Source organism: Lacisediminihabitans sp. FW035 (assembly GCF_054880895.1).
The window spans coordinates 1,577,287-1,692,629 of sequence record NZ_CM142187.1 but is presented as its reverse complement, the minus strand read 5'-3'; the positions used below and the strand labels follow the sequence as shown (position 1 = coordinate 1,692,629).

At 66.0% G+C, this 115,343-nt stretch carries 100 protein-coding genes, 2 tRNA genes and 1 other RNA gene (2 of these 103 only partly in view); 39 read left to right on the top strand and 64 right to left on the bottom strand.

Annotated elements, in window-relative coordinates; translation table 11 throughout:
* The 3 genes from ACVXZ4_RS08140 to ACVXZ4_RS08130 form a co-directional block, all read left to right on the top strand.
* Positions 1-464, top strand: the final stretch of a protein-coding gene (locus ACVXZ4_RS08140) for a thiolase family protein (protein ID WP_461797724.1). 739 nt of this gene lie to the left of the window's left edge; the window shows 464 of its 1,203 coding nt (coding positions 740-1,203); its start codon lies beyond the left edge, outside the window; its stop codon occupies positions 462-464.
* Positions 461-2,599, top strand: a complete 2,139-nt coding sequence (locus ACVXZ4_RS08135) for a 3-hydroxyacyl-CoA dehydrogenase NAD-binding domain-containing protein (RefSeq protein WP_461797723.1) — start codon at positions 461-463, stop codon at positions 2,597-2,599. Before ACVXZ4_RS08140 ends, ACVXZ4_RS08135 begins: the two co-directional genes overlap by 4 nt.
* 173 nt (positions 2,600-2,772) lie before the next feature.
* Entirely contained in the window at positions 2,773-4,464 is a 1,692-nt protein-coding gene (locus ACVXZ4_RS08130; protein ID WP_461797722.1) for an APC family permease, read from the top strand.
* Here the strand turns inward: ACVXZ4_RS08130 and ACVXZ4_RS08125 are convergent.
* From ACVXZ4_RS08125 to dut, 7 genes are all read right to left on the bottom strand, one after another.
* A complete protein-coding gene (locus ACVXZ4_RS08125) occupies positions 4,461-5,438 on the bottom strand; it encodes an aldo/keto reductase (RefSeq protein ID WP_461797721.1) in 978 nt (325 codons plus the stop codon). The genes ACVXZ4_RS08130 and ACVXZ4_RS08125 overlap by 4 nt on opposite strands.
* Positions 5,435-5,818, bottom strand: coding sequence for a MerR family transcriptional regulator (locus ACVXZ4_RS08120; protein WP_461797720.1), 384 nt, complete (start codon positions 5,816-5,818; stop codon positions 5,435-5,437). Before ACVXZ4_RS08120 ends, ACVXZ4_RS08125 begins: the two co-directional genes overlap by 4 nt.
* A gap of 56 nt (positions 5,819-5,874) precedes the next feature.
* Positions 5,875-7,821, bottom strand: a complete 1,947-nt coding sequence (gene dxs / locus ACVXZ4_RS08115; RefSeq protein WP_461797719.1) for a 1-deoxy-D-xylulose-5-phosphate synthase — start codon at positions 7,819-7,821, stop codon at positions 5,875-5,877.
* Between the two features lie 9 nt (positions 7,822-7,830).
* The gene (acnA, locus tag ACVXZ4_RS08110) at positions 7,831-10,641 is read right to left on the bottom strand and encodes an aconitate hydratase AcnA (RefSeq protein WP_461797718.1); all 2,811 of its coding nucleotides are present in this window, start codon (positions 10,639-10,641) and stop codon (positions 7,831-7,833) included.
* Between the two features lie 180 nt (positions 10,642-10,821).
* Positions 10,822-11,550 carry a DUF3159 domain-containing protein gene (locus tag ACVXZ4_RS08105; RefSeq protein ID WP_461797717.1) on the bottom strand — a complete coding sequence of 243 codons (729 nt, stop codon included), beginning with the start codon at positions 11,548-11,550 and terminating at the stop codon, positions 10,822-10,824.
* Between the two features lie 4 nt (positions 11,551-11,554).
* The gene (locus tag ACVXZ4_RS08100; RefSeq protein WP_461797939.1) at positions 11,555-12,193 is read right to left on the bottom strand and encodes a DUF3710 domain-containing protein; all 639 of its coding nucleotides are present in this window, start codon (positions 12,191-12,193) and stop codon (positions 11,555-11,557) included.
* Positions 12,194-12,219: 26 nt separating this feature from the next.
* Positions 12,220-12,732, bottom strand: a complete 513-nt coding sequence (gene dut / locus ACVXZ4_RS08095) for a dUTP diphosphatase (RefSeq protein ID WP_461797716.1) — start codon at positions 12,730-12,732, stop codon at positions 12,220-12,222.
* A 64-nt stretch (positions 12,733-12,796) separates the two neighbouring features.
* Here dut and ACVXZ4_RS08090 point away from each other — a divergent pair, with 64 nt between their 5' ends.
* Entirely contained in the window at positions 12,797-13,276 is a 480-nt protein-coding gene (locus ACVXZ4_RS08090; protein WP_461797715.1) for a DUF3093 domain-containing protein, read from the top strand.
* Between the two features lie 15 nt (positions 13,277-13,291).
* Here ACVXZ4_RS08090 and ACVXZ4_RS08085 read toward each other — a convergent pair whose 3' ends face one another.
* On the bottom strand, positions 13,292-13,585 hold the full coding sequence (locus ACVXZ4_RS08085) for a DUF4193 domain-containing protein (protein ID WP_147782392.1): 294 nt from the start codon (positions 13,583-13,585) through the stop codon (positions 13,292-13,294).
* A gap of 201 nt (positions 13,586-13,786) precedes the next feature.
* Between ACVXZ4_RS08085 and sepH the strand changes: the two genes are divergently transcribed.
* Positions 13,787-14,866: a septation protein SepH gene (gene sepH / locus ACVXZ4_RS08080; RefSeq protein WP_461797714.1), complete on the top strand. Its 1,080-nt coding sequence runs from the start codon at positions 13,787-13,789 to the stop codon at positions 14,864-14,866.
* A 165-nt stretch (positions 14,867-15,031) separates the two neighbouring features.
* On the opposite strand, the gene ACVXZ4_RS08075 is transcribed toward sepH, so the two are convergent.
* Positions 15,032-16,171, bottom strand: a complete 1,140-nt coding sequence (locus ACVXZ4_RS08075; RefSeq protein ID WP_461797713.1) for an alkaline phosphatase family protein — start codon at positions 16,169-16,171, stop codon at positions 15,032-15,034.
* A 12-nt stretch (positions 16,172-16,183) separates the two neighbouring features.
* Here ACVXZ4_RS08075 and ACVXZ4_RS08070 point away from each other — a divergent pair, with 12 nt between their 5' ends.
* Positions 16,184-18,646 (top strand): DNA gyrase/topoisomerase IV subunit A, encoded by a 2,463-nt coding sequence (locus ACVXZ4_RS08070; RefSeq protein ID WP_461797712.1) that lies wholly within the window; start codon positions 16,184-16,186, stop codon positions 18,644-18,646.
* A 266-nt stretch (positions 18,647-18,912) separates the two neighbouring features.
* On the opposite strand, the gene ACVXZ4_RS08065 is transcribed toward ACVXZ4_RS08070, so the two are convergent.
* The gene (locus tag ACVXZ4_RS08065) at positions 18,913-21,012 is read right to left on the bottom strand and encodes a DNA gyrase/topoisomerase IV subunit B (RefSeq protein WP_461797711.1); all 2,100 of its coding nucleotides are present in this window, start codon (positions 21,010-21,012) and stop codon (positions 18,913-18,915) included.
* A 225-nt stretch (positions 21,013-21,237) separates the two neighbouring features.
* Here ACVXZ4_RS08065 and ACVXZ4_RS08060 point away from each other — a divergent pair, with 225 nt between their 5' ends.
* Positions 21,238-21,474, top strand: a complete 237-nt coding sequence (locus tag ACVXZ4_RS08060) for a DUF7455 domain-containing protein (RefSeq protein WP_461797710.1) — start codon at positions 21,238-21,240, stop codon at positions 21,472-21,474.
* 81 nt (positions 21,475-21,555) lie between these two features.
* Here the strand turns inward: ACVXZ4_RS08060 and ACVXZ4_RS08055 are convergent, their stop codons facing one another.
* The 7 genes from ACVXZ4_RS08055 to ACVXZ4_RS08025 all read right to left on the bottom strand — a co-directional run bounded on the left by ACVXZ4_RS08055 (position 21,556) and on the right by ACVXZ4_RS08025 (position 29,334).
* Positions 21,556-22,617: an alanine racemase gene (locus tag ACVXZ4_RS08055; RefSeq protein WP_461797709.1), complete on the bottom strand. Its 1,062-nt coding sequence runs from the start codon at positions 22,615-22,617 to the stop codon at positions 21,556-21,558.
* Positions 22,617-23,279, bottom strand: coding sequence for an alanine racemase (locus ACVXZ4_RS08050; protein ID WP_461797708.1), 663 nt, complete (start codon positions 23,277-23,279; stop codon positions 22,617-22,619). Before ACVXZ4_RS08050 ends, ACVXZ4_RS08055 begins: the two co-directional genes overlap by 1 nt.
* A 31-nt stretch (positions 23,280-23,310) precedes the next feature.
* Positions 23,311-24,063, bottom strand: coding sequence for a type 1 glutamine amidotransferase (locus ACVXZ4_RS08045; RefSeq protein ID WP_461797707.1), 753 nt, complete (start codon positions 24,061-24,063; stop codon positions 23,311-23,313).
* Complete coding sequence (locus ACVXZ4_RS08040) at positions 24,060-25,409, bottom strand: MurT ligase domain-containing protein (protein WP_461797706.1); 1,350 nt, start codon at positions 25,407-25,409, stop codon at positions 24,060-24,062. The genes ACVXZ4_RS08045 and ACVXZ4_RS08040 overlap by 4 nt, the downstream gene beginning before the upstream one ends.
* 8 nt (positions 25,410-25,417) lie before the next feature.
* Positions 25,418-26,770, bottom strand: a complete 1,353-nt coding sequence (locus tag ACVXZ4_RS08035; protein ID WP_461797705.1) for an RNA polymerase sigma factor — start codon at positions 26,768-26,770, stop codon at positions 25,418-25,420.
* 240 nt (positions 26,771-27,010) lie between these two features.
* Positions 27,011-28,354, bottom strand: coding sequence for an MFS transporter (locus ACVXZ4_RS08030; protein ID WP_461797704.1), 1,344 nt, complete (start codon positions 28,352-28,354; stop codon positions 27,011-27,013).
* 50 nt (positions 28,355-28,404) lie between these two features.
* On the bottom strand, positions 28,405-29,334 hold the full coding sequence (locus tag ACVXZ4_RS08025) for a proteasome assembly chaperone family protein (RefSeq protein WP_461797703.1): 930 nt from the start codon (positions 29,332-29,334) through the stop codon (positions 28,405-28,407).
* Positions 29,335-29,449: 115 nt separating this feature from the next.
* Here ACVXZ4_RS08025 and ACVXZ4_RS08020 point away from each other — a divergent pair, with 115 nt between their 5' ends.
* The 3 genes from ACVXZ4_RS08020 (at position 29,450) to ACVXZ4_RS08010 (ending at position 34,112) form a co-directional block, all read left to right on the top strand.
* Positions 29,450-30,943: a leucyl aminopeptidase gene (locus ACVXZ4_RS08020; RefSeq protein ID WP_461797702.1), complete on the top strand. Its 1,494-nt coding sequence runs from the start codon at positions 29,450-29,452 to the stop codon at positions 30,941-30,943.
* 100 nt (positions 30,944-31,043) lie between these two features.
* Positions 31,044-32,417: a dihydrolipoyl dehydrogenase gene (gene lpdA, locus ACVXZ4_RS08015; RefSeq protein WP_461797701.1), complete on the top strand. Its 1,374-nt coding sequence runs from the start codon at positions 31,044-31,046 to the stop codon at positions 32,415-32,417.
* A gap of 72 nt (positions 32,418-32,489) precedes the next feature.
* Entirely contained in the window at positions 32,490-34,112 is a 1,623-nt protein-coding gene (locus tag ACVXZ4_RS08010) for a 2-oxo acid dehydrogenase subunit E2 (RefSeq protein ID WP_461797700.1), read from the top strand.
* 30 nt (positions 34,113-34,142) lie between these two features.
* On the opposite strand, the gene ACVXZ4_RS08005 is transcribed toward ACVXZ4_RS08010, so the two are convergent.
* Positions 34,143-35,666, bottom strand: coding sequence for a protein kinase domain-containing protein (locus ACVXZ4_RS08005; protein ID WP_461797699.1), 1,524 nt, complete (start codon positions 35,664-35,666; stop codon positions 34,143-34,145).
* Positions 35,667-35,786: 120 nt separating this feature from the next.
* Here ACVXZ4_RS08005 and ACVXZ4_RS08000 point away from each other — a divergent pair, with 120 nt between their 5' ends.
* Positions 35,787-36,503, top strand: coding sequence for a DUF4191 domain-containing protein (locus tag ACVXZ4_RS08000; RefSeq protein ID WP_461797698.1), 717 nt, complete (start codon positions 35,787-35,789; stop codon positions 36,501-36,503).
* Between the two features lie 104 nt (positions 36,504-36,607).
* Here the strand turns inward: ACVXZ4_RS08000 and ACVXZ4_RS07995 are convergent, their stop codons facing one another.
* Positions 36,608-37,018, bottom strand: a complete 411-nt coding sequence (locus tag ACVXZ4_RS07995; RefSeq protein ID WP_461797697.1) for an RDD family protein — start codon at positions 37,016-37,018, stop codon at positions 36,608-36,610.
* A 141-nt stretch (positions 37,019-37,159) separates the two neighbouring features.
* Between ACVXZ4_RS07995 and glnA the strand changes: the two genes are divergently transcribed.
* On the top strand, positions 37,160-38,584 hold the full coding sequence (glnA, locus tag ACVXZ4_RS07990; protein WP_461797696.1) for a type I glutamate--ammonia ligase: 1,425 nt from the start codon (positions 37,160-37,162) through the stop codon (positions 38,582-38,584).
* A 324-nt stretch (positions 38,585-38,908) separates the two neighbouring features.
* On the opposite strand, the gene ACVXZ4_RS07985 is transcribed toward glnA, so the two are convergent.
* The 5 genes from ACVXZ4_RS07985 to ACVXZ4_RS07965 form a co-directional block, all read right to left on the bottom strand.
* On the bottom strand, positions 38,909-40,375 hold the full coding sequence (locus ACVXZ4_RS07985) for a UDP-glucose dehydrogenase family protein (protein ID WP_461797695.1): 1,467 nt from the start codon (positions 40,373-40,375) through the stop codon (positions 38,909-38,911).
* Positions 40,376-40,455: 80 nt separating this feature from the next.
* Positions 40,456-41,895 (bottom strand): glycoside hydrolase family 26 protein, encoded by a 1,440-nt coding sequence (locus tag ACVXZ4_RS07980; RefSeq protein ID WP_461797694.1) that lies wholly within the window; start codon positions 41,893-41,895, stop codon positions 40,456-40,458.
* Positions 41,882-43,402, bottom strand: a complete 1,521-nt coding sequence (locus tag ACVXZ4_RS07975; RefSeq protein ID WP_461797693.1) for a glycosyltransferase family 2 protein — start codon at positions 43,400-43,402, stop codon at positions 41,882-41,884. The genes ACVXZ4_RS07980 and ACVXZ4_RS07975 overlap by 14 nt, the downstream gene beginning before the upstream one ends.
* 494 nt (positions 43,403-43,896) lie before the next feature.
* Positions 43,897-46,869 carry a bifunctional [glutamine synthetase] adenylyltransferase/[glutamine synthetase]-adenylyl-L-tyrosine phosphorylase gene (locus tag ACVXZ4_RS07970; RefSeq protein ID WP_461797692.1) on the bottom strand — a complete coding sequence of 991 codons (2,973 nt, stop codon included), beginning with the start codon at positions 46,867-46,869 and terminating at the stop codon, positions 43,897-43,899.
* A 38-nt stretch (positions 46,870-46,907) separates the two neighbouring features.
* A complete protein-coding gene (locus ACVXZ4_RS07965; protein ID WP_461797691.1) occupies positions 46,908-48,263 on the bottom strand; it encodes a glutamine synthetase family protein in 1,356 nt (451 codons plus the stop codon).
* Positions 48,264-48,321: 58 nt separating this feature from the next.
* Between ACVXZ4_RS07965 and ACVXZ4_RS07960 the strand changes: the two genes are divergently transcribed.
* The 3 genes from ACVXZ4_RS07960 to ACVXZ4_RS07950 all read left to right on the top strand — a co-directional run bounded on the left by ACVXZ4_RS07960 (position 48,322) and on the right by ACVXZ4_RS07950 (position 51,554).
* Positions 48,322-50,070: an NAD+ synthase gene (locus ACVXZ4_RS07960; RefSeq protein ID WP_461797690.1), complete on the top strand. Its 1,749-nt coding sequence runs from the start codon at positions 48,322-48,324 to the stop codon at positions 50,068-50,070.
* A gap of 36 nt (positions 50,071-50,106) precedes the next feature.
* The gene (gene panB, locus ACVXZ4_RS07955; protein ID WP_461797689.1) at positions 50,107-50,943 is read left to right on the top strand and encodes a 3-methyl-2-oxobutanoate hydroxymethyltransferase; all 837 of its coding nucleotides are present in this window, start codon (positions 50,107-50,109) and stop codon (positions 50,941-50,943) included.
* Between the two features lie 68 nt (positions 50,944-51,011).
* Complete coding sequence (locus tag ACVXZ4_RS07950) at positions 51,012-51,554, top strand: hypothetical protein (protein WP_461797688.1); 543 nt, start codon at positions 51,012-51,014, stop codon at positions 51,552-51,554.
* 15 nt (positions 51,555-51,569) lie between these two features.
* Here the strand turns inward: ACVXZ4_RS07950 and ACVXZ4_RS07945 are convergent, their stop codons facing one another.
* Positions 51,570-51,740, bottom strand: coding sequence for a methionine aminopeptidase (locus tag ACVXZ4_RS07945; RefSeq protein WP_461797687.1), 171 nt, complete (start codon positions 51,738-51,740; stop codon positions 51,570-51,572).
* 34 nt (positions 51,741-51,774) lie between these two features.
* Between ACVXZ4_RS07945 and map the strand changes: the two genes are divergently transcribed.
* The 5 genes from map (at position 51,775) to ACVXZ4_RS07920 (ending at position 57,480) form a co-directional block, all read left to right on the top strand.
* A complete protein-coding gene (gene map / locus ACVXZ4_RS07940; protein ID WP_461797686.1) occupies positions 51,775-52,641 on the top strand; it encodes a type I methionyl aminopeptidase in 867 nt (288 codons plus the stop codon).
* A 40-nt stretch (positions 52,642-52,681) separates the two neighbouring features.
* A complete protein-coding gene (ppgK, locus tag ACVXZ4_RS07935; RefSeq protein ID WP_461797685.1) occupies positions 52,682-53,431 on the top strand; it encodes a polyphosphate--glucose phosphotransferase in 750 nt (249 codons plus the stop codon).
* 6 nt (positions 53,432-53,437) lie between these two features.
* A complete protein-coding gene (locus ACVXZ4_RS07930; protein ID WP_461797684.1) occupies positions 53,438-55,957 on the top strand; it encodes an ATP-binding protein in 2,520 nt (839 codons plus the stop codon).
* Complete coding sequence (locus tag ACVXZ4_RS07925; protein WP_461797683.1) at positions 55,957-56,637, top strand: response regulator; 681 nt, start codon at positions 55,957-55,959, stop codon at positions 56,635-56,637. The genes ACVXZ4_RS07930 and ACVXZ4_RS07925 overlap by 1 nt, the downstream gene beginning before the upstream one ends.
* Positions 56,638-56,790: 153 nt before the next feature.
* Entirely contained in the window at positions 56,791-57,480 is a 690-nt protein-coding gene (locus ACVXZ4_RS07920; protein ID WP_461797682.1) for a nucleoside/nucleotide kinase family protein, read from the top strand.
* 5 nt (positions 57,481-57,485) lie between these two features.
* Here the strand turns inward: ACVXZ4_RS07920 and rnpB are convergent.
* The 5 genes from rnpB to ACVXZ4_RS07895 all read right to left on the bottom strand — a co-directional run bounded on the left by rnpB (position 57,486) and on the right by ACVXZ4_RS07895 (position 62,968).
* Positions 57,486-57,876: RNase P RNA component class A (gene rnpB, locus ACVXZ4_RS07915), an RNA gene on the bottom strand.
* A 28-nt stretch (positions 57,877-57,904) separates the two neighbouring features.
* Positions 57,905-58,645 carry a zinc ribbon domain-containing protein gene (locus tag ACVXZ4_RS07910; protein WP_461797681.1) on the bottom strand — a complete coding sequence of 247 codons (741 nt, stop codon included), beginning with the start codon at positions 58,643-58,645 and terminating at the stop codon, positions 57,905-57,907.
* 19 nt (positions 58,646-58,664) lie between these two features.
* On the bottom strand, positions 58,665-59,510 hold the full coding sequence (locus ACVXZ4_RS07905) for a Nif3-like dinuclear metal center hexameric protein (RefSeq protein ID WP_461797680.1): 846 nt from the start codon (positions 59,508-59,510) through the stop codon (positions 58,665-58,667).
* Between the two features lie 52 nt (positions 59,511-59,562).
* Positions 59,563-62,049, bottom strand: coding sequence for a purine-cytosine permease family protein (locus ACVXZ4_RS07900; protein ID WP_461797679.1), 2,487 nt, complete (start codon positions 62,047-62,049; stop codon positions 59,563-59,565).
* A gap of 37 nt (positions 62,050-62,086) precedes the next feature.
* Positions 62,087-62,968, bottom strand: a complete 882-nt coding sequence (locus ACVXZ4_RS07895; RefSeq protein ID WP_461797678.1) for a DMT family transporter — start codon at positions 62,966-62,968, stop codon at positions 62,087-62,089.
* Positions 62,969-63,172: 204 nt separating this feature from the next.
* Between ACVXZ4_RS07895 and ACVXZ4_RS07890 the strand changes: the two genes are divergently transcribed.
* On the top strand, positions 63,173-63,493 hold the full coding sequence (locus ACVXZ4_RS07890; protein WP_461797677.1) for a DUF7882 family protein: 321 nt from the start codon (positions 63,173-63,175) through the stop codon (positions 63,491-63,493).
* Positions 63,494-63,684: 191 nt separating this feature from the next.
* Here ACVXZ4_RS07890 and ACVXZ4_RS07885 read toward each other — a convergent pair whose 3' ends face one another.
* Positions 63,685-64,644 (bottom strand): sigma-70 family RNA polymerase sigma factor, encoded by a 960-nt coding sequence (locus tag ACVXZ4_RS07885; RefSeq protein WP_461797676.1) that lies wholly within the window; start codon positions 64,642-64,644, stop codon positions 63,685-63,687.
* Positions 64,645-64,842: 198 nt separating this feature from the next.
* On the opposite strand from ACVXZ4_RS07885, the gene ACVXZ4_RS07880 reads away from it, so the two are divergent.
* Entirely contained in the window at positions 64,843-65,529 is a 687-nt protein-coding gene (locus tag ACVXZ4_RS07880) for a hypothetical protein (protein WP_461797675.1), read from the top strand.
* Positions 65,530-65,593: 64 nt separating this feature from the next.
* Here ACVXZ4_RS07880 and ACVXZ4_RS07875 read toward each other — a convergent pair whose 3' ends face one another.
* Positions 65,594-66,367: a hypothetical protein gene (locus ACVXZ4_RS07875; RefSeq protein WP_461797938.1), complete on the bottom strand. Its 774-nt coding sequence runs from the start codon at positions 66,365-66,367 to the stop codon at positions 65,594-65,596.
* A gap of 124 nt (positions 66,368-66,491) precedes the next feature.
* Here ACVXZ4_RS07875 and ACVXZ4_RS07870 point away from each other — a divergent pair, with 124 nt between their 5' ends.
* From ACVXZ4_RS07870 to ACVXZ4_RS07860, 3 genes are all read left to right on the top strand, one after another.
* A complete protein-coding gene (locus ACVXZ4_RS07870; RefSeq protein WP_461797674.1) occupies positions 66,492-68,531 on the top strand; it encodes a DUF262 domain-containing protein in 2,040 nt (679 codons plus the stop codon).
* Between the two features lie 90 nt (positions 68,532-68,621).
* Positions 68,622-68,756, top strand: a complete 135-nt coding sequence (locus ACVXZ4_RS07865; protein WP_461797673.1) for a hypothetical protein — start codon at positions 68,622-68,624, stop codon at positions 68,754-68,756.
* 253 nt (positions 68,757-69,009) lie between these two features.
* Entirely contained in the window at positions 69,010-69,432 is a 423-nt protein-coding gene (locus tag ACVXZ4_RS07860; RefSeq protein WP_461797672.1) for an Ltp family lipoprotein, read from the top strand.
* Between the two features lie 200 nt (positions 69,433-69,632).
* On the opposite strand, the gene ACVXZ4_RS07855 is transcribed toward ACVXZ4_RS07860, so the two are convergent.
* From ACVXZ4_RS07855 to ACVXZ4_RS07825, 7 genes are all read right to left on the bottom strand, one after another.
* Positions 69,633-70,289: a histidine phosphatase family protein gene (locus ACVXZ4_RS07855; protein ID WP_461797671.1), complete on the bottom strand. Its 657-nt coding sequence runs from the start codon at positions 70,287-70,289 to the stop codon at positions 69,633-69,635.
* A gap of 106 nt (positions 70,290-70,395) precedes the next feature.
* A complete protein-coding gene (locus ACVXZ4_RS07850; protein ID WP_461797670.1) occupies positions 70,396-71,043 on the bottom strand; it encodes a class I SAM-dependent methyltransferase in 648 nt (215 codons plus the stop codon).
* A 96-nt stretch (positions 71,044-71,139) separates the two neighbouring features.
* Positions 71,140-71,661 carry an RDD family protein gene (locus ACVXZ4_RS07845; protein WP_461797669.1) on the bottom strand — a complete coding sequence of 174 codons (522 nt, stop codon included), beginning with the start codon at positions 71,659-71,661 and terminating at the stop codon, positions 71,140-71,142.
* Positions 71,662-71,913: 252 nt separating this feature from the next.
* Positions 71,914-72,333, bottom strand: a complete 420-nt coding sequence (locus tag ACVXZ4_RS07840; RefSeq protein ID WP_461797668.1) for a hypothetical protein — start codon at positions 72,331-72,333, stop codon at positions 71,914-71,916.
* Positions 72,334-72,780: 447 nt separating this feature from the next.
* Complete coding sequence (locus ACVXZ4_RS07835) at positions 72,781-73,233, bottom strand: DUF6069 family protein (protein WP_461797667.1); 453 nt, start codon at positions 73,231-73,233, stop codon at positions 72,781-72,783.
* Positions 73,234-73,252: 19 nt separating this feature from the next.
* A complete protein-coding gene (locus ACVXZ4_RS07830) occupies positions 73,253-74,080 on the bottom strand; it encodes an ABC transporter permease (RefSeq protein ID WP_461797666.1) in 828 nt (275 codons plus the stop codon).
* Positions 74,077-75,213 (bottom strand): ATP-binding cassette domain-containing protein, encoded by a 1,137-nt coding sequence (locus ACVXZ4_RS07825; RefSeq protein ID WP_461797665.1) that lies wholly within the window; start codon positions 75,211-75,213, stop codon positions 74,077-74,079. Before ACVXZ4_RS07825 ends, ACVXZ4_RS07830 begins: the two co-directional genes overlap by 4 nt.
* Here ACVXZ4_RS07825 and ACVXZ4_RS07820 point away from each other — a divergent pair.
* Positions 75,163-75,693, top strand: coding sequence for a MarR family winged helix-turn-helix transcriptional regulator (locus ACVXZ4_RS07820; RefSeq protein WP_461797664.1), 531 nt, complete (start codon positions 75,163-75,165; stop codon positions 75,691-75,693). The genes ACVXZ4_RS07825 and ACVXZ4_RS07820 overlap by 51 nt on opposite strands.
* Before the next feature lie 415 nt (positions 75,694-76,108).
* On the opposite strand, the gene ACVXZ4_RS07815 is transcribed toward ACVXZ4_RS07820, so the two are convergent.
* Positions 76,109-76,181 (bottom strand) — tRNA-Val (locus ACVXZ4_RS07815).
* A 92-nt stretch (positions 76,182-76,273) separates the two neighbouring features.
* Here ACVXZ4_RS07815 and ACVXZ4_RS07810 point away from each other — a divergent pair.
* Positions 76,274-76,744 (top strand): DUF1003 domain-containing protein, encoded by a 471-nt coding sequence (locus ACVXZ4_RS07810; protein WP_461797663.1) that lies wholly within the window; start codon positions 76,274-76,276, stop codon positions 76,742-76,744.
* Here the strand turns inward: ACVXZ4_RS07810 and ACVXZ4_RS07805 are convergent.
* Positions 76,741-77,214, bottom strand: coding sequence for a peroxiredoxin (locus tag ACVXZ4_RS07805; RefSeq protein ID WP_461797662.1), 474 nt, complete (start codon positions 77,212-77,214; stop codon positions 76,741-76,743). The genes ACVXZ4_RS07810 and ACVXZ4_RS07805 overlap by 4 nt on opposite strands.
* A gap of 84 nt (positions 77,215-77,298) precedes the next feature.
* On the bottom strand, positions 77,299-78,195 hold the full coding sequence (locus tag ACVXZ4_RS07800; protein WP_461797661.1) for an aldose 1-epimerase family protein: 897 nt from the start codon (positions 78,193-78,195) through the stop codon (positions 77,299-77,301).
* Between the two features lie 143 nt (positions 78,196-78,338).
* Here ACVXZ4_RS07800 and aceE point away from each other — a divergent pair, with 143 nt between their 5' ends.
* The 7 genes from aceE to ACVXZ4_RS07765 all read left to right on the top strand — a co-directional run bounded on the left by aceE (position 78,339) and on the right by ACVXZ4_RS07765 (position 87,273).
* Complete coding sequence (aceE, locus tag ACVXZ4_RS07795) at positions 78,339-81,065, top strand: pyruvate dehydrogenase (acetyl-transferring), homodimeric type (protein ID WP_461797660.1); 2,727 nt, start codon at positions 78,339-78,341, stop codon at positions 81,063-81,065.
* Positions 81,066-81,083: 18 nt separating this feature from the next.
* On the top strand, positions 81,084-82,283 hold the full coding sequence (locus ACVXZ4_RS07790) for a PucR family transcriptional regulator (protein ID WP_461797659.1): 1,200 nt from the start codon (positions 81,084-81,086) through the stop codon (positions 82,281-82,283).
* A gap of 176 nt (positions 82,284-82,459) precedes the next feature.
* Positions 82,460-83,377 carry an ACP S-malonyltransferase gene (locus tag ACVXZ4_RS07785; protein ID WP_461797658.1) on the top strand — a complete coding sequence of 306 codons (918 nt, stop codon included), beginning with the start codon at positions 82,460-82,462 and terminating at the stop codon, positions 83,375-83,377.
* A complete protein-coding gene (locus ACVXZ4_RS07780; protein WP_461797657.1) occupies positions 83,374-84,378 on the top strand; it encodes a beta-ketoacyl-ACP synthase III in 1,005 nt (334 codons plus the stop codon). The genes ACVXZ4_RS07785 and ACVXZ4_RS07780 overlap by 4 nt, the downstream gene beginning before the upstream one ends.
* Positions 84,379-84,419: 41 nt before the next feature.
* Positions 84,420-84,668: an acyl carrier protein gene (locus tag ACVXZ4_RS07775; protein ID WP_185200773.1), complete on the top strand. Its 249-nt coding sequence runs from the start codon at positions 84,420-84,422 to the stop codon at positions 84,666-84,668.
* Between the two features lie 161 nt (positions 84,669-84,829).
* Positions 84,830-86,065, top strand: coding sequence for a beta-ketoacyl-[acyl-carrier-protein] synthase family protein (locus ACVXZ4_RS07770; protein WP_461797656.1), 1,236 nt, complete (start codon positions 84,830-84,832; stop codon positions 86,063-86,065).
* Positions 86,062-87,273 carry a glycosyltransferase family 4 protein gene (locus ACVXZ4_RS07765; RefSeq protein ID WP_461797655.1) on the top strand — a complete coding sequence of 404 codons (1,212 nt, stop codon included), beginning with the start codon at positions 86,062-86,064 and terminating at the stop codon, positions 87,271-87,273. The genes ACVXZ4_RS07770 and ACVXZ4_RS07765 overlap by 4 nt, the downstream gene beginning before the upstream one ends.
* A gap of 49 nt (positions 87,274-87,322) precedes the next feature.
* Here the strand turns inward: ACVXZ4_RS07765 and ACVXZ4_RS07760 are convergent, their stop codons facing one another.
* On the bottom strand, positions 87,323-87,814 hold the full coding sequence (locus tag ACVXZ4_RS07760) for a DUF3145 domain-containing protein (protein ID WP_185204076.1): 492 nt from the start codon (positions 87,812-87,814) through the stop codon (positions 87,323-87,325).
* Between the two features lie 219 nt (positions 87,815-88,033).
* Here ACVXZ4_RS07760 and ACVXZ4_RS07755 point away from each other — a divergent pair, with 219 nt between their 5' ends.
* Positions 88,034-88,594, top strand: coding sequence for a PadR family transcriptional regulator (locus tag ACVXZ4_RS07755; protein WP_461797654.1), 561 nt, complete (start codon positions 88,034-88,036; stop codon positions 88,592-88,594).
* A 1-nt stretch (position 88,595) separates the two neighbouring features.
* Here ACVXZ4_RS07755 and ACVXZ4_RS07750 read toward each other — a convergent pair whose 3' ends face one another.
* From ACVXZ4_RS07750 to ACVXZ4_RS07720, 7 genes are all read right to left on the bottom strand, one after another.
* Entirely contained in the window at positions 88,596-90,284 is a 1,689-nt protein-coding gene (locus ACVXZ4_RS07750) for a bifunctional 3'-5' exonuclease/DNA polymerase (RefSeq protein ID WP_461797653.1), read from the bottom strand.
* A gap of 34 nt (positions 90,285-90,318) precedes the next feature.
* Complete coding sequence (locus ACVXZ4_RS07745; protein WP_461797652.1) at positions 90,319-90,750, bottom strand: DUF779 domain-containing protein; 432 nt, start codon at positions 90,748-90,750, stop codon at positions 90,319-90,321.
* A 94-nt stretch (positions 90,751-90,844) separates the two neighbouring features.
* Positions 90,845-92,368: an acetaldehyde dehydrogenase ExaC gene (exaC, locus tag ACVXZ4_RS07740; RefSeq protein WP_461797651.1), complete on the bottom strand. Its 1,524-nt coding sequence runs from the start codon at positions 92,366-92,368 to the stop codon at positions 90,845-90,847.
* Positions 92,369-92,421: 53 nt separating this feature from the next.
* Entirely contained in the window at positions 92,422-93,771 is a 1,350-nt protein-coding gene (locus tag ACVXZ4_RS07735; protein WP_461797650.1) for a GAF domain-containing protein, read from the bottom strand.
* A gap of 212 nt (positions 93,772-93,983) precedes the next feature.
* Positions 93,984-94,829: a DUF1684 domain-containing protein gene (locus ACVXZ4_RS07730; RefSeq protein ID WP_461797649.1), complete on the bottom strand. Its 846-nt coding sequence runs from the start codon at positions 94,827-94,829 to the stop codon at positions 93,984-93,986.
* A 249-nt stretch (positions 94,830-95,078) separates the two neighbouring features.
* Positions 95,079-95,282, bottom strand: coding sequence for a cold-shock protein (locus tag ACVXZ4_RS07725; RefSeq protein WP_147784641.1), 204 nt, complete (start codon positions 95,280-95,282; stop codon positions 95,079-95,081).
* A gap of 434 nt (positions 95,283-95,716) precedes the next feature.
* On the bottom strand, positions 95,717-95,881 hold the full coding sequence (locus tag ACVXZ4_RS07720; protein WP_461797648.1) for a hypothetical protein: 165 nt from the start codon (positions 95,879-95,881) through the stop codon (positions 95,717-95,719).
* Positions 95,882-95,970: 89 nt separating this feature from the next.
* Between ACVXZ4_RS07720 and ACVXZ4_RS07715 the strand changes: the two genes are divergently transcribed.
* The gene (locus ACVXZ4_RS07715; protein WP_461797647.1) at positions 95,971-97,059 is read left to right on the top strand and encodes a winged helix DNA-binding domain-containing protein; all 1,089 of its coding nucleotides are present in this window, start codon (positions 95,971-95,973) and stop codon (positions 97,057-97,059) included.
* 141 nt (positions 97,060-97,200) lie between these two features.
* Here the strand turns inward: ACVXZ4_RS07715 and ACVXZ4_RS07710 are convergent, their stop codons facing one another.
* The 9 genes from ACVXZ4_RS07710 to ACVXZ4_RS07670 form a co-directional block, all read right to left on the bottom strand.
* Complete coding sequence (locus ACVXZ4_RS07710) at positions 97,201-97,560, bottom strand: hypothetical protein (RefSeq protein ID WP_461797646.1); 360 nt, start codon at positions 97,558-97,560, stop codon at positions 97,201-97,203.
* 116 nt (positions 97,561-97,676) lie between these two features.
* Positions 97,677-99,710 (bottom strand): glycosyl hydrolase, encoded by a 2,034-nt coding sequence (locus ACVXZ4_RS07705; RefSeq protein ID WP_461797645.1) that lies wholly within the window; start codon positions 99,708-99,710, stop codon positions 97,677-97,679.
* Positions 99,710-100,441: an HlyD family efflux transporter periplasmic adaptor subunit gene (locus ACVXZ4_RS07700; RefSeq protein WP_461797644.1), complete on the bottom strand. Its 732-nt coding sequence runs from the start codon at positions 100,439-100,441 to the stop codon at positions 99,710-99,712. The genes ACVXZ4_RS07705 and ACVXZ4_RS07700 overlap by 1 nt, the downstream gene beginning before the upstream one ends.
* A complete protein-coding gene (locus tag ACVXZ4_RS07695; RefSeq protein WP_461797643.1) occupies positions 100,438-102,216 on the bottom strand; it encodes a glycosyltransferase family 2 protein in 1,779 nt (592 codons plus the stop codon). Before ACVXZ4_RS07695 ends, ACVXZ4_RS07700 begins: the two co-directional genes overlap by 4 nt.
* Before the next feature lie 293 nt (positions 102,217-102,509).
* Complete coding sequence (locus ACVXZ4_RS07690; protein WP_461797642.1) at positions 102,510-106,016, bottom strand: SCO7613 C-terminal domain-containing membrane protein; 3,507 nt, start codon at positions 106,014-106,016, stop codon at positions 102,510-102,512.
* A 293-nt stretch (positions 106,017-106,309) separates the two neighbouring features.
* The gene (locus tag ACVXZ4_RS07685) at positions 106,310-106,651 is read right to left on the bottom strand and encodes a hypothetical protein (protein ID WP_461797641.1); all 342 of its coding nucleotides are present in this window, start codon (positions 106,649-106,651) and stop codon (positions 106,310-106,312) included.
* Between the two features lie 137 nt (positions 106,652-106,788).
* Positions 106,789-106,865, bottom strand: a tRNA-Ile gene (locus ACVXZ4_RS07680).
* A gap of 71 nt (positions 106,866-106,936) precedes the next feature.
* A complete protein-coding gene (locus ACVXZ4_RS07675; protein WP_461797640.1) occupies positions 106,937-108,187 on the bottom strand; it encodes a glycosyltransferase in 1,251 nt (416 codons plus the stop codon).
* A 22-nt stretch (positions 108,188-108,209) separates the two neighbouring features.
* Positions 108,210-109,151 (bottom strand): DMT family transporter, encoded by a 942-nt coding sequence (locus ACVXZ4_RS07670; RefSeq protein ID WP_461797639.1) that lies wholly within the window; start codon positions 109,149-109,151, stop codon positions 108,210-108,212.
* Positions 109,152-109,191: 40 nt separating this feature from the next.
* Between ACVXZ4_RS07670 and def the strand changes: the two genes are divergently transcribed.
* The 3 genes from def (at position 109,192) to ACVXZ4_RS07655 (ending at position 111,968) form a co-directional block, all read left to right on the top strand.
* Positions 109,192-109,758, top strand: a complete 567-nt coding sequence (def, locus tag ACVXZ4_RS07665; RefSeq protein ID WP_461797638.1) for a peptide deformylase — start codon at positions 109,192-109,194, stop codon at positions 109,756-109,758.
* Entirely contained in the window at positions 109,736-110,254 is a 519-nt protein-coding gene (locus ACVXZ4_RS07660; RefSeq protein WP_461797637.1) for a GNAT family N-acetyltransferase, read from the top strand. Before def ends, ACVXZ4_RS07660 begins: the two co-directional genes overlap by 23 nt.
* 277 nt (positions 110,255-110,531) lie before the next feature.
* The gene (locus tag ACVXZ4_RS07655; RefSeq protein WP_461797636.1) at positions 110,532-111,968 is read left to right on the top strand and encodes an HNH endonuclease signature motif containing protein; all 1,437 of its coding nucleotides are present in this window, start codon (positions 110,532-110,534) and stop codon (positions 111,966-111,968) included.
* Positions 111,969-112,080: 112 nt separating this feature from the next.
* On the opposite strand, the gene ACVXZ4_RS07650 is transcribed toward ACVXZ4_RS07655, so the two are convergent.
* The 5 genes from ACVXZ4_RS07650 to ACVXZ4_RS07630 all read right to left on the bottom strand — a co-directional run.
* A complete protein-coding gene (locus ACVXZ4_RS07650; RefSeq protein ID WP_461797635.1) occupies positions 112,081-112,386 on the bottom strand; it encodes an AzlD domain-containing protein in 306 nt (101 codons plus the stop codon).
* A gap of 115 nt (positions 112,387-112,501) precedes the next feature.
* Positions 112,502-113,269, bottom strand: a complete 768-nt coding sequence (locus tag ACVXZ4_RS07645) for an AzlC family ABC transporter permease (protein WP_461797634.1) — start codon at positions 113,267-113,269, stop codon at positions 112,502-112,504.
* On the bottom strand, positions 113,256-114,176 hold the full coding sequence (locus ACVXZ4_RS07640) for a sensor histidine kinase (protein ID WP_461797633.1): 921 nt from the start codon (positions 114,174-114,176) through the stop codon (positions 113,256-113,258). The genes ACVXZ4_RS07645 and ACVXZ4_RS07640 overlap by 14 nt, the downstream gene beginning before the upstream one ends.
* A 124-nt stretch (positions 114,177-114,300) precedes the next feature.
* On the bottom strand, positions 114,301-114,630 hold the full coding sequence (locus ACVXZ4_RS07635) for an SHOCT domain-containing protein (RefSeq protein WP_461797632.1): 330 nt from the start codon (positions 114,628-114,630) through the stop codon (positions 114,301-114,303).
* Between the two features lie 188 nt (positions 114,631-114,818).
* A protein-coding gene (locus tag ACVXZ4_RS07630; protein WP_461797631.1) for a response regulator crosses the window boundary here: on the bottom strand, positions 114,819-115,343 show its 3' portion. The gene runs 141 nt beyond the window's last position; the window shows 525 of its 666 coding nt (coding positions 142-666); the start codon falls outside the window, past its right edge; its stop codon occupies positions 114,819-114,821.

Sequence of the window (115,343 nt, the reverse complement as noted above, 5' to 3'; positions counted from 1 at the left end):
ACGACGGCGCGACCATCAGCCTCCTCGCGAGTGAAGCCAGTGCGAAAGAGCTTGGGCTCACCGCGAAGATGAAGCTCGTGAGCTTCGCGTTCGCCGGTGTCGAGCCGGAGATCATGGGCATCGGACCGGTGCCATCGACCGAGAAGGCACTCAAGAAGGCCGGGCTCTCCATCACCGACATCGGACTCTTCGAACTGAACGAAGCTTTCGCGGTGCAGGTACTCTCGCTTCTCGACCACTTCGGCATCGCCGACGACGACCCGCGCGTCAATCAGTGGGGTGGGGCGATCGCGATGGGTCACCCCCTCGCCTCCTCCGGTGTGCGTCTGATGATCCAGCTCGCCGCCCAGTTCAAGGAGCGTCCGGATGTGCGTTACGGCCTCACCGCCATGTGCGTCGGCCTCGGCCAGGGTGGCTCCGTCATCTGGGAGAACCCGTACTTCGATGGAAAGAAGAAGAAGTGACTGACGTGATCGAACAAGACCGGTTCGCGGAGCTTCTCGCGGCCTCCGACGACGAAGTCGTCACCCACTCCTTCGTACGTGACATCCCGATCTCCGGAGGCCGTACGCTCGCGCTGCTGACACTCGACAATGGGCGGGATCACACGCGCCCGACCACACTCGGACCGGTCACCCTCGTCGAGTTCGCAGCGACCCTCGACTCCCTCAAGGAGCGTGCCGGGCGCGGAGAGATCGCCGGTGTCGCCGTCACCGGCAAGCCGTTCTTCCTGGCCGCCGGTGCCGACCTCTCCAAGGTCGGCTCGATCTCGAGCCGCGCCATCGGCAAGCAGATGGCTGAACTCGGCCACTACGCGCTCGGCAAGCTCAGCGACCTCGGCGTGCCCTCGTTCGTGTTCATCAATGGGCTCGCGCTCGGTGGCGGGCTGGAGATCGGCCTCAACGCCGATTACCGCACCATCGACCGCAGCACCCCCGGAGTGGCTCTTCCCGAGGTGTTCCTCGGCATCATCCCCGGCTGGGGCGGCGCCTGGCTGCTTCCGAACCTCATCGGCATCGAGAACGCGCTGAAAGTGGTCATCGAGAACCCGCTGAAGAACAACCGGATGCTGAAGGGCCAGGAGGCATTCGACCTCGGAATCGCCGACGCGATCTTCGACTCCGTTTCGTTCCTCGAGCACTCGATCGCCTGGGCCGACGGAGTCATCTCCGGCACGACGAAGGTCAAGCGCGCCAATACCCCCGGCAAGATCGAGCGCGCGGTCAAGTGGGACATCGCGATCGGTGTCGCGACCAAGATGCTCGAGAGCCGCATCGGACGGGTGGCGAAATCCCCGTACAAGGCGCTCGAACTGCTCAAAGCGGCTAAGAACACCGACCGGGCGACCGGATTCGCCGCCGAGGACGAGGCCCTCGCCGACCTGATCTCCGGCGACCAGTTCAAGGCGAGCATCTACGCCTTCAACCTGGTGCAGAAGCGCACCAAGCGCCCTGCCGGCGCGCCGGACAAGGCCCTGGCCAAGCCGGTCACCCAGGTCGGCGTGATCGGGGCCGGCCTCATGGCAAGCCAGTTCGCCCTGCTGTTCGTGCGTCGCCTCAAGGTTCCCGTGATCATCACCGACCTCGACCAGGCGCGAGTCGACAAGGGCGTGGCCTACATCCACGACGAGATCGACACCCTCCTCGGCAAGAAGCGCATCTCGTCGGACGAGGCTAACCGCCTCAAAGCCCTGGTCACGGGCACCACCGACAAGGCCGACTTCGCCGCCTGCGACTGGGTGATCGAAGCCGTCTTCGAGGAGCTCGGGGTGAAGCAGGATGTCTTCGCCGACGTGGAGCAGTACCTCTCCGAGACGGCAGTCCTCGCGACGAACACCTCCTCGCTCTCGGTCGAGCAGATCGGCGCCAAGCTGAAGCACCCCGAACGCCTCGTGGGGTTCCACTTCTTCAACCCGGTGGCCGTCATGCCGCTCGTCGAGGTCGTCAGGACGCCGCAGACGGATGACGCGACCCTGTCCACCGCGATGGTGACCGCCGCGAAGCTCTTCAAGAACGCCGTGATCACCACGGACACGCCCGGTTTCGTAGTCAACCGGATCCTCGCGAAAGTGCTCGGCGAGGCGATGCACGCGGTCGATACCGGCACGCCGTTCGAGGTCGTCGAGGAGTCGACGAAGCCGTTCGGGCTTCCGATGACCCCCTTCGAATTGCTCGAGCTCGTGGGGTTGAAGGTGGGTGCCCACGTGCTCGACACCCACCACGCCGCGTTCCCCGAGCGTTTCTTCGAGAGCGAGAACCTGCACAAGCTCGCCGAGCTCGGGCATATCTTCGAGCGCGACGCCAAGGGCAAGATCACCGGCATCGACAAGAAGGCCCGCGCGATCGTCGCCGGGGGCACAACGCCGATGACCGCAGAAGACCTGCGCACACGCCTCGAAGACGGCCTGGCCGATGAGGTTCACCGCATGCTCGAGAGCAATGTCGTGGCGGCCGCGGAGGACATCGACCTCTGCCTCATCCTCGGTGCCGGCTACCCGTTCCAGATGGGTGGTGTCACGCCGTACCTCGACCGGGTCGGAGCGTCGGAGCGTGTCTTCCACGACACCTTCCACCACCCGGTGCTTCGCGGCGTCGAGTAGTTCGAACCCCAGTACGATCACAGGCCCGCCGGCACACGGCGGGCCTGTTTTTTTTGTGGACGGCGGCGCAGCATCCGATGAATGTGAACATCGTGTTTCAGAATCCGCCGCGGCGGATTCGACGGGAGTAGCTTCGATCTTCATCATCACGTCGCCCGATCGAAGGGGTAGTCATGTCTCGAATCACCCAGCAGGCAGATCTCGCCCGGGCGGCCGCCGAGGCAGCCGGACATCCCCTTCGGCTCAAGCGCTCGGTCGGGTTCTGGGGGCTGATGTTCGTCTCCCTCGGCTCGATCATCGGCTCGGGATGGTTGCTCGGCGCCCTCACCGCCGCATCGGTCGCCGGTGGGGCATCCCTCATCTCCTGGGTTCTCGCCGCGGTGATGCTGATGGTGCTCGCCCTCATCCACGCCGACCTCGGGGCGGCCTACCCGGTGGCCGGAGGTACGGCACGATATCCGCACTACGCGTTCGGTGGCTTCGCCGGATTCACTGCGGGGTGGGTCACCTACCTCCAGGCCGTCGCGATCGCACCCCTGGAGGTGGAGGCCAGCCTCGACTACATCAACTCGCTTCCGGCCGTCGGGCACAATTTCAGCCTGGTCAACAACGCGGATGGCACGTTGACCGGCCGTGGGATCGTCATCGGCATCCTCGCAATCGTGCTTTTCGCCTTCATCAATCTCATGGGAGCTCGTTGGCTGTCGGACAGCAACACGGGCATCGTCATCTGGAAATTCCTTGTCCCGGTTCTCACCGTAGTCATCCTGCTGTCGGTGAGCTTCCACCCGCAGAACTTCACGGCGAACGGCGGATTCGCACCCTACGGCTTCCACGGCATCTTCGCCGCGCTCCCGGCGGGCGTCGTCTTCGCTCTACAGGGTTTCGAACAGGCCTCTCAGATGGCCGGAGAGGCGAGGAATCCGAAGAAGGACGTCTCGCGCGCGATCATCGTGGCGATGGTGATCGGTGCGATCCTCTACATCCTGCTCGAGATCGCGTTCGTTGCCGCATTGAACCCGAAACTGCTCGCCGAGGGAGGGTGGGCGAAGCCTCTCGGCGCGAACGTCGGCGCGTATGGGCCGTACTACACTCTTGCCATCGGCGCGGGGGTCGGATGGCTCGCCATCATCCTCATCATCGACGCGGTCGTCTCCCCCGGAGGCACCGGGCTCATCTACATCGGAACCACTGCGCGCATCTCTTACGCTCTCGGACTCCCGCAGCAGCTCACGCGGGTCTCCAAGCGGGGAGTGCCGGTCTGGTCGATCCTGCTGGCCAGCTTCTTCGGCATCATCTTCTTCGCCCCTGCCCCCAGCTGGCAACAACTCGTGGGGCTCATCACCGGTGCCACAGCCATAATGTACGCGTTCGGCCCGATCTCGCTCGGCGCCCTCATGAAATCGGACATCGGCCGAGAACATCCGTATCGCCTCCCCGCACCGAAAGTGCTGCTGCCTGTGGGATTCGCTTTCGCCAACCTGATCATCTACTGGGGCGGATTCGAGGCCACCTGGAAGCTGTCCGTGGCGGTGCTGCTCGGCCAGGTGATCTTCGTCATCGCCGCCCTCGTCAAGGCGAAGAGCATCGATATCGCCCGTGCCCGCTGGAAATCTGCGATCTGGATCTGGCCCTGGCTCGTCGGCCTGATCGTGCTCGGCTGGCTCGGCAACTTCGGAACCGCACCGCTCCACGTGATGCCCGAGGACTTCGATGCCCTCATCGTCGCGGCCTTCAGCGTGGTGATCTACTATTTCGCCGTCAGCACGGTCGCGAGCACCGACCTCGTGAAGGAGGCCGTCGCCCGCGACCTGGTCGACGAGGAGATCTCCGGCGCGCCTACCGGGTCCGTCGCGACCGCCTAACGATTGAGCGGGCTCATGTCCGCGTAGCGGTCTCCGACGGGGGTCGCGACCGCGTCGAGGACCGCCAGCTGATCTGCCGACAGCTCCAGGGCATCCGCCGCGACGTTCTCCTCGAGGTACGGGATCCGCTTCGTGCCGGGGATCGGCGCGATGTCATCGCCTTGAGCGAGCAACCAGGCGAGAGCGACCTGGCCGGGCTTCGCCCCGAGTTCTGCTGCGACGACATCCACCTGTTCGACGATGCGGATGTTCGCCTCGAGGTTGTCGCCGGCAAAGCGGGGATCCGTGTTTCGGAAATCGGTCTGCTCGAGCTGGTCGAGCGAGCGGATGGTGCCGGTGAGGAACCCGCGGCCGAGAGGCGAGTATGGCACGAAACCGATGCCCAACTCGCGCACCACCGGCAGGATCTCCGCCTCGACATCCCGCGACCAGAGCGAGTACTCGGTCTGGAGCGCGGTGACCGGGTGCACCGCATGCGCACGACGGATGGTCTCGGGAGCCGCCTCGGAGAGGCCATAGCCCCGGATCTTGCCCTCGGCGATGAGCTCCGAAAGGGCGCCGACAGTCTCTTCGACAGGGGTGCCCGGATCCATGCGGTGCTGGTAGTAGAGGTCGATGTAGTCGGTGCCGAGGCGCTGGAGCGAACCTTCAATCGACAGTCGAATGTTCTCCGCACTCCCGTCGAGGCCACGGGTGCCGTCGCCACGATGCAGGATAGTGCCGAACTTGGTCGCGATGACCACTTCGTCGCGGCGGCCGGCGAAGGCACGACCGAGAAGGGATTCGTTCGTATACGGGCCGTAGATCTCCGCCGTGTCGAAGAAAGTGACCCCGAGGTCCATCGCGCGATGGATCGTGGCGATCGCCCCGGTGTCGTCCTGGCCCGCTCCGCTGTAGAAGGCCGACATGCCCATGCAGCCGAGGCCGATCCGGGATACTTCGAGAGCATTGGTGCCGAGGGTGATGTGTTTCATTCCGTGGGGGTCCTTCCCTGGTAGGTCGCGATCTTGAAGTCGATGGCGGCCAGGCTTTCGGTCATCACGGCGAGTTGTGCCGAGACGGAGATCCGGTGCAGGAGCAGCAGCTCCAGCCGGTCGGGGATGGTCGACTCGCCCGCTCGTGCGAGGTCGACGTATTGGCGCAGCCGGGCGATCGGCAGCCCGGTCGAGCGGAGCTTGGTGAGGAAGCCGACCCAGCGGACGGCCGACTCCGAGTACCGACGATGGGTCGAGCTCGCCCGGTCGACCGGTTCGATCATCAGTCCGGCACGTTCGTAATAGCGCAGGGCATGGGTCGAGAGCCCGGTAAGTCCGGCGACCTCGGAGATCGAATAGGTGGGGGCGGTCAACGTCATAGACCAAGGCTAGAACTTAGAGTGCACTCTCAGTCAAACCGACTATCGGCCCACGTTCAGGAGCGGTCCGAACCGAGGGACCGTTGCTCGTGGGCGTCGTCGGGGAGCGGCCGTGCGACCGGGATCTTGCTGCCGAGAACCTGTTCCACCACGTCGCGCGCGATGTGCTGCGGGGTGAGCCCGGCCTCTTCCAGTATCTCGGCACGGGAACCATGCTCGAGGAACTCGTCGGGCAGGCCGAGCTCGGTGAGCGCGGTGTCGACTCCGGCGGCTCGGAGCTCCTGGCGGATCCGTGTGCCGATTCCACCGACACGGATGCCATCCTCGATGGTCACGACCAGACGGTGATCGGCCGCAAGGTCGATCACGCTGCGCGGCACCGGCACGACCCACCGTGGGTCGATGACCGTTGCGCCGATGCCCTGATCGGCGAGGCGCTCGGCCACCTGGAGGCCGATCTCCGCCATCGGGCCAACGGTGACGATGAGTACATCCTTGTGGGCGGCTTCGCTCAGGACTTCCACGCCGTCGGCGAGGCGGCGCACGGCATCGATCTCGGCGCCGACGCTTCCCTTGGAGAACCGCACAACGGTCGGGGCATCCGTCACTGCGACAGCCTCCCCCAGTTCCTCCCGCAGCCGGGTGGCGTCGCGGGGCGCGCTGAGGCGGATGTGAGGCACCACCTGCAGGATCGCCAAGTCCCAGATACCGTGGTGACTCGGGCCGTCGGGTCCGGTGACTCCCGCACGGTCGAGCACGAAGGTCACGCCGGCCTTGTGCAGCGCGACATCCATCAGCACCTGGTCGAAGGCGCGGTTGATGAAGGTCGCGTACAGTGCGACCACCGGATGCAGGCCGCCGAAGGCGAGGCCCGCAGCCGAGGTCACCGCGTGCTGCTCGGCGATTCCGACGTCGAACACTCGTTCCGGATACTTGGCGGCAAGCGGCTGGAGACCGGTCGGTCGCAGCATCGCGGCGGTAATGCCGACGATGGTGGGATTGCTGTCGGCGAGCACCACGAGCTCCTCGGCGAAGACCGAGGTCCAGGACTGCTTGTCGGGGGCGCCGATGGGCTCACCCGTCTCCGGGTCGATGTGGCCGACGGCGTGGAACTGGTCTGCGGCATCCAGCACGGCGGGTTCGAAGCCCTTGCCCTTCTGCGTAATCGCATGCACGATCACCGGCGCGCCGTAGTTCTTCGCCTGGGTGAGAGCCTCTTCCATGGCGTGGAGATCGTGGCCGTGGATCGGACCGATGTACTTGATGTCGAGGTTCGAGTAGAGCGCCTCGTTGTTGGAGAAGCGGCTGAGGAAGCCGTGGGTTCCTCCACGGATTCCTCGGTACAGCGCGCGACCCGGTGCACCGAAGAGGTCGAAGAACCGGCGGCTCGAGGCGTACAGGCTCCGGTAGGAGCGACGGGTACGCACATCGTTGAGGAAGCGGGCCATCCCGCCGATGGTCGGCGCATAGGAACGACCGTTGTCGTTCACCACGATCACCAGATTGCGCGAATTATCGTCGCTGATGTTGTTGAGCGCTTCCCAGGTCATGCCCCCGGTGAGCGCGCCGTCGCCGACGATCGCAACAACGTGGCGATCCTTCTGCCCGGTCATCTGGAAGGCGCGCGAGATGCCGTCCGCCCAGCTCAACGAACTCGACGCATGGGACGACTCGACGATGTCGTGTTCGGACTCCGACCGCTGCGGATAGCCTGCGAGTCCCCCTCGCTCACGCAGGCGGCTGAAGTCCTGCCGCCCGGTGAGCAGCTTGTGCACATAGGACTGGTGCCCCGTGTCGAACACGATCGCGTCGTGCGGTGAATCGAAGACACGATGAACGGCGAGCGTCAACTCGACGACGCCGAGGTTCGGTCCGAGATGGCCACCCGTCTTGGAGACCTCCCGAACCAGGAATTCGCGGATCTCGGCCGCCAGCGCCACGAGCTGCTCCTGCGAGAGCCGGTCCAGGTCTCGAGGCCCGTAAATGCTCTGCAGAAGGCTCATGACTGCAGCCTAAACCAGCGATCTCAGAACGTACTGGAGGATGCCGCCGTTGCGGTAGTAGTCCGCCTCGCCGGGCGTGTCGATACGTACGACCGCGTCGAATTCGACGGTCCCCTTGCCGTCAGCGGAGTGCTCGGTGGGAGCCGCAATGACGTGCACAGTCTTCGGCGTCGTCCCCTCATTCAGCTCCTCGAGACCCGTGATGCTCACGACCTCGGTGCCGTCGAGGCCGAGGCTGGCCCAGCTCTCACCGGCCGGGAACTGCAGGGGAACGACGCCCATACCGATCAGGTTGGAGCGGTGGATGCGCTCGAAGCTCTCCACGATGACGGCCTTCACGCCGAGAAGGCTCGTGCCCTTCGCCGCCCAGTCGCGCGACGAGCCGGAGCCGTACTCCTTGCCCCCGAAGATCACGAGCGGCGTGCCTGCGGCCTGGTAGTTCTGGCTCGCGTCGTAGATGAACGACTGCGGGGCATCCGCCTGGGTGAAGTCGCGGGTGAATCCGCCCTCCACGTTATCCAGCAGCTGGTTTCGCAGGCGGATGTTCGCGAAAGTCCCGCGGATCATGACCTCGTGATTACCGCGGCGCGAACCGTAGGAATTGAAGTCCTTGCGGTCGACGCCGTGGTCGGCGAGATACTGCCCCGCCGGACTGTCGGCCTTGATGTTGCCGGCCGGGCTGATGTGGTCGGTCGTGACCGAATCCCCGAGTTTGGCGAGGACACGTGCTCCGGTGATATCGCTGACCGGGGTGGTCTCGAGCGTCATGCCATCGAAGTACGGGGGTTTACGCACGTAGGTGGATTCGCTGTCCCACTCGAAGACCTCGCTGTCCGGGGTCGGAAGCGAGCGCCAGCGCTCGTCGCCGTCGAACACCTCGCCGTACTCCTTGGTGAACATCGCGGTGTCGATCGACGAGTCGATCGTGGACTGCACCTCCGCCGCATCCGGCCAGATGTCCTTGAGGTAGACCTCGGTGCCGTCGCTCCCGGTGCCGAGCGAGTCGGTCTCGAAGTCGAAGTTCATCGACCCGGCGAGGGCGTAGGCGATCACGAGCGGCGGGCTCGCGAGGTAATTCATCTTCACGTCGGGGCTGATGCGGCCTTCGAAGTTGCGGTTGCCCGAGAGCACCGCGGTGACCGCGAGGTCGTTCTTGTTGATCGCGTCGGTGACCTCGTCGATTAGCGGTCCGGTGTTTCCGATGCAGACGGTGCAGCCGTAGCCGACGGTGTAGAACCCGAGGGCCTCGAGGTCGTCGGTGAGTCCCGCCTTGGCGTAGTAGTCGGTGACCACCTTGGAGCCGGGCGCGAGGGTCGTCTTGACCCACGGCTTGGAGGTGAGGCCCTTCTTGACGGCGTTGCGCGCGAGCAGACCGGCCGCGAGCATAACCGAGGGGTTCGAGGTGTTCGTGCACGAGGTGATCGCGGCGACGGCGACGGCCCCGTGGTCGAGCGTGTAGCTCAGGCCGTCCTTCGTGTGGACATCCGTCGGGCGCGACACCGACGACGGGGCGTGGCTGACGTGGGTGTGGTGATGAGTGCTGAGGTGGTCCCCCGGCTGATTGCTCGGCGGGTCGGAGGCGGGGAATGACTCAGAAATCTCGAGGTCGACCAGGTCGTGCTCGACATCCGCATAGCTCGTCAGGTCCTTGGCGAACTGCTCCTTGGCCGAGGACAGGATGACGCGGTCCTGCGGGCGCTTCGGACCGGCGATCGACGGCACGACGGTAGAGAGGTCGAGCTCGAGGTACTCGCTGAAGACGGGCTCGGAGGCGGCATCGTGCCAGAGGGTCTGGAGCTTGGCGTAGGCCTCGACGAGGGCCACCTGCTCGTCGGAGCGACCGGTGAGGCGGAGGTAGTCGAGGGTCACGTCGTCGATCGGGAACATCGCCGCGGTCGATCCGAACTCGGGGCTCATGTTGCCGATGGTGGCGCGATTGGCGAGCGGCACGGCGGCGACGCCGGCCCCGTAGAACTCCACGAACTTGCCGACCACGCCGTGCTTGCGCAACTGCTCGGTGATCGTGAGCACGACATCCGTCGCGGTGACGCCGGTGGGGATGGTGCCGCTCAGCTTGAAGCCGACGACCTTGGGGATGAGCATGGAGACGGGCTGGCCGAGCATGGCCGCCTCGGCCTCGATGCCACCGACGCCCCAGCCGAGCACGCCGAGGCCGTTGACCATCGTGGTGTGCGAGTCGGTGCCGACGCAGGTGTCGGGGTAGGCCTGCAGAACCCCGCCAACCGTGCGGGTCATGGTGACGCGGGCCAGGTACTCGATGTTGACCTGGTGCACGATTCCGGTGCCCGGGGGCACGACCTTGAAGTCGTCGAATGCAGTCTGGCCCCAGCGCAGGAACTGGTAACGCTCTCCGTTGCGCTCGTACTCGATCTCGACGTTGCGCTCGAGAGCGTTCTCCGAGCCGAAGAGGTCGGCGATCACAGAGTGGTCGATCACGAGCTCGGCCGGAGCGAGCGGGTTGATCTTCTTGGGGTCGCCGCTGAGGGCGGAGACAGCTTCGCGCATGGTGGCGAGGTCGACGATGCAGGGCACGCCGGTGAAGTCCTGCATGATCACGCGGGCCGGGGTGAACTGGATCTCGGTGTCGGGCTCGGCCGTGGGCACCCAGGAGCCGAGGGCCTCGATCTGCGACTTCGTGACGTTCGCGCCGTCCTCGGTGCGGAGGAGGTTCTCGAGCAGCACCTTGAGGCTGTACGGCAGCTTCTCATAGCCAGGCACCCGATCCACCCGGAAGATCTCGTAGTCGGTGGAGCCGACCGTCAGGGTGTCCTTCGAACCGAAGCTGTTGACCTGCGACATTGCGCGACTCCCTTGCTGAGCTGAACGAGCGGTGATCTCTTGCGAGACGTCCGGTGCCATCCTGATCCTCGACCGGCGACCGTGCCAGCAAGGTAAGCCTAAGTATCCGCAGGCCGGAGTGGCAGGAAAAGTATCTCGACGTCAAGATACTTTAGCACGCGGCCGATCCGACCTCCCGCCTCAGTCCGGAGTGTCGGAGCGTTCTGCAGAAAGTCGCCCGTACACGGCCCGCACGAGCAGCCAGGTCACCCACAGCATCGCCGCATAGAGCGGGACCCCGAGCAGGAGCTTCGTTCCGGCGAGCCACTCGGTCTCTTTCGCGAAGTAGAGCGGAACCTCGACTGCGAGCCGGAGTGCGAACAGCGCCGCCCACAGCCAGGTTGCGAGGAAGAGCACCCGGCGCTTAGCCCGATCCCTCTTCCACGCCGTTCCTTCATTGGTGAGGAACCCGACCACTACACCGATCAGCGGCCAGCGCACCGCGATGCTCACCAGCAGCACGACGAGGCTCCCGATGTTGATCAGGATGCCCGGCACGAAGTTGTTCTCCGCCCGGCCGGTCACCAGCGCGAGAACCGCCGAGATCGCGATGCCGACGATCCCCGCGAAGGCCTGGGTCAGCGGCGTACGGGTGACCAGTCGCACCACCACGAAGATCACGGCGAGGGCGACCGGCGCGAGCACGGAGAGCACGAGGCTCGTTGTGAGGCTGTAGATGACGAGGAACGCGAGTCCCGGCAGGATCGACTCGACAAGGCCGCGCGCCCCTCCGACGGCAGCGAGCAGCGAACCGGCGGTCGGAACCTCACCGGGGGCGACCTGCCCGAGACCGGTCTTGCGCATCGCGTCCGCGAACGCCTCCCGGAATCCCGGCTCGGGCGGCTGCGGGTCGAGGTTCTCTTCCGCCATCGGCTCAGAGGCCCGGCGTGGAAGTTACGTCGTCGGTCGGAGCCGCCGTCTTCGGCATGTGAAGCGGGATGAGGTCGCGGGGCGGCATCGGGGTCTTGCCGCGAACGACGACGACGCTGCGGAAGAGCTCCTCGATCTTCGAGGCGGCCTCCTGGTCCACTGCGCCGTCCCCGGCGATCACCCCGCGGAGGAACCAGCGCGGGCCGTCGACACCGATGAAGCGTGCAAGGCGGGTGGAGTCGGGCTGGCCGGGGGTGGTGGCGGGGATCTCGGCGAGCAGCTCTGGCCCGAAGGGGCCGATGGAGAGGCGGGTCGTGCCACCCTGCTTCGCGATCTGGTCGGCGATCTGGTCGCGGATCTCATGCCAGAGTCCCGACGTGCGGGGCGCCGCGAAGGGCTGCACCTGCAGTGTCGAACCGGCGTAGTCCAGTCCCACCGCGACGACGCGCTGGCTGCCCTCCTCCACCTCGAGACGGAGCTGGAGCCCCTCACGGGGAAGGATCTTGACTCCCCCGAGGTCTACATAAGGGCGGACGGGGTTCGCTTCCGACTCGTCAAGGGGGCCTTCGGTCTCCCGATCCGCCGGGGCCGACTTCAGCTGCTCGTCCGTGGGGCTCGCGTCGGTGCCGTCGTTGGGCTCGATTTCGCCGGACGGCGAAGTGGTGTCGCTCACAGGAGCTCTCCTTGGTGGTCGTCATTCAATGGGACGTCGTGGGTTTCATCGGCGCGGGAGGGGGTCGGGTCGCCTGCCCGATAGCCGGTCGATCCGAATCCCGATTCGCCACGCTGACTGCCCGGCAGAGTCGTGACGGGGATGAATCGTGCCTTCGTCACCGGCATGATCACCAGCTGGGCGATGCGATCGCCGACCGCGACAGAATACGGCACAGAGCTGTCCGTATTCAGGAGGGTGACGCTGATCTCGCCGCGATAGCCGGCATCCACGGTGCCCGGGCTGTTCACGATGGTGATGCCGTGCCTGGCGGCAAGTCCGCTGCGGGGAACGACGAACGCGACGTATCCGTCCGGAAGAGCGATCGACACGCCCGTCGGAAGGGTCGCTCGCGCTCCGGGCGCGAGTTCGACTGCGGCCGCGGCCACGAGGTCGGCTCCGGCGTCTCCCGGATGCGAGTAGGCCGGCACCGTGTCGGAGACGATCAGTACTTCAACGCTTTGAGCCACGTCACGAGGGTAGTGCAGAACTCAGGCGCGGTCGGAGCACGGGAAAGTCTGATCGAATAGGGCTATGACGGTGAACTCCCCAGACGGCTCCACGACGCCCGCGACCCTCTACCGCGAGCGGATCTGGCCCTCGCCCTGGGTGTTTGTCGCGACGGCTCTCGTGATCCCGGCCAGCCTGCTCGTGTTCCTGCCCATCAACCTCTTCGCCGGGGTGATCGTCGCCATCGTTCTCTACGCGGCGATCGTGCTCATCCTCGTGGCGACCTCGCCGGTGATCGTGGTTTCACCCGGTGAGCTGGTCGCGGGCCGTGCGAGGGTGCCGGTGGGGCTCATCGGCACTGTGACGCCGTACCGCGGCGAGGAAGCCACCCTGCAGCGCGGCCGCCTGCTGGATTCGCGCGCCTGGCTCCTCATCCGTGGCTGGGTATCGCCGGTCGTGAAGATCGAAATCGCGGACGAGACCGACCCGACCCCGTACTGGATCGTGTCGACCCGCACTCCCGACGCACTCGTGGCCGCCCTCGCGACAGCGCGCACGCCCTGATGCGTCAATCGGGGATCAGGCCGCGCACTCCTGGCAGATCGGACCCAGCTTCTCCTCGTGATCCAGCTGCGAGCGGTGCTTCACGAGGAAGCAGTTGACGCAGGTGAATTCATCGGCCTGCGGAGGCAGTACCACGACGTCGAGGTCGAGGTCTGAGAGGTCGGCTCCGGGGAGCTCGAAGCCTCCGGGGTTGTCGGCGTCATCGACGTCGACGACACCGGACATCTTGTCCGGGACGCGCTCTTTAAGAGCCTCGATCGACTCGGAGTCGTCGTCGGTCTTACGAGGTGCGTCGTAGTCGGTTGCCATGCCCATCCAGTTCTTGAAAATATCGATTGGTCTCAATCGGCGGCCATAGTTTGCATCAATAGTTTGCGAATAGCAAACCACTGACAAATGACCGTGAATCCGACTTCTGTGCAACTTGCGGCACGCCCGCGATATTCCCGGGATATGGGGGCGTGGCGTGCGACTCTAGGACACATCAGTGACCGCGAGAGGCGTTCAGTTATGCAAGACCTGAGAGTCATCGGAGTGGAGAACGGCGCACTCCTCGTCGCATCCGACGAAGGTACCAAGTACCGCATCGCCATCGACGAAGTCCTGCAGTCGAAACTGCGGCAGGCGATCCCCGATCCGGGATCGGGGCGCAAGCTCGCGCCGCGCGAGATCCAGGCTCACATCCGGTCCGGGATGTCGGCACAGGATGTCGCCTCGATCACGGGTGTTCCACTGGACTACATCCAGAAGTTCGAGGGGCCGGTGCTCGCCGAACGCGAATTCGTCGTGAACTCGGCGCTCGGCGTGCCCGTGCACACCGCCATGGAGACCGACCCGCTCGGCGGGGGCTCCACCTTCGGCACTGTCATCCGTGAACGTCTCTACGACCTCGGGGCAATCGACGAGCGTTGGGCGAGTTGGAAAGAGGTCGGCGGTGGCTGGGTTGTGAAGCTCGCCTTCAGCGCCGAGCAGATCGAGCGCGATGCGCGCTGGCGGTTCGACCCCAAGAAGGCGGCTCTCTCGCCCCTCAACAACGAGGCCATCACCCTCTCGCAGCAGGGCGACGCCTCCGGCGCCCTCGTGCCCCGCCTGCGTGCCGTCGGAGACGAAGAGCGCCAGCCCGACCAGTCACGGTTCGACAGCGGCGCCTTCACCATCGAGGAGCTCGCTCAGCAGGAGCCCGGCCAGGCCGCCCGCTCTCGCCTCGAGGCCGTGCCCTACGGGCGCCTCGACGACGCGCCCGCAGCGGTATCGGATGCCGCGATCAACCGTGCGCCCGCCGCCGACGAGACCGAGTCCAACCAGACAGCAGACCTGCTGGAGGCGTTGCGTCGCCGGCGCGGCGAACGGGAGTCGGCTGGCTTCGGTGACGAATCGATGGACTCCAAGTCCGCGCATCCGTCCACCGGCACCATCCGTCTCGTCGACGTGCCACTCGACGTCTTTGGTGACGACAACGACGACCGGCCTGGCAATACCGCTCCCCAGCCGAACGTGTTCCAACCGCGCGCGTCGTCGCGCAAGGGCCGCGCCTCCATGCCCAGCTGGGACGAGATCGTCTTCGGCGCCCGCTCGGACGACGACCTGTAGGTCGAGTAGGGCGCCCGTGCCGGGATCGAGACCCCTGAAGGTCTCGGCACGCTCGCTGCGCTCGCTACTCGACCACCAGACCCTGCTGGTCGAGTAGGGCGCCCCGCGCCCGTGTCGAGACCTCTGGAGGTCTCGACACGCTCGCTACTCGACCACCAGAATGTGTCAGCGTGCGAAGGCACCGAATCTGAGCAACGGGATCGAAAGCTCGTCTGCCGACCACGACCCGTGCTGGCCCACCATGTTCCTGCCGTTGTTTCCGGTGACTCTCGAGTCGTAATAGGCGATGCCCTTGCGTGCCGCCACGATGATGTCACCGATGCGCGGCACGACCTCCGGGTCGACGATCGGCCCGAACCAACCGGACTCGATCGCCTCGGCACGCGAAACGACCCACGACCGCGAACCTTCGATCTCTCGCCACGCCGCGAGCACAGCCGCCCTGTGCGACTCGGTCGCATCGGGCTCGAAATGCAGCTGAAGCGCGCGCGGCTCCCCCGCCACGAAGCGGATGCCGTCGATGAGGCGGGACTCCGAGTCGAAGAGCACCTGGCCGCTCGGGGGAACATCGAGCACACCGTGGTCGGCGGTCAGCAGCATCCCCTCGCCCCGGCCGAGGGTCGGCGCGAACGCCCGCACGGACCGGTCGAGTTCTTCGAGGGCGGCTGTCCACAGCGGGGACTGCCAACCGGCGGAGTGGCCCGCCTGGTCGAGTTCCGGCACGTACAGGTAGATCAGCCCGCGGTCGATCTCGTCGAGCACGCGACGCGCCTCGTCGAAGCGGTCCGACATCGTCGCGCCGCCGCGGTATTCCGCCCCACGAAGCACCGCCTTGGTGAAGCCGGAGGAACGGTAACGCTCGGTCCCGATGGCGAAACTCGGGATGCCGGCATCCCGCGCCGTCTCGAACAGGGTGGGCGCCCGCTGCCAGGTCGCCGGATCGAGGCGCGCATCCCAGCCGCTCAACTGGTTGACGACTCGGTCGTTGGCCCCGTCGAGCACGCTGTAGCCCACGAGCCCGTGGATGCCCGGCGTCTCGCCCGTCGTCAGTGTGGCGAGCGCAGAGGCGGTGGTGGAGGGGAATCGCGCGCCGATCGTGGAGCCCGCAGACAGCAGCGGCGCGAGAGTACGGGCGTGCCCGGCGCGGGCAGTGAGCGCGGATGCCCCGAGACCGTCTACCAGCAGCACGATCGCCTTCTGCACCGGCGGCAATGACAACCGGTTGGCCTCGTGCCCGATCGCGAGAAGCGAACTTGGCACGACATCGGCAAGGCTGAACCGGTGTGTTTTAGTGGCCGGTAACATGGGGGCAATCCTATGACTACTCCCGAAATCCCTCTTGCGCAGCCCAGCGGGGAACGCATCGACAACGTCGACGTCTCCACCGAGATGGAGGGCTCGTTCCTCGAATACGCCTACTCGGTGATCTACTCGCGGGCCCTCCCCGACGCCCGGGACGGCCTCAAGCCCGTGCAGCGCCGCATCCTCTACCAGATGACCGAGATGGGTCTCCGGCCCGACCGCGGACACGTCAAGTCCGCCCGCGTCACCGGTGAGGTCATGGGCAAGCTGCATCCGCACGGTGACGCGTCGATCTACGACGCGATGGTGCGCCTCGCGCAGAGTTTCATCCTCCGCGTTCCCTTGATCGACGGGCACGGCAACTTCGGAACCCTGGACGACGGCCCCGCGGCACCGCGCTACACCGAGGCCCGCCTGACGGCTGCCGCGATGGCGATGACCGAGGATCTCGACGAAGACGTCGTGGACTTCGTGCCCAACTATGACAACCAGCTCACCCAGCCCGAGGTGCTGCCTTCGGCCTTCCCCAACCTGCTGGTCAACGGTGCGTCCGGCATCGCGGTGGGCATGGCGACCAACATGGCGCCGCACAACCTGATCGAGGTGGTCGGTGCGGCCCGTCACCTCATCGCCCATCCGGATGCCTCGCTCGACGACCTGATGTCCTTCGTACCCGGCCCCGACCTTCCGACGGGCGGCACGATCATCGGCCTCTCCGGCATCCGGGACGCGTACGAGACCGGTCGAGGCAGCTTCCGCACCCGGGCACGGGTCTCGGTCGAGAACATCACCGCGCGCAAGGCCGGCCTCATCATTACCGAGCTGCCCTACATGGTGGGTGCCGAAAAAGTGATCGAGAAGATCAAGGACGGCGTCAACTCCAAGAAGCTCAACGGCATCTCGGATGTCACGGACCTCACGGACCGCAAGCACGGCCTCCGACTCGTGGTCGGCATCAAGACCGGCTTCAGCCCGGACGCGGTGCTCGAGCAGCTCTACCGCTTCACCCCCCTCGAGGACTCCTTCAACATCAACAACGTGGCGCTCGTCGACGGAGGTCCGAAGACCCTCGGGCTGCGCGAGCTGCTGCAGGTCTACATCGACCACCGCATCTCAGTGGTCACGCGACGAAGCCAGTTCCGCCTCGCCCGCAAGAGGGAACGACTGCACCTCGTCGAGGGGCTGCTCGTGGCGATCCTCGACATCGACGAGGTCATCCAGGTGATCCGCGCGAGCGACGACACCGACCAGGCCCGTACCCGCCTGATGGATGTCTTCGACCTGAGCCAGATCCAGGCCGAATACATCCTCGAACTGCGTCTCCGTCGACTCACCAAGTTCTCCCGCATCGAACTCGAGGCGGAGCGCGACCAGCTGCTCGCCGAGATCGCAGCACTCGAGCAACTGCTCACCGGACCGCAGCGCGTTCGCCAACTCGTGTCGGACGAGCTCGAGGAGGTGGCGGAGCGCTTCGGCACGCCGCGCCGCACTCTCCTCACCGAGGCGCGTCCGCCGGTCGGCACGACCGTCGCGGCCCGCGCTGCCGCTGCCGTGCTCGAGATAGCCGACACGCCATGCCGGGTGTTCCTGTCGACCACCGGCCGTGCCATCCGCGTCGATCTTTCCGACGCCGCCTCCGAGTTGCCAGAGCGCGCCGCCCGGCGCACCAAGCACGACGCGATCCTGTCGTCGATCGTCACGACCAGCCGGTCGGAGATCGGGGCGGTAACCTCGCTCGGTCGACTCATCCGCCTCACGCCCGTCGACCTTCCGGTCGTTCCGGAGAACTCGATTCAGCTCGCGGCCGGCGTGCGCATCACCGACTACCTCGCGATCGATGCCAAGAAGGAAAGGGTGCTCGCCCTCGTCTCGCTCACCTCGGAGCAGCCGATCGCCATCGGCACCCGGCAGGGTGTCGTGAAGCGACTGACGCCCGGGGACTGGGCGAACCGCCCGGACTTCGAAATCATCTCCCTCAAGCCCTCAGACGCCGTGGTCGGAGTTACCCAGTCCCCCGAGACCGACGAGCTGCTCTTCATCACCTCGGAGGCGCAGCTGCTGCACTTCCCCGCCGCGAGCGTGCGGCCGCAGGGCCGTTCCGCCGGCGGGATGGCGGGCATCAACCTCGGCGCGAAGGCCACCGTTATCTTCTTCGGCGCGGTGGACCCATCCGCTGTGGTCGTCGTCGCCACAGTGTCCACGAGCAGCGCCACCATCGCCGGGATGGAGACCGGCCGGGCGAAGGTGTCGATGCTCACCGAGTTCCCCGGCAAGGGCCGGGCGACCGGCGGCGTGCGGGCGCACTCGTTCCTCAAGGGGGAAGACCTGCTCTCGGTTGCCTGGGCGGGACCCTCGCCAGCTCTCGCTGTGGGGACGGATGGCGCGGTGCGCACCCTGCCGGACGCCGGCGCGCGGCGCGATGCATCCGGTACCCCGCTGGACGGCGTCGTGGGCTCGATCGGCAGCCCGATCCGCTGACCATCACCGATGGGTATCCCGTTCGAAATGCAGGATGCCCTGTGACAGTTGTGGCAGGAGTGCCACACAGACCGCACCTGTCACAGCCTTTCCTGCATTTCGCACAGGCGTGCTTCGCACAGGCGCGCTTCGCACAGGCGTGCTTCGCAGAATGGCATCCCGTCGGCCGCATTTCCGGGTGACGGCGTGACTGGCGGGTCGCCACTCAGAAGGGGTGACCAGCACCGGGAGCTCGAACACATCCCGCACTTCGCGTGCGAACTCGGTCAGACGTCGATGCGTTCGCGCGAGAGCCCGTCGGAGCCTGCGATGATGAAGTCCTTGCGGGGTGCGACGTCGTTGCCCATCAAGAGCTCGAACACTCGCTCGGCATTCACGGCATCGGTGATCTGCACGCGGCGGAGCGTGCGATGGTGCCGGTCCATCGTCGTGGTCGCCAGCTGGTCGGCATCCATCTCGCCGAGCCCCTTGTAGCGCTGGATCGGATCCTGGTAGCGCTTGTTCGACTTCTTCAGGCCCGCGAGCACGCCGTTCAGCTCGGTCTCCGAGTAGGTGTAGATCGTCTCATTCGGCTTGGTGCCGGGGTTCATCACGATGACGCGATGCAGCGGGGGAACTGCGGCGTAGACGCGCCCGTCCCTGATCATGTCGGGCATGTAGCGGAAGAAGAGCGTGAGCAGCAGGGTGCGGATGTGCGCGCCGTCCACATCTGCGTCACTCATGATGATCACCTTGCCGTAGCGCGCCGTCGCGAGGTCGAAACTGCGGCCGGATCCGGCTCCGATCACCTGGATTATCGAAGCGCACTCCGCATTTCCCAGCATGTCGGAGACAGAGGCCTTCTGCACGTTGAGGATCTTGCCCCGGATCGGCAGCAGCGCTTGGTATTCGCTGTCGCGGGCGAGTTTCGCGGTGCCGAGAGCGGAGTCGCCCTCCACGATAAAGAGTTCGCTGTTCGCGACATCCGAACTGCGGCAGTCCACGAGCTTCGCCGGAAGGGAGGAGTTCTCGAGTGCGTTCTTGCGCCGCTGGGTCTCCTTGTGCGCGCGGGCGGAGATGCGGGACTTCATCTCTGCGACGATCTTGTCCAGCACGAGTGCCGACTGGGTCTTGTCGTCGCGCTTGGAGGAGCCGAACTTCTCCGCCATCGTCTTGGCCACGACGTTCGCGACGATGTTGCGTACCGCCGGTGTGCCGAGGATCTCCTTGGTCTGGCCCTCGAACTGCGGCTCGGGAAGGCGCACGGTCAAGACGGCAGTGAGGCCGGCGAGGATGTCGTCCTTCTCGATCTTCTCGGTGCTGTTCGCCCCCGTGCCCACCTTGAGCCGACGCGCGTTCTGCTCCACCTGGGAGCGCAGGAATTTGAGCATCCCGGCTTCGAAGCCGGCCTGGTGGGTGCCGCCCTTCGGGGTAGCGATGATGTTCACGTAGCTCCGGAACACCGTCTCGTAGCCGGTACCCCAGCGCAGGGCGATATCGACCTCGCACTCGCGCTGGAGCTCGGTGGCGACCATGTGGCCCTTGTCGTCGAGCACAGGGACGGTCTCGCTGAACGTGCCGGTGCCGGTCATCCGCCATGTCTCGGTGAGGGCGGTGTCGGGGGCGAGGAAATCTACGTACTCCCCGATGCCGCCGTCGAAGCGGAAGAGCTCGCGGGTCGGCTCCGCACCGCGCTCATCCGTGATCTCGATGCCGAGTCCGCGCACCAGGAACGCGGTCTGCCGCGCACGGGTCGCCAACTCCTCGGTCTGGAACGTCGTGCCGTGACTGAAGATCTGCGGATCCGCCCAGTATCGGATGCGGGTGCCGGTGACGCCGCGCGCGACCTTTCCGACGACGCGCAGCTCGCTTTTGCTCTCGAACGGCGTGAAGACGGCATCCGCCCGCGGGCCGTCCGCCGAGTCCGCGAAGATGCCCGGCTCCCCGCGGTGGAACGACATGGCCCAGGTCTTGCCGTCCCGATCCACTTCGACGTCGAGTCGTTCGGAGAGCGCATTGACGACGGATGCCCCGACCCCGTGCAGTCCACCGGACGCGGCGTATGATCCGCTGCCGAACTTGCCACCGGCGTGGAGCTTCGTGAACACGACCTCGACACCGGAGAGACCGGTCTTCGGCTCGATGTCGACCGGGATGCCGCGGGCACGGTCGCGAACCTCGACGCTGTCGTCCTTGTGGAGCACGACGCTGATCTCGTCGCCGCTGCCCCCGAGCGCCTCGTCGACGGAGTTGTCGATGATCTCCCACAGGCAGTGCATCAGTCCGCGCGAATCCGTGGATCCGATGTACATGCCCGGGCGTTTGCGCACGGCCTCGAGTCCCTCGAGCACCGAAAGGTGTCGTGCGGAATAGTCGGAACTCGCCACGTGAATCTCCTTCGCGCCGCCGCCAGCATCGTCGGAACAGGGAATGGACGGTGGCCGGGCCGGGTTCAACACTAATGACAGCGAACGCCGTCACCGACGCGCGACACCCCCATCACTGGGTGGGTACGCGTTCAGCGAAATACGCAGGTTTTGTAGCCGGGATGTAACACACCCGTGTTTGTATAGGACCAACGAACTATTGATAGGAAACCGGAGGAGCAACTCATGACTCAGATTGCACCCGACACGACCGCTGTGGATGAACTCGACTCGAGCCACCAGCTCACGGCATCGGACCGCTGCGACAGCTGTGGCGCGCAGGCGTACATTCGCGTCGCCATCGGTTCCAGCGAGTTGCTGTTTTGCGCGCACCACGGCAAGAAGTACCAGGAGAAGCTCGCGACAATCGCCAGCGACTGGCACGACGAGTCGGACCGCCTGCTCCAAGACAACCGCGCCTGATCCTCTTCGTCCTCCGGTTTTTCTCAGCGCCCTCGGCTTCGGCCGGGGGCGCTGTCTTGTGCGCCGGGGTCTGCGCCCGCCTCACTCGAAGACGCGACGACGGATGCGCGGACTCAGGCGCGTGACGATCTCTTCGCCGATTGTGCCGAGCTCATCCGCCCACTCCTGGAGGGTCGGCTCGCCGTCGGCTCCGCTGCCGAAGAGTACGACCGGATCGCCCGGGCGCACGAGGGCATCCCCGATTTCGACGGTCATTCGGTCGAGCTGCACCGTGACGATCTCGTGGGGGACGCCGTCGATGGACACCTGGAGGGTTCCCGCCGCGGAGCTCGGGATGCCGTCGCCGTAGCCGATCCCCACCGTCGCAAGCCCGTCGCGCACCGCGGTCACCGGTGCGGTGAGCGTCATCACCGGCTCGAGCCAGAGCGAGGACGGGGTCACCCCGTCGCCCGGCGAGATCCCATAGGAGAATGCGCCGATCCGCACGAGATCGAAGCGGGCGTCAGCGCGTGCGAAAGCAGCGGCGCTCGCAGCGAGATGGCGTACCGTGATGCTCGCCCCAAGGCTCTCGGCGATGCCGACCGCCCAACGGAATCGCTCGATCGCCTCGGTATCGTCGTCGTCCGAGGCCTCGGCGATGTGCGTCCAGACCCCGATCAGTTCGATGCTGTCGGACAGGGCGAGCGCGCGGGACACCAGCGCCGGCCAGTCCTCGATGCTCGCCCCGTTGCGATGAAGCCCGGTATCGATCTTCAGGTGTACCCGAGCTCGACGGGATGCGCCCGCGCGTGCGATCGCATCCAGCTGGACGAGGGACGAGACGCCGAAGTCCAGCTCGGCATCGATCGCCGCGGCGTAGTCCTCGTGTGGCCCGAGGAGCCACGAGAACACGGCGACCTCTCGAGGAATACCATTCTCTCTCAGCTCGAGGCCCGTCTCGACGTCCAGCGCTCCGATCCAGGCGACACCCGCTTCCACCGCCGCACGCGCGACGGGCACGAGGCCGTGGCCGTAGGCATCCGCCTTGACCACCGCCATGAGGGCGGCCGGTGCGACCCGCTCGGCCAGCCGGGCGAGATTGCGGCGATAGGCGGAGAGGTCGATGGTGGCGGTGGGCCCGCTGATCGCTGCAGCTGTCGACATCAGTACACCCGCGGCAGGTGGCTGCCGAAGACCGAGACGATCTCCGCGGTCGGCCGGCCGAGACTTCCCGCCCAATCCCAGACGGCGGGTTCGCCGACGGAGGGATCCCCGAATACCACAGCCTCGTCGCCGATCGTCGCCGAGTCATGTCCGAGGTCGAGCACGAGGGCATTCATGGCCACCCGGCCAACGATGCGGCGGGGGCGACCTCCGAGGAGCAGGGATCCGACATTGCTCGCAATCCGATCGAGGCCGTCGGCGTAGCCGATGCCGACGAGCGCGAGGTTGGTGCGGGCACTCGCGGTCCAGGTGTACCCGTACGAGACGCTCTCGCCCGCGTCGATGGTCTTGGTGCCGACGACGAGCGCGCTGACCCGCATCGCCGGTTGCAGCTCGGGGTCGGCTCCCAGCCCGTAGAGGGCGGATCCGGTGGTGACGAAGTCGGCGACGCGACCGGACGAGAAGTCGATGTCGCGCACGAATGCCCCGCCGTCGACGGCCGCATCGATCACCGCGGTGAGGCCATGCCCGTAAGCATCCGCCCTCACGTCCGCGACGAGCACCCGCGATCCGGCACGGCGGACGAGCACGGCGGCGTTGTCACGGATCGCCGAGAGGTCGATGCTCGCACTGTGGATGCGTGAACCGGGCAGCGTCTTCACCTCTCGGACTGAGCGATAGATTCTCGAGGACCTAGATCCTCGAGAATACGTGCTTCGCGTGGGTGATGATCACTTCTCGTGCCCGCGCGGCATAGCGCTCGAGACTCTCGTCTTGGTCGGACGGCACGACTGTGAATCCCCGTCGTTCCCCGATCGAGGCGATGATCGCATCGCTGAGGAGCGGGTTGAGGGGCAGCACGGGGCCACCGACCTGCGTTCCGATCGCGATGGTCCCGGCGGCACCGGTATCGAGGACGCCCTCGACGGACCCCTCGCCGTTGCCGCTTCCCGCCTCGAGGATGCCCAGCGGCTTTGCCCCGGCATCCAGCGTCCAGCGGGACGCGTTGTCCTCGAATCCGACCACTTGGCCGAAGGGCGAGTCGACGATGACGTACCCCACCGCACGGGTCGGGATCCGGGTCGCACGGAACGGCAGGATCGCGAGCCCCTCCAGCGATGAGCCGTCCATCAGCGTGAGAGAGTGGCCGAGGAGCTCGGCGCCGGAGCCGTAGGCGAACACCGGGACGCCGGTCGCGCGGAGTGCGCGGAGGGCATCCCCGTTGGCCAGGAGATCGGCATGGATGTTGCGCATCGCCGAGAGCGGGCCATTGCCCACGATGACGAGGTCGACATCAGTGGGCAGCACGGAACCGACCTCGTGGGCGACAACCGTGACAGTGTGACCGGCATGAGCCAGTCGAGTTGTCAGTGCCATGACATTGCCACGGTCACCGGCTACGCCGAGCTCATCGGGATAGAGCTGCACGATCGTCAGGGCAGTCATCGCTGGTTCTCCAGTTCGAGGAACCCGATCTGCTTGCGCGCGAGCATCATGATCTCGTAGTTGACGATCCAGGTCTTGAGTCCGGTCGAGGGCTGGGGAAGCGAGCGCATGATGTCGATGGCCTTCTTGAGGTCGGGCTCGACGGCGCCGATCGTGATCCCCTCGTGCTCGAGACGCAGCGCGATCTGCCAGGCCTTGGCCCCGGTGATCACATCCACGTGGTCGAGCGCGGCGAAATCGATATCGTAGATCCACGAGATGTCGGGCGTTCCCTCGTCGATGGCGAGGAGCACCTGCTGGGGAGGCTCGGGTAGCGCGTCTAGGTTCAGCTGCAGGCTTGCGGCGTTCTTGAACATGACGAATTCGACCTGCTCGCTCACGCCATCGCGATTCGTGAAGTCGAGCAGCTCACCCCGGCCGTAGGCGGGCTTCATGGCGGCGAAGGCCGCCGCCGACGATGCGCCGTCGAAGCGATCCCCGAGGATGACCGCCGCCGTTGCAAGGGCCGCAGCAGCATCGATCGCGTAGTGGAGGCCTTTGGCCGGAAGGGTGACGTCGAGCACGGTGCCGTCGACTGTGATCGTCGCTCCCGCGCGATCCGTCGCCACCAGTTCGGCCAGCGCGGAATGACCTTCTGCCGCCACTGTCGCGTCACGGTAGTCGGTGGCGTTGAACAATCCGTGCGGTGCGCTCGCGATGACGTCGGCCGAGGCCCCGAAATACGTGATGTCAGGCGCGGTCGTCGCGTCTCCGGTGGGATAGCGCCGGGCGATCTTCGAGAGGTAGGGATCCTCGCGGTTGGTCACGATGTGCTGCGCTGCGCGCTGGGCCGTGTCGAGCATCATGTCGGCAACACGTTCGGTTTCGTAGAACCGGTAGAGCTGGTCGACCTGGGTGTTGAGCACCAGAACCGTCGACGGGGGCACCACCGCAGCGAACTCGAGCGCGAAGGCCTCGTCCACTTCGAGAACCCCGATGTCGGCGTCCAGCCTGCCGAGAACGCTTGACTCCGCGAGGATCGACGACGCGATCCCCTGCGGGAGATTTGCCCCCGACGGGTTAGTGAAAACCGTGAGGCCGTGCCCCCGCAGCACCTCGGTGAGCATGTGCGTCGTCGTGGACTTGCCGTTGCTCCCCAGCACGTAGACGATGCCGTAACGGAACTGGCCCGTGACATCCCGGAGGAAATCGGGAGCGAGCTTCGTCGTGACGTAGCCGGGGAAAGCCGACCCGCCGCCGCGGATCTTCGCGAGGGCGCGCACGACTTTTCCGGCGACGACCGGGATGAAGTACTTCAGCCCGGTCGACGGTCGCTTCGGTGCGGCGTTCAGTTCTGTCTGGCTCACAGCGCGGTTTACTCGAGGTAATCGCGCAGCGACTGCGACCGCGACGGGTGGCGGAGTTTCGCCATCGTCTTTGACTCGATCTGGCGGATGCGCTCGCGCGTCACACCGAACGTGTCACCGATCTGGTCGAGGGTCTTCGGCATCCCGTCTCCGAGTCCGAAACGCATCCGGATCACGCCCGCCTCACGCTCGGAGAGCGAGTCGAGCAGTGATTCGAGCTGCTTCTGGAGCATGGTGAAGCCCACCGCATCCGCCGGCACGACGGCCTCGGTGTCCTCGATGAGGTCTCCGAATTCACTGTCGCCGTCCTCGCCGAGGGGGGTGTGAAGCGAGATCGGCTCGCGGCCGTACTTCTGCACCTCGATGACCTTCTCCGGGGTCATGTCGAGCTCTCGGCTCAGCTCCTCGGGAGTGGGCTCGCGTCCGAGGTCCTGCAGCATCTGGCGCTGGACGCGGGCAAGCTTGTTGATGACCTCGACCATATGCACCGGGATGCGGATGGTGCGGGCCTGGTCGGCCATCGCCCGGGTGATCGCCTGGCGGATCCACCACGTCGCGTAGGTCGAGAACTTGAAGCCCTTGGTGTAGTCGAACTTCTCGACGGCACGGATCAGGCCGAGGTTGCCCTCCTGGATCAGGTCGAGGAACTGCATGCCGCGACCCGTGTAGCGCTTGGCGAGCGAGACGACGAGGCGGAGGTTGGCTCCGAGAAGATGGCTCTTCGCTCTCTGCCCGTCTTTCGCCACCCAGGTCAACTCACGGCCGAGCTGCGACTTGAGCTCCGCCGGCGTCATGTCGGCGAGCTTGTCCTCAGCGAACAGACCGGCCTCGATGCGCATGGCGAGCTCGACCTCTTCGGCCGCGTTGAGGAGTGCGACCTTTCCGATCTGCTTCAGGTAATCCTTGACCGGGTCGGCCGTGGCTCCCGTGATCGCGGAGGAGTAGACGGGCACCTCGTCCTCGTCATCGACGAGGGAGAGCACGAGCGCGCCCGACGGGAGCACCTCTGCGGTCTTCTCTTCCTTGTCGTCGTCCGAGTCCTCGGCGATCTCGTCCTTGGAGTCGTCGTCTTTGGAGTCATCGACGACGACAACGACTTCCACCTCGGTGTCGGCGTCGTGATCCGGGCCGTCCTCGTCTTCGGAGGTCGCGGCCTTCGTGGCCCGCTTTGCCGGGGCCTTCTTGGCCGCAGGCTTGTCCGCAACGGCCTTCGCATCGGCAGCCGGGGCTTTCTTAGCTGCGACCTTCCGGGCGGGGGCGGCCTTCTTCACGGGCGCGGCGACGGCGTCCACGAGGTCGACACTGACCTCATCGGCGACATCGGGTTCCGCGACCGCGGTGGTTTTGGTTCGGGTGGCCATCGGGACACCTTTCACTAGTTGTTCTTCAGGCGTCACACGCCCATCACTGGTAGAACGACCCCCGCCCGCTGCGCTTTCGTCAACGGGCTTTTCGGGCAGCACTAAGACCCATGTCAAGTCCTGTGTCTTCGCGCAGCAATGCTGCAAACGAACTACCAGAACCTGAACGGGTCTTACGACAATTATTGCACGGATTCACAATGACCCTTGCCAACTCGACCGGATCGCTATATAGGCGCACTATCCGCTAGGACGTCTCCGCGACCTGACTAGAGAAACCCACAGCGGGGCCACTTCTATTCCCTCGTCCGCGTGCAGGCGACGGCGGGTTCGCCGTCGCGCACGCACCAGGAACGCCATCCCCGTGCCGATCACGAGGTATTGCACGAGCAGTGCGATGCGAAAGGAATCCCACGAGAAGACATCACTCGCGGCTCCGCCGGAGATTCGCGCTGCGTTCTGCAGGTCGAGGGCCAGGCCGATCAGATACATCATGACGAAGCTGGCGAGGAAGCCTCCGACGTTCACGACTCCGTTAGCCGAACCGAGACTGCGCATGGGGTTGAAGGTGCGGGCGAAATCGAACCCGATGAGCGAACCCGGTCCCCCGATCCCGAGGACGACCACGAGGGTGACGACGAGCCAGAACGGTGGATGCCCCGGCCAGGCGAGCACGACGGTCCAGGTGATCCCGATCATCGTCACGATCCCGATCACCAGGTTCGACCGCCGCATCGGGTACCGGGCGGTGAGGATGCCGAGAATCGGTCCGCTGACCACCCCGGCGGCGACGATGAGGGTGAGGAGCCCCGAGGCCGTGGCCGGCGAATAGCCGAGGCCGGCGGTGAGCAGCGGGAATCCCCACAGAAGGGAGAACACCGTACCGGAGGACTGGGTGACGAAGTGCGACCAGAATCCGAGTTGCGTTCCCGGCCGGGCGAGCGATTCGCGTAGCTGGCGTAATGCCGCCGTCCAGGAGGTTGCACGGTCGGCGGCCGCGGCATCCGGAATCCGGGTGGTGGGCTGGCCGTTCGCGAGGAGAACAACCACGAGCACCGCCGCCAGAAGCGAGAGTGCTGCGGCGGACAGGAACGCCGGCGTCCAACCGAACCGGTGAAGCAACAGGGAGAGGGGGATGGCCGACAGCACCTGGCCGAGCTGGCCGATGTTGCCGGTCCACTGGGACACCTGGGGCAAGAGACGTCCGCGGAACCAGGACGCGAGTAGACGGATCACCGAGATGAACGTGAGCGCGTCGCCGGCGCCGACGAGGATGCGTCCGAGGATCGCGACTCCGATGGACGGTGCGATGGCGAGCGTGAGCTGCCCGGCGAGCATCAGCACCGCACCGGCGGCGATCAGCACCTTCGGACCCACTCGGTCGAGCAGCACGCCGGTGGGGATCTGAAGGGCCGCATAGACCATCAGCTGCACGACGGCGAGGCTCGAGAGCACCGAGGCCGAGACATCGAAGCGGTGTGCGGCCTCGATACCGGAGACACCGAGCGAGGTGCGCTGCATCACGGCCACGATGTAGGCGAAGACCGCAACACCCCAGATGAGCCAGGAGCGCCGAGAATTCACCAGTCCACTGTATCCCGGGGCGATTCGTCGGGCCGGCCGACGTCCGACTTCTAGAGGGAGAAGGGTTCGGTGTCCTCGCCGTTGCGGCGGGCTGCGAGGAAGTTCTCCAGCTCGGCCGCGATCTCGTCCGCGGACGGGAGTTCGCCGTCGATGTCCGTGAGGGGGGACCGGAGCGGGTTGCCCTCCATGTAGGAGTCGTGGCGCTCTTCGAGGGTACCGACTAGTCGGGCGAGCTCCGGGTTGGTCTCGACCTGGCTGTCGATCTTGGTGAGGAAGTCCCGGCCCTCTTCGCGGAGCGCGTCGGTGGGGAAGATCAGCCCGGTCGCCGCGCTGATCGATTCGAGTGCCTTCACCGCGGCATCCGGGAACTCGGTGTCGGCGAGGTAGTGCGGAATCAGCAACACGAAACCCGCGGTCGGGTGTGACTGCTGCTGCAGGCGGTACTCCACGAGGTGCAGGGCATTGGAGGGGACCTGCGTTCGCGGCTTCCAGATGGACATCGCATCGATGAGTTCGGTGCGGTTTCCGCTCACGGTCACGCCGATCGGGCGCGTGTGCGGCACGGGCATCGGGATGGCGTGGACCCAGGTCGTCGCCTTCACCTTGAAGCGGGCAATGAGCTGGATCACCGCATCGGTGAAACGCTCCCACTGGAAATCGGGCTCGAACCCGGTGAGGAAGAGGAAGGGCTGGCCGATCTCATCGGTCGCGAGGTACAGCGCGAGGCGCGGCGGTCGATAGTCGGCGAGATGGTCCTGGTCGAAGTAGATCGTCGGGCGCCGTGCCCGGTAGTCGAGGAGGATGTCGGCATCGAAGGTGGCGACCTCCCGGTAGTCGACAGTGTTGAGCAGGTACTCGCTCAACTGCGTCACGGCACCGCCCGCGTCGGCGAAGCCGGTGAGGCCGGCGATGAGATTGAGGCCCTCGGGAACCTCGGCGGAGGCCGGGTTCAGCTCATAGAGACCATCGGGATTTTGCATTGTTTAACTCTAAGCGTGGCCTCTGCCGCAGACCGGCCCCGCGTTGGTGCCCAGAGCGAACAGGGCCAACGTCGACGCGGCAGGGCGCCGCAGCCGCGCCGGATACGATGGCGCAATGACCGTGCCCTCTCTGTCCCTCTCGCTCGAATCCCCCCTCTCGCTCGATGTCGATGTGCTCGTGCTCGGAGTCCGAGCGACGGATGACGGCCCAGTGCTGCTGTCGGATGACGAGGCTCTCCGCGACCTGGCGTCGAGTCTCGCGGGCTTCGGGGTGACCGGTGGAGCGGACGAATTGGTGCGCCTCCCCGCCTCCGTCGGAAGTGCCCGCAGCATCGCCCTCGTCGGTCTCGGGAGCGCGAATCCCGATCAGGACTCGCTCCGGTACGCCGCCGGCACCGCCGCACGCCGACTCACCGGTGTCACCTCGCTCGCGATCGCCCTTCCGACCTCTTCCTCCGCTCAGGTGCTCGCGGTTCTCGAGGGTGCGGCGATCGGCGGATACTCCTACACGGCCTATCGGTCGTCCTCCCTGGCCAAGACGAAGCTCCCGGCGTCCGCGATCACCGTCGCGACCTTCGTCGAAGCCGACGAACAGCTCCTCTCACGCGCCGCGGTCGTCGCCGGTGCCATCCATTCGGTTCGCGACCTGGTCAATGCGCCCCCCTCCGATCTCTACCCCGAGAGTTTCGCCGACGCGGTGCTCGAACTCGCCGAAGACCTTCCCGTCGTCGTCGAGGTGCTCGACGAGGACGAGCTGCTCGCCGGGGACTTCGGCGGCATCCTCGGGGTGGGCCAGGGCTCGACCCGCGGGCCGCGGTTGGTGAAGATCAGCTACTCCCCCGACACCGCGCGTTCGCATCTGGCTCTCGTCGGCAAAGGCATCACGTTCGATACGGGAGGACTCTCGCTCAAGCCCCCGGCCGGGATGGTGGGCATGAAGTACGACATGGCGGGGGCGGCCACCGTCATGGCGGCTGTTTTCGCCGCCGCACGGCTCGGACTCGACATCCGACTCACGGCGTGGCTGTGCCTTGCCGAGAACATGCCGTCCGGCTCGGCGACGCGCCCCAATGACGTGTTGCGGATGAAAGGCGGCACGACTGTCGAGGTGCTCAACACCGACGCAGAGGGCCGTCTCGTAATGGCAGACGGACTCGTCGCCGCGAGCGAGGAGTTCCCGGATGCGATCATCGACGTCGCAACCCTCACCGGCGCCCAGCGGGTCGCGCTCGGAGACCGCTACTCGGGCGTGATGGGCGAGGACGCGCTGGTCGCCCAGGTCACCGCCACCGCCCGCTCCGTCGGCGAGCAGTTCTGGCCGATGCCGCTGCCGGGCGAGCTGCGCGCACTCCTGAAATCCGACGTCGCAGATATCGCCAACGCCAAGATCGGCAACACCGCCGCGGGAATGCTCCTCGCCGGGGTGTTCCTCCAGGAATTCGTCGGAACGCGGGCGGATGCCTCCGCCGGCCGCATCCCGTGGGCGCACATCGACATCGCCGGGCCGGCCCACAATGCCGGCGGTGGTTACGGTTACATCCCCACCGGTCCGAGCGGTGTGGCAGTGCGAACCCTGCTCGCGCTGGCCGAGGAGATTTCGCTCGCGTAGTAAGGTCTTTGTGGCCCGAAAATAATCGGGCCACGCGGCCCGTCAAGCCTCTTGGCCGGGCTAACGCACACTTTACAAAGAAACCCAAGGGAGTCGCCGGGTGCCTGAGCAGAACTTCGACATAGTCGTCCTCGGAGCAGGAAGCGGCGGATATGCCGCTGCACTGCGAGCCAGCCAGTTGGGGTTCTCGGTAGCCCTCGTTGAGAAGGACAAACTCGGCGGGACCTGCCTTCACGTGGGATGTATTCCTACCAAGGCACTCCTGCACTCCGCCGAGGTCGCGGACGTGACGCGCGAGTCGGCCAAATACGGTGTCACCTCCACCTTCGGTGGCATCGACATCGCCGCGGTGACCTCCTACCGCGAGGGAATCGTCGCAAGCAAGTACAAGGGCCTGCAGGGCCTCATCAAGGCCCGCGGCATCACCGTGATCCCGGGAGAGGGTCGCCTCAGCGCCGCCAACACGGTCACTGTCGGCGAAAACACCCTCATCGGCAAGAACGTGATCCTTGCCACCGGTTCGTACTCGCGCTCGCTTCCCGGGCTCGAGATCGGCGGACGCGTCATCACCTCGGAGCAGGCCCTGGAACTCGACTTCGTGCCGAAGAAGGTCCTTGTGCTCGGCGGCGGCGTCATCGGCGTGGAGTTCTCTAGCGTCTGGAAGTCCTGGGGCACCGACGTGCAGATCATCGAAGCGCTCCCGCATCTCGTCCCCAATGAGGATGAGGCAATCAGCAAGCAATTCGAGCGTGCCTTCCGCAAGCGCGGTATCAACTTCAGCCTCGGCGTCCGCTTCCAGAGCGTGACCCAGAACGACGACGGAGTCGTCGTCACCCTCGAAGACGGCCAGACCTTCGAGGCCGAGTTGCTGCTCGTGGCCGTCGGACGCGGGCCGGCTACCGCCGGGCTCGGCTATGAAGAGGTCGGTGTGACGATGGATCGCGGATTCGTCATCACGAACGAGCGCCTCCTCACGAGCGTGCCGAATGTCTATGCCGTCGGAGACATCGTCCCTGGCCTCCAGCTCGCGCACCGCGGATTCCAACAGGGCATCTTCGTTGCAGAGGAGATCGCGGGGCTCAACCCGATCGTCATCGAGGACATCAACATCCCGAAGGTCACCTACTCCGACCCGGAGGTCGCGTCGGTCGGCCTGTCCGAGGTGAAGGCACAGGAGAAGTACGGCGCCGACAAGGTGACCACGTACGACTACAACCTCGCCGGCAACGGCAAGAGCCACATCATCGGCACCGCGGGATCGATAAAGGTCGTGAGGGTGAACGATGGCCCGGTCGTCGGGATGCACATGATTGGCGCGCGCGTCGGAGAGCTCATTGGCGAGGCCCAGCTCGTGGTCAACTGGGAGGCGTACCCCGAGGACCTGGCTCCGCTGCTGCACGCCCACCCCACCCAGGATGAAGCGCTCGGCGAGGCCTTCCTGGCCCTCGCGGGCAAACCGCTCCACGCGATGTAGGCGTCGCTCCCGGGAGCGCGTCACGGTCGAACTAAGCTAAACAAACAGAACTGGTCTAAAGGAGCATCACTGATGAGCGAATCCGTCAACCTCCCGGCACTCGGAGAGAGTGTCACCGAGGGCACGGTGACCCGCTGGTTGAAGAACGTGGGAGACCGCGTCGAGGTGGACGAGCCGCTGCTCGAAGTCTCGACCGACAAGGTCGACACCGAGATCCCGTCGCCTATCGCCGGCGTGATCGAAGCGATCCTGGTGACCGAGGACGAGACCGTCGAGGTCGGGACCCCACTCGTGACCATCGGTGATGGTTCCGGATCCTCGGATGCCGCTCCGGAGGCGCCCGCAGAGGCCGCTCCCGAGGCGGTCACGCCCGCCCCGCCCGAAGACGCGCAACCCGTCGCCGAAGTGCAGCCCGAGCCGGTCGCGGCTGCAGCACCCGAGCAGATCTCAGCTCCGCCGCAGGCTGCAGCGCCCGCCGCTACCGCGCAGCCCGCCGCGCCGCAGCCTGTGGTGGAGGCGCCTGCCGAGGCACCGATCGCCGAGTCGCCCGTCGCCGAAGTTCCTTCGACCGACGCCCCCGCGCCGGACGAGCAGGCTCCGTCTGCTCCGGCCGCACCCGCCCCGGCGGATGCTGTCGATCCGGCCCCCGCTGCCGAAACCCCCGCTGTCGAAACCCCCGCTGCCGAGGCCCCCGCTGCGGCGGCCCCGGTCGCCGCACCAACTCCTGTGGCTGCGCCGGTTCCCGTCGCAGCCCCGGCTCCGGCAACCGCGCCGGCGCTCGACGCGAACCCGGGATACGTCACCCCCCTGGTGCGCAAGCTCGCCAATGAAAAGGGCATCGACCTCTCCACGATCGCCGGTTCCGGCGTCGGCGGACGCATCCGCAAGGAAGACGTGCTCACGGCCACGGCCGAAACTGCACCGCCCGCAGAGGCAGTGCCCGCCGCTCCGGCCGCGGCCGCACCGCTCGAGACCTCCCCCCTCCGGGGAACCAGCGTTCCGATGTCCCGTCTTCGCAAGGTGATCGCCGAGCGTGCCGTCATCTCGATGCAGTCGTCGGCGCAGCTCACCTCGGTGGTCGAGGTTGACGTCACCCTTGTCGCGAACTTCCGTGATTCGGTGAAGGCGGAGTTCCTCGCCAAGACAGGACAGAAGCTCTCATTCCTGCCCTTCTTCGCGTTGGCCGCAGCCGAGGCACTGCGCGCGTTCCCGATCATCAACGCGACGATCGATGGCGACACCATCGTGTACCCGGCGCAGGAGAACATCTCCATCGCGGTCGACACCGAGCGCGGGCTTCTGACGCCGGTGATCCGGGATGCCGGATCTCTCGACCTCGCCGGGCTCGCCGCGCAGATCGCCGATCTCGCCGCCCGCACCCGCGACAACAAGCTGAAGCCCGACGAGCTGGCCGGGGGCACTTTCACGCTCACCAACACCGGTTCACGTGGTGCCCTCTTCGACACTCCGATCGTGTTCCTGCCCCAGTCGGCAATTCTCGGTACCGGAATCGTCGCGAAGAAGCCGGTCGTCGTCTCGAGCGGCGGTCTCGACGCGATCGCCATCCGTTCCACGGTCTACCTCGCGCTGTCGTACGATCACCGCATCGTCGACGGTGCCGACGCGGCACGGTTCCTCGTCGCGGTGAAGAATCGCCTCGAGGGCGGCGAATTCGCGGGCAACCTCGGTTACTGAAGATCCAGAGCGAGTGATCGCGCGCACGGCTTAGCCGAGCGCCAGATCCCTGATCCGCCATCCGGCCTCGTTTCTCACCAAGAGGAGCGGGGCCGGATTCTTCGTTGTGACTGCGCCTCCGTCGGCATCCACCAGCTGGATGATCGCAGAATCGCCGAGTTGCTGGATGAGGCGCGGGCTGAACCCCTCCAGGGTTGCATCGGCGGGGAGCGGCACTCCCTTCTTCGCGCGACGGAAGATCTCCCGGTCGGCCTCGATCACCGCTGAACCAGCCTGGTCGACGCCATCGAAACACTGCGGCGTCGTGCCGGCGAAACAGCGCGTTCGCGCGGCGAGGAGCGCCCGTGCGGCGGCGAGCGGGTCTTCGCCCTCGATCGCCCGGTCGGCTGGCGGCTGGGGCGACGACGCGGTGGATGCCGGGCGCGCCGTCGCTCCCCGGGAGGGTGCGGACGATGACGACCCCGGTGTCACCGACGGCGCGGGCTCGGAATGAGCGGCAGGGATCACTGTGAGGGCGATCACCAGGGCGCCGAGACCCGCACCACCCGCGATCCACACCGGCATGCGTACCGGGGCCAGTATCGCCAGCGCTCTCGCGCGCAGGCTCGCGAGCGGATGCTCGTCGCGACCTCCGATCTCTGACGGCCGCGTCCACACTGGCAGCGTCTCCACCGCGAGACCGCCAACGCCACCCGGTTGCAGCGGGAGCACTGGGCGCGCCCCCGCCCCTCGCTCGGCCCCTCGCCCGGCCCGTCGCTCCGTCAGTCGCTCCGCCGAGATCAGGCTCGGCAAGGGCAGCGACTCCCCAGCTTCGGGAAGATCGTCATCGTCGAAACGGATGGGCAGGGCCGGCTCGAGCTCGAAGAGCAGGTCGACCAACGAAGCCAGGTCGGCGTCGGTCGACGGCACCGCCTCGATCCGACCACGGATCGCGGTCGCCACGGCGGGAGAGCCGGAGGCGTCGAGACGATCGAGCACGGCACCGACGAGTCTGCCCATCCCGACCCGGTCGAGGACGGCATCGGGATGTTCGTCGAGCCGGGCGGGAGTGAGACTGTGGTCCTGGCCGGTCGCGGGAAAGTCACCGATGAGGCTCACACCGCCGAAACGCGCAAGCACCGGCGCACCGTGGTCGTCGAAGAGCACGGAGCTCGCCGCCACGGCCCCGTGGGCGACACCCACGCGATGAAGCTCGCGAACCGCCTCGAGGAGCGGTACAAGGATGCTCACCGCCTCCCCCGCGTGCACGGTACCCCGCACGGCGAGCAGTCGGGCGAGGGTCCCCGATCCCAACCGCGGGAGGATGAGGCATGGTCGTCCGTCCGGACCCGTCGCCAGATCCTTCAGCTCGAGGAGGTGGCGGGACGATATGCGTGCCAGCGCCTCGATCTCGCGATCGATGCTCGCATCATCCGTCGCCGGTCGATAGACCTTGACCGCGGCGATGCGGTCGCCGTCCGGCGGCTCCCGCGACCCGGCGTGGCCCAGATGGATCTCCGCTCGATTGCCCTCGCCCAGTTTGCGCACGAGCCGATAGCCGCCGACGGTGTCCATGCTGCGAGTATCGCGAACACGCGCCTTCCGCTCCTCCCGCCGCCGATACCGGTGGACAAGGCAGACGGGTCTTCGCTTGTGAGGGAGCAGACCCTCGCGGGCAGGCCGTATCCTTGACTCATGGCACGCACCCAGAATTCGGCCCCGAAAGCTGCGAAAGAGCCCGGTCGTCTCAAGCAGATGTACCAGGTCTTCCAGATGACCCGTCGCTACGATTCGAACGCGATCTGGTGGTTCCTCCTCGCCTTCCTCGCCCCGATCCTCGTCGGCATCGTCGCCGGCTTCCTGATCTCCGGGGTCGACAACGTCTTCGGGTTCGTGCTCTGGATCGTCGCCGGTGTGCTCGGTGGCGTGCTGCTCTTCCTCATCGTGCTCGGCCGGCTCGCCGAGCGGGCCGCGTATTCGCAGATCGAGGGGCAGCCCGGCGCTGTCGGGGCCGTATTGAAGAGTTCGCTCCGACGCGGCTGGACCGCGAGCGAGATGCCCGTCGCGGTCAGCCCGAAGACCCAGGACGCCGTCTACCGCGCCGTCGGCAACGGCGGTGTCGTGCTGATCGGGGAAGGCCCGAAGAGCCGCACGCAGAAGATGCTCGACGAGGAGCGTCGCCGTGTCACGAGAATCCTGCCCAACGTCAGCGTGCACTTCCTTCACGTCGGCCCGGACGAGGATGCCGTACCGCTACACAAGCTCGCCGGCAAGATGGCGCGTTTCAAGCGGTCACTGAACAAGGGTGAGATCTACGCGGTGAGCAATCGCCTCTCATCCCTCGGAAAGAACCAGCTTCCGATCCCGAAGGGTGTCGATCCCCTGCGGGCGCGCGCACCCCGGCCCCGCTAAGCGGCATCCGCGCCGTCTCACAGGGTCTGGCCCCGGGTTGCGCTCTTTTGCGGGTAGAGCGGTTCCCGCACCCACGAAAGAGTGCAACTCGAGTCCGAGAGGGCCTAGCGACGCACAATAACCGTGCCGGCGAGACGATCATGGATGCCGCGGCGGTCGCGATCGGCGATGAGTGCGGGCACGAGCAGACAGAGAAGCGCAGTTCGCACGATCGGGCGCCAGACTCCGATCCAGCCACTCTTCAGGGGAACGACGCGCATTCCGAGCAGCAGGTGTCCGACACTGCCGCTCACGAGCATCAGGAACACGACCTGCATGACCGCGAACACCGCGAGGCTCGCCCAGCGGTCGTAATCGAAGAAGGCGTACGAGAGGAGTGCGCCGAGCGCGATGTCGATCACGAACGCCGCGAGGCGTCGCCCGAAACGAGCGATAGAGCGCGGTCCGGTAGCGGGAAGGCCGAAATGCCGGCCGGGCCATTCGCTGGGCTGGGCGGATGTTCGGGTCTCGGCCATACCGAAGATCCTACGTTCGCCGTCCCGACGTAACATGCACGAAACAATAGCGACACCGTGGCGAAACTCCCCTCGTCTAGCGTCGCAGTTGGCTGCGCTTGCCGCCGTACCCAGTTCCAAACCCCATTGGAGTCAAGTCACATGTTCAGTGATTCTTCAGAGGTGCTCAAGTTCATCAAGGCCGAGAACGTCAAATTCCTTGATATCCGCTTCACCGATCTCCCCGGTGTCCAGCAGCACTTCAACATCCCCGCCTCGACCGTCGACGAAGAATTCTTCTCGGTCGGACAGCTCTTCGACGGCTCGTCGATCCGCGGCTTCGCGTCGATTCACGAATCCGACATGCAGCTCATCCCCGACGTGACCACCGCGTACGTCGACCCCTTCCGCGTCGAGAAGACGCTCATCATGATCTTCGACATCTACAACCCGCGAAACGGCGAGATCTACGCCCGCGACCCGCGCCAGGTCGCCAAGAAGGCCGAGAAGTACCTCGCGTCGACCGGCATCGCCGACACCGCGTTCTTCGCGCCGGAAGCCGAGTTCTACATCTTCGACGACGTGCGCTACGACGTGCGTCAGAACTCCAGCTCCTACTTCGTCGACTCCGAAGAGGGTGCCTGGAACTCCGGGCGCGTCGAGGAGGGCGGAAACCTCGCCAACAAGACGCCCTACAAGGGCGGCTACTTCCCGGTGAGCCCCGTCGACAAGCAGGCCGACCTCCGCGACGACATCAGCCTCAAACTGATCGACGCCGGTCTCATTCTCGAGCGCGCCCACCACGAGGTCGGCACCGGAGGCCAGGCGGAGATCAACTACCGCTTCGACACGATGGTGCACGCGGCCGACGACATCCTCAAGTTCAAGTACATCGTCAAAAACACGGCGCTCGAATGGGGCAAGGTCGCGACCTTCATGCCCAAGCCGCTGTTCGGCGACAACGGATCGGGCATGCACACCCATCAGTCCCTCTGGAGCGACGGCACCCCGCTGTTCTACGACGAGAAGGGCTACGGCGGACTGAGCGACATCGCGCGCTGGTACATCGGCGGACTGCTCAAGCACGCTCCGGCGGTGCTCGCGTTCACGAACCCGACGCTCAACTCGTACCGTCGACTGATCCCCGGATTCGAAGCCCCCGTAAACCTGGTCTACTCGGCCGGCAACCGTTCGGCCTCGATCCGCATCCCGATCACGGGCACGAACCCGAAGGCAAAGCGCATCGAGTTCCGCGCGCCGGATGCCTCGGGCAACCCGTATCTCGCCTTCGCCGCGCAGCTGATGGCCGGCCTCGACGGCATCAAGAACCGTATCGAGCCGCACGAGCCCGTTGACAAGGACCTGTACGAGCTTCCCCCCGAGGAGGCGAAGAACATCCCGCAGGTTCCCGCATCGCTCGAGGAGGCCCTGCGCGCACTTGAGGCCGACCACGAGTTCCTCACGGCGGGCAACGTATTCACGCCCGACCTGATCCAGACCTGGATCTCATACAAGCGCTCCGCGGAGATCATCCCGGCCGCCCAGCGTCCGACGCCGTTCGAGTACGAGCTGTATTTCAGCGTCTGATCTCGTTCTGTTTCGAGAGCCGCACTCCTTCGGGGGTGCGGCTCTTGTCGTGTAACGCGTCCAGGGCGGCACATCCCTCCGCATTCACCCTCGGGGCGGGAGTAGAGCCTCGTGGCGGGAGTCGTAGCTCCCTCCGGGACGCCATTCACCCTCCGCGAGCGGCCGTATCCCCCGCCACGGCGAGAATCCACCGTTGGGGACGACCACGGGTGGCGCGGACCGCGCCCTGCACCTCGACGGCCCGTGGGGTCGGTGTACCCGACGGCAGCAGGGCCGCGCCGGTGTCGGCGCGGCCCTGCGTGATCCGCTCGGATCGGTGGCGCGTCAGGCGGCTCCAATGAGGCGCCGGCCGGAGCCGAGCACCAGCGGTGGCGCGTAGGCGAGGAGCGGAGCGGGAGCGGTGCCAAGGCCAGTGAGCGTCCATCCCGCAGAACGCCAGGAGTGCGCGTCGAGGCAGTTGCGGGCGTCGATGATGATCGGCGTCGCGACCAGATCCACCAGGTCGCGTGGATCCGTCTCCTTGAACTCGTTCCACTCGGTGAGCACGAGAAGCGCGTCGGAATTGGTCGCGGCCTCCGCGATCGACTCCGCATAGATCAGCGTCGGGAACATCTTCTGGGCGGTCTCGTTGGCTTCTGGGTCGTAGACGACGACCTGGGCACCGCGCAGGTGCAGCGCAGCGGCCACGTTGAGGGCCGGAGAGTCACGCACATCGTCGGTGAGCGGCTTGAAGGCCGCGCCGAGCACGCCGATGCGACGGTTCAACACGGACCCCCCACAGGCTTCGATCGCCATGTCGATCACCCGCTGGCGCTGAGCCATGTTGATCTCGTCCACCTGCTGCAGGAGCGAGGCCGCCTTGGTGGCGCCGAGCTCGCTCGAGCGATGGATGAGCGCGCGGATGTCCTTGGGCAGGCATCCGCCCCCGAAGCCGAGGCCGGCGTTGAGGAACTGACGACCGATCCTGACGTCGTGGCCGAGGGCATCCGCGAGCACGTTGACGTCTGCTCCGGCCGCATCACAGACCTCGGCGATGGCATTGATGAACGAGATCTTGGTGGCTAGGAAGGCATTCGCGCTCACCTTGACGAGTTCCGCCGTCGGCAGGTCACACACGATCACCGGGGTGCCGGTAGCGATCGGGATGGCGTAGACCTCGCGCATGAGCGCTTCCGACGCGTCGCTGGTTCCGCCGAGCACGATGCGGTCGGGCATCAGGGTGTCGTCGACGGCCTTGCCCTCCCGCAGGAACTCCGGGTTCCAGATGATCTCCGTCTCGATTCCCTCCGGCACATGCTCGAGGATCATCTCGCGCAGCGCCTGCCCCGTGCCGACCGGAACCGTCGACTTGCCGACGATCAGGCCGTCGTGCGTGAGGTTCTTGGCCACCTGGCGGGTCGCCTCCTGCACGTAGTTGAGGTTCGCCGCGTTGCTCCCGCGCTGCTGCGGTGTGCCGACGCAGATAAAGTGAACGTCGCTGAGTGCCGTCGCCTCGGCGATGTCGGTGGTGAAGCGCAGGCGGCCGCTCTCGACGTGCTTGCGAATGAGTTCGGGCAGCCCGGGTTCGAAGAACGGGACGCGACCTTCGCTGAGAGCTTTGGCCTTGGCCGGGTCATTGTCGACGCCGATGACTTCGAAGCCCATCTCCGCCATGGCGGCGGCATGGGTGGCTCCGAGGTATCCGGTGCCGACGACGCTGATCCGAGGGGCCGTGGTGCGCGCTGTCAGGGCGGTGTCAACGAGTTCCTGGTCGATCGGTGTTGCATCTCCGAGCGGGTTCTGCTTCTTCATGATGTCCTCCTGGTAGTGGTGATGGACGCCGTCCGATGGGGATGGTGGCTGGTGGGGTGAAGGTTCACCGGGTCGAATTGTCAATTGAAGCCGAGGACGAACCGGCCGCCGGGGAGAGCGAGCCCCGCGGTGAAGGCCGCGAGACTCTGCGGTCGGGACTCGATTCGCCAGTCGTTGGTGGCGAGCTCTCCCTCGGTATAGCTGGTCACCGCGAGGTTGAACCAGGAGAAGCCGATGATGTCCTGGTTCTCCGGCTTCGCCAGCGCCTCGAAGAGGCTCGTGATCCAGGCCACCTTGTGTCCACCCACTTCGGATGCCCCGATCTCGGCCAACAGGATCGGCTTGTCGGTGATCCGCCTCAGTTCCTTGAGGCTCGGGGTGAAGGAGTAGTCGAAGCTGAAGGTGTTGTCCGGTTTGTAGGCCGGGCGCAGATACCCGGAGAGGCCGACGACGTCCACATACGAGGGTCCGGGGTACAGGGAGTCGAGGTAGGTCGAGGCCTTGTGGCTCGCCGGCAGGTTGTTGATGATGTTCGGCGCCCAGATCCAAGCGACGAGGCTGTTCGCGCCCTCCTCCTGGAAGATGTCGTGCACGTGCTGCCACATCTTCACGTAGTCACCGGGACGGTTGCCGTTGATCGAACCACCCTTGCCGTTGTCTTCCGACCAGGGGTACCAGACTCCGTTCATCTCGTGGTCCAGGCGTATGCCGAGGGGCAAACCCCCGGCCACGATGTCCTTCGCGTACTGGTGAAGGTAGGTGTCGAAGGTGCCGGGTACACCGGCTGCCGGGTCTCCGATGATCTTGGGGAGCGTGTAGTCCGGCTCGTCGACGGAATCGTTCGCCGAACCGATCGGACGGGATTCCCAGGTGAGGATCGGGAGGGTGTTGCGCTTCCAGGATGCCTTCACGACATCCGCGCGGAAGGTCTGGTCCCAGCCGCCGAAGTACCCGACGGCGTTGGGCTGAGTGCCGATCTTCTGCGCGGTGGCGTCGAAGGAGGAAAAGCTGAAGGGTGCCTGCTCCGTGTACATGCCGAAGTAGCGAGAGGTCGGATTGATGATCTCCGCCTTCGACGGTGCCGTCACGACCGAGGCGGCCGTTGTGGTCGGCTTTCGGATCGTCGGCTTCGGCTTCGCGGCGGCCGCGCTCGTCTTCGCCGCGGCTGCAGCGTCCAACGCGCCCTGAGCGCTGTACAGCTGCTGCTGGATCGAGGCAAGTTGGGCCTTCGTCGCGCTGAGGTTGCCCTTGCTTCCCGTGAGCTGCTTCTGCAGTGCGATGACCTGGCTGAGTAGCGAATTGCGTTCGGCGACTATCTTCGCGGTCGCGATATCCGCCTTGGTCACGGATGCCGCGGCCTGGGTCACCGGGTTGGCCGGCGAGTTCCACACGATGACGCTGGTGGTGAACAGCCCGAGCACGAGCACGGCGGCCCCGACGGCGGTGAGCCTGGCGCGGGTGCCCGAGAGCGCCCACCAGGTTGCCGGTCGGCTGAGTTTGGTGCGCTTAAGTAATGACAATGAAATACGCCTCCACAGCGAAGATGGTGAGCCCGATCACGTACGGCCAGGCGGCTTTGGGGTTGAGACGACGACGACGCGCGGCACGGGGTGCGGAGGGCCGCACCCGTGTCGCGATTGACGGTGAGACCTCGAGAAGTGCGGTCGAGTGGTTTCCCACAGACACCGGCCCGAACCCGATCGGTGCCTGGTCGCGCCCCCGGTCGACGAGCGGGCGGTCATCCTCGACGAGGGATTCGACGAAGGTGTCGTTCGACGCCCCTCCCCCGTAGGCCCCGGCGCGGGTTCCCCATCCGCTGGCATGTCCCATTCGGAAGAACCCGATGAGTCGGATGGGCATGAGAAACGCCGTCGAGACGATGATGAACACCGGCAGCCGGAAGAAGTCGCTCGGCTTTTCGGAGAGGTGCCTCAGCTGACGGATCGCCATGCTCAGGACCGAGGAGACCACCATGAGTCCGACCACGAGCGCGATGCCGCTCTGCACGCCGTACTCCTTCAGGATTCCCTCGTAGAAGTTGTAGCCCTGGCCGGTGAAGCTGCGGTAGATCCAGCCGCCGATGACGCCGGCGAGCAGGAAGGGAAGCACGATGTCCATGACGAAGAACAGGGCGAGCACGGGAGCGTGACCGAGCATCCACGGCAGCATCCGCAAGGTGTTGTACTGGCTGCCGCGAGCCCAGCGCAGTTGCTGCTTGAAGAGCTTCTTGATCTGGAGCGGGGCATCCGTGTAGACGAGCGAGGTGTACTGGTAGACCGTGCGGTAGCCCTCTTTCAGCGTGAGGTTGGTGAGGGTGCGGTCGTCGCTGACCTCGAGGAAGACGCCCATGAACTGCTCGGTCATGAATCGCTCCATCACCCGCATCATGATCGAGCGGCGGAAGGCGATGGTGCGACCGGGAAGGCACCCCACCTGTCCGAGCACACTCTGCGCGGGCATCGAGTAGAGGGCCCGCGAGTTCTCGAGCCAGTCCGCCCAGCGCGTGATCCAGCTGCGCTCAGGCTCGAGGATGCGCTGGCGCGTCGTCACGCCGCCCACCGACTCGTCCGCGAAAGGCTTCACGAGCTCTGAGAGGGTGTTGTCGGTCCAGACTGTGTCGGAGTCGACCAGCACGGTGATGTCGCCGGTGGAGAGCTCCGTTCCGATCATCACCGCGTTGCGCTTGCCGGGGATCGGCGTGTGCACCCAGCGCACCAGGGGGCTGAACTCGTCGGAGATGGCTTCGAGGGTGGGGTTGCGGGCACCGTTGATCACGACGATGATCTCGCCGGGCTTCTGCTCGACCATGCGGCCGAGAACGTCACGGAAGAGATCCTCCGGTTCGTCGAGCACAGGCACGATCACGCTCGTGGTGCCGGTGAAGGTTCCCGTGAACGGCTTATAACGGCTGGAGATGACGAGTTTGATCACCCAGAGGGCCCAGATCAGGGCCGAGTAGACCGCGAAGGTGTAGATCTCCGGATGACCGTCGATCATGTGACGGATCTGAAGGATGAAAATGAACACGAGATTCCCCGATCTATTGCGGTGATGGAGTTTCCGCAACATTGAGGAACTGGAGAGCTGTTTTTCGGGGTACCTGAATTATTGACAGACGTTTCGAGCAGATGCAAACGGGCCGAACCGGGTTCATGCGGGTGCGAACGCCGCTCCGAATTTTTGTCACCCATTCCGTGTCAGCACTTAGGCCGACCGTGATCGTGGCCCCCGAAAGGTGGACACCGGTACCCCGCCCCTCAGGTTTCCGTGCACACCCTCACCGGCAAGTAGGGGGCAGCTAAAACGCAGTTCAGACCGAGATTCGCTCCAGTCTGAGCTGCCGCTGAATGAGCAGAATGATACTTATGCCCCAGGGGGCATGTCGATCAGGCACAGACAGGGCGTTCCCCCAGATGGGGTACAAACTGACCCCCGCGCGGGGGACGCCCGAAATCCGCAAAAATCATTCCGAACGTTTACCGTTTGGAAACATCCCGGACGCTGGACGGCTCGCAACGGCCTCAGCCCGTGCTCGGCCGCGGGGGTGTCGATACGCCGTAGAAACGCTTCTCGAAGACTGCGCGGGCGAGTCGTGTAACGCGGAGGTAGTCCTCTTCGAGCTGCGTCGCCGATCCCGGGGGGTACTCGAGCAGTCGCGCGACCCCGTCGAGTTGCTGGCGGTCGGTGGGCAGCACATCCGTCGTGCGGGTCATCCAGAGCACCATGGCGGAACGCACCCGTGAAGCGAAGATCCACGCGACTCGCAACTTCGCCGCATCCGCGTTCGTGACGAATCCCTCGGCTCGCGCAACCTCTAGGGCGGTGAGGGTGGAGGTGGTGCGGAGTCCGGGTACCCGTGCGCCCTTTTGCAGTTGGATGAGTTGCACGAACCACTCGACGTCGCTAAGGGAGCCTCGGCCGAGCTTGAGATGGCGGGCCGGATCTGCCGCCTGGGGAAGTCTCTCGGATTCGACGCGGGCCTTGATGCGTTTGACCTCCCGCACGTCGTTGTCGGAGATCGCCACCGGAAACCTCACCTCGTCGGCGAGCGTCTCGAAGTCGGCGAGGAGGGCATCGTCGCCGACGGCTCCACGGGCACGCAGGAGCGCCTGAGCCTCCCAGGTGAGCGACCAGCGCGCGTAATAGGCCCGGTAGGAGTCGAGGGACCGCACGACGGCGCCGTTCTTGCCCTCCGGTCGCAGGTCGATGTCCAGGTCGAACGGCAACCGCAGGTCCTCGGTGTGACGATTCAACTCCACGACGAGATACTTCGCGCGGTCGGCGGCCTCCTCGCTCGATGCCGTGGTCGGACGATACACGAAGAGCACGTCGGCATCCGATCCGAAGCCGAGCTCCTGGCCGCCGTAGCGTCCCATGGCGATGATGGCGAACTCGATGCCGTCATCCTCCGGGCGCAGCGCGTTGAGGATGCCGGTGAGGAACGCGGTCGTCACGTCGGACAGGGCCTGGCCAAGCTCCTCGACGTGCACGACGCCGAGGATGGCGCCGATGGCGAGGCGCAGCACCTCCCGCCGCCTCAGGGTGCGCAGTGCGAGCGAGGCCGTCAGGATGTCATCGTGGCGCGCGAGAGTGGATGCCGTTTCGTCCAGCAACGCGGCGAGGGTGCGGGGGGCCAGTTCCTCTTCGCGGTCGAACCAGGCCGCCGCCTCGGGGATCCGTTCGAGAAGCACGCCGACGAAGCGGGCGGACGAAAGCACGTTCGTGAGCCGCTTCGCGGCGCCGGACGAGTCTCGCAGCATCCGCAGGAACCAGTAGGACTCGCCGAGGTCGTCGCTGAGGCGGCGGAACGCCAGCAGCCCGTAGTCGGGGTCCGCGCCATCCGCGAACCACTGAAGCATCACGGGGAGGAGATGTCGCTGGATGGCCGCCCGTCGGGACACTCCGCCGGTCAGGGCGCCGATGTGGGCCAGGGCTCCCTTGGGATCTCGGAATCCGATGGCTGCGAGACGGGCGACGGCCTGCTCACTGCTGAGGGTGAGGCCGTCGTCGGGAAGGGCCGCGACGGCGGACAGCAGCGGTCGGTAGAAGAGCCTCTCGTGAAGGCTGCGCACCTCGAGCTTGATGCGGTTCCACTGCTCGATCAGGTCGCCGGCGCCCGTGGCGATGCCGCTGGCCCGAGCGAGCACCCGCACCGCATCCCGGTCGCTCGGCATGAGATGGGTCCGCCGTAGCTGCACAAGCTGCAGCCGGTGTTCCAGAAGGCGAAGGAACCGGTAGTCCCGTGAGAACTCCGCGGCCTCCACCCGGCCGATGTATCCCTGCTCGGCCAGGGCGACGAGGGCGGGGAGAGTGGCGCGCTGGCGAACCTGTTCGTCGGTCTGGCCGTGCACGAGTTGCAGCAACTGGATCGTGAACTCTACATCCCGGAGGCCGCCAGGACCGAGCTTGAGTTGGAAGTCGAGCTCGGCGCTCGGGATGTTGTCGGTGACCCTCTCGCGCATGCGCTGCACACCTTCGACGAAGTTCTCCCTCGATGCGCTCGACCACACCATCGGTGCAACGGCATCCACATAGCGACGCCCGAGCTCCGAATCCCCCGCGAGCGGACGGGCCTTCAGCAGCGCCTGGAATTCCCAGCTCTTCGCCCAGCGCTCGTAGTAGGCGATGTGGGAGTCGAGGGTGCGCACCAGCGCGCCGTCCTTGCCTTCCGGCCGCAGGTTGGCATCCACTTCCCAGAGCGCGGGCTCGCGGGAGAAGTCGTGAATGCCGCGCATCGTCGCCATCGCGAGCCGGGTGGCGATCTCCACGGCCCGGCCGTCGGAGAGCTCTCCCGATCCCTCGGCGACGAAGATGACGTCGACGTCGCTCACATAGTTCAGCTCGCGGGCGCCGGCTTTGCCCATGCCGATGATCGACAGCCGGGTCGCCGCCACCTCTGCGGCGGGAAATTTCACGGTGGCGCGAGCCACCAGCAGTGCGGCGTCGAGCGCGGCAGCCGCGAGATCGGAGAGAGCCGCGGCGACGCTGTCGAGACCGTCGAGGGGATGCGCCTGGCCGAGGTCCCAGGCGGCGAGCTGGGTCACGTGGCGGCGATATCGCACCCGCAGTGCATCCCAGGAGGCCTCCTCGTTCGTCGGGTCGATGGAGGCGACCGAATCTTCGAGCTCGAGCCGGTACACCTCGGCAGACGGCGGCCGGGCGAACGGCGCCGCGAGCACCGACAACTCCTCCGGATGCCGCCGCAGGAAGTCCGCGAGGCCCGCCGAGGCACCGAGAACGCGAATGAGCCGATCGGCGGCGGACGCATCGGAGAGGAGGGCGATCGTCTCGGCCGGAGACTGTCGCACGAGCCCTGTGAGCAGCCGGAGGGCGTCGTCGGCATCCGCGGCGTGCGCGAACAGCGGCAGGATGTCGCCAGAGGCCACCGCGTCGCCGAGGAGGTCGTCCAGCTCGGTCAGGAGCGAGACGGTCGGATCGAGCTCGGCGAACCCGAGCCTCGCGAGGTCGGTCAGGATGGATTGTTCGCGCGCCATTGCCGTCGAGTCCTAAAACCGCCAGTCGGGGAGAGCCGTTACAGCATCTCCAGATTGCTCTTGAGCTCGTAGGGAGTGACCTGGGCCCGATATTCGCGCCACTCCTGGCGCTTGTTCAAGAGCACGAAGTTGAACACCTGCTCGCCGAGGGTCTCGGCGACGAGCTCGGACTCCTCCATGAGAGCGACCGCATGGTCGAGGCTTGCCGGCAGCTGGCTGTAGCCGAGAGCGCGGCGCTCCGCATCCGAGAGCTCCCACACGTTGTCCTCGGCTTCGGCCGGAAGCTCGTAGCCCTCCTCGATGCCCTTGAGGCCCGCTGCAAGAAGAAGGGAGAACGCCAAGTAGGGGTTCGCCGCAGAGTCGATGGCCCGGTATTCCACGCGCGCGCTCTGTCCCTTGTTGGGCTTGTACAGCGGCACGCGCACGAGCGCGGACCGGTTGTTGTGGCCCCAGGTGACGAAGCTCGGGGCTTCGCCAAGTTTGTTCTGCGAGGAGCCGCCCCAGAGTCGCTTGTAGGAGTTGACGAACTGGTTAGTGACCGCGGTTATCTCGGGCGCGTGGCGCAGCAGCCCGGCGATGAACTGGCGTCCGATCTTCGAGAGCTGGTATTGGCCGGCCCCGTCGTAGAAAGCGTTCGTGTCACCTTCGAAGAGAGACATGTGAGTGTGCATCCCCGAGCCGGGCTCCCCCGAGAGCGGCTTCGGCATGAACGTCGCGTAGACGCCCTGCTCTATCGCAACCTCCTTGATCACCGTTCGGAAGGTCATGATGTTGTCGGCGGTGGTGAGGGCGTCCGCGTAGCGCAGATCGATCTCGTTCTGCCCGGGGCCGGCCTCGTGGTGGCTGAACTCCACCGAGATACCGAGGTCTTCGAGCATCCGCACCGAGCGGCGTCGGAAGTCGTGGGCGGTGCCGCCAGGCACATTGTCGAAGTATCCCGCGCGGTCGACCGGCTCTGGTCCTTCCTGGCCGAACTTCGAACTCTTGAGCAGGTAGAACTCGATCTCGGGATGCGTGTAGAAGGTGAATCCGCGCTCGGCGGCCGTCGCGAGAGTGCGCTTGAGCACGTTGCGCGGATCCGCGACGGCAGGCTGGCCGTCGGGGGTCGTGATGTCGCAGAACATACGGGCGGTGGGGTCGATCTCGCCGCGCCACGGAAGGATCTGGAAGGTCGCGGGATCCGGATGCGCGAGCACGTCGGCCTCGTAGGACCGGGTGAGCCCTTCGATCGCCGATCCGTCGAACCCGAGACCCTCGGCGAACGCGCCCTCGACCTCCGCTGGGGCGATCGCGACGGACTTGAGGGTGCCGACGACATCCGTGAACCAGAGGCGGATGAACTTGACGCCACGTTCTTCGATGGTGCGGAGAACGAAGTCGCGCTGCTTGTCCATGGGCTCCTCTTGTTGCTCACTCCGGGGCGGTTCCTCCCCGGCTATTAGGCTAGTGGCTATGCCCCGACTCCGCTTGGCGCTTGGCCAAACCAACCCCGTCGTCGGCGACCTGGCCGGCAATTCCGCCCAGATTCTCGCTGCCGCCCACCGTGCCTCCGCCCAGGGGGCAGACCTGTTGGCGGTAGGAGAGATGGCGATCAGCGGCTATCCCATCGAAGACCTCGCGTCACGGCCGAGCTTCCTCGCAGAATCCCGTGAAGCAGTGCAGAAGCTCGCCAAAGAACTGCAGGACGCGGGACTCGGGGACCTCGCCGTCATCGTCGGTCACCCGGATGGGCCATTCGAGCCTCGCCTGCTCGGCACGAGCAACGCCCCCACCGCCATCGCCCAGAACTGCGCGAGTGTGCTGCAACACGGCCACGTGGCCGCGCGCTATGCGAAGCACCACCTTCCCAACTACTCGGTCTTCGACGAGTACCGCATCTTCATCCCGGGCGACGAACTGCTCGTGCTGCGCATCAAAGGGGTGGATGTCGCGGTGATCGTCTGTGAAGACCTCTGGCGCGACGGCGGTCCCGTCGGACGCGTGCTCGAATCCGATGCGGGACTCCTCGTCGTGATCAACGCCTCGCCGTTCGAACGGGACAAGGACGAGGTGCGGCTGCCCCTGGTCACCCGACGGGCGGTCGAGACGGACACGACCGTCGCGTACGTGAACATCGTCGGCGGCCAGGACGACCTGGTGTTCGACGGCGACAGCGTAGTGGTGGATGGCGCGGGCACGATCCTCGCGCGCGCCCCCCAGTTCGCCGAGCACCTGCTCGTCGTCGACCTCGAGGTCTCGGGCGTGCAGGTCTTCTCCGATGCGACCGGTGCGGCCCTCCCGCGCAATGTGAAGCGGGTCATCCTGGCCGACGGGCCGGACCAGAAGCCGCCGCTGGACGCCGACCTCGCGACCCTCCCCGACGACCGCGAGCAGGTCTGGAACGCCCTCGTGCTCGGGCTGCGGGACTACGTGGAGAAGAACGGCTTCCGTTCGGTGATCCTCGGCCTCTCCGGCGGCATCGACTCCGCGGTCTGCGCGGCGATCGCCGCAGATGCGCTCGGCGCAGACCGGGTCTGGGGAGTGAGTATGCCGAGCCGCTACAGCTCGGACCACTCGAGGTCCGATGCCGACGACCTCGCCGACAACATCGGGCTGCACTATTCGACGGAGGCGATCGCTGACCTCGTACTGCCGATCGAGACCCAGCTGAAGCTCACCGGAACCGCCGCCGAGAACGTGCAGGCGCGCATCCGCGGCATCATCCTGATGGGACTGTCGAACCTCGACGGCCACCTCGTGCTGACCACGGGAAACAAGACCGAGCTCTCGGTGGGCTATTCGACGATCTACGGCGACTCCGCCGGAGGGTTCGCACCGATCAAGGACGTTCCGAAGATGCTGGTCTGGGAGTTGGCCCGCTGGCGCAATGAGGCGGCGATCTCCCGCGGCGAGGTACCGCCGATCCCGGCCAACTCGATCGACAAGCCGCCGAGCGCTGAGTTGCGCCCGGACCAGACCGACCAGGACTCCCTCCCGCCCTACGAGGTGCTCGACGCCATCCTCGAGGCCTACATCACGAAGGCGCTCGGTCGGGAGGATGTGATCGGCCTCGGCTTCGACGCGGAGACCGTCGACTTCGTCACGAAGCTTGTGGACCACTCGGAGTGGAAGCGGCGTCAGGGAGCGATCGGGCCCAAGATCAGCGGCATGGCGTTCGGTCGCGACCGTCGTCTGCCCATCACCTACCGGCCGAGCAAGTAACCGGGAGCCGGGCACGCCGAGGCTAGGATTGCGCGCATGACCGACCCCACTGCAGCGGCGACCCAGGCGAACCTCAAGCGGGTGCGCACCAGGCACTTCCAGAGTGCGAAAGAGAACGGGGTGAAGATCACCGGGCTCACGAGCTACGACCAGCTCACGGCGTCCATCTTCGACGCCGCCGGTATCGACTTCCTACTCGTAGGCGATTCCGCCGGCAACAACGTGCTCGGGTACGAGACCACGCTGCCCGTGACCGTCGAGGACCTCATCCCGTTGACCCGAGCGGTGGCCGGCGCCGTCACCCGCGCTTTCGTGGTCGCCGACATGCCGTTCGGATCCTACGAGACCGGACCGGACGAAGCCCTGCACACCGCGTTCCGTTTCATGAAGGAGACGCACGCCCACGCCGTGAAGTTCGAAGGCGGGGTGCGAAGCGCCGAGCAGATCCGCCGGATTGTGTCCGCAGGCATCCCCGTGATGGGACACATCGGCTTCACCCCGCAGAGCGAGCACGGCCTCGGCGGGCACATCATCCAGGGCCGGGGCGAGGGCGCGGAGCAGTTGCTCGCCGATGCCCACGCCGTGGAAGACGCCGGGGCCTTCGCCGTCGTCCTTGAGATGGTCCCCTCCCTTGTCGCGAAGCGGGTCACGGAGGAGCTGCGGATCCCCACGATCGGCGTGGGGGCCGGCCCGCATGTCGACGGTCAGCTCCTCGTCTGGACGGACTGGGCAGGACTGACCGTCGGACGCATCCCCAAGTTCGTGAAGCGCTACGCGAACCTCAGCGGCGTGCTGACGGATGCCGCGAAGGCCTACATCACGGACGTCGCGGGCGGCGAATACCCGGCCGCGGAGCACGAGTACACGGACTAGCATCCGGCGTCTCGGTAACCCGATCGGTTGTGCGTGACAGCGCACGCTCTTCCCCTCGCGGGTGCGAGGTGGGATCATCATGCCACTGCCTGCACCACGAGAAGACCCCCGAGCTTCCGGAGTACCCGATGCACCTCCACGATCGCGCCTTTGCTATTGTCGCCTCCCTCGCAATCGCCCTGCTCACCACGACCGGCTGCGCGGCCAGCACCGTGCCCCCGAGTGCGTCTGCATCGGCGTCCGCCGAGACGTCACCACAACCGTCACCCCTCGCGACCGGGCCGGGTGGATTGGCGATCTTCACGGGCTACGAGATCCCCGATGGCAAACCGTTCACCGGGCTTCCCCTGCCGACCGGTGACGTCCTGCAATATGGGAACGGGTACGAGGGTGGCGCGGGCACCACCTGGAAGTTCGTCATCCAGACAGACCCTGTGGTCACACTGGACGACGTCGTGAGTTCGTTCGTTCAGCAAGGCTTTGAAGACTCGTTGGTCGAGCGCCAGTCTGCTACAGATGTCGTGCATCTGTTCACCAAGGACGGCCTCTTCGTGACAGCCACAGATTCGCTGTTCGAGGGCAACATCGAGTTCACCCTCGCCTACTCATAACGTCACCCGCGCGTGTCAGTCGCTCTTCGCGTCTTCCTCTGCCCACTTGCGGGCGCGCTCGGCGATGATCTCGGGCGCCCGGGCCGCGTCCTCACGGCTGTCGAACGGTCCATCCAGTTCGGAGGCCAGCGACTGCTTGCCCTCCTCGACCTCGTGGGTGCGGGTGTTGTAGTACCACTGCGTCATGAAACACTCCTTGCTCGCCACTAAAATTACTCCTATGCCCAAGGATTCGAACGGCCACCTGGTTGCGGGGCACGTCACTCCCACCCGTTTCGTGCCGAAGCACATCGTGCGCCCCGAGTACGTGGGCAAACCCGCACCGTCGCGGTTCACCGGCTCCGACGTGTACGGGGCCGAGGCCGTCAGCCGCATCCGGGAGTCCGGCCGGATCGCAGCCGATGCCATCGCTCTCGTGGGCACGAACATCCGCGCGGGCATCACGACCGACGAACTGGATGTCATCGGCCACGACTACATGGTGGCGAACGACTCCTACCCGTCGACCCTCGGCTACCGCGGCTTTCCGAAGTCGATCTGCAGCTCGGTGAACGAGGTGATCTGCCACGGCATCCCCGACGACACGGTGCTCGAAGACGGTGACATCGTCAACATCGACATCACCGCCTATAAGAACGGTGTGCACGGGGACAGCAATCAGACCTTCATCGTCGGGCAGGCGACACCCGAGGTGACCGCCCTGGTGGAACGCACCCGCGAATCTCTCAACCGTGGCATCAGGGCCGTCGCACCGGGCCGAGAGGTGAACGTAATCGGGCGGGCCATCGAGTCTTACGCTCGGCGCTTCGATTACGGCGTCGTGCGCGACTTCACCGGGCACGGCGTCGGAGAGGCGTTCCATAGCGGCCTGATCATTCCGCATTACGACGCGGCGCCCGCCTACTCGACGGAGATCGAGGTGGGAATGGTCTTCACGATCGAACCGATGCTCACCCTCGGCGGAATCGAGTGGGAGATGTGGGCGGATGACTGGACCGTCGTCACCAAAGACCGCAGCATCACTGCCCAGTTCGAGCACACCATGGTCGTGACCGAGCGCGGCGCCGAAGTGCTGACACTCCCCTGACGCAGCCCCGATACATCCCATACACGAGAAGAATGGCGAGATGGCTCAGAAAGCAGTAGGCATCGATATCGGCGGCACCGGCATCAAGGGGGCGATCGTCGATGTCTCATCGGGCAAGCTGCTCAGCGACCGGGTGAAGTTGCCCACGCCGGAAGGCGGTGAGCCCGAGGACATCGTGCTGACAGTGCAGGAAGTGCTCAAGAAGCTCGGCTCGCCCGAGAAGAAGCTACCGATGGGTCTCTGCTTCCCCGCCGTCGTCGTCAAGGGCCGCACCCTCTCCGCAGCGAACGTCTCGAAGAAGTGGATCGGCCTCGAGGCGGAGGCCCTCTTCGAGAAGGGACTCGACCGCGACATCACCTTCGTGAACGATGCGGATGCCGCGGGCTACGCCGAATCGCTGTACGGCGCCGCCGAGAGGAACAAGGGGCTCATCCTCCTCACCACTCTCGGCACGGGCATCGGCACCGCCATCATCTACAAGGGCGTGCTCATTCCGAACGCCGAGCTCGGCCACCTCCAACTCGAGGGCGTCGACTGGGAGACCAAGGCCGCGTACTCGGCGAAGGAACGCGAGAACCTGAGCTGGGAAGAGTGGGCGGCTCGCCTCCAGAAGTACTACGACATGCTCGTCGCCCTCTTCCATCCCGACCTCTTCATCGTGGGCGGAGGGGTGTCGAAGGAGTACAAGGACTTCCTGCCGCTATTGAAGCTCGACACCCCGATCGTGCCGGCGACACTGCGCAACAATGCCGGCATCCTCGGTGCCGCGGCCCTGGCATCCGGCAGGTAGTACGCGATGGCTCGTGGCGCGCTGCAGGTCTATCTGGGCGCGGCTCCCGGAGTCGGCAAGACTTTCAGCATGCTCGAGGAGGGGCGGCGACTACTCGACGCGAACCTCGACGTGGTAATCGGTCTGGTCGAGACGCACGGACGCGCCGAGACCGCCCGCCTCACCGAGGGTCTCGAGCTGTTCCCCCGCCGCAGCGTCGGCCACCGCGGGGTGACGCTCGACGAGCTCGACCTCGACGGTCTCATCGCCCGGCATCCGGACTGGGCACTCGTCGACGAACTCGCGCACACGAACGCGCCGGGAAGCGTCCACGAGAAGCGCTGGCAGGACGTGCAGGACCTGCTGGATGCCGGCATCAACGTGATCTCGACGGTGAACATCCAGCACATCGAGTCGCTGAACGACGTGGTGCAGTCGATCACCGGAGTCACCCAGCGAGAGACAATCCCTGATTCCGTGCTGCGATCGGCGGACCAGATCGAGGTGGTCGACCTCACCCCCGAGGCTCTCCGCACCCGGCTTGCCGGCGGACACATCTATCCCGCGGGCACCATCGATGCCGCGCTCAGCAACTATTTCAGACTCGGGAACCTCACCGCGCTTCGCGAACTCGCGCTCCTCTGGCTTGCCGACGAAGTGGATGTCGCGTTGCAGGCCTACCGCAACGAGCACGGCATCCGCGGCAAGTGGGAGGCACGGGAGCGGGTCGTCGTCGCGCTCCCCGGCGGACCGGAGGGCGAGACCCTCATCCGCCGCGGAGCCCGCATCTCGGCCCGCACCAGCGGCGGGCAGCTGCTGGCGGTGCACGTCTCGAGCTCTGACGGCCTCGCAGAGTCCGATCCCGCGTCGCTCCTCGCGCAGCGCACCCTCGTGGAGAGCCTGGGAGGCACCTACCACCAGGTCATCGGCGACCACACCCCGACGGCGCTCGTGGACTTCGCCCGTGGCGTCAACGCGACCCAGCTGGTGATCGGAGTGAGCCGACGCAGCCGGCTCACTACATTCCTCACCGGGCAGGGAATCGGCCAGACCGTGATCCGTGCCTCCGGCGACATCGACGTGCACATCGTCTCGCACGCTTCAGTCGGAACCCTTCAGCTGCCGACGACGGGCGGAGCGCTTACGCTGCGGCGCCGACTCGCCGGTTTCGCGCTTGCGGCCGTGTCGCTTCCGCTTCTCACCTGGGTGTTGAGCGCGACGCGCACCGATGACTCGCTCGCCAGCGATGTCCTTGCCTTCCAGCTGCTCGTCGTGGTCGTCGCGGTGGTGGGCGGGCTCTATCCCGCGATCGTCGCCGCGGTGATCTCGGGGTTCTGCGTCGACTTCTTCTTCGTGCCGCCGCTGTTCCAGCTTCGGATCGCCAGCCCTGTGCACTTCCTCTCCCTGGTGATCTTCCTTCTGGTCGCCGTGCTCGTGAGCGTCGTCGTCGACCAGGCGGCGAGCCGCAGCCGAGCGGCGAAGCGGTCCGCTGCCGAGGCCGAGACTCTCGCGACCGTTGCCGGAAGCATCATCCGCGGCGAGAACGCCGTCGAGGCCCTCGCCAATCGCCTGCGAGAGATCTTCGGAATGACGAGCGTCATCGTCAGCTACGGCGGTGAGCGTCTCTACGAGGCGGGCGCCGCGACAGCCACCGGCGATGAGAAGAGCACCACGGTCGAGCTCGGCGACGACGGCAGTGTCGTGCTCACCGGACGCGACCTCCAGGCCTCGGACCGACGCATCCTCAACGCCTTCGTCTCGCAGATCGAGGCGGCCCTCGTGCAGCAGGAGTTGCGCACGGCCGCCAGTGGCATCCGCCCGCTCGAGGAGGCCGACCGGCTGCGCACCGCACTTCTCGCCGCCGTCGGCCACGATCTGCGCACCCCGCTCTCCTCGGCGACGGCGGCCGTTTCAAGCCTTCGGAGCACGGATGTCTCCTGGAGCGACCGCGACCGTGAAGACCTGCTGCTGACCGCCGAGGAGTCGTTGCGGCGGCTCGCCGACCTCGTCGACGACCTGCTCGACGCGAGCCGGCTGCAGGCCGGGGTGCTGCCCATCTCGCTCGGGCGCGTCGGCCTCGACGAGATTGTGCCCCTCGCCCTCGACGAGCTGAGGGTGCCGCTGGCGCGGGTGCGCGTCGACGTCTCCGCCGATCTGCCCGAGGCGCTCTGCGATGCTGTGCTGCTTCAGCGGGTGATCGTGAACCTCGTTGCAAACGCCCTGCGCTATTCACCACCGGATGCCCCGCTCATCATCACGGCGAGCAGCTTCGGTGAAAGGCTCGAACTGCGGGTCATCGACCGCGGTCCCGGCATCCCTCCGGCCAAGCTGGCAGAAGCCTTCCAGCCGTTCCAGCGGCTCGGAGACACGGACAACACCACGGGCGTCGGTCTCGGACTCGCCCTGTCCAACGGGTTCATGGAGGCGATGGGCGGCAGCCTCGAGGCCGAAGACACCCCCGGCGGCGGCCTCACCGTGGTCGTGTCGCTGCCGACGAGCGAGCCGGCCACTGCTCCGGACACCCGCCCCCTGCAGCGGGAGTCGTGATGAGGATCCTCGTGGTGGACGATGACGCCCAGATCCTCAAGGCCCTGCGCATCAATCTGGCGGCCCGCGGCTACGAGGTCTTCCTCGCCCAGTCGGGACCAGAGGCGCTGGATGTCGCGACTCACGTTTCACCCGAGCTCGTGGTGCTCGATCTCGGCTTGCCCGGCTTCAGCGGCATCCAGGTCATCGAGGCACTGCGCGGCTGGACCGAGGTGCCCATCCTCGTGGTGAGCGGCCGGACCGACTCCGCGGACAAGGTCGACGCCCTCGACGCGGGCGCCGACGACTATGTGACGAAGCCCTTCGCCATCGACGAGCTGCTTGCCCGCATCCGTGCCCTCAGCCGGCGTTCTTCGGCCGAGCCCGATCAGCCGGTGGTGACCTTCGGTGACGTGACGGTGGATCTCGCGGCCCACGCCGTGTCGAAGGCCGGCACCGGACAGGTGAAGCTGACCCCGACGGAGTGGCACATCCTCGAGGTGCTCGTGCGCAATCCGGATCGCCTGGTGACGAAGCACTTCCTGTTGACCACGGTGTGGGGGCCCGCGTACGAGAAGGAGGACGGCTACCTGCGTCTCTACCTCGGCCAACTCCGCAAGAAGCTCGAACCCGAGCCCTCCCGGCCGCGGTACCTCCTCACGGAGCCCGGGATGGGTTACCGGTTCGCGCCGGGGGCGTAGCATCGACCGCCGTTGCCTGGAGGACGGTTTCAGCCGCCAGACGGGCCAGTACGCACCGGAGGGGCCGGCGTGCCGGCCCGGTGAGTCCGCACCCGCCCGGACAGCGGGGAGCCGCGTCGACCGGCGGGCCCGGACCTCCCCCAGAATGGATGTATGCAGTCCAACTCCTTCGCCGGAAATCCGCTGAGCGACGGGGATCCGTCCGTGGACCACAACCCGCCCGACCTGTCACTCCTGGCCGACCACCTCCGAGCCCGCCTGAAGGACACCGGCACCCGCCAGATCTTCGGCATCGCGGGCTCCCCCGGCACCGGGAAGTCCACCTTCGCGCAGAGCCTCGCGGATGCCCTCGGCCGCGAACTCGCCGTGGTCGTTCCCCTGGACGGCTTCCATCTCGCCACCGGGATCATCGACGGCACTCCGCTGCGCGAACGACGCGGCGCGATCGACACTTTCGACATCGGAGGATACGTGGCACTCCTCCGGCGACTGCGGTCCCGAGACGAGACCGTCGTCTACGCACCGACCTACCGGCGCGGTCTCGAGGAACCCATCGCTGCCTCGATCGCCGTGCACCGCGACACTGACTTCGTGATCACGGAAGGCAACTACCTGCTCTCGACGGAACCCGGCTGGCGCGACATCCGATCGCTGGTGGACGAGATCTGGTTCGTCGACACCCCGCAGACTCTGCGGGTCGCCCGCCTCATCGAACGTCACATCGCCTTCGGCATGACCCGGGATGCCGCGACCGCGTGGGCGACCGGTCCGGATGAGGCGAACGCGCGCCTCATCGAGTCGACCATGCACCTCGCCGACCGGCAGATCCGCGATTCCTGGTGAGAGGGTGAATGGGCCGGCTATTACGCCGGGTTCTGTCCCGACGGGCCCGAAGACCCGTCATCGACGGCCATCTATCTACGATGTACGTTGCCGCACACCTCTAGCGGTCTACCCGGAAACTGGGCGAGCCACCCGTAGCGCTTCCTGTTCGACCTTGCTCCGGGCGAGGTTTACCTAGCCGACCCGATCACGCGGGCCGCTGGTGGTCTCTTACACCACCGTTTCACCCTTACCCCCTGGCCGAAACCAGGTGGCGGTCTGCTTTCTGTTGCACTTTCTCGCGGGTTGCCCCGGGTGGGAATTACCCACCGCCCTGCTCTGTGGAGCCCGGACGTTCCTCGGTGTCCCCCGTATCTCGAATGACACGAGGGATAACGCGACCGTCTTGCCGACCCATTCGAGGAGACAGCCTAGCCGAGTGCGCCTACAGGCCGGACTCCCCGGTGCGCACAAGGATCGCACTGCTCTCCGGGCAGATCAGCACGTCGTCCGGGGCAGCGGCACGGATGGCGGCCATGTCGAACTCGTTCAGCTTGAGGCCGCTGGCCTCCGAAACCCCACCCCGCAGGAGGGATGCGCCCTGCCCGTACCGGGCGCGCTGTCGCTCGTAGAGGGCGAGCAGGTCCTCGGGAAGCTTCGCAGCAATGGTCGAACGATTGGCCGCCGCGTGGGTGCGTTCACTCGTGAGGCCGCCCAGCGATTCGTCCTTTTCGGCGACGATGCCGGCGATTCTCTCCTGCAGCTCGTCGTGCCTTCCTCGGAGGCTGCGCACCGCCGATTCCAGCTCCTCCACGCGCTCCATCACGCCAAGCTCGATCTCTTCGAGTTCGAGCTGGCGGCGACGGAGCCCGGCGAGCTCGCTCTCGAGCCCCGCGACATCCTTCACCGACGACGAGGCCTGGAGGCGGTCCGTGTCGCGCGTGATGCGCGCTTCGACCAGGGCGACGTCGCTCTCGATGCGCCCGAGCTCCCGCTTGGCGTCCTCCAGGGCTCCGGTCGCGCTCAGCGTCTCCACCCGTAGCGCCGTCGACTCGCTCTCGAGTCCGGCGATCACGGCCAGCTGCGGGAGCATCTTCGCCTTGTGCTCCAGCTGCTGGATGCGGGTGTCCAGAGCCTGCAATTCGAGCAGGTGGGCCTGGTCGTTCGGGCTGGCCTTCAGTGCCATGGGTGCCTCATTCGGTTGGTCATTGGACGATCGTGAAATCCCAGGGGTCGGTGCGAAGGTCGCTGACCGTCACGGTGACGCCGGGAAGCGCGGCCCGCAGCTCTTCGGCGGCGATGTCGAGCCACAGCCACTCGCTCGCCCAGTGCGACACGTCGACCAGTGCGGGCCCGGCACCGACTTTCGCGTTCTCCCGCGATTCGGAGGCGGGATGATGGCGAAGGTCGGAGGTGATGTAGACGTCGGCACCGAGCACAGCGGGCTCCGACAGGAGGGAATCCCCCGCCCCGCCGCACAGCGCCACCGTTTCGACGACCCGGTCGTAGTCGCCCGCGACGCGGATGCCCGACGCCGTCGCCGGCAGAAGTTCGGCGAGCTGGCGGGCGAGGCGGCCGAGAGTGGTCGGCTCGGGAAGCTTGCCCACCCGCCCGATGCCTCGGGTCGGCGTCGCACCGACGGTGATCGGCACCGCGTCGACCAGGCCGAGATGCGAGGCGATGACCGCCGAGGTGCCGGTCTCGACGACATCGGCGTTCGTATGGGCGGCGATGAGGGAACAGCCCCCGCGGATGAGTCGCGCGAGCACGACACCCTTGTACCGGTCCTCGGCGATGGTGGTGACGCCGCGCAGAAGGAGGGGGTGATGCACGAGCAGAAGGTCGGCGCCGGCGGCGACCGCTTCCTCCGCGACATCCGGCACCGCATCGACGGCGAGGTGGATGACACGGACCGTGGCCGCCGGGTCACCGGAGATCAGGCCGGGTGCGTCCCAGGCCTCAGCGCCCGCGATGGGCCACAACCGTTCGACGGTGGCGCAGACATCGGCGACGGTGACCTCAGCGGAGGTGACAGCGGCGGAGTGGGGCATCCGCCCATTGTAGTTTCGCCCGGGGGCCGGCGTATTCGGTCGCCGGTGGCCTCTAGGCGCGAGTGGCCTGCCTTCGTTCCTGACCGCGGATCGTCGAGATCCCTGCGACGAGCGGCGTGAGCAGACCCAGCGCGAGTGCCACGAGCACTCCGAGATCCGTGCCACCGAGAGGGCTGGACAGGTCGACCCCGGCCGCGCGGAACAGGTATCCCTCCCAGCGAAGTCCCATCACCGTCGCCGAGGTGAGTCCGAGGCCGACCGCGGACGCCACTACCAGCATCGTGAGGTTGAGCCAGTTGACGTCGCGGTAAATCCCTCCACGCGTGACGAGCGACCTCGTATCGAAGCGGCGACGTCGCAGGATCATCTCGGCCGAGAAGATCCCCGCCCAGGCGGCGACGGGCACGGCGAGCGTGGTCGCGAGATCGCGGAAGACCGATGCCACGCTGCTCACGCTGAATCCGAGGACGATCGCCGCAGCGAATACCAGCACCCCGACGATGACGGTCGCCCCACTGCGAGAGACCCGCAGCCCGATTGCCCCGAGCGCGAAACCACCGGAGTAGATGCTCAGGACGACGCCGGAAAGGAGGCTGAGGGCGGTGGCCGCGATGAGGGGCACGGGATACCAACTGGGCAGCAGGCCGGCGATCGTGTCGATCGGGTTGCTGGCCAGCCCGTCAGCTGTCTGCGCATTCGAGGCGGCCAAGACGGCGCCGTAGCCGATCAGCAGGAACGCCGGAAGTGTTGTTCCGAAGGAAGCCCACAACATGGATGCCCCGCCCGACGAGCTCGGGCGTTGGTAGCGGGCGAGGTCGCCACTGCTGTTCGCCCAGACGAGCCCGACGAAGCTGAAGACGAGAACCACCCCGGTCACGACGAGCATGATCGGCCCGTCCGCCACGGTCAACGCCTTCGCGAAGTCCACCGACTGCCAGGTCACCGAGACGAATGCCACGATGAGTACCGCCGAGAGGATGCCGAGCACCAGCTGGATGCGCGCGAACAGGGCATAGCCGAAGTAGGCCACGACGAGGGCGAGCAGGAATCCCACCGCCATCACGATGATCATCAGCTGCAATTCGGTGAGTGGGCCCGTGAGCTTCGCTCCCCCGAGGATCCGCGCGGTAGCCGCCGAGATCGTCCACAGCAGCACGGCACCCCAGAAGAGCCGGGTCAGCAGGGCGATCGAGGCCGGAAGGATGTTGCCGAGGTGACCGAAGGTCGCGCGCGAGACGACCATGACGGGCTGGCCGCTCCACTTGCCCGACAGGGTTCCGAGCCCCAGCGGGAGGAAGGAGATCGCCACACCGAGGAACGTCGCGACGACGGCCTGGCGCAAGCTCATCCCCAGGGAGAAGATCGCGCCACCGAGGGCCAGGCTCAGTACCGAGGAATTCGCGGCGAACCACAGCCAGAAGAGTCGTGATGCCCGGCCGACCCTCTGGTCAAGCGGTGTCGGGGACGATCCACTCGATTCGGGCGCGAACGTCTGGGGCGGCACCGACGTCTCGACGACGTCGATGGCAGCCGAGCGCAGCCACGGGCTCGACGCGGTCCGCGCGGCCAGTGCGGCCTCATCGGCGGCCTCGAAATCCTCGCCGGGCGAAAGATCGCGTGCCGAGTAGGCCGTCGGTGGAGTTGGATCGGCGATCAGTGCGGCGAAGACATCCACCGGTTCCTCGGGCGCTGCCGGGCCTTCCACGACGGCAGGACCTGTTTCCTGCGGGCGATAACCGAGCGGGAACACGGTCGGCCCGGCAGAGTACGGCTGTGGCTCGACGAGATCGTAGAACGGCGGGGTCGACGGGGCAAAGGCAGGAGCCGCAGCGGCCGCCGGCGCGACCGTCGCTACCGGACTGGTATCGCCGAAATCCCCTGGGGAATCAGGGGCGTCCGACGCCGGGGAAAAATCCGGCGAGAGGGTGACCTCCGCAACCGGCGCCGTGTCATCGACGCTGGAAGGTGGGTCGGCGGCACCGGATGCTCGCTGCGCGTTCTCCTCGCGAGTTCGAGCCTGCTCAGCGTCTCGGATCGACCGACGCGTCGGGAGGGACGAACCGCTCACCACCGGGGGGTGCTCGGCCTCGAACACGACCGGCTCACCCGACGGGGCAGGCAATCCGGCCAGCGAGATCGGCGTGACCGGAGTCACCGTGACCGCGGGGGGCGGATCGGCTTCCGCGACGACAGGAGGACGCTCCGGCGGGACATCCGACGGCCGCTGTTCGACGTCGATCGGCGCTTCGGGAGCTTGCCTGCCTGTGGCCACCGCTCTCGCCATCGGCGGAGGAAGCGGAGTGCTCACGGCCGGAGAGGTGGGCGGCGGCATGATCTGGATGGCGCCCGTGAGTCCGAGTCGCACGGCCTCGTCCGCCATGGCTTCCGCGAGCATGTCATCGTCGTATCGCTCGGAGTCGTCAGCCGGTGGGCTCGCAGCACCCTGGGCGATCGGAGGAAGGAAGCTCGCCCGGCGTGCACCGGTGTCGGGATCCGAGCCGGGATCGACCTCCGATCGTGCTGAGGCGTCAGTATCCATGCCCAGTTTCCATGCCCAGAATGATACGGGTTCGGGGTCAGTTATCCGGATGACGGGCCGCAGTCATCGCGGTTACCCCCGCGAGGATGAGCGCGAGGCCGACCCACCCCACCGGTGCGAGTCGCTCCCCCACCACGAGGACCGCGAGCACCGTCGCGACCAGCGGCTCGATGAGGGTGATTGTGGTCGCAGAGCTGCTTCGAATCGTGCCGAGGGCGACACCGAACAGCAGATAGGCGATCATCATCGGCCCGAGTGCGAGATAGACCGAGACTCCGACCGACAGCGGACTCTGGAGGAGCGGAATGCCGGTCACCAGGAGCACCGGCAGCAGGGCGATCGCACCGAGTCCGAACATCCCGCCCATCACGCCACGGGAAGGCAGGCCGAGACCGATGGCCCGAGAGGAAGCGTAGGTATAGAGCGCGTAGGCGATGCCCGCGACGAGGCCGAGAACGACACCGGTGCCCACACTCGCGGCCGTGCGTTCGCTCCCGCCCGAGCCGCCGAGGGAGAGCAGGCCGATGCCGACGATCGCTGTCATCGTGCAGGCGGTCCAGACCCCACCGGGCCGGCGACGCTCCCAGGCCCATTCGAAGAACGCCGCGAAGACAGGACCGGATCCCAGCGCCACGACGTTTCCGATGGCCACCCCGGCGAGATCCATGGCCGCGTAGAACGCGAGGGGGTAGGCGACGACCCCTGACGCGCCCACCAGTAGCCAGCGCCGGGCCGCGGGATCACGCAGCGCCGCAAGCGCCGGTCGCATCGAGATGGCGAACAGCAGCGCGCCCCCGACACCCATGGTGGCGGACCCGACGGCGAGCGGGCTCACGTCCGCCGGCAGCAAGCTCGCGGCCGTTCCCGTGGTCCCCCAGAGGATCGACGCGATGATGAGCGCGAGGGCCGCTCGGTTCATCGGCACTCCCCTCTCGCGCACCCGGTGATCATCCCCACGAGACCCGACTCTAGGGGCTCTGTTCGGACACGGAATCTCGCACCGGAAAAACGACCAATGTCAACTCCTCGCCCAATCGATTCTCCTTCGGCGCCGACGTAGTAACCTTCACTTCACAACCGAGGACGGAGCTCCTCGATTCACCGGCACAACAGGAGACCACGCGTGGGAAAGTTGCTCTACGGCCAGACGATCGAAGTGATCTTCGACGATCGCGTTCTGGCTCACCTCCAGTTGGTCATCGGCCTCAAGCTCCGGCGTGACGAGAGCTTCTTCTTCTCATGGCGCGACGAGCAGAGCGTCGGCGACGGACGCAGCGTGATCTGGCTCGACCCGTCCATCCCCCTTGTCTTCCGCTACAACGGCGGTCGCATGCCCAAGATCAACCGGGAGTGGCTCGAGGCTCTCACGCTCTCGTCCAACAGCGCCCAGGGCCTGCAGCTCACCGAAGAGGTCGGCGCCCTCGGCAAGACCTCGGAAGAGTGAGCGGTATGGGTCGCGATGGCGATACTGCGGCCGATGCGGCGGACGCCCCACAAGACGGGGAAGTGTCGCAGACTCCCCCGAGTGACGACCTCACCTTCGACGAAGCGATCGCCGAACAGGAAGACGCCGAGCAGCCGGATCCCGGTCTCGTCCCGTAACGCCCGGAATAGCGGTGCCCGGCCGTGCGGTACTCAGGCCAGATAAGAGTGCAGGTCCTCGCTACGCAGGCGCTTGAGGCTGCGGGTCTCCAGCTGACGAACACGCTCACGGGTGATCCCGTAGAGCTCGCCCACCTCGTCGAGGGTCAGCGCCTGGCGGCCCTCGAGTCCGAAGCGAAGGCGGATCACCGTGGCATCCCGTGGCGGCAAGGCGTCGAGCTTGCGGCGGATGTCGTCGTGCCGGAGGTCGATCTCGACGGACTCATGGGGCTGCGGGGTGTCGGTGTCCTCGATCAGGTCGCCGAGCTCCGTGTTGCCGTCATCGCCGATCGGGATGCCGAACGAGATGGTGTCATGGTCGGATTTGGCCAGCTTGATGACCTCGGCCACTGTCACCTGCGCAGAGTCCGCAACCTCTTCGATCGTGGGGGTGCGACCGAGTTCGTTGGTGAGGTCTCGCCGCACCCGATCGAGCTTGTCCATCTTCTCGACGGTGTGCACCGGGATGCGGATGATCCGGCTCGAGTCCGCGATGCCACGGAGGATCGACTGGCGGATCCACCAGGTGGCGTAGGTGGAGAACTTGTTGCCGATCGAGTAGTCGAATTTCTCGACCGCGCGAACGAGTCCGAGGTTGCCTTCCTGGATGACATCCATGATCGGCAGTCCACGTCCGGCATAGCGCTTGGCGATGCTCACGACGAGCCTCAGATTCGCGCAGACGAACTGCTGGTAGGCGGCATCGCCGTCCCGCGAGAGCCAGAGCAATTCGCGCTTGTTCTTGCCGTCGAGCTCGGGGTGCATGGCAAGCCTCTCGCCGGCGAGCACCCCGACTTCGATGCGGCGGGCGAGGCTGACCTCCTCCTCCGCGGTGAGGAGCTGGGCACGCCCGATCCGCTGCAGGTAGTCGCGAAGGGGATCGACGGAGACCTGTGCTGCGCCGCGGGGCCACTCGATGGCAGACTCGTCGTTTTCGTAGGCGTTGATCGTCATTACTGACCCCTTTTTTGGTTACATTCAGCGTATGGGACGCCAGAATTTCGGGCCCAGGGCTTGACATCGATATGGCTTAGGCGCTAAACGATCCGGCCCGCTGCGACACCCTCCGGGGCAGCCCGCAGGCCGCTCTGGTAACGTCTACGCAGTTTCGCCGGGCGGTCCATTCGGGTCCCGCCGGTGAAACCTCCGACTATGAACTCTCCTCGACAGGCATCCTCTCGACGCGCCGCACTCCGTCCGCGCCGGGCGCCGCGACCGCCGCGGCGGGGACCACTCGCGGTCGGCGCATCCCTCGGAGCACTGTCACTGCTCGCCGTCTTCGCGATCGCACCGCCCGCGACCCCCGATGCGGCCGGCCAACTCGCGGTCTACATCGCCGCACATCCGCAGACCCTCAGGGTCTCTGAACGCGTGTCGCTCGGCAGCGGATCCCGAGACGGCTACTCGGCGACCGCCGGTGTCCAGTCGCTGGCAGCTGCGGGCACGAACTACGACTGGGCCAAGCTGGTACTGCTCTCGGGCGGCTGGCCGCAGTCGGAAGAGAACGTGACGGTGATGGTGCGCTGGATGCGGCAGGAGAACGGTGCCGACAACTGGTGGAACCGCAACAACCCCATGAACAACGGCTACGGTTCGGGCGGCGGCGGCGGCACCGGGAGCTACGCGAACCTCGTGATCGCTGCGCAGAAGGCCGCGCAGAACCTGCAGCGCAACCCCTCGTTCTCGACCATCGTCGCTGCGTTCGCGGTCTCCGCGCCCACGTCCATCACCGAGCAGGCCATCTGGGCATCGCCGTGGGCCTCGAGCCACTACGGCAACGGGTCACGCTGGCACACCTCACCGGTCGCGGTCGTCACTGCTCCCGCCAGCGCCTGGTGAATCTCTGACAAAAAGGAAGGCCCCGGTCTCACGACCGGGGCCCTCCTTGTGGGATTGGTGAGGATCAGGCCTCGCTCATCGCCGTCTTCTCCGCCTGGCCCTTGGCCGCGTAGAACGCCGCACGCGCCGCGATGCGTCGAGCCTGCTCGGCCTGACCGGCGTCCAGCACGTCCTGCGGCACCTCGACGTTCGGCACGCGGCTGACGCCGTTGTACTTCGCGATGTAGGCGTCGAGCTCGGGACCGGACTCCCAGGAGGTGATCAGGCAGTAGCGCGGCTCACTGCCGACGTGGGTGGCGGCGTGCCAGAGGCGCTGCGTGTCGATGATCAGCTGCGCGCCGGCCGGCAGCGCGATCCGGTACTCGACGCTCGGGTCGGTGCGGTTCTCGCGCAGCACGAAGTAGCTGTCCTTGTCATCGGTGAGGTTGAAGAATCCGCGCACGACCCAGCCCGTGCCATCCGGGTTCAGGCGGTTGTTGTCGTCTTGGTGAAGGTTGTACAGGGTGTCCGCATAGACATTCGGCTGCAGCTCGATGACACGGCAGCGGCCGACGTTCGCACCCGGCTCCTTGGCGCGACGCACCAGGTTCGGCGCCTTCTCGACCTGGGACGGGATCCAGACGCCGTCCTTGTCGGTGCGCGGCGGCTTATGGTTCCAGAAACCGTTGACCTCGATCTCACCCTTGGCGCTGGCGAGGGGGGCGAACTGCGTCTCGCCCGACGACTTCCAGTCGACGAACTCGATGTCGAGCCATTCCTTCGGATCGAGTTCCTGGTTGTACTGGTCGAGCACTACGTAGCCGGTCTCTTCGAGAGCGGCGGACTTGATATAACCCATGATGCGAATCATGACCTTTCGTAAGGGGCCAGCACGTTTTAACTGGCCCAACTTAGGTAAGCCTAACATCGGGCGCCACGGAGGCCACGATCCACGCCGGGGTCCGAATAGGCTGGAGTCAATCATGGGAACTGCCACGAATATCGACGCGACCGCTGTCAACACGATTCGGTGGCTGTCCGCCGCGGATACGACGATCGTGGTGCCTGTCTATCAGCGCCAGTACCGGTGGGATATCGGCGCCTGCGAGCAGTTGCTCGGCGACATCCGCGCAGTCGCCGATTCGGACGAGCGCCACATGCACTTCATCGGGTCGATCCTGTCGTCGGTGAGCACCGAACCGTCCTCCGATTCCGCGCGGGCCGCATCCGAGCTCGTGCTCATTGATGGCCAGCAGCGCATCACCACGCTCATGCTGCTGGTCGCCGCTCTGCACCACGCCGTGTTGCATGACCCCGTTCTCGCCGCCGACCCGCACCTCGCCGAGGATCTCGAAAAGGTGCTGGTGCGTCACTCCGACCCCGCCCGCACCAAACTCAGGCCCCACCGCGCCTGGGCCGAGACCTTCGAGAGTGTCGTGCTCGACCGTCGGGTGACGGATGCCGAGGCTCGGGATTCGCGCTTCGACGACAACTACGCCTTCTTCCGCAGCCAGGTGCCGTCGTCGGAGGTCGTGCGCATCTGGACGGGGCTGCAGCGACTGGAGCACGTCGCCATCACGCTCGGTACGGATGCGAACGCCCAGCAGATCTTCGAGAGCCTCAACTCGACCGGCGAGCCCCTGCGGGACCACGAGCTGATCCACAACTACGTGCTCATGGGACTCTCGCACGCCGAGCAGAGCGAGATCGAGGACTCCTATTGGGTGCCGATCGAACAGAACACCGGGGAGACCATCGCCGGATTCTGGCGGCACTACCTGGTGATGACGACGGGCCGCGAGGTGGAGACCACCGGTGGGCGCGGCGTCTACGACGCCTTCCGCCTGCGTTTCCCCCGCCTCGATCTCGAGACCCTTCGCGAACAGGCCGCGGAATGGCGGGAGTATTCGGAGATCTACCGGGTGCTTCTCGAACCGGACCGCGCGCCTGACCCGGAGGTCGCGCGCCAACTCGCGCTCACCAACACCTTCGGTCGCGGGATGTATCCGCTCGTGATGCGCGCCTACCGGGACCAGGCGAACAGCCCCGGACAGGAAGCCGCCCTCGTCGAGACCCTCGAGCAGGTGCAGTCGCTGCTCCTGCGCCGCACCATCGTGGGGCTTGACAACGAGCGCCTGGTCGGACGCCTCTGCCGGGCGCGAGACGCGGGGGCGGACGCCCTTTCTCGCGCGATCGCGCGGATCATGCCCTCGGACGCGCGCGTGCGCGTCGCGCTCAAATACGGCGATCTTCCCCATGCCGCTTACGTTCTCGCACGGCTCGCGGGCGTCGACGGATCGCCCGAATACGATGTCGAGCACATCTTCCCTCTGGCGCCGGCCGATTCGTGGAGCGGCGACGGAGCACGCGCGTGGGCCGACTACACCGACGACGAGCAAAACAGTCACCGCGCCCTCGCCCGGACGCTCGGCAACCTCGCCCTGCTCGAGAGCCCGCTCGCTGAGCGCGCGCTCGACGCATCCTTCCCTGACAAGCGCGCGCTGTATGCGCGCAGCGGGATGCAGCTGACCCGGGAGCTTTCCGACGCCGAGGCCTGGGGCACCGCGGCCATCAGCGAACGAACGGCACGGCTCACGGTCGACTTCCTCGCGATCTGGGCGCGCACGGAGACGACCGGGATCGACGACGACGGCCTCACACCGATTCTCGACGCGCAGCGGCGGCGGGGCTGGCCGCGCGGCTGGCAACGGGAGTTCGAGTATGTGGAATACCGCGGGGAACACTGGGAGGTCTACGACGTCAAGTCCCTGTTCAACCGCGTCTTCAAGCGCCTCTGGGCGGATGCCCACTCTGACGTGGTCGCGTTCAGCGCGCGTCGAAGCGGCCCGATCTTCGACGCCCAATCGTGGGACGGCCAGTGGGACGCCCTCGACGAATCGAACTTCCTCTACATGGGCTGGGACTCGAAGTACATGCTTACCGCCGTGCAGGGAGTTCTCGATGAATCCGGGCTCGCCGCCGAGGTATTCGTCAAGTACTCCTATATCGGGGATGCGATGTAGGGACTTCTTCGACGTCGCGGCACGGAACCGCCGGCCGGGGCCACATGGTCGAGGCGTTCGCCCAGGCCGACGATCGCCTGTGAACTCGAAATGCTCGAAGTCGACGACGGTACACGCACGTTCTACGAGTCACGCGGATTCGTCTGGTCATCCACCATGACCGGCAAGCTCACGGGCTACGAGGATTTCGCGGCGACGGGGCACACGCTGGTGTGGCACCACTAGGTGGTGACGGTACTCGCACTTACGCTCGCAGCCAGAAAGGCATCGCTGGACTGGTCGTTCTTATATTGACTCCAGACTTTCGCGAAACCGAAATATCCTCCGTCTCTGACAGAGTGATCCCATAACCACACCCGAACAACCTGCCACCCCGCCGCACGAGCCCAACCCCGCTATTCAGCCGCCGCCCTATGTGACTCTTGCCCCAAGCATCAGCACGACGCCACTGCCGCAAGGGCCGGGCCCGAGCAAGCCGATGGCACTCGGGTTTGCTGCGCTGCTGGTCGGCATCGGAGAACTTCTTTTCGGGCTGGTCCCTGTGTTCGGTGCCCTCGTCGGGATCATCGCGGTCGTCTTCGGAATCCTGGCTCTGCGAAAGCAGCAGTCGAAGGGAATGGCAGTTACCGGTACGTCCTCGGAAGTGTCGCGCATGAGCAAGGCCGGAATCTATGATCACGTGACTGCCGAATACAGGGACCAGTTTGCGCTGGAGGCAGCCCAATACGCCGTACACACCCTCCAAGCGGACTCTGGGGCCAACGCACTCGAGAAGGCGAAGACTTACCGGCAGTCCATGTCGATGTTCTTGGCAGCGATTCGGGAGCAGTTCGTGAGCCCGTACGGGGAAAAATTCACTGCGGCGGAAGCTGACTACGCGATCGCGAACCTGAACGGCTAACTCATCCTCCGAGCACGAAAGCCTCGCCTACACGCAGGGCTTTCGTGGTCTCGGCCGACTCCGTACCGCATTCTGTCCCGGAATCCGGTCCGGTCGCGGCCGAATCGACGTTTCACGAGCCGCACCAATTGTAATTGGCTCCTACGGGGTGACGATCTACGTCGACACACGTTTACCGGATAGCCCACCATATGATGAGCTCAGGACTCCGAGGGGACCATGGGGAGCTCGTGTCCGTAGTTCCAAGACAGGATGGCCGGCTGCTCGCGGTAGAAACTGAGCACGGACACTGATCCCGCATCCAGAGTGATCTGGGCCGCGAAACGTGGGGCTATCCGCAGAAACACGGCGGTCAGGATGCGCAGAAAATGGCCGTGCGCGATCAGTGCGACATCTCCCTCCGCCATCGCCGGCAGCACTCGGGTAAGCACGCGCGAGGCGCGCGCCGCGACCTCTTCCACTGTCTCGCCGGGCGTCCGCCCACGAATCACGCCGTGGGTGAAAGCGCTCCAGTTGTAGCCGAGCTCGCTACGGATGTCGCGCGAGGTACGCCCTTCGTATCCGCCGTAGTCCCATTCCACCAGGAGCGGATCGATCTCGGCATGCAGGCCCGCCAGTTCTGCAGTGCGCCGCGCGCGCTGCAAAGGCGAACTCAGAACCAGTGAGAAATCGTAGCCAGCGACCAACCGACCTGCGCCGCGGGCAAGCTCCTCACCTCGAGCAGTGAGCGGAACATCCGTGAGTCCTGTGTGGCGTCCTTCTTTGGACCACTCTGTCTCCCCATGGCGCAACAAAACCAACTTCCCCGAAGGGTTGTCGGGGGCGGGGCGTTCGGGCAGCGGATCATTTATGAGCACCCTCTAACCGTAATCGCGATAGGCCGCACATGTCCGAGCGATTGAAACAGTGTGCAGAACAGCGGTCAGTTGAGACCGTCCGCAAACAGGACGGTCACCGAGACAGCTACTGGCACCGGGCGAGTACAAAACCCTGGGCGTGTCGCTCTGACGTTCGCGGGGCACGATCCAGCTTCGCGATGAGGTTGAATCCGCCGTCGATGAGAGTCGCGATGACGTCGTCGGTTTGGTGCAGGAATGCCCGCAGCTCGACGTCGTGTCCGTACGGCCTGTTCAGCTGGCGTTCTCCGGTACCGGCCTGGTAGCCCAGCAGGACTAGCCCCTCAGGTCGGAGGATTCGGGCGAATTCCGCAACGATCTCGGCGAGCTGATCGGGCTCGGTGTGGATGATCGAGTACCAGGCAAGAATGCCGTCGAACTCACGTTCCGGAAATTGAGTGTCCGAAAAATCTGCCTGACGGAACTCGGCGTCCGGGTGCGCAGACTGGGCGAGCGCGATCATCTCCACCGACAGGTCAATCCCGACTACATCGAGGGACGGGGATTGAGACTGGAGGTATGTCACCATCCGGCCGGCCCCGCATCCCGCGTCTAAGATCCTCGAACCGGGACGCTTGGCAACCTTGTTCACGAATTCATTGACCATCGCCAGGTCAAGCGGCGCCTCGAAGCCTGTGTCGGGAATGATCGTCGCGTAGTCGGAAGCGACCGCATCGTAGGCCGCTCGAGTATGCTCGCGAAGTTCTTCGTCCACTGACACGACGATATCGGACACGCCCGCGCGGCGGCCCTCGAACGAGACAGATCGACGCAACCATCGTCGGGCTCGAGGCGGTTCACCGAGGAACGGTTAGTGGGCCGCCGGGATGACACTTGTGCCGGCTATCCGGTCGTACGGTGTTCGTCCCGTGCCCAAAAATAGCGACGCGACGTACGCGAGCGGCAGTGCGTAGGCGAACGCCGTGAGTACCCACACCGATAGGGGTGTCGGGCCCGTCGTAGTCGATTCGACGATATCGAACACGGCCAGGTGCCCGATCGTCCACGGGAGAGCTATCTTGATCGTGTTGCGGACGAGGGCCCGTCTATACGAGACACGCTGCCCTGTGCGCAGGTCAACGACGACGAGGTGACGAACGCGTTTTCCGATTGATGCCGCCCGCGCAGACGATTCCAGCCCGGCGAGAATGAGGGTCACGGGGACGACAAGAACGACGACGGCGATGATGTTCTCAGCGGCGAACGTGAATCCTCGGGTAGTCCCGGCGAGGTAGAGCGGAATCCCGATTGCGGCGATGAGGGCGACCCAGCCGAGGATGCACAGCCAGTCGATCAGCCAGGCAAGTAAGCGGTTCCATGGGTACCGATGCATACTCGAGACCCTATCGGCGGATGTAGCTCCGGCGTCCCGCAACGCGGACCCCACCTGCGACAGACCCACTCAACGATCGCCGAGATCGAGGCAGTGCTGCGGGGGTCTTTGAGCGCCACGTGGTGCGATGCACGTCGCGAACGTGTCGGAAGCGCGACTGTGAGTGTGACGCCCCAGAGCTTATCGACGTGAATGTCGGCTCCGGCCGCCTGACTGCAGGTTCGCCGAGTGATTCTTCAGCCAGCGACCTTTCTAGTACCAGAGCCTGGCCAACGGGTAAAAAGCTGCCAGCATGAGCGTGGCAACGACGATGGGCGAAAGTATCGTGAACGAAACCACGAACGCAGCGGTCGAGACGAGCCGTGGGGCTCGGCCGAGATGAGCCAGTCCAGGAAGGATTATGCTCCACGCACCTGCATTCGCGGCGAGCACGGCCAGGAAGATAGTCAGAGAGGGCAGGAACCAGAGAGCGGTGCTGACGAGCACACGCCCGGGGACAAAAAACTGGTGGTAGTCGAACTGGCTAATCGCGATGTAAAGAAGAATGGTGGCGGCGAAGCACGCTCCTGCCGTTAGGAAGATCACCCAGGCGGCTCGTCTGTACTTGTGGGCGGTGGGAGGCTGCGGATCGACAGCGATGAGCGGCGCATCGGCTCCGGTTGCTGAAATCACAAAAATCAATCTAGGGCAAGCTTCTGACCTTCCCTCATCCATTGGACCGCACAAATCAGTCGTCTCAATCAGTGGCGCCGCCTGGCAAGCGACTGTTGAGGGGTGATGTCGAAGACATCCCGCCCGGGATCACGAGGAACCGACTGCGCAGCAGACGCGCGCTGATCGCCCGGCGACTTCTGGTCAGGAGTAATGCCCACAGAAGTGCAAAGGATCCGAACGACAAAAGCGGTACGACGTTGTCCATCGCGAAGAACGTCTAAGACGGGGACACGTCGGCGGGTGAGTAGCCTGCGATCAGCTCCTGTGCCGCGGCGGGAGACAGAATGCTTCTTACATTCCGCATGTCCAGAACTTCCACCGCAGCGTAATCCTTGAAATGCTGCCCCATTTTCGCTAGCGGGTGAAGCGATCTTCCCACGCGTTCGATCGATCCACGTACAGGTTTCACAGTCGCTCCTTCGATTCAATTGCTCGCCGTCCGGGGCGCGCTAACAGTGCGGCTATCAGCGACGCCGCGGGGATGAGGTGAAGTGGGATGAGCGCGAGCGCCGCGGCCGCGGTCGCCTCCCCGAGCCGCTCCGGCGCCGCGCTCGGATCGATGGCCAGAGCAATTGGCAACCCGAGGCTGAGCAGTGCAACAGCTGACGCGATCCATGCGAACCAGAGGTTGGGGCGACTGCTGAGGCGCTTCACAATCAGATAGACCACGGTTCCTGCGATCATCCCGAGGGCGGTGAGAAACACCACTGGTCCGGGGGTGAGGGCAAGAAAGCTGGAAGGCGCGGAGACGAGTGTGCTCAGGGCGATGGCGACGATCGCGTTGAGCGTCAAGGCAATGACAATGGCGATGGCACTGCGCACTAAGACGGTGCGGGTGGATGGGGATTGCTCAATCATGACTAGGAAGGTCCTTTGTCTAGTTGACTCTGAGGCGGGAAAACGCGCGGATGCTCAGCGGCACGAAGATGGCGAGGATTGTCAGGGACGCGACGAGAACGATCCCGATTGCGTTGGCCTGCAGCCAGGTCTCCTCAGAGGTGGCGGCCGGCAGGTTGCCGAAGAGTTCGCGGGTGGCGTAGACGAGCGCCGAGATCGGATTCCATTCCGCGATTGTGCGCAGCGGCTGGGGTAGCGTGCTGGCCGGTACGAACGCCTCGGAGACGCACGTGAGCGGGAACAGCAGCAAGAGTGATGCGCTGGTTATTGCTTCCGGATTGCGCACCTTGAGGCCGAGGAGAATCATCAACCACGACATCGCGTACGCAAAGAGCAGCAGCAGAGCGACTGCGCCGATGGTTCCAACCGCCTCGCCGCGAGGGCGCCACCCCACTGCCAGCCCTGCAGAGATCATCACAGCTATCGACAGCACGGAGACGACGAAATCGGCACCGGTGCGTCCCACAAGAACCGTGGCGCCGTTGATCGGCAGAGTGCGGAGCCGCGAGATAAAGCCGCTTTGGGTGTCCTGCGCCATGGATGATGCGGTGATGGTCGCGCCGAACACGATGGTCTGGGCGAAGATGCCCGCCATGATGAAGTCGGTGTAGCTGACGCCGGGGATGGCGATGACCCCTGAGTAGACGAATGTGAACAGCAGCACAAAGATCACAGGCTGAATCAGCGTGAACGCGACGATGCTGGGTTCGCGTCGAACGCGAATGAGGTTGCGCCAGACGATCGCCCGGCTGTGAGCAGACACGCGCCGGTCATTGCGCGGAAGGGGGGTCCAGGGGATCGTGCTCACTGTGAATCCTCACTCTGGTCGCGGTCGAGGTTTGTGGTGCCGGTCAACTGGAAAAACACGTCATCGAGGGTGGGGCGGCGGATGCCCGCGTCGGTGAGTTCGATGCCCGCGGACTCGAACTCCAGCAAAAGCCCCGACAGGGTGCGAGTTCCTTGCCCGATGGGCACGGACAGCTCTCGAGCGTCGCCGCCGCCGATGGACGCTTCATCTCCAACCACCCGGCGCGCAACGGAGACTGCGGCTTCGCGATCTGTGGCGTCTTCGAGCGTGAGTTCGGCTCGCTGGAGACCGACCGAGTTTTTCAGCTCATCGGCGGTGCCCTCAGCAATTACACGACCACTGTCGATAACCGAGATCGAGTCGGCGAGGCGATCGGCCTCCTCTAGGTACTGAGTGGTGAGTACTACTGTGGTGCCCCGTGCGGCCAGCTCGGCGATCAGCTCCCACACGCCTTGACGGCTGCGGGGGTCGAGGCCGGTGGTGGGTTCATCGAGGAACAACACCTGAGGTTCGGCAAGCATCGCCCCGGCAATGTCCACTCGGCGTCGCATTCCGCCCGAGTATTCCTTCACTGATCGATCCTTCGCATCGACAAGGTCGAAGCGTTCGATCAATTCCATTGCCCGTTCGAGCGGTTTCTTGGTTGTGCGGCGGCTGAGGCTCGCGATCAGGCGAAGGTTTTCGAGACCGGTCAGCCGATCATCCACCGCGGCCGACTGACCGGATGCTCCGATGAGTTCGCGCACCGCCCCAGGCTGGGCGACGACGTCGAGGCCGGCGATTGTGGCACGACCGGAGGTAGGAACCGTGAGAGTGGTGAAGACCTGCACGGCGGTGGACTTGCCAGCGCCGTTCGGGCCGAGGAGGGCTCTCACCTCACCTCGCGCGACCGCGATACTGAGGCGGTCAAGCGCCGTCACGGTACGGCCACGGCCGAGCCGATAGATCTTGGTCACCTCGTCGGCCGTGATCATGTTGTCTCTCTGTGATGCACCGGTCACGACTTTCTCCCTTGGATGATTCGGAAACCGAATTGAATTAATATGTCGGAATCCGAATGAGTTGTCAAGTATGATGGCGGGATGGCCGATGAAATCGGGGCGCCGAGCGGCGCGAATATCGGGCCCGACCACCACCGATTACCTCTGGCCCCGGATCCGCTTGCCTTCGCGCTTGTGGCTCTGAAAGATGCGTTCCGAGCCAGCGATCGCCACATCGCCGCCCAACTAGACCTGAAACCGCAGGAATACCTAGCGATGGTGCACATTCTGGAGGGGCGAGGCGAGCTCGGCACCGTCGAACTCTCGACGCGAATCGGTCTCGCCGTGCCCACCACCACTGAACTCATCGATCGGCTTCAGCGCTTCGGGCATGTCGAAAGGCGACGGGACTTGTCGGACGGCAGACGCGTGCAAGTTGCGCCGACTCAATCGGCGATCGCCGCGATTATCGGCGCGATCGGACCTTCAATGGGCGACGTGGATCGGATTACAAAGAGCTACACACCGGGGGAACGAGAACTCATAGCTCGGTTTCTGACGGAGGTCACAGATTCCCTGCGTGCGGACGGCGGGAGTAATCCCCAGCTGCCCGAGCACGGCATTAAGAGCTGACGAGCGCAATTGGCGCCGCCAGGCTTGCGGCGTCACCGACATGCCCATCCCGCTGGTTGCCTATGAAGGCCCACGCCCGCAGCCGATCAGGTCGAAGGCATTGGAGACGGACGAGTGCTCTTCCGGCCAGATCAGGGCCGCGATAGTCGTCACAAACATCCGTCGCCCCCGAATGGCATCGGATACGCCCTCAGAGACCAAACCGAACGTGAAGCCGCATCCACTCGGGCGCGGGGAGGGCGTTCACAAGCCGACGCCTCAGCGGACGTGGCGCGACTGGTTTCGTACTGCACTCTGGCGACGGTCTGGAGCGATGCACTGGTCCCCCAACACCAGATCAACACGGTGCGCACTTCTCGGGCGAGTGCGCCCAAGTGACCTACGCGAAAATCTAGCTGAATAGCACTGTGCGAAGTGGGCCCTACCGGGCTCGAACCGATGACATCCACGGTGTAAACGTGGCGCTCTACCAACTGAGCTAAAGGCCCGCAGCGCGCGCCCGCGAGGGCGGCTGCGACGAATCAATAGCGTACAGGCATCCGCACCGGCCGTGCGTCGAACGGCGACTTACACTCGCACCATGACGAAGTCGACACGCCCGCATCCCGAAGCCACTACCGGGCGTCCAAAGCACCCGAGCCCCATCCGAGACTGGCACGAGGATCATCGTGCCCACCTCACGCGCGGCGAGCGTGCGGCCGACATAATGCGCAACGGCATGGGCAGCTGGAAGTTCGTGGGCGGCTTCGTCGCGTTCATGATCGTCTGGGCGATCCTGAATTCAGTGACGAAAGGGTGGGACCCCTATCCCTTCATCCTGCTGAATCTCTTCCTGAGCATGCTCGCGGGCTTGCAGGGGGCGATCCTGCTGATCGCGGCGAAGCGCCAGGATGCCATCGCCGCGGCCCTCTCCCAGCACGACTATCAGACGAACCTCGCGGCCAAGACCGACATCGACGCCGTGCTGGAGATCAACAACCGCCAACTCGAGATGATCGCCGAGCTGCGAGAGATCCTGCGACGGCTCGACCCGGAAGGGAAGAACTTCTAAACGGTCACCGGGGTGAGCTCGGCAAGCGCATCGCGATAGGCCGCGATCGAACGCGCCTCTCCGGGTGCCGTGACGAAACTGGCGCGGATGATGCCGTTCACGTCGATGAGGAAGCTCGCGCGATTGGCGAAGCCCTTTTCGGGGAGGAAGACGCCGTACTCCTTGGCCACCGCTCCGTGAGGCCAGAAATCGGCGAGGAGGTTGAAGTCGTATCCCTCGGCCTCGGCGAAGGCCCGCAGAGTGGCTTTGGAGTCGACCGAGACACCGAGCAGTTCGATGCTCTTGTCGCTGAACAGAGCGAGATTGTCGCGCAACTCACAGAGCTCGCTCGTGCAGGTGCTCGAGAAGGCGAGCGGGAAGAAGACGAGGGCGACCGGCTTCTTGTGCCGGAAGTCACTCAGTCTGATGTGCTCGCCGAATTGGTTGGCGAGCTCGAAATCGGGTGCCTGGGTGTCGTTTTCCAGTGCCATGTGCAGTTCCTATCCTCCGGAAGATGTGAACATCCGGTAAACACGATTTGCAAGCATACGCCCGCGACCGGTACACACCTACGGTCAGGGCCTCGCGACAGAGACGCTGTAAGTGAACTCGCGGCTCCCATGCGGCTGAAGCACGAACTGGTGCGGCTTCTCGCTGTATTCACCGGAGAAGCCCTCGGCGGCCGTCATGCCGAACCAGGGCTCGATGCAGACGAACTCCCCCGGGGCCTTTGACCACACCCCGAGGATGGGGAAGTCCGGGAAAGACACCGTGATGCTGGGTGCGCCGGGCGCCGAATACCGCACGGACCGACTGGACAGACTGTCGAAGATCACCGCGTCCGCCGCGAAGATCGACTCGTCGAGCGACAGGGTGCTGCCCACTATCGGGTTCGAGAAGCGCTCGGCCTTGAGCAGCCCGTTCGCGATGCGGCGGATCGGAGCGGTCTCCGGCAGGTCGAACTCGATGCTGTGCTCCGTGCGCCCCGATGCCCCCGGCAGGGGCCACGCGAAGCCGGGGTGAGCGCCGAGGGACGCGGAAAACGGCTCCGTGGCGAGATTCGAGACGGTCTGGATGACCCGTACCGTGGCATCCACCAGCTCGAACCGCACCTCGAGACGGAAGGCGAACGGGAAGTGGATGAGAGTCTGCGCCGAGTGCTCGAGGGTGAAGGCGACCTCGGTGTCGCTGATGCGATCGACCGCGAACTCGAGATCGCGCGCGAACCCATGCTGGAAGATGGGATAGGCGACCGAATCGTGAACGAGAATGTCCCCGGGCATCCGTCCGATTATGGGGAAGAGCACCGGGGCACGTCGGCCCCAGGCGGCCCCGCCCTGCCAGAGCAGCTGTTGACCCGGATGCCCGGTCGCATCTGGCTCGGCGCCGACGAGCTCGAGGCCGGCCAGCTCTGCACCCTTCGAGTCGATGCGGACTGTGAGAGTGTGATTACCGAGCTCGACGATCGCCATGGAGCAGACGCTACCGCACCGTGCGCGAGTCGCACCGGCTGCGAGAACTAGACTCGATGAGGCCCTTCATCCCGGCGACTGTCGCAACCCGATCGTCACCGCGCGGGGCACGGATTGTCCATTGAAACGATGCGAGGTCGACGTTGACGGTAAACGACCAGGACCCCTACTCGGTGAATCACACCGACCAGGACCCTGAGGAAACTGCGGAATGGCAGGAGTCCCTCGATGCGCTGGTGGCAGCGCAGGGCCACGAGCGTGGGCGGGAGATCATCCTCAGCCTGTTGAAGCGGTCGAAGGAGCTCCACCTCGGAGTGCCGATGGTTCCGACCACCGACTACCTCAACACGATCGCTCCCGAGAACGAGCCCGAATTCCCGGGCGACGAAGACCTCGAGCGCCGGTACCGCGCCTGGCTGCGCTGGAATGCCGCAATCATGGTGCACCGCGCCCAGCGCCCCGGCATCTCCGTCGGTGGCCACATCTCCACCTACGCCGGCTCCGCGACCCTCTACGAGGTCGGCAGCAACCACTTCTTCCGCGGCCATGATCACGTCGGCGGCGGCGACCAGGTCTTCTACCAGGGCCACGCCTCCCCCGGTATGTACGCGAGGGCGTTCCTCGAGGGGCGCCTCTCGACCGACCAGCTCGATGGGTTCCGCCAGGAGAAATCGCACCAGGGCGGCGGACTCTCGTCGTACCCGCATCCGCGCCTCATGCCGGACTTCTGGCAGTTCCCCACGGTGTCGATGGGACTCGGTCCGATCAATGCGATCTACCAGGCGCAGTCGAACAAGTACCTCACCAACCGCGGCATCAAGGACGCCTCCGACCAACAGGTCTGGGCATTCCTCGGCGACGGCGAGATGGATGAGGTCGAGAGCCGTGGGGCCCTCCAGCTCGCGGCAAACGACGGCCTCGACAACCTCAACTTCGTGATCAACTGCAACCTGCAGCGCCTCGATGGACCGGTGCGCGGCAACGGCAAGATCATCCAGGAGCTCGAGAGTTTCTTCCGCGGTGCCGGCTGGAACGTCATCAAGGTGGTCTGGGGGCGTGAGTGGGATGAACTGCTCGCCCGCGACTCGGATGGCGCGCTCCGCGACCTGATGAATCGCACCCCGGATGGCGACTACCAGACCTACAAGGCGGAGAACGGCGCCTACGTGCGCGAGAACTTCTTCGGCCGCGACCCGCGAACCCTCGAGATGGTCAAGGACTACTCCGACGACAAGATCTGGGGTCTCAAGCGCGGCGGACACGACTACCGCAAGGTGTACGCGGCCTTCAAGGCGGCATCCGAGCACAAGGGCCAGCCCACCGTGATCCTCACCAAGACGGTGAAAGGCTACGGCCTCGGCCCGTCCTTCGAGGGGCGCAACGCGACCCACCAGATGAAGAAGCTCACGCTCGACAACCTCAAGCAGTTCCGCGACGTGATGCGCATCCCCATCACTGACGCCGTGCTCGAGGAGAACCCCTACCTCCCGCCCTACTACCACCCGGGCGAGGACGACGAGGCGATCCAGTACATCCGCGAGCGTCGTGCGGCCCTCGGCGGATACCTGCCCGAGCGACGCACCCGACACGTACCCATCTCCCTTCCGGACGAGTCGGCCTACGCGATCGCGCGCAAGAGCTCCGGCAAGCAGGAGATCGCCACCACCATGGCGTTCGCACGCCTGCTCAAGGACCTGCTCAAGTCGAAGGACTTCGGGCACCGGATCGTGCCAATCATCCCGGATGAAGCGCGCACCTTTGGAATGGACGCGTACTTCCCCACGGCGAAGATCTACAACCCGAGCGGCCAGCAGTACACCTCTGTCGATCGCGAGCAGCTGCTCGCTTACAAGGAGAGCCCGCAGGGTCAGATCGTGCACGTGGGTATCAACGAGGCCGGAGGCTTCGCGGCCTTCACCGCGGCGGGTACCTCTTACGCGACCCACGGAGAGCCGCTGATCCCGGTCTACGTCTTCTACTCGATGTTTGGGTTCCAGCGCACCGGCGACGCCATGTGGGCTGCCGGCGACCAGATGGCCCGAGGGTTCATCGTCGGCGCGACGGCAGGACGCACCACGCTCACGGGCGAGGGACTCCAGCACGCGGACGGTCACTCCATCCTGCTCGCGTCGACCAACCCGGCCGTCGTCTCCTACGACGCGGCCTACGGCTACGAACTCGGCCACATCGTCAAGGACGGGCTGGATCGCATGTACGGGGGCACTCATCCGCACCCGAACGTCATGTACTACCTCACGGTGTACAACGAGCCGATCGTGCAACCCGCCGAGCCGGAAGACCTCGACGTCGACGGCCTGCTCCGGGGCATCTACCGGCTGAACACGAGCTCGGTGCAGGGGCCGAAGGCGCAGTTGCTCGCCTCCGGCGTCGCAGTGCCGTGGGCCCTCGAGGCCCAGCAGTTGCTGGCCGAGGATTGGGGCGTGTCGGCGGATGTCTGGTCCGTGACGTCCTGGACCGAACTGCGTCGCGACGGCCTCGCTGCGACGGAGCAGAACTTCCTCAATCCCAACTTCGAGAAGCGGGTGCCCTATGTCACCCAGAAACTCGCGGGAGCCGAGGGTCCGTTCGTCGCGGTCACCGACTTCATGCACGCCGTGCCTGACCAGATCCGTGCATTCGTGCCCGGGGACTTCGCCACGCTGGGAGCCGACGACTTCGGCTTCTCGGACACCCGGGCCGCGGCGCGTCGATTCTTCAAGATCGACGGCCCGTCGCTGGTCGTGCGCACCCTCGAGTCGCTCGTCGCCCAAGGCAAGCTGCACCCGGGCATCCCGCAGCAGGCCATCGAGCGGTACCGCCTGCACGACGTGACCGCCGGCACGACGGGTACGGCGGGCGGCGAGAGCTAGCCCGACGCTCACGACGATATGGCACCTGCGGTCAAGACCAAGGAACAGACTCTCGCCTGGCTTCGGGCGATCTCCGGTGAGCTCGCCACGGCGACGCTCAAGCGACTCGACGACACGCTCTCCTGGTACGGCGAGATGCCGCCGGGTCGGCGTTCGGCGGTAGGCCTCGTCGCGCAGGCAGGTATCACCTCGTTCATCCACTGGTACGACGACCCCACGTCGACGCCCTGGATCGCGGCGGATGTCTTCGGCGCGGCCCCGCGAGAACTGCTGCGTTCGGTGAGTCTGACACAGACTCTGCAGCTCATCCGGGTCACGGTCGAAGTGGTGGAGGACCGCGTCAAGGGCGCCGACGAGACGGTGCGCGAGGCGATTCTGCTGTACTCCCGCGAGATCGCATTCGCCGCAGCGGATGTCTACGCTCGCGCGGCCGAAGCCCGTGGGCTCTGGGACGCCAGACTCGAGGCCCTCGTGGTCGATTCGATCCTCAGCGGGGAATACGACGACGAGCTACCGTCACGCATCGCTGCCCTCGGCTGGCACGGCCACGGGGAGGTGTCGGTGCTGGTCGGCACCGCGCCGAAGATGCTCGACGTGGACATGCTGCGCCGCACCGCACGGCATCTCGACGCCGATGTGTTGATCGGTGTGCAGGGAAGTCGCCTCGTGCTCGTGATCGGCCGCGCGCATCCCACACCTCAGGCCGACGAACCTGCCGGGGCGACTCTCACGCCGTTCCTCGAGATCGCGACCGCCCTCGAGCCCGGCTTCGGTGATGGCCACCTGGTACTCGGCCACCAGGTGCCCTCCCTCGTGGAGGCATCCCGCAGCGCCAAGGCAGCGCTGGCCGGTTTCGCCGTCGCCCGCTCGTGGCGCAACGCGCCGCGACCGACCCTGGCCGACGACCTCCTTCCCGAGCGAGCCCTGGCCGGGGACGCCCTGGCCCGCGCGACCCTCATCAACCGCATCTATAAGCCGCTGCAGGCGCATTCCACCGAGTTGCTCGCAACTCTGTGGTGCTACCTCGACAACGGACGATCGCTCGAGGCCACAGCGCGCGAGCTCTTCGTGCACCCGAACACGGTGCGGTATCGCCTCAAGCGCGTCTCGGAGGTGATCGGCTGGGATGCCACGGGCGCCCGCGAGTCGCTGATCCTGCAGGCGGCACTCATCATCGGCTCGATCGCAGAGCCCGACGGGCCTTTGCGCCGCCGCTAGACGGCCGCGGGACTCCTCCGCCGCCTCACATGTTCGCCCAGCCCAGCTCGACGGGGCGGATGCCGCTGGCGAACACCACCCCGGCGCCGCAAAGTGTGGAATCGCTCCAAAGCTTCGTCGGAATCTTGGTGTGGGTCTACAACCCGCCCCCGGCCCCACCACGGCAGACTGGAGTGATGATCGTCGTCGTCTGTCCCGGCCAGGGTTCCCAAACTCCCGGCTTCCTCTCCCCCTGGCTGGCCGAGTCCCGCTTCGCCGATCACCTCGCCACACTCTCGGATGCCGCGGGAATCGACCTCGCGGCGCACGGCACGACCTCCGACGCCGACACGATCCGCGACACCGCCGTCGCCCAGCCGCTGATCGTCGCTGCCGGGCTTCTGACGCTCTCGGCCCTGCTCGACGGCCGTCGCGACCGCATCGGCGGCGTGGCCGGCCACTCAGTGGGCGAGGTGACCGCTGCGGCGGCCGCGGGTATCCTCACCGAGACGGATGCGATGATTCTCGTTCGCGAGCGCGGCTCGGCGATGGCCGGCGCCGCTGCGCTGGAGCCCACGGGCATGAGCGCTGTCATCGGCGCCGATGAAGACGAGCTGCTCGCCCGCCTTGCCGACCTCGGACTCGAGCCGGCGAACTTCAACGGTGGCGGCCAGATCGTGGTGGCGGGCGCACTCGACGCTCTCGCCGCGCTCAAAGAGGCACCGCCCGCCGGAGCGCGGGTCATCCCACTCCAGGTCGCCGGCGCATTCCACACGCGGTATATGGCCCCAGCCGTCGCGCATCTCTCGACCGTCGCCGCGGGCATCGAGAAGCACGATCCGACCCTCCCCATCTGGACGAATCACGATGGCACGATCGTGCCGACCGGAGCGGCATTCATCGACCTGCTCGTCGGGCAGGTTTCCTCCCCTGTACGGTGGGACAAGACAATGGACGCATTCGCTGCCGCCGGCGTCACCGGACTTATCGAGATCGCCCCCGCCGGAGCCCTGGTGGGCCTGGCGAAGCGCGGCCTCAAGGGAGTACCAACGGTGGCCGTCAAGACTCCGGACGATCTCTCTGCGGCATTCGACCTGATCGACGGGAAGTCATGAGCCACCCCATCCTGAACCAAACCACGGGCGCGCAGTTCACGCGCATCTACAGCTACGGCGCTGCACGCGGCGATCTCGTCGTGCCCAACGATGAGCTCATCGGCCCGATCGATTCGAGCGACGAATGGATCCAGCAGCGCACGGGCATCGTCACCCGCACCCGCGCCTCCGCCGGTATTCTCGCGGTGGATCTCGCAACGGATGCCGCCCGCGAAGCCATCGAGAAGTCCGGCGTCGCTGCCGACCAGATCGACCTCGTGATCATCGCGACGATCAGCAACGTGCAGCAGACGCCATCAATGGCAGCGGTTGTGGCGGATCGGGTCGGCTCGAACCCGGCAGCGGCCTACGACACCAACGCCGCCTGTGCCGGATTCAGCTACGCGGTCACGCAGGCCGACGCGCTCATCCGCTCGGGCGCCGCGCACTATGCGCTGGTGATCGGTGCCGAGAAGCTCTCCGACGTTGTCGACCCGACCGATCGATCCATCTCGTTCCTGCTCGGAGACGGAGCCGGTGCCGTGGTGATCGGACCGAGCGACAGCCCGGGCATCGCTCCGGCCGTCTGGGGCTCCGATGGCTCGAAGGCGGATGCCGTCGGCATGAACTCCACGCTCACCGAATTCCGCGACGGCACGGCCGAGTGGCCGACCCTCCGCCAGGAGGGCCAGACCGTGTTCCGCTGGGCAGTCTGGGACATGGCGAAGGTTGCGGGTCGGGCTCTCGAGGCCGCCGGCATCACCTCGGCGGACCTCGCCGCCTTCATCCCCCACCAGGCCAACATGCGCATTATCGACGAGTTCGCCAAGCAGCTGAAGCTGCCGGATTCGGTGATGATCGCGCGCGATATCGCGACGACCGGCAACACCTCGGCCGCATCGATCCCCCTCGCCACCCACCGGCTTCTCGCGGAGCATCCGGAACTCAGCGGCGGTCTCGCCCTGCAGATCGGGTTCGGCGCGGGGCTGGTCTTCGGAGCCCAGGTCGTTGTGCTCCCGTAAGATAATCAACGGTCAAACGACACCCCCAAGGAGATAACACAATGGCACTGTCCACCGAAGAAGTACTGGCCGGTCTCGCCGAGCTCATCAATGACGAAACCGGCATCGCCACCGACTCGGTGGAGCTTGGCAAGTCGTTCACCGACGACCTCGACATCGACTCGATCTCGATGATGACGATCGTCGTCAACGCCGAAGAGAAGTTCGACGTGAAGATCCCGGACGAAGAGGTCAAGAACCTCAAGACCGTCGGCGACGCCGTGAGCTTCATCGTCGCGGCCCAGGACTAGCACCGACCAGATTCAGCACCGCCCGGGACCAGCACCGCCCAGCACGACCTACCGGGCATGCTGGCCCACCAACGCGGCTGGCCAGCCCACGGAGAAACACCTGGGCTGGCTGCGCCCGTCGGACGACGCCCTTCGCGTCTATTCACCAGAGAGATGCCGTCATGACCAAGAAAATCGTCGTCACCGGGATCGGTGCGATTTCGCCGATCGGTGCCACTGCCCCCGAGACCTGGAAGGCGCTGCTCGCCGGCGCCTCCGGGGGCCGCAGCCTGGACTACGAGTGGGTCGAGAAATACGACCTCCCCGTGACCTTTGCCGCCGAGTCCATCGTGCGGCCCGAGGAATTCCTCGAGCGCCAGGAGGCCAAACGTCTTGACCCCTCCGCGCAGCTCGCGCTGGTCTCGGCACGCGAGGCGTGGAAGGACGCGGGCTCGCCCGAGGTCGCTCCCGAGCGACTCGGCGTCGACTACGCCACCGGCATCGGCGGTCTGTGGACCCTCCTCAACGGCTGGGACACCCTGCGCGAGAAGGGGCCGCGTCGGGTTCTCCCGATGACTGTACCGATGCTCATGCCGAATGCGGCATCCGCAGCCATCAGCATGGACCTGGATGCCCGCGCGTTCGCCCGCACCGACGTCTCCGCCTGCGCCTCGAGCACGGAGTCCATTGCGAACGCCTACGATCACCTGCAGGCCGGACTCGCCGACGTCATCGTCGCCGGTGGAACCGAATCGGTCATCCATCCCTTCACCATCTCGGCCTTCGCGGGGATGCAGGCACTCTCGAAGCGCAACGACGACCCGTCGACCGCATCCAGGCCTTACGACGTCGCCCGCGACGGCTTCGTCATGGGCGAGGGTGCCGCGACGATCGTGATGGAGACCGAGGAGCATGCCCTGGCTCGCGGGGCGAAGATCTACGCCGAGATCGCCGGCGGCGGAGTCACGAGCGATTCGTACCACATCACGGCGCCCGATCCCGAGGGTCGTGGGGCCGCGCGTGCGGTCTATGCGGCACTCGAGCAGGCGGGCGCGACCCCGGATGAGGTCGTGCACATCAACGCGCACGCCACCAGCACTCCCGTCGGTGACATCGCCGAATACAAGGCGCTGCTTTCCATTTTCGGTGACCGGCTGGGCGAGATCCCGGTCTCGGCAACCAAGGGTGCGACCGGCCATCTCCTCGGCGGTACCGGCGCGCTCGAAGCGATCTTCACGATCCTCGCCCTCCGCGACCGTGTCGCGCCCCCGACGATCAACCTGACTGAGCAGGATCCCGAGATCCCGCTCGACGTGGTCACGAGTCCCCGCCCTCTCGGCGAGGGGCCCCTGCTCGCCATCAGCAACTCGTTCGGCTTCGGCGGTCACAACGCCGTGCTGGCCTTCCGGAGCGTATGACCGCGGCGCCAGGCGGCCCCCTGAAGATCGCCATCGTCAGCGACTACTACTTCGACTACGTCGGGGGTGCCCAGACGTCGATGCGCCAGCAGAAGCTCGCCCTCGAAGAAGCCGGCCACACCGTGATCGTCGTCTCTCCAGCGCGTGGCCTGAGGGGCGCACGGTACCAGCGCTCGCCCGACGGCCTCCTGGTGAAACCGCTGTTCCGGCTGCCAGTGCTCGATCTGGCGGTGATCCCCAACAACGCCAAGAGCGTCGCAGCGCTGGAAGGATACCTCCGGGCCGAGCAGGTGGACGTGGTGCACGTTCAGACCGAGTTCGGGCTCGCCCATGTGGTCGACGCCGCCGCTGCGAACATGGGGATCCCCCTCGTACACACCGTGCACAGCTTCTACTGGGCGAGCGAGGGCCCTCCACAGGCATCCGTCGCCTGGTTCATCCGCTGGGCGCTGCAACTGGTCATCGGCGAGAAGATCCCCGACATCCAGTTCACCCCGCGCAAGACCGACAACCTGCTGCGCAACCTCGTGCTCGCGATGGCTCGCCGCGCGAAGCAGGTCGTCTCGCCCTCTAAACACCAGGCGGTGGATCTCGCGGCCGCCGGCGTCACCGGCACCATCTCCGTGATCCCCAACCCGATCGCGACCGCCGAGATCGAGTCCAACCCGCTCACCCTCGAGCAGGCACGTCGCCCGAGCTTCCTCTGGGTGGCGCGCTGCGAGCCGGTGAAGCGGCCCCTGTATTTCGCCCGGGCCGTCATCGCCGCGCTCGCGCGCACCGACAACGGGTTCACCGTCGACTTCGTCGGGGAGGGGTCAGACCTCGCGGCTCTCAAGCGGCTCGCGGCCGGTCATCCGGAGATGCGGGTGCAGGGTGCCCTGCCACACGACGAGGTGCTCGCCCTGATGGATGCCTCGGCCGCCATCGCCCTCACCTCTCTCGGCTTCGACAATCAGCCGATGACCATCGCGGAGGCCGTCAGCCGGGAGCGTGGCGTGCTCTACTGCGATCCGAAGCTCAAGGAGGGCCTGCTCAACTCCGGCTACCTCGCGGAGACTCCGGATGACGCGGGGCTGGCCGATGCGATCGTTGCCCTGGTCGAAGACCCGTCGCTCCTGGTGGGCCTGTCGAAGGGGGCGCTCATCGATCGGGAACTCTTCTCACCGACCAATTACGTCGACCGTATCGTCGAGGTCTATCACCGATAGGCGCCTTGCCGGCGAGGTCGGTCAGTCGACTTTCGTTAGCCGACTTTCGTTAGCCGACTTTGTGCAGCCAGACCACCTGGTTGGTGTCGCTGGAGTGACGGAAGGCCTCGAGCTCGTCGTCCCAGGCCTGTCCGAGGGCGAGACGCAGCTCACGGTGCAGCTCGAAGGCATCCGAGCCGGCGATCTCCATGGCGTACCGCACCCGATCCTCCGGGATCACCACGTTGCCCGCGGTGTCGGTCTGGGCGAAGAAGATCCCGAGGTCGGGCGTATGCATCCAGCGGCCGCCGTCGCTGCCGGGAGAAGAGTCCTCGGTCACCTCGAAGCGCAGGTGCTCCCAGCCACGGAGGGCGGAGGCGATCGCCGCCCCGGTGCCCTGGGCGCCTTCCCAGTAGAACTCGGTGCGCATGGATCCCTTGAGCACACGCTGCTCTTCCCACTGGAAGTTCACGGCGCGATCTATCGCTCCCCCTGCGGCCCACTCGATGTGCGGGCACAGCGCTCGCGGGGAGGAGTGCACGAAGAGAACACCCCGCGCCATTGCGACACTGGTATTGGTTAGTGCAGCCACGATAACTCCATTCCGTTGAGGTGCGACTTCCCCATCGACCTCGGAATGTTCCGTGCTGCGCTATTCAGTTGAACGGCAAGCCGTTTCGCTAATTATCGCGGAAATCCGCGGCAAATAACAACTGTGTAATTGCCGAGTCCTCTGTCGTCTATATACTCGGCATGGTTTTGATTCGGGGAGAGGAGACGCATGTCGGTGCGCGATGGTCTTCTCGCCGTCCTCTCACTCGGCGAGGGCTACGGGCTCCAGCTGCACTCAGAGCTCGCCTCACGCACTCCGCATCGGCGCCCGGTGAATGTGGGCCAGATCTACAGCACCCTCGAGCGACTCGCCCGCACCGGCCTCGTCGAACCCGCCGGAACCACCATCGACGCCCTCCCGCTCTACCGGCTCACCGCCGCCGGTGCGTCAGCCGCCGCATCCTGGATGACCGAACCAGTGCTCGACGGTCTCCCCGAGTGGACGGAGATGCTCGACCAGGTGCTCGTGACGAGCTCGATCGACCCGGTGGCCGCGAAGACGGTCGCAGAACGATATCGCCGCTGGTGGGAGGCCGATCTCGCCGCCACTCGGTCCGCCCCGGAGCCCGCCCTTGCCGATGCGCGCCTCGCTCTCGTCGCACGGGAAGCCCAGGCGGTCGCCGCGATCGCCTGGCTCGGATCCGCCATCGCCGCCCTCGTGGACTACGACTCGTTCCGCCCACTGTCGGACTCCCGACCCAAGCGAGGTCGCCGCGCATCGGCGCGGTGAGTCATTTCGCCTGGCCGTAGTCGTCCACGATCGCGACGGTCAGGGGGAAGGTCACCGGCAGAGCGCCGAACATGAGGCGGCCCGCCTCCTCCGCCGAGGTGTGGATCGCCGCTTCGACCTCCACCACCCGGTCCGCCGGGCAATGCACCACGACCTCGTCGTGCATGAAGAAGACCAGGTGAGGCGACTGCGTGATCCAGGCGCCGGATGATTCGTGCAGGGACCGCCTCAGGTTGGCCATCCAGCACAGGGCCCATTCCGCGGCGCTGCCCTGCACGATGAAGTTGCGGGTGAACCGGCCCCAGCTGCGCGCCTGCCCGCGGGCACGACTCGCGTCGACCTCCGTCGCGGTCTCGTCGTAGGCATCGGACTGCGTCGCCCGCCAGGCTGCCGACGGCAGAGGCGAGCTGCGTCCGAGTCGTGTCGTGACGACTTCGCCACGCTCGCCCGCGCGCGCGGCCTCTTCGACAAGCGCGATCGCCTTCGGATAGGTCTTCATGAGCTTGGGCATCAGCCGCCCGCTCTCGCCGGAGGTCGCCCCATACATCGCCCCGAGCATCGCCACCTTCGCCTGGTCACGGGTCTCTACGGCCCCGCTGGCGACGATACCGGCGTAGAGGTCGCCTGCGCTGCCCGCCTCGGCCATGCCCCGATCGCCCGACAGAGCGGCCAGGATTCGCGGCTCGAGTTGAGAGGCGTCGGCAACGACGAACTTCCAGCCCGGATCCGCCACCACAGCCCCACGAATCTGCTTCGGCAGCTGCAGCGCTCCGCCGCCGCCCTTGCTCGCCCAACGTCCCGTCACCACTCCCCCGGGCACATACTCGGGATGGAAACGCCCGTCGCGCACGTTCGAGTCGAGCCAGTGCCATCCATTCGCCGTCAGCAGGCGGGAGAGCTTCTTGTATTCGAGCAGCGGTTCGATGGCGGGATGCTTCAGCTTCTTGAGCTCCCACGACCGGGTCGAGGTCACCATGAGACCCGCGACGGCGAGTGCCTTGAGCAACTCGGCCGGCGAATCCGGATTGAGGGTGGGTGCCTCCAGCGCCTCCCGCAGTCGCTGCAGGGCGGCGTCGAGGAGAGCGGGTCGCAGCCCGGCCGCGGGGCGCGGTCCGAGATGACTCTCGAGGATTTCATTGTGGATGTCGCCGCGCCACGGCAGCCCGGCATACATCATTTCCGCTGCGATGAGAGCACCGGCGGACTCCGCCGCGATCAGCAGGCCGATGCGCGCCGGATCCTGCGCGCCCGCGATCGCGGCACGTTGCGCGGCGAACTCCGCGAGGGTGTCTTCGACGGGATCATCCGTGGGGTCGCCAGCGAAATCGAAGTCGAAGTCGAAAAGGGTGTGGTCTGCGGGCCGGTCGACCTCTTCGAGCGCGCCGCGATCCCAGGAGCTCGCGGGTGCCGAGGCGAGACCGGAGCCGGCCGTGAGTGCTGAATTACGCAGGATCGCGTGGGACAGCCGCAGGTCGACACATCGCTCGACCCGGACTCGCGCGCCGAGCAGCCGGGGATACCACCGGGAGGTGTCGTCCCAGACCCAGCGTGGACGCTCACGTTCCAGGTCGGCGACCGTCGGAGCGAATTCAGCCTCGGCGACGACCCGTTCCGAGCCTTCGAGCGCACCGTCGGCCGTCAGTCGCTGAAGGGCGATGCCCTCGCGGCGGGAGAAGACGGCGACATACACGACTCAATTGTGCGGGATGCCGCCGACCGTAGGCTCACACGAAGGGGGTCGCGGTCTCCATCAGGCGGGAGCGGATCATGAAGCGGACGCCCTCCGGAGACTCGACCGAGAAGCCGCTTCCGCGGCCCTTGACGACGTCGACCGTGAGGAAAGTGTGGCTCCAGTACTGGAACTGCTCGGCGGACATCCAGAAGTCGATGACCTGGGGGTCGCCGCCTTGAGGGGCTATGTCGAGTCGGCCGAGGAGAACGTCCTGGTCGGAGGTGAGGAAGTCGCCGGCGGGGAAGCACATGGGACTCGAGCCGTCGCAGCATCCGCCGGACTGGTGGATCATGAGGGGCCCGTACTGGTCCCACAGCTTGCGGAGAAGATCCACGGTCACGGGCAGGAACTCGACCCGCGGAATGGTCTCGCCGGGAACGGTGACCGTCGCGGTGACCACTCCGGTGCTTTCGATGACAGACATCGGTGTCCTTTCGATCTGGTCTCAGTATGCGCCCGAGACCGGTGACCGAGCCTGTCAGAGTGCCGACAGGCTCGATCCCCGGGGTGATGCGGGTTTAGAAGAAGCCCAGCTTGTTCTCGTCGTACGAGACGAGGAGGTTCTTCGTCTGCTGGTAGTGGTCGAGCGCCAGGCGGCTGTTCTCCCGGCCGATGCCCGAGCTCTTGTAGCCACCGAATGCTGCGCCCGCGGGGTAGGCGTGGTAGTTGTTGACCCACACTCGACCGGCCTGGATGTCGCGGCCCGCCCGATACGCGGTGTTGCCGTTTCGCGACCACACCCCCGCTCCGAGCCCGTAGAGGGTGTCGTTGGCGATCGAGATGGCATCGTCGTAGCCGTCGAAGCTGGTCACCGCGAGGACGGGTCCGAAGATCTCCTCCTGGAAGAGACGCATCTTGTTGTGGCCCTCGAAGATGGTCGGCTGCACGTAGTAGCCCTCGCTGAGGTCGCCGCCGAGGTCCGCACGCTCGCCACCGAGCAAGAGCTTCGCACCCTCCTGCTTTCCGATGTCGATGTAGCTCAGGATCTTCTCGAGCTGGTCGTTCGACGCCTGGGCGCCCACCATCGTGTCGGTGTCGAGCGGGTTGCCCTGCACCGCGAGCGAAGTGCGCTTCACCGCGTCGCCGAGGAACTTGTCGTAGATCGGCTTCTCGATGAGGGCGCGGCTCGGAGCCGTGCAGACCTCTCCCTGGTTGAACGCGAAGAGCGCAAAGCCTTCCTGGGCCTTGTCGTAGAACGCGTCATCCGCGTCCGCGACGTCCTTGAAGAACACGTTCGGGCTCTTACCGCCGAGTTCGAGGGTCGCAGGGATGATGTTCGCGCTCGCGTACTGCAGGATCAGCCGACCGGTGGTCGTCTCTCCGGTGAAGGCGATCTTGCGGATCCGCGGGCTCGACGCGAGCGGCTTGCCCGCCTCGACACCGAATCCGTTGACCACGTTGACGACTCCGGCGGGAAGGATGTCGCCGATCAGTTCCATCAGCACGAGGATCGACGCGGGCGTCTGCTCCGCGGGCTTCAGCACGATCGCGTTGCCAGCCGCGAGGGCAGGGGCAAGCTTCCAGACGGCCATGAGGATGGGGAAGTTCCACGGGATGATCTGGCCGACCACACCGAGCGGCTCGTGGTAGTGGTACGCCGTCATGCCGTTGTCCATCTCCGCGAAGCTGCCCTCCTGGGCACGGATAGCGGCGGCGAAGTACCGGAAGTGATCCGCGGCGAGGGGGATGTCGGCGTTGAGCGTCTCGCGAATGGCCTTGCCGTTGTCCCAGGTCTCGGCGAGGGCGAGAATCTCGGTGTTGGCGTCGATCACGTCGGCGATGCGGTTGAGTACCGCGGCCCGCTCGGTGGCACTGGTCTTGCCCCAGGCGGGCGCGGCCTTGTGGGCGGCATCGAGCGCCGCCTCGATGTCCTCGGCGGTTCCTCGGGCGACCTCGCAGAACGGCTTACCGTTGACGGGCGAGATGTCTTCGAAATACTGGCCTTTGACCGGCTTGACCCACTCGCCCCCGATCCAGTGCTCGTAGCGGGGCTTGTAGTTGAACTTCGCATCCGGTGTACCCGGGGCCGCATAAACGGTCATTGCAACTCCTGTCGACGACTCTGTCAAAAGAACCTAATGGGCTCCGTTGCAGGTTAGGAGCGTCGAGGTTGCGGGGAGGTTGCGACTTGTTGCAGGCCGAGTTCGGCTTCGATGCGCTCGAGGCGGGCGACGACCGCCGCACGCTTCGGAGACTTCGGCGGGAGCATCCTGAGACACGTCCTCCAGACCTCGGCGTCGTAGGCGGCTTCATCGGTGCGGGCGTAGGCGAGAAGAGTCTCGGCGGAGGCGTCGGTCAGCAACGCGTCACGCAGCCGTTGGCTCAGCTCCTGGCGCAGCTCGGCGATGCCCGGGGCAGAGGAGGTCGGAAGCAGTGCGCCAGAGTACGCCCCGAGCGCCACGCGGTGGGCACCGCGATCGAGGAACGCGAGCACCCGGTGGGCATCGAGCTCCAGTCGCGCCGGCAGCCGATACGGACGCGAGAGGGGCACGAGCGATTCATCGATGCGCTCGAGCACTTTGCGCAGGCGCACCATCTCGGCGCGCAGCGTGACGATCGAACCCTCCCTCTCGTAGACCAGCCCCGCAAGCCTGTCGACGGAGAGACCCTCTGGATGCCAGGCGAGCAGGGTGAGGATCTCGGAGTGTCGCGTGCTCAACTCGATCGACCGGCCCCCGACGGCGATTCGACCCACATCACTGCCGAGCACGGACAGCACGGGCGGCGCGATGGCCCGTGGGGCGGCGAGGACTGTCGCGGAGCGGCGTGGGCGCGAACTCAGCTCGTCCAGGCGTCGGATGCGCATCTCGGACTCGACGGCCGCCACAGCGGCCTCCAGCAGCGGAAGAGTGGCGGGGGCCACGGCATCCGCTCCCCCAGTGATGTCGATGACGCCCAGGATGCGCCCGGAGGCGGGGTCGTGCACGGGCACGGCCGTGCAACTCCACGGGTGGACGATGCGATTGAAGTGCTCCGCACCCTGGATCTGGATGCCGTGGTCGAGAGCGAGTGCGGTGCCGGGTGCGCTCGTGCCCACCGCGCGCTCCGACCAGTCGGCACCCTCGACGAAGAGCATTCCCTCCGCCTTGCGGCGGAGCGCCCGGTCTCCGTCGATCCAGAGTAACCGGCCGGCTTCGTCCCCGATCGCGACGATCAGACCGGCATCGAAGGTGTGCCGGATGAGCAGGCTGTGGATGGTGGGAAGCGCCAGCGCCATGGGGTGCGCGCTGCGGTATTCGTGAAGGTCGTCTTCGTCGAAATCGATCGCCGCTCCGAGGTGATCGGGATCGAGCTCGAGCTGCAGCGAACGCTGCCAGGACTCCTGCACGAGCCGACGCACGCCGCTCACGGCGGTTCGCGTCGCGATCACGGAGTCGTGCGCCGACGCGAGTCGCTGTCGCTCGGAGCTGTCGGTGGGGCGCGCGACTATCCAGGGGCTGGTCATGGCACCTCCGATCAGCATTGGTCGAGTGGCGCAATCCTAGTAGGCGGTACCGCGTGCCGCCCGTGAAGCGTCCCCGCCCCGTGCGGCACCGCACGGCGATGTACGGGCGGATGCGGTCAACCGGGGCCGGCGTGCCGACCCGAGTTGTCCGCGATGGCCCGGGAACGGGCGGCCGCATGGTTAAACGCCGACATGCAAGGGCCGGCCCGCGATCATTCGTGAAGCAGGGAACCATCCTTCTTCAGGACCTGCTTCTCGCCGGCCTCGATGGGCACGGAGAAGCGGTTCTGCTTCGGCGGCATCGGGCAGTTGAATGCATAGCTGAAGGCACAGGGCGGAAGAATTGCGCGGTTGAAGTCGAGGGTGATCGTGCCATCCGCATTCGGGGCCACGAACAGGAATCGGCCGACGCTGTAGGTGCTGTCGCCGCTGGTGGCATCAGAGAATACGAGCTGGAGCGCCCGGCCGGCCTTGAAAGCGGCCAGGTTGTAGTCGATGCCGTTTTTGGAGAAGGTGATCTCGCCGGGGATCGGTAGGTCGCGGGTCTTGCCGTCGTCCTTGAGGTGCTCGAAACCGACGGTCGTGCCATCCGGCAGTTCGGTGAAGGTGCCGGTGACCACCCAGTCCGGGTCGTAGTCGAATACGTCGATGGAGCCGAACTCCTGGATGCCCTCGGAGGCTGCGTCCCACACCCGCAGCGCGTAGGTGCCCTCCTCGCTGGCGATGACGAAGCCGGTCACGTGTTCGCTGAACACGATCTCACTCGGAGATTCGTGATCCTTACCGCGGACGATCGCCTCGCCGTCGACCAGTGCACCGTCGACCACGATGCCGTCGGATGCCGCGGCCGTGAGCCTGAGACCCGACTCGCCCGCGGGCAGTGGCGCCCAGGTGCCCGGCACCCCCCAGATGGTCTGCTCGGAATCGATCCACTGGGTGTTGACGAGCGCGAGGCTGCCCTTCGGCTGCACGACCGAGAGCTCACGCCGACCGTGATAGGTCGCGAGTGCCTCGGCCGGGGTCGGGGCGATGGGAGCTGATGTGGTGGTGTCGGTCATGGTTCCATCCTTGCTGAAGTCACTCCCAGTAACGATCGGTGACACTCGCGCATTCCCGTCAGGCGCCGCGACCGGACATGAAAAAACCGGCCCCGCACAAGTGCGGGACCGGTTAGTTCGGAGTATCAGCTGCGATGGGCGATGCCCACAGCATGCGGGGACCTTATCCGTGAGGAAGGAGACCCACAGCGCCTATTCGACGCACGAAGCTGCATCCAGTTCGGCCACTACGGCCGGAAGACTTGCGTCTTAGAGGGGACGAATGTTCTCGGCCTGAGGTCCCTTGGGGCCCTGGGCGAGGTCGAATTCGACCTTCTGGTTCTCGTCAAGCGACTTGTAGCCGCTCGAGGCGATCGCCGAGTAGTGTGCGAACACATCCGGGCTTCCGTCGTCCGGGGCGATGAATCCAAAGCCCTTTTCAGCGTTGAACCACTTCACTGTTCCTAGTGCCATAATTTTCTCCTTCAGGAGTCTTCGCGTGGACCCGACTTTCGGACCCACTCGTCGCGGTGTTCATCGTCCGCTCCCGAAAGAAACATGGCACCCATCGCGCTGGTTATTTCTAACCCGTGCGGCAAGCTCCAAGCATTCAAGATGTGCGAGGTACTGCAACTGCATGGCCAACTGTAGTGCACGTACCTCGTTTTGGGCACCCGTGTGACAAGAACGGAACACATTGGCCTCGAGTTCTTCTCAGCACGCCCGGCTTCCGGGCACCCCTGCGCGGTATCCGCGTGACGGAATCCCGCGGTTTCCTCGACCTCGGCCGTCCGGACTTCAAGCCGGAAGAACCGTGTCGTCGCGGCACGGCCACCACACCCTGGACTTGGACTCGGCCCACTGCGAGGTGACGATGGTGCCGGCCACCCCGCTCGCGCTTCGGAGGGTCACACTTTGGAGCGGCTGCCCCCACGCCTGATATACCCGACGATCGCCGTGACGACGAAGAGCACGATGCCGATGACGGCGAGCCAGAACAGCCCCTTGATGACGAACCCCAGGATGGCGAGCACGAGCCAGATGACGAGCAGGAGAACTATGAATCCGATCATGGTTGCGACGTTACTCCCTGTTCCGGAGGGACGAGGGCTCTCCCGTGAACTAGCGGGGCGAGATCGGGGGTCGCCACCATACTGGAGCCATGTCTGTGGCATCCCCGGTCCTCACGCAGAAGGAACTGCTTGCTCGTCGGCTTGCCGCACAACAGTTGATTCCGACGGCGAGCGCCTCGGTCACCGTCGCCGACACCGTGAGGCGGATGTTCGCCACCCAGTCCCAGGGCTTCGGGCAATCCGTCTGGGGTGTCGGACTCCGCACCCCCGGCGCGGGCCGCTCCGACGTGCTCCGCGCTATGGCGGAGGGATCGGTCGTGCGATCCTCATCGCTGCGGGGAACACTCATGATGGTCGCCGCGGAAGACCTGCGTGGCATCCTCACCCTCACCGCAGAGCGCACCATCGCGTCGACGCGCACCCGCCAGCGCCAGCTCGAACTCGACGAAGCGACGATGAGTCGAGCGCGCGAGGTGATCGAAGGGGCGATCGCCGGTCGGAATGCCCTCGGCCGCGACGCCGTCATGCGAACACTGGAGGATGCGGGCATTCGCACGGATTCGCAGCGCGGATACCACATCCTCTGGCTGCTCGCGGAACGCGGCATCGTGTGCTGGGGGCCACCGAACGGAACCCAGCAGGGGTTGGTGCTCGTCGAGGAATGGATCGCCCCGGCCGTGGAGCTCGACCGTGACGAACTGCTCACGCGGTTCGCGATCCGCTATCTCACGGGGCACGGTCCGTCGACCGTCGCCGACCTCGCGTGGTGGGGGCGACTTTCCCTCACCGACGTGCGTCGTGGCATCGCCGCTGCCGGGGACGCCCTGTGCGACGTCACCGTCGACGGCGTGGTGCACTGGATGGTGGCCGACCCCGACGCTCCCCCGACCCTGCGCGCGGATGCCCTCGCCCTCCCCGGATTCGACGAATACCTGCTCGGCTATTCCGAGAGATCAGCTCCGCTGCCGCCGCAACACTTCGAGAAGATCGTGCCGGGAGGCAACGGCATCTTCCTGCCGACGATCGTCGCGGCCGGACGGGTGATCGGCACCTGGCGCCGTACGGTCACCCAGGGCATCACCGTCATCGTGCCCGAGCCTTTCGGAGCGCTCACCCCGGCACAGTCCCGCACGTTCGACGCCGCGGCCGAACGCTATCGCGAGTTCCACGCGAACTGAGCAGCGCCTCGGCGGTCGTGCACGCCTGTCAGTCGAAGGCCACGTCGCAGCCGACACACCACCATTCACCATCGCGACGATCTAGGCCTCCGCCGCAGAGCGGGCATTCTGGATTATTCGGCATCACTGATCCACCCCCAGTCAATAGAGCTCGAGATCACCGGTGTCGGGCGCCGAGGGCTCGAGGTCACTCCCCGAGATGGGCCCACCATGAGCGTGGGTACTCGTGGCCCCGAGCTGCGTCGCACGGGCGCGGAGGTCGGCGGCAGCAGCAGTCGTGTCGGGCTCCGCCAAGCTCGTCTCGATCGGAGAGGTGATGAGTTCACTCGACGGACCGATCACGAGATTCACCAAGACGACCCGCCCATCCGGTAGCACGCTCGGCAATGTGACAACCTCTGCGACGCCGCTCATGGCGGCCGAGGCTGCGAAATCAAGCAATGCCGCAGCCCCGTCATCACTGGTGATGAACGACTCTCCCCCGTACGCAACACGTCTCATGGTTCTACCGTGCCCCTGATCCGGGAGGAATATCAGGACATTGCGCGAATACGGAGGAAGGCGTAATAAGTCTCGAAGTGCCCTCCCCCGCACGGCCGCGCTCTCCCGGGCGAGACTCAGCGCCTCGTCATGATCCAGGCGAGGAGATAGCTGCGCGAGTTGCCGTCATCGATGAACTTTTCCGGCAGGTCGCGGGCGGTCGCGAGCGCGGCTTTCGCCTTGTCGGCCCCACCGAGAGCGGCGTACATCAGAATGTAGTCGCCGAACTGCTTGTTGTAGTCGCCCGAGGTTGCTTCGTTCACACTCTTGGCGATGCGCGTGGGATCGCCGCCGAGGTAGCCGCCGGCCGGACTCATCGGTATGAGCTGGATGCCGAGTTTTGCATTCGCCTCGGCGCTGAACCAGGTGGAGTAGTCCCGCTTTCCACCCCAGTTCAGCGCGACCACCGAGTGGGTGTACTGCGCGTAGACCGGGTCGGAGGCGTCGAAATCGGTCCAATAGGAGCGGGCGGATGCCGCCTCGCTCGCGAGCATCCACGAGGCCTCCTTCTCGAGTTCACTGTTGTCGCTGACCGAGCCCCACAAGGCGAGGCCATTCCAGGCGTTGACCGCTTCGGAGCTCGACTCGAGGTTGTTGCCGTCGGCGAACGGCGAGTAGCCCGACGCCCAGGAGTGGCCGGCGTAGGCATCGAAGCCCCGACGATCTGGGAAATACTTCGAGTCCCCGCTCGAGGCGAGGTCCGCCGCGAGGAGGTTCATCACCGGGGTGATCTTCGTGCGAAGCGCCGAGTCGTGGGAGGCCGCCACACTCGCTGCGTAGAGGAAGTATCCGTAGTGGAAGTTGTGGTCATTGAACTGGTCGGAGCCGAAGGACGCGGTGAGTCCGACGATGCCCCTGGTCTTCGGATCGTAGACAAAGCAGCGCTCCGCCGTGCTCTTGCATCGCGTGGGGTCGGTCCACTCGCCGAGAGCTTCGCTGAGCTTGGCACCGACCGTCTTCGCTGCGGAGGTGTCACCAAGCTGGTCGGCCAGCATCAAGAGGTTGGCGAGACGGTAGAGCGCCTTGCCTCCGAAGTAGGTGTCGGCCGGGAGCGCAGCGGTCTGCGCGACATCCTGCGCGAGAGCGGTGGTGAGATCCTTCTTCTTGGCGGCATCGAGGGATGCGAGGTCGAGACTGTCGGACGCCTTCACCGTCGGGCTGGTCCAGGAGAGGCTCTTCTCGGCACAGAGCTTCATGGTGCCGTAGATGGAGGGGTAGCTGCCGAGAGTGCAGGCGGGAGTGGTCATCGACTTCTGCTGGTGCGGCAGGGTGGCGATGAGGGTATCTTCGGCTTTCGCTGTCGCGTAGTCGAGCGTGGTCGATGCGGTGGGGCCACCGCTCGCGTAGTCGAGTGTCACCGCGGTGACAGGTACGGCATTGGCGGCGACGGCCGACAACGTCCCGTCGGTGGGCACGGGGAACCAGGTAGCGGTCGCCCCTTCCGCGAGGCTGAGACCGGTGCCGTCCTTCGACAGCGATCCCGTGGTTCGGAGACCGTAGGTGGTCTTTCCGACCTTGGCCGAGTAGACGCCTTTGCCGGAGGAGCTGAACTTCTGGCCCAGTTTCAGAGTGAGCTTCTTCGCGGCGGTGAAGCTCACGAGAGGCGACCCCTCGGCGATGACCGTCGAGCCGACGGTGCTGCCCGACTCGGACTTGTGTGCGATCGTGACCGAGGCGTCGTCGTAGGCGGTGATCTCGCTTGTACGCGCGCCGGCGTCGATGGTGACACTCGGGGTGTTGCCGCCCGTGATGGTGTCGGGAGTGGTGGTGATTTCGGGCAGCCCGAAGGTGAATCCGGTGTCGGTGAGACCGAACGACAGGGGAAGTGGGAAGACGGGGAGCGGATGCTCGCCGAAGACCAGTCCGGAGAACCAGCGGTTCGTCGGGGGTGCGAGCCCGTGGGCGAGCCGGGTGACGGGGACTTCACCCACCGTCTTCTGCGGGAGCTTGGCAATCGTCGAGCCGACAGTGCTTTCGCGAAGTACTGCGGCTTCGGAGGAGCGGGAATTGCCGCCAGCACCGGCTCCCGGACTGCTACAGGCTGCGACGAGCGAGACGACGATGCCGACAGCAAGGAGGCCGGCAGCGCGGGCGATTGTGGAGTTGTTCATCAGATTCCGATCTGCTCGAGGAGCGAGAAGAAGGAGTCCTTCACGCCCGCGAGCGGTCCATCGTCGCGGAGGTGGAGGATCGCGGTCACCGGGGTTCCCGGTTCGACGAGACCGTCGTTGCTGCCGGCGACCAGGTCCTTGCTCGTGACCTTGATCTCGGCATCCGCCTCGCCGCCCACCGTCTGCACCTTGACGTCGGAGACGACGCCCGTGATGCGCTTATGGTTGGGCAGCACGATCTCGACGCGGCCGTTCTTCTCGATGCGGGCGAAGTCGTAGGAGTCGACCCGGAACTTGGCGAGCACGAAGAGCGGCCCGGTGCGGTCGATCGTGGCGAGCGGCTGGCCGGCGCCGACGAGTCCACCGACCTGTGCCTTCACGCTCGAGACGATGCCCGGTTCGGTGGCGGTGAGGGTGAGGGTGCCGTCTGTGGAGGTCGTGTACGCAGTGCTGACCGGTGAGGTCTTGGGCGAAGAGAGGTCACGAAGCAGGGTGGCGCTCTGGATGGTCATGAGCGGATCGCCCTTTTTCACCCGGTCGCCCGCCTTCACGGATTCCGCGACGACCGAGCCAGAGTAGTCGGATCCGACGGAGTACGAGATGGCGTCGAGCGACGCGGATCCGCTCGCCACCTGGTTCTCGCGCTGGTTGAGCACGAGGGTTGCGCCGGCCACGATGGCCAGCACGAGCATCAGTCCGCCGAGAAGGCGGAATCGGTTTCCCCAGGTCATCGGGACACCATTCCTTTCGAGTTGAAGACTTCGGAGGTCGCAGCCTGGTGGGGCGTTGCGACCCGGTGCACCGAGACGGCGCGAGTAGTGGGTCGAGCGGATGAGCGCGGGACACGGGCGAACCCGGCATGCAGCTCCGGCCGAGAAGGCACTGTCATGCGCGCGAGGTGTGATTCCTTCAGGGCGGCCCCGATGAACACCGCGAAGACGAGCGTGCTGGTGAGATTCCAGGCCGTGGCGAGAGTGATCGTGCCGTGACCGAGATCCTTCGTGACCGCGACCACCGAGGTGAGCAGCAGGAAAGCGAACATGAGCACCTGCGGGATCATGAAGTTGAACGGCGACACCCGTTTGCCGGCCGCTCCGGTGACGTGCCACTTCTGCTCACGACCCGAGAACACGTTCACGAATGCGCGGATGTAGATGGGGAACGACACGGTCGCCATGACGAGCGTTGCGGGCCGGAAAGACCCCATGGTGTTGAACGCGAGCAGGATCTGCAGGCCGTAGAAGCCGAGGTAGAACAGCAGCCAGGTGAGCCAGGTGACGGTGAGGTTCACCGGGCGCAGGTCGAAGTAGATCTCGAGAGGAGGCACCATCAGCAGGAGCAACGGGGTGATTCCCACGAGATAGTGGGTGGCCGTGACGGTGTACTGGAGGCGCTGGTCCATCGTGAGGCGGCGGCGCGGGTTCAGCGGGTTGTGGCGCATCAGGATCTCGAAGCCACCGGATGCCCAGCGCAACTGCTGCTTCGTGTAGTCCTCGACGGTCTCCGGGGCATCCCCGACGGCGAGGGTCACAGGGATGTAGACCGAGCGCCAGCCGTTTTCGTGCAGCATGAGGGAGGTCCAGACATCCTCCGACTTTGAGTCGGTGAACATCCCGCCGATGTCGTTGATCGCCTCGCGGCGGAAGATCACATTGGTGCCGACACAGAACGCGGCGTTGAAACGGTTTCGGCCCGGCTGGATGAAGCGGTAGAACACCGACTGCATGAAGCCAGCGCCGCTCGAGACGAGGTTCTTGATGTTTCCGTAGGTCTGCGGTGTCTGGACGAAGGCGACGTTGCTGTCGATGAAGAAAGGCACGGTCTCGTAGAGGAAGTCCTCTTTCGGCACGAAGTCCGCGTCGAAGATTGCGTAGAACTCGCCGCTGCTGATCGAGAGAGCGTGGTTCACGTTGCCGGCCTTCGCACCATTGTTGGTGAGGCGGCGCACGTAGCGGGCGCCGAGCTCCGCGGCGAGGTCGCGCACCGCATCCGATCCGCCGTCGTCGAGGATCCAGGTGAGGTGCTCGCCGCGCATCGCGATGGCTGCGGTGGCCGTGCGGCGGATGGTGGCGACATCCTCCCCGTAGACCGTGATGAAGACGTCGATTCCGAGGCGCACGTCTTCGAGAAAGACCCCCCACCGCTCGGGGTGCGCGTCGGTGCCTTCCTTTTCTATGGAGACGGCGTCGAAGAGGCGTTCCTGCGAGTGGTGGAAGGCGAAGTCGCGGGGGTCGATGCCGCCGGACAGGATCGTCCACATCGAGACGAGCGCCTGGGTCACGAGCACGACTTCTGCCGTGATGACCAGGGTGTACGGCAGCCAGTCCCCCCGGTTGGCGGGGTTCAGCAGGAAGAACGAGTAGGCCAGAACGCCGACCGTGGCGATGAGTACGAAGAGTACGAGGGTCGGCGAGTTCGCCGCGCCGTTCTCGACGGCGCGGGGCAAGGGCGTGTGCTCGCTGCGGCGTTCACCGCGGAACGGTTTCTCCTTCCAGAGTTGACTCATAGTGCTGTTCTCCATTCCTCAGGGCGCGCGGGAACGCGTGGCGGCAGCAGACTGCCTGGGGCGACGACGATGGCCTTTGCAGAGGGGCACCATGCCCACCGAGCAAATAGAAATGGCACTCTCTACGAGTGCGGGCCGCGTGACCGTCAAGGTCTTCTGGGGGCGCCGCTCTCGGATTGTGCCTGTTCCACAGTAGACACCCGACGGGGCGGATGTCCCGCAATATGAGAGCTTTGTAATCAAGCGAGCCGTCAGGAGACCCGTGTGTCCGTGCCAGTTCCGGCGTCGGGAGTTCAGCGCAAATCACGCAGGCGAGCGGCGACACCTCGGCTCCCGGCGTCCCGGCGTTCGTAGGTCACCGAAACAACCAGCAGTACAGCGCCAGCAGTTGCCAGCGTTATCCACCAGGGCGCTGCGCTGATCGAATGCCCGACCTGCACCGCGAAGACCGTGATGTTCTCGAGCGGAAGAACGATGATGCCGAGGATGAACGGAGCCCCCAGCTTGCGCAGCGATCCGATCAGGATCGCCGCCAATGCCAGCGCGATCACGAGGATCGCGCGCAACGTCTGCGGATCCGTTCCGGTTGCGACGGCCGACGGCAGGATCGTGACGATGACGCCGGGTGCCAGGAGCCGCCACGATCCTTTGTAGCCCACCGGCCAAGAGTTCAGACCCCTTCGTGCAGGGGGCGTCTGACCTCGCATCGCGAGCACGCCGACGATGAGCAGGGCGAAGCCGAGCACGAGGGAGAACGCCTCAACACGCAGCTGCCGTTCGCTCCAGCCCGCCACCGCAGTGCACCAGGCGAGCACGAACAGGAACCAGACCGGTGGCAGAGAGACGGGGCGCGACTGCGCGCGCACGGTGGTCGTGACCATGACGGCCAAGAGCCCGACGGCGAGCACCCAGAGCGTCCAGATCGAGAACCAGTCGTTCCGCACCGCAGAGATCGGGCCGAGGACCAGATAGACGAAAGCCGGCGCGTAGACCCAGCGGGATGCGCGGAGACGGCCCGAGGGTGCCGTCTGATCCGATTGGGCGACCCTCAGAAGCAGTGCCCCCGCGATGCCGGCGAGGGCGGTCGAGGCTGCACTGAAGGCCAGCGCGGCGAGCATTACCGGTCTGACTGCGACGAGATCCATCGACCAGCCCAGCCGGATTGCCTCCACCGCGCCGGCGGAGGCCGCGACCATCCCGAAAAGAAGAGTGGGAGTCCGGAGTGTGCCAAGCCTCATCAACAGTGGTCGGTCCGAGCGACGGGAGAGTGTCCCTCCGATGAAGACGAGCACGGCAGCACCCGAAAGCAGGATAACCACTCTCCACGAAAGGCCCGAGCCCGAGCCGGCAAGAAGAAAAAGCGTGGGAATCACGGCAAAAGCGAGGCCAATGGAATACAGGCGGGAACCCGGCAGCTTCCGGCCCACCGAGATTGCACCGACGACCACCGCGGCGAGGGCCGGCGGAAGGATGTACGGCTCGGGGATGGCAACGCCGACGAGGGCCCAGAAGCACCAGAGGGCGCCCGTCCAGCTGGCCCCGGCGACGGCCCAGGCATAGCGCCGCCCGGTCGTGATGGCCGTGACCGCGGCGCCGAGACCGATGATCAACAACACGAGCAGGGACGTCCCCAGCCCGGCCGCGGCACGCACCAGTGCGACCACCACCGCGAGAGCACCGGTGACCAGTGCGGAGACCTCGATCCACCGCGTCACCGCGCGGACGTCCGCCTCGGGCAGGCCGAGCCGCAGCAATGAGGATCCGATTGCGCCGGAGCTCGGCAGGACGCAGGCCACGATGAGGGCGATGACGGGCAGGGTGATCGGGGAGGCGCTCACGACGATCAGTTGCGCGCCGAGGCACACCACCACGACGGCAAGAGTCGGCACGAGCAACGCCGCGGCAAATGCTCGCAGGATTCTGCTCACGCCCGGGCGACGGGTGACCACGAGGGTGAGTGCGAGAGCGAAGGTGACTCCCGTTGAAAGGGCGGTCCACCCGCTTCGGACGAAGAGCACCGAGGCGATGCCGATGAGGAATGGCACGGCGGTCACGGCCAGGATCGAGAGCCAGAATGCCGCGCCCAGTCGGCGAACGAGAGTGACGGCAAGCGCGAAGAGCGACGCCACGGATGTCGTCAGGCAGAGCACCGGGATGGTGTCGAGGCCGGCAAGGGTCAGGGCGTGCGCGAATACGACAAGCGCGAAGGCGAATCCGGTTGCGGAGTGCATCCAGCGGAACCTGGAGGGGACAGATCGTGCTACCGCTAGCACGAGGAGAACGGCGCACGCGTCACCCACGATGCTGAAGGGGTTTGAGCTCCACGCCATCGCAGCGGCGAGCACCAGCGCGAGGTGGGCACCGACGACGATCGGAGTTCGAAGGACCGGCGGACTCGAGCGGACCCTGTGCACTCGAGTGACGAGCACGCTCAGCGTGAGCGCGATCCCCAGCGCGACGATCACTCTGCCGACATCCTGTACCCCCGTCCAGGCACTCGTTGCGAGGATCGACAGAAGGGCCGCCCAGAGGGCGACGGCCAGGGCGCGTCTCGCGAGTGCACCGTCGAACGGGGTCGAGTCGTTCACCGCGACCCGACGTTGGATGAGGGATAGGGCGAGCGATCCCGCACTGGCAGCGGCGACTCCGAGGATCGCGGTACCCCCATCCGTGGCGTCCCCGAGTGGATCGAGTGCCGTCAAGAGCTGCGCAGCGGCGAGGACAGCGGCGGGCACAGCACACAGCAGCGCGACGAACCAGCCACCGAGGAGGAGCGCCGGGCGGCGGATGGTTGTCCGAGCCCGATTGGCGTCCGCGAGTGCGAAACCGGCAAGCGCCGCGACGCCGACCGCTCCGGCGAGCGGGACAAGGGCGATCTGCCACCGGAGGTCGACGGCGTCGAGCGCCAGGGGAAGGATGCTGGTCGCTGTCAGGAACAGCGCCCCGGCGACGAGGCTCCCGAACACCGCGAACTGGTTGCGTGTATTCAGGGCGGCTACCACCGCCAGGACGCCGATGACCGCCGCGGACTGCACGACGCCGGGGCTCGCGGAGAGCTGAACGAGCGATATCGTGCCGAAACCGATCTGGATCAGTGTCGCCGTCAATCGATCCACCGCGAGAGGTGCGGCGAATCGTGTCCGAAGCCGACGAATCACTTCGTGCACCCCGAGCGCGACCACGGCGACGCCGACATGTCCGAGTGTCGCTGCCCAAATCCCGCCGACGGCGTATCCGAAGAATGCCGGGGTGACCGCGAGCCCGACGAGCCCGATCCAGAGCCAGGTCCTGATCCGCGCGCGCGAAGCAAGGACGACCATGATGACCGAGGTGACCAGGGTCGCGCTGCCTCCGATCACCCATCCACTGATTCCTGTCCCGGCGAGAGTCGAGAGGGCCCAGACGTCGAGCATGAGGAACACTGTTCCGAGCGCTCCGATCGCCTCGGCCGAGAACTGCAGCTTCGCCCGGGCGACAAGCCAGGCACCGGCAAGGAAGAGGAGTGTGACGGAACCGACTATCGCGGTGCGGGTACCGAAATTCGTGAGGTCGGGATTGAGGAACGTGAACACGATCGCGGCGATCGCGAAGAGTGCGGCGCCCACGACCGCAAGAACCGACTGCACGCTGACCTGCGAACCCGATGGGACGACCGCAGCGGGCGTCACCAACGGCTCAGGTTCGGCCGCTACGGCCGCGCGTCTCGACACGGGTCTCGACACGGGTTGTGACGCCGGTCGCACACTGGTGAGTGTGTCGATGAGGTACTGCCGCGCGATGATGGCCTCCGCCGCCCTCACTGATGCCTCCTGCACCTGAGACGCGATCGGTGAAGTCAAGTCGGCCTGGCAGTTCCGGCACGAGACCGGACTGTCGAGCACACTGTCGCAGCGCGGGCACAAAGCCCGGCCGACGAGATACCCGGCGGTCTGAGTACTCCAAGATGCGGCCACGAGCGTCAGCCTAGGTGCGGGAGGGCCGCCGCGAACGCCGTGTCCAGGAACTGGGGCGCCGTGGAAAAGCGGTACTCACCCCACCGAACCGTGCTCACCCAAGGAGCAACGCCTCCGAAATCGCGCGAGGGAGGACCACTTCAGAAGCTCGTCTCCCGGATAGACAGGACAGCGATCAGCGTGCAACCGGCAAATTTCAACAATTTCTTCCCCGTATCGACCGTCGAGCTTCGCTTGCCGCTTTCGATCAAGAAAAGTGAGGAAGCCACGACTCCGGTGCGGCGGCGCGGGACTTTCTGGCTCAGCCTGCTGGGCGGTCGCGCGTCTCGAATCAGATCGCTGGTCTTGAGACACCGCTTCCAGCTCCTAAGTCGATTTTTTGCAAGAGGACTGGTTTTCGGGCCGTCGGACAGAATATTGAGCTGCGAAAATGTCTCCGAAGGAATGCGACGAATCTGATCTGTCTCGCTGAATAGCCCCATCGTTGTGTTGCTGAAGCGTTCACGAATCAGGATGAGCCAGCGATTGCAGCGTGTCGCCCCGGGCCGACCCGGCGAGTCGCGCGAAACTCCTGATCCGCGAACAGGATCGTCGGTCCGACCGGGCGCTGTCGGGAGGTTGGTGGGGCGGACGGGACTTGAACCCGTGACCGACGGATTATGAGTCCGCTGCTCTAACCAGCTGAGCTACCGCCCCGCAGCGCTCCAATGGAACGGTGCGTCACCACGATACAGGCTGGTGCGCACGCGATCGTGAGGCGGGCGGGGCTAGCTGACCTGCTCGTCGAGCGAAGCATCCGTCACCGGATCGGTGACCTTCTCACCGCGGTAGAGCTGTTCGAAGACGGTAAGAGTGCGCTGGATGTCGTGCGCCGCGATATAGCGCAGGCTCGCTTCCTTCATGGTGCGCAGTTGCGCGTCGGGCAGGCTCAGCACGCGGCTGAGCTTGTCGGCGAGATCCTTCGCGTCACCGGGCTTGAAGAGGTAGCCGTTCTCACCCTCGTGCACCAGGTGCGGCAGGGCCATCGCGTTGGCGGCCACGATCGGGAGCCCCGACGCCATCGCCTCCATGGTCGCGATGCTCTGCAGCTCGGCGATCGAAGGCATGGCGAATACTGTGGCGCGCGTGAGAGCGGCGCGAAGCTGCTCATCCGTCACGTAGCCGGTGAAGGTGACGCGCTTGTCGATGGCGAGCTCGCGGGTCAGCTGCTTGAGCTGGTTCATCTGGTCGCCGCCACCGACGATCTCGAGCTGCACATCCAGCGACGGATCGATCTGCGCGATCGCCCTCATGAGCACGTCGAGGTGCTTCTCGCCCGAGACGCGCCCCACGAAGATGACGCGGTTCTCGGTGCGCGGCTCGAAACTGGCCGAATAGAGCGCCGCGTCGATGCCGCAGGAGATGGCGTGCACGTGCTCGAGGTCCGTCTCGGACTCGAGGAAGTCGGCGGCCTTACGGCTGGGCGATGTCACCTCTTCGCAGTACGCGAAGGTGGTGGAGGCATCCTTCCACGCGGCACGGATGGCCCACTTGCGGGCGAAGTGCGGAAGGCGCGTGTGGTCGATGAGGTTCTCGGGCATGAAGTGGTTGGTGCCGATCACGCGGATGCCCCGCTTGGCCGCCTGCCGGGCGAGGCCGCGGCCCACGACGATGTGCGACTGGATATGCACCACGTCAGGTTTGACCTCGTCGAGGATGCGGGCGGCATGCGCCTGGCTGCGCCACGGCAGGATAAATCGCAGCCAGTCGTGCGGATACCAGCGCCAGGAGTAGACGCGATGAACGATGAATTCTGCGCCGTCGTGCTTCTCGAGGAACGCGCCGGTGGTGCCGTTGAAGGCTGGCGCCTCGACGTGCACGGTGTGGCCGCGCTCGGTGAGTCCGGCGGCGAGTCGTGAGCCGAAGTTGGCGGCGCCGTTCACGTCGGGTGGGAAGGTGTCGGCGCCGATCAGGATGCGAAGGGGTGCCTTCGCATCCGTCGGGGAGTCGTGCGGGGTGTCGGACAAAGTCTTAAGCATCCCTTGCAGTTGAAACCATCGATTACAGCCTAGCGGCGGCTTCGGGCTGGCGCTTGGACAGCTGGACCACACCGTACACGGCGAGGGCGCCGGCCACGACGAAGGCAAGGATCGCGTACCAGGGCGCGCCGGACGCCTCCTGCAGCACGATGATGCCGATCGAGACTGCGACGATCGGGTCGATGACGGTGAGGCCGGCGATCACGAGATCCGGCGGACCGGAGCTGTAGGCGGTCTGCACGAAGTATCCGCCGAGCACCGTGGCGGCGAGGAGCGCGACGACGCAGGCGATCGTGAGCCATTCGAATCCCTGGGCGCCGTTGAGGATGATCGTGTGCACACGGTCGATGACGACCTTCGCGAGGGTCGCGACGAAACCGTAGAGCACTCCGGCGCCGACGATGTAGATCAGGGGTCCGAACTTCTTACGAAGGAAGGCGAAACCCAACGCGAACGCGATCGTGACGACACCGAGCAGGATCAGGACCGTCACGAGTTCCGTCTGGGTGATCTCCTTCGACCGGGCGAAGATGGTGGCGAAGGTCACGAAGAGTCCGACGCCCCCGACGCAGAAGATGATGGGGCGGATGGCATCCTGCTTCAGCTTCACACCGGACACTCTGGAGTTGACGATGGCCGTGATTATGAGGGCGATCGCACCGAGCGGCTGCACGACGATGAGCGGCGCGAAGATGAGCGCGGTGAGCTGGAATGCGACCGCGAGGCCGAGCATCAGAGTGCCGATGACCCACGACGGTCGCCTCAGCAGCAGGAGTAGCTGGCCGAGATTAAGGCCAGCGGTGGAGGACGATTCGGTGAGGCTGTCGACCTTGTTGACACCGCGATGCTGGAACTGGGCACCGAGAGCAAGAAAGACCGCACCGACCAGCGCGATCGGGATTCCCAGCGCCTGGTAGGGGGTGATGGAGATCTGGTCCGAAATGGCACTGAGCTCTGGCGTCACGGCACGACCCTACCCGCTGGCCCTCCGATATTCTTGGCGAATGGCCGTCCTCCCGATTCAAATCACGGGCAATCCCGTGCTCCACACCCGAGCATCCGAAGTGACGTCGTTCGACGCCTCGCTCGCCACGCTCGTCGCCGACATGTTCGACACGATGGAGGCCGCGCCGGGCGTGGGGCTCGCGGCTCCGCAGGTGGATATCCCCCTTCGACTCTTCGTCTTCAACTGGACGGACGACGATGACACGCTCTGGCGCGGCGTGGCTATCAACCCCACCCTGTGGGTGAGCCCGGTGCCGATCGGCGCCGCGGATGAGGACGAGGAGTCCGAGGGGTGCTTGTCGGTACCCGGGGAACGGTACCCTCTGCGGCGATCGGAGCTCGCCATCCTCACGGCCGTCGATCTCGACCAGAAGCCGTTCGAAATCCGGGCGGAGGGATGGCTCGCCCGCATCTTCCAGCACGAATACGACCACCTCGAGGGAGTGCTCTACGTAGATCGTCTCGACCATGCGACGGGCAAGGCGGCCGCGAAGGCCGTGAAGAAGAGCGGCTGGGGTGAGCCGGGGCTGAGCTGGACGCCGGGTGTCGACGATCTCGAAGGGTGAGGCCGGGGCGTCAGAACTTGTGATCCGGCAGCCACGGTTCTCCGAGGCGGCTGTGATCGCGGCGATCCAGGTGGACGGGTGGCGAGATACCTACGGCCACCTTCTGCCCCCGGAGTTCTATGGCGACGCCGCCCTTCGTCGGCGCGTTGCCATGTGGTCGAAGATCCTCGGCGGCGAGGCTGTTCCCGACCGGCTGTTCGTCGCTGAGTCATCGAGCCGCATCCAGGGATTCGCCTTTGTCGGCGACAGTCTCGACTCTCTTCCCGCTCGTCCGCTGTGCCTCTACATGATCTATGTCCGCAGTGAGCACCATGGCACGGGCATCGGTCAAGCCCTTCTCGAGGCCGCGGCCAGGGAGGATCCCCTGCAGCTCTGGATGGCAAAGGACAACCCGCGGGCGTATGCGTTCTACCGGCGAAACGGATTCGTTTTCGAAGGAACGGAACGGGTCGACAGTGCGTCAGACGATCTCGAGGAGATCCAACTCGTCAGGTGACGCGGTGCGACGGCGTGCGGGGGTTGCCTCTCGCGAGTTGCGTTTCGAGGTTGCGTTTCGCGGGTTGCGTTTCGCGCTTTGGGTTTCGCGGGTTGGCTCTCGCGCTTTGGGTTTCGCGGTTGCGTTTCGCGCGGTCCGATACTCGTGTCTGCTTTGGACGTCTTCTCGTACAGCACTTACCGTGCAGGCCTCTCCTCCACAGCGGTTTGCCCGACGGATTATCCACAGATTTGACATTTTCTTTCAGATCTGTATTCGAATCTGAGATAATGGATATATGGAAAGCAGCGAAATTGTGTTCGATGAATCCCTCGGCGGGGACTTCGATTCATCGCTGGCCGGCGCGCGTCGGGCTGTCGGCTTCGTGGCCGAATGTGCTCGGTCGGTCGAGGCCCTATCCGACACCAATCTTCTTCGCATTCAGCGAGAGCTCTCGGACCTCGCCCGCGAGCTCGGAGCAAGCGCCGCGGTGGTCGCCGGCGAGATCGGTCACCGTTCGCGCCGCGAGCTCGGCTTTTCGGGACTCGCTCAGAGGGAGGGGTTCCGCACACCGGAAGCCCTTGTGCGGCATGAGACCGGGTCCACCGCGCGCGGCGCCTTCGCACTCGTCCAAGCGGGCACGATGGCCCGGGAGTCCGCTGCGCAAGACGCGGCGTCGAGCGCCGAACCGTGGTTGCGGGAGGTCGGGGCCGCCGTTGCCGCGGGTTGCATCTCGGTGGACGCCGCCCGCGCGATCCGCGTCGGGCTCGGCGCACCATCCGATGGGTCCTGTGCTGTGACCGCGGTTGCCCTGTCCGATGCCGCCCACCTGCTCGTGATCGAAGCAACTATCGTCGACGCGGACGAGTTGTTGCGTCTCGCTCGCAGTCTCAGGGATGACCTCAACGAGGCCGGCATCGCGGATCGCGAGAGGGCCGCCTTCGAAGAGCGGTCGGTGCGCCGCACCCGGCGCCCCAATGGTCTCTCGAGATACATCATCGACCCGGACATCGAGTCCGCGGCTTTCTGGGACGACGTCTACGACACCCTTACCTCTCCCCGCCGAGGGGGCGTCCGATTCGTCGATGACGCCGACAGGGCGTGGGCAGAAGCGATCTCCACGGACGAGCGCTCCACCGACCAATACGTGCACGACTCGTTCACCCAGTTGCTGCGGATTGCGGTGGGCGCGGAGACGGGCGAGAGCCGGCGGATCGTGGGATCCCGACAGCCTTCGGTGCGCGTGCTGGTGACGCGAACGGCCCTCGAGGCCGGGCAGGGCCACGGCCGGATCGAGGGATGCGACATTCCGATCTCGATCGAGACCGTCGAGCGTATCGCCTGCGAATCCGGCACGGTGAAGCTCGACTTCGACGAGGTCGGTCGCCCGCTCGACCTTGGTCGGGAACAGCGGCTGTATTCGAAGAGTCAACGGATCGCCCTTGCCGCGGCTCAGGGCGGGTGCCTGTTCGGGGAGTGCGATCGTCCTCCCAGTTGGTGCGAGGCCCATCACTCGAGACACTGGAAGCGAGATCGCGGCGAGACGAACATCCTCGATGGTGTGCTTTTGTGTCGATATCACCATCTGCTCGTTCACAACAACGGCTGGGAGATCGTTCGGGATGACACGGGGTTCTGGCTCATTCCCCCTCGAGAGGTCGACCTGGACCAACGGCCGCGGCCGATGCCCTCAAAGAGTGCCGCGCTTCGCGACCTGAGGTTGCTCAGCGCGTAGGGAGTTTTCGGGTCTGGCGGGTCGGGCTGGGCGGGGCGCGTCTGCCCCACCGGTTGCAGGGGCGGGTCCGGGCGGGTCCGGGCGGGTCCGGGCAGGTCCGGGCAGGTCCGGCCTAGAAGACCGCGCGGATGAGAGCAGCCGTCGCGGCGGCCGCCACCACCACCACGATGAACGGCACGCGCAACGCAAGCAACAGGGCCGCCACGGCGACGGCGGGGAGACGCGCGTCCAAGACGATGCGGGAGCCAGCGCCGAGAGTCTGCACAGCGATCAGGGCCGCAAGCAGCGCGACAGTCAGCAAGTTGGCGATGCGGGCGGGAGTTGGCCGCTCGAGGAAAGACGCCGGCACCAGGTATCCGGCGATCTTCAGGGAGAGGCACGCGAGAGAGGCGATGATCACGATGAGCCAGAGCGTCATGATGGGCCGCCGACCAGGCGATGGTGCCCGTCGGCACGGGCCGGGGATAGAGATTGGGCGCAGGTCAGGAAAATGGGCCAGCGCACAGGGGTCGCCGGTTGAAGCAGGTCTCCGCTCATGTCGGGATCCCCGGCGGCTCGGGCTGGGGGCTCCGAGTGCCGAACCAGTTGAATCCGCCCACGATCACGGCGACGACCCCCGCCACGAGCACCGGAAGACCGGGGATCAGCACCGGGGTCGTCACGGTGGCTATGACTGCGGCCGCCGCCGCGACGGCGATCGTCTGCAGCTGGCGCAGGCGGGGCCAGAGCAGCCCGAGGAACGCGGCCGCAGCCGCCGCATCCAGTCCATAGACGCGCACGTCGCCGAGGGCGTTGCCGATGAGGGCACCGACAAGGGAGGTGAGGTTCCACCCGACGAACACCGAGAGTGCCGTCACCCAGAAGCCGATTCGCTGGCTGCGGAGCGTTGGTTGGGTTGTGGCGACGGCCGTAGATTCGTCGATCGTGACCCAGGCCGCCGCGACACGGCGCCAGCGTCCCGCACCGATGATCGGAGCGACGCGGATTCCGTAGACCCCGTTGCGGATTCCGAGGATGGCGGCACTCGCGATCGCCGCCGGCCCCGCGGCCACTCCCCCGGTCGCGATGACCCCCACGAGGGCGAACTGCGAACCACCGGTGAACATCAGCAGGCTCATGACACAGGTTTGCCACACGTCGAGACCCGCGGCGACGGCGAGTGCGCCATAGGAGATGCCATAGGCGGCCGCGGCGAGTCCGACTGCCACGCCTTTGCGCGCGGCGACCCGGTCATCCGTGCTCCAGGCAGTGACCGTGGCGGGCGGATCCTCGTCCGAAGGGACGGGCTCAGTCCTGGCCATCGCGCAGATTCACCCCGTGCACGCCGTTGTCATAGCGAATCGAGGGGAACACCGCCGATACCGTGAAGCCGACACCGGGCAACATATTGGCCGTGAGGATGCCACGGTAGAGAGAGGCGCGCTCGCGCATCTCGCTCATCCCCGGCCCGACGACGACCTGGGTGAGCGCATTCAGGTCGTCCTGGAATGTGTATGTGCGGCTCTGCGCGAGCTTGTCGGGATCGAGACCCTCGCGACGAGCGGCGGCACGCACGCCATCGTCGTCGATGACCACCTGCAATCCCTCATCGGTCCAGGTCGAACTTATGCGGACCTGGGTGCCGACGCCGCCGTACTTGAGCGCATTGGAGAGCGACTCCTGCACGATGCGGAACACGGCCAACTGCGGGCCCTCCCCGAGAGCGAAGGGCTCGCCGTTCTCGACCAGAGTGATCTCGAGCCCTGCGTCCCGCATCACATCGAACAGTTCCCTGGTCATGTCGGTGCGCGGCTCCGGCAGCGACTCGTCCACCGCGCCCCCGACAACGGTCATCACCCGCCGCAGGTCTGCGAGCGTCGACCGAGCCGCCTCGGCGATCGTCGCCGAGGCGCGGACCGCGGCCCCGGCATCCGTCGTGGCGGCGTACTGCGCGCCATCCGCCTGGCTCACGATCGTGGAGACGGAATGCACCGCCACCTCGTGGAGCTCGCGAACGATGCGCAGCTTGCCGAGCTGCTCCTGGAGGGAGGCCTCGAGATCGAGGTTGTCCCGCTCGGCATCCACCCGGGCGAAGTACTGGCGGCGACGCTCACGAGCGGCCCGGATCCAGAGCACGAGGAACACCACGGTGAGCACGAGGAAGATCGCGGATGCTGCAGTCAGCAGGATCATCACCAGCATCGAATGCTGCTGCAGCCAGGTGTTCACTCGGTTCTCCTCGGGCGGGCAACGGCGGGGCTGACAACGGCGCGCTGTCTACTCGAGGCTAGCGCGAACCGGGGGCGGCGATGTGCCGCCCCCGGTTCGCGGGTTTCCGATCCGATCGCTGCCGCTACTTGACCGGCGGCTGGGGCCATGCATTCGCCCGGAGCACTTCGAGGCGGGCACGATAGTCCTTCTCGTCGATGTCGCCCTGGGCGAAACGCTCCGCCAGGGTCGACTCGGCCGAGCGTGAAGCGCTACCCCAGTGTCCGCCGAACCCGGGGTGACCATATCCCCCGCCCTGGGCGAACCACGCCGCCCGACGTCGACGAGCGACGGAGAAGATGATCGCGATCAGCGCGATCCAGAACAGGGGGATGAGAAGGAACAGGAATCCGAAACCGCCGACCCAGGGGCCGACGAAATGGGCCGCGGGGCCTGCGAGAGCTGGAATGAGCACGATGTGTCCGTTTCTATGGGGGCTCCGGTGGCGAAAGCCGGTGGAACCGTTACCCGCAACACTCGTCTCGTGCACGAAACGGCGAATCTGCCCGGCGGATGCTGTCGCCTACTGCCCAGGGAGCATCCGACCGAGTCGGGATACTCCGGAAGCACCAGTGGACGCGCACGAGAACTGGCTCGGCTCAGCTACTCCTGGTAGCCGGCGCGGACGAGCCCGGTCTCGTAGGCGACGACGACGAGTTGCACGCGGTCCCGCGCCAGCAGTTTTGACATGATTCGCGACACGTGGGTCTTCGCGGTGAGGGGACTGAGGAAGAGGCGACGACCGATCTCATCATTGGTGAGGCCGTGGCCCACCAGGCCGAGCACCTCGCGCTCGCGCTCGGTGAGCACGGCGAGCTGGGACGTGTCAGGAGCGTCCTTGAGGGAGCCCGCGACCCGTTCGAGCAACCGCTTGGTGACACCCGGCGAGAGCAAGGCCTCACCACCGGCCACCACACGGACCGCACGGATCAACTCCTCCGGTTCGGTGTCCTTGACCAGGAAACCGCTCGCGCCCGCGCGGATCGCCTGCGCGACGTACTCGTCGAGCTCGAACGTGGTCACGATCACGATGTGGGTGCCCGCGAGGGCCGGGTTCGCCACGATCTGCTCGGTGGCCCAGAGGCCATCGCCATCGGGCATGCGGATGTCCATGAGCACGACCTCCGG

Coding starts and splice junctions, on each gene's coding strand:
- ACVXZ4_RS07800 (WP_461797661.1), bottom strand. CDS start 78,195: ATGGCGATCGTCGAGCTCGGTAATCACACTCTCACAGTCCGCATCGAC.
- exaC (WP_461797651.1), bottom strand. CDS start 92,368: ATGACCGTTTATGCGGCCCCGGGTACACCGGATGCGAAGTTCAACTAC.
- ACVXZ4_RS08025 (WP_461797703.1), bottom strand. CDS start 29,334: ATGCAAAATCCCGATGGTCTCTATGAGCTGAACCCGGCCTCCGCCGAG.
- ACVXZ4_RS07745 (WP_461797652.1), bottom strand. CDS start 90,750: ATGTCTGTCATCGAAAGCACCGGAGTGGTCACCGCGACGGTCACCGTT.
- ACVXZ4_RS07790 (WP_461797659.1), top strand. CDS start 81,084: ATGGCACCTGCGGTCAAGACCAAGGAACAGACTCTCGCCTGGCTTCGG.
- ACVXZ4_RS07775 (WP_185200773.1), top strand. CDS start 84,420: ATGGCACTGTCCACCGAAGAAGTACTGGCCGGTCTCGCCGAGCTCATC.
- ACVXZ4_RS07995 (WP_461797697.1), bottom strand. CDS start 37,018: ATGGCCGAGACCCGAACATCCGCCCAGCCCAGCGAATGGCCCGGCCGG.
- ACVXZ4_RS08020 (WP_461797702.1), top strand. CDS start 29,450: ATGACCGTGCCCTCTCTGTCCCTCTCGCTCGAATCCCCCCTCTCGCTC.
- ACVXZ4_RS07655 (WP_461797636.1), top strand. CDS start 110,532: ATGGAAAGCAGCGAAATTGTGTTCGATGAATCCCTCGGCGGGGACTTC.
- ACVXZ4_RS08045 (WP_461797707.1), bottom strand. CDS start 24,063: ATGACTGCCCTGACGATCGTGCAGCTCTATCCCGATGAGCTCGGCGTA.
- ACVXZ4_RS07930 (WP_461797684.1), top strand. CDS start 53,438: ATGGCTCGTGGCGCGCTGCAGGTCTATCTGGGCGCGGCTCCCGGAGTC.
- panB (WP_461797689.1), top strand. CDS start 50,107: ATGACCGACCCCACTGCAGCGGCGACCCAGGCGAACCTCAAGCGGGTG.
- acnA (WP_461797718.1), bottom strand. CDS start 10,641: ATGTCGCAGGTCAACAGCTTCGGTTCGAAGGACACCCTGACGGTCGGC.
- ACVXZ4_RS07905 (WP_461797680.1), bottom strand. CDS start 59,510: ATGCCCCACTCCGCCGCTGTCACCTCCGCTGAGGTCACCGTCGCCGAT.
- ACVXZ4_RS08005 (WP_461797699.1), bottom strand. CDS start 35,666: ATGGACACCGTCGGCGGCTATCGGCTCGTGCGCAAACTGGGCGAGGGC.
- ACVXZ4_RS08070 (WP_461797712.1), top strand. CDS start 16,184: ATGACTACTCCCGAAATCCCTCTTGCGCAGCCCAGCGGGGAACGCATC.
- ACVXZ4_RS07960 (WP_461797690.1), top strand. CDS start 48,322: ATGCCCCGACTCCGCTTGGCGCTTGGCCAAACCAACCCCGTCGTCGGC.
- ACVXZ4_RS07780 (WP_461797657.1), top strand. CDS start 83,374: ATGAGCCACCCCATCCTGAACCAAACCACGGGCGCGCAGTTCACGCGC.
- ACVXZ4_RS07700 (WP_461797644.1), bottom strand. CDS start 100,441: ATGACCTGGGGAAACCGATTCCGCCTTCTCGGCGGACTGATGCTCGTG.
- ACVXZ4_RS07705 (WP_461797645.1), bottom strand. CDS start 99,710: ATGAACAACTCCACAATCGCCCGCGCTGCCGGCCTCCTTGCTGTCGGC.
- sepH (WP_461797714.1), top strand. CDS start 13,787: ATGCAAGACCTGAGAGTCATCGGAGTGGAGAACGGCGCACTCCTCGTC.
- ACVXZ4_RS08120 (WP_461797720.1), bottom strand. CDS start 5,818: ATGACGTTGACCGCCCCCACCTATTCGATCTCCGAGGTCGCCGGACTT.
- ACVXZ4_RS07650 (WP_461797635.1), bottom strand. CDS start 112,386: ATGACGCTCTGGCTCATCGTGATCATCGCCTCTCTCGCGTGCCTCTCC.
- ACVXZ4_RS07835 (WP_461797667.1), bottom strand. CDS start 73,233: ATGATTGAGCAATCCCCATCCACCCGCACCGTCTTAGTGCGCAGTGCC.
- ACVXZ4_RS08105 (WP_461797717.1), bottom strand. CDS start 11,550: ATGGCGGAAGAGAACCTCGACCCGCAGCCGCCCGAGCCGGGATTCCGG.
- ACVXZ4_RS07865 (WP_461797673.1), top strand. CDS start 68,622: ATGCTCGAAGTCGACGACGGTACACGCACGTTCTACGAGTCACGCGGA.
- ACVXZ4_RS07710 (WP_461797646.1), bottom strand. CDS start 97,560: ATGAGACGTGTTGCGTACGGGGGAGAGTCGTTCATCACCAGTGATGAC.
- ppgK (WP_461797685.1), top strand. CDS start 52,682: ATGGCTCAGAAAGCAGTAGGCATCGATATCGGCGGCACCGGCATCAAG.
- ACVXZ4_RS07695 (WP_461797643.1), bottom strand. CDS start 102,216: ATGAGTCAACTCTGGAAGGAGAAACCGTTCCGCGGTGAACGCCGCAGC.
- map (WP_461797686.1), top strand. CDS start 51,775: ATGCCCAAGGATTCGAACGGCCACCTGGTTGCGGGGCACGTCACTCCC.
- ACVXZ4_RS07965 (WP_461797691.1), bottom strand. CDS start 48,263: ATGGACAAGCAGCGCGACTTCGTTCTCCGCACCATCGAAGAACGTGGC.
- ACVXZ4_RS07735 (WP_461797650.1), bottom strand. CDS start 93,771: ATGACCAGCCCCTGGATAGTCGCGCGCCCCACCGACAGCTCCGAGCGA.
- ACVXZ4_RS07785 (WP_461797658.1), top strand. CDS start 82,460: ATGATCGTCGTCGTCTGTCCCGGCCAGGGTTCCCAAACTCCCGGCTTC.
- ACVXZ4_RS07870 (WP_461797674.1), top strand. CDS start 66,492: ATGGGAACTGCCACGAATATCGACGCGACCGCTGTCAACACGATTCGG.
- ACVXZ4_RS07925 (WP_461797683.1), top strand. CDS start 55,957: ATGAGGATCCTCGTGGTGGACGATGACGCCCAGATCCTCAAGGCCCTG.
- ACVXZ4_RS07675 (WP_461797640.1), bottom strand. CDS start 108,187: ATGCTTAAGACTTTGTCCGACACCCCGCACGACTCCCCGACGGATGCG.
- ACVXZ4_RS07645 (WP_461797634.1), bottom strand. CDS start 113,269: ATGGCCAGGACTGAGCCCGTCCCTTCGGACGAGGATCCGCCCGCCACG.
- ACVXZ4_RS07820 (WP_461797664.1), top strand. CDS start 75,163: ATGGCCGATGAAATCGGGGCGCCGAGCGGCGCGAATATCGGGCCCGAC.
- glnA (WP_461797696.1), top strand. CDS start 37,160: ATGTTCAGTGATTCTTCAGAGGTGCTCAAGTTCATCAAGGCCGAGAAC.
- ACVXZ4_RS07805 (WP_461797662.1), bottom strand. CDS start 77,214: ATGGCACTGGAAAACGACACCCAGGCACCCGATTTCGAGCTCGCCAAC.
- ACVXZ4_RS07900 (WP_461797679.1), bottom strand. CDS start 62,049: ATGGATACTGACGCCTCAGCACGATCGGAGGTCGATCCCGGCTCGGAT.
- ACVXZ4_RS07860 (WP_461797672.1), top strand. CDS start 69,010: ATGGCACTCGGGTTTGCTGCGCTGCTGGTCGGCATCGGAGAACTTCTT.
- ACVXZ4_RS07845 (WP_461797669.1), bottom strand. CDS start 71,661: ATGCATCGGTACCCATGGAACCGCTTACTTGCCTGGCTGATCGACTGG.
- ACVXZ4_RS08090 (WP_461797715.1), top strand. CDS start 12,797: ATGACGGTGAACTCCCCAGACGGCTCCACGACGCCCGCGACCCTCTAC.
- def (WP_461797638.1), top strand. CDS start 109,192: ATGGCCGTCCTCCCGATTCAAATCACGGGCAATCCCGTGCTCCACACC.
- ACVXZ4_RS07720 (WP_461797648.1), bottom strand. CDS start 95,881: ATGATCGGATTCATAGTTCTCCTGCTCGTCATCTGGCTCGTGCTCGCC.
- ACVXZ4_RS08130 (WP_461797722.1), top strand. CDS start 2,773: ATGTCTCGAATCACCCAGCAGGCAGATCTCGCCCGGGCGGCCGCCGAG.
- ACVXZ4_RS08125 (WP_461797721.1), bottom strand. CDS start 5,438: ATGAAACACATCACCCTCGGCACCAATGCTCTCGAAGTATCCCGGATC.
- ACVXZ4_RS08055 (WP_461797709.1), bottom strand. CDS start 22,617: ATGTCGACAGCTGCAGCGATCAGCGGGCCCACCGCCACCATCGACCTC.
- ACVXZ4_RS08060 (WP_461797710.1), top strand. CDS start 21,238: ATGACTCAGATTGCACCCGACACGACCGCTGTGGATGAACTCGACTCG.
- ACVXZ4_RS07910 (WP_461797681.1), bottom strand. CDS start 58,645: ATGGCACTGAAGGCCAGCCCGAACGACCAGGCCCACCTGCTCGAATTG.
- ACVXZ4_RS07770 (WP_461797656.1), top strand. CDS start 84,830: ATGACCAAGAAAATCGTCGTCACCGGGATCGGTGCGATTTCGCCGATC.
- ACVXZ4_RS07760 (WP_185204076.1), bottom strand. CDS start 87,814: ATGGCGCGGGGTGTTCTCTTCGTGCACTCCTCCCCGCGAGCGCTGTGC.
- ACVXZ4_RS08000 (WP_461797698.1), top strand. CDS start 35,787: ATGGCACGCACCCAGAATTCGGCCCCGAAAGCTGCGAAAGAGCCCGGT.
- ACVXZ4_RS07810 (WP_461797663.1), top strand. CDS start 76,274: ATGACGAAGTCGACACGCCCGCATCCCGAAGCCACTACCGGGCGTCCA.
- ACVXZ4_RS07880 (WP_461797675.1), top strand. CDS start 64,843: ATGAACTCTCCTCGACAGGCATCCTCTCGACGCGCCGCACTCCGTCCG.
- ACVXZ4_RS07875 (WP_461797938.1), bottom strand. CDS start 66,367: ATGGGTTATATCAAGTCCGCCGCTCTCGAAGAGACCGGCTACGTAGTG.
- ACVXZ4_RS07970 (WP_461797692.1), bottom strand. CDS start 46,869: ATGGCGCGCGAACAATCCATCCTGACCGACCTCGCGAGGCTCGGGTTC.
- ACVXZ4_RS08085 (WP_147782392.1), bottom strand. CDS start 13,585: ATGGCAACCGACTACGACGCACCTCGTAAGACCGACGACGACTCCGAG.
- dxs (WP_461797719.1), bottom strand. CDS start 7,821: ATGAGCCTTCTGCAGAGCATTTACGGGCCTCGAGACCTGGACCGGCTC.
- ACVXZ4_RS07725 (WP_147784641.1), bottom strand. CDS start 95,282: ATGGCACTAGGAACAGTGAAGTGGTTCAACGCTGAAAAGGGCTTTGGA.
- ACVXZ4_RS07985 (WP_461797695.1), bottom strand. CDS start 40,375: ATGAAGAAGCAGAACCCGCTCGGAGATGCAACACCGATCGACCAGGAA.
- ACVXZ4_RS07765 (WP_461797655.1), top strand. CDS start 86,062: ATGACCGCGGCGCCAGGCGGCCCCCTGAAGATCGCCATCGTCAGCGAC.
- ACVXZ4_RS07715 (WP_461797647.1), top strand. CDS start 95,971: ATGTCTGTGGCATCCCCGGTCCTCACGCAGAAGGAACTGCTTGCTCGT.
- ACVXZ4_RS07885 (WP_461797676.1), bottom strand. CDS start 64,644: ATGACGATCAACGCCTACGAAAACGACGAGTCTGCCATCGAGTGGCCC.
- ACVXZ4_RS08035 (WP_461797705.1), bottom strand. CDS start 26,770: ATGGCCACCCGAACCAAAACCACCGCGGTCGCGGAACCCGATGTCGCC.
- ACVXZ4_RS07895 (WP_461797678.1), bottom strand. CDS start 62,968: ATGAACCGAGCGGCCCTCGCGCTCATCATCGCGTCGATCCTCTGGGGG.
- ACVXZ4_RS07730 (WP_461797649.1), bottom strand. CDS start 94,829: ATGACCGACACCACCACATCAGCTCCCATCGCCCCGACCCCGGCCGAG.
- ACVXZ4_RS08010 (WP_461797700.1), top strand. CDS start 32,490: ATGAGCGAATCCGTCAACCTCCCGGCACTCGGAGAGAGTGTCACCGAG.
- ACVXZ4_RS07755 (WP_461797654.1), top strand. CDS start 88,034: ATGTCGGTGCGCGATGGTCTTCTCGCCGTCCTCTCACTCGGCGAGGGC.
- ACVXZ4_RS08075 (WP_461797713.1), bottom strand. CDS start 16,171: ATGTTACCGGCCACTAAAACACACCGGTTCAGCCTTGCCGATGTCGTG.
- ACVXZ4_RS07685 (WP_461797641.1), bottom strand. CDS start 106,651: ATGGGGCTATTCAGCGAGACAGATCAGATTCGTCGCATTCCTTCGGAG.
- ACVXZ4_RS07920 (WP_461797682.1), top strand. CDS start 56,791: ATGCAGTCCAACTCCTTCGCCGGAAATCCGCTGAGCGACGGGGATCCG.
- ACVXZ4_RS07945 (WP_461797687.1), bottom strand. CDS start 51,740: ATGACGCAGTGGTACTACAACACCCGCACCCACGAGGTCGAGGAGGGC.